General features: G+C 66.1%; 79 protein-coding genes and 2 tRNA genes (1 of these 81 only partly in view). 45 read left to right on the top strand and 36 right to left on the bottom strand.

Translation table 11 applies throughout. The annotated features are described in order from the left end of the window. Window positions 1–118: 118 nt before the first annotated feature. A tRNA-Ser gene (locus IT41_RS02515) sits at window positions 119–208 on the bottom strand. Between the two features lie 165 nt (window positions 209–373). Here IT41_RS02515 and IT41_RS02510 point away from each other — a divergent pair. The 3 genes from IT41_RS02510 to IT41_RS02500 all read left to right on the top strand — a co-directional run bounded on the left by IT41_RS02510 (window position 374) and on the right by IT41_RS02500 (window position 5,149). Beyond that, on the top strand, window positions 374–1,483 hold the full coding sequence (locus IT41_RS02510) for an NUDIX domain-containing protein (protein WP_036738523.1): 1,110 nt from the start codon (window positions 374–376) through the stop codon (window positions 1,481–1,483). Window positions 1,484–1,577: 94 nt separating this feature from the next. Continuing rightward, a complete protein-coding gene (locus tag IT41_RS02505) occupies window positions 1,578–2,609 on the top strand; it encodes a cysteine synthase A (protein ID WP_036738522.1) in 1,032 nt (343 codons plus the stop codon). Between the two features lie 8 nt (window positions 2,610–2,617). Further along, on the top strand, window positions 2,618–5,149 hold the full coding sequence (locus IT41_RS02500) for a DUF3772 domain-containing protein (protein WP_036738521.1): 2,532 nt from the start codon (window positions 2,618–2,620) through the stop codon (window positions 5,147–5,149). A gap of 60 nt (window positions 5,150–5,209) precedes the next feature. On the opposite strand, the gene IT41_RS02495 is transcribed toward IT41_RS02500, so the two are convergent. The 4 genes from IT41_RS02495 to IT41_RS02480 all read right to left on the bottom strand — a co-directional run bounded on the left by IT41_RS02495 (window position 5,210) and on the right by IT41_RS02480 (window position 10,309). Next, window positions 5,210–6,295: an AI-2E family transporter gene (locus tag IT41_RS02495; RefSeq protein ID WP_052081237.1), complete on the bottom strand. Its 1,086-nt coding sequence runs from the start codon at window positions 6,293–6,295 to the stop codon at window positions 5,210–5,212. 72 nt (window positions 6,296–6,367) lie between these two features. Further along, on the bottom strand, window positions 6,368–9,049 hold the full coding sequence (gene gyrA, locus IT41_RS02490) for a DNA gyrase subunit A (RefSeq protein ID WP_036738601.1): 2,682 nt from the start codon (window positions 9,047–9,049) through the stop codon (window positions 6,368–6,370). A 182-nt stretch (window positions 9,050–9,231) separates the two neighbouring features. After that, complete coding sequence (locus IT41_RS02485) at window positions 9,232–9,729, bottom strand: disulfide bond formation protein B (RefSeq protein ID WP_036738517.1); 498 nt, start codon at window positions 9,727–9,729, stop codon at window positions 9,232–9,234. A 1-nt stretch (window position 9,730) separates the two neighbouring features. Beyond that, window positions 9,731–10,309, bottom strand: a complete 579-nt coding sequence (locus IT41_RS02480) for a YqaA family protein (protein ID WP_036738516.1) — start codon at window positions 10,307–10,309, stop codon at window positions 9,731–9,733. A 144-nt stretch (window positions 10,310–10,453) separates the two neighbouring features. Between IT41_RS02480 and ypfJ the strand changes: the two genes are divergently transcribed. Beyond that, entirely contained in the window at window positions 10,454–11,308 is an 855-nt protein-coding gene (ypfJ, locus tag IT41_RS02475) for a KPN_02809 family neutral zinc metallopeptidase (RefSeq protein WP_036738515.1), read from the top strand. Window positions 11,309–11,414: 106 nt separating this feature from the next. On the opposite strand, the gene IT41_RS02470 is transcribed toward ypfJ, so the two are convergent. The 4 genes from IT41_RS02470 to lipB all read right to left on the bottom strand — a co-directional run bounded on the left by IT41_RS02470 (window position 11,415) and on the right by lipB (window position 15,091). After that, window positions 11,415–11,921: a DUF2244 domain-containing protein gene (locus tag IT41_RS02470; RefSeq protein ID WP_036738514.1), complete on the bottom strand. Its 507-nt coding sequence runs from the start codon at window positions 11,919–11,921 to the stop codon at window positions 11,415–11,417. A gap of 18 nt (window positions 11,922–11,939) precedes the next feature. Further along, window positions 11,940–13,616, bottom strand: a complete 1,677-nt coding sequence (ctaD, locus tag IT41_RS02465) for a cytochrome c oxidase subunit I (protein WP_036738512.1) — start codon at window positions 13,614–13,616, stop codon at window positions 11,940–11,942. A gap of 190 nt (window positions 13,617–13,806) precedes the next feature. Beyond that, window positions 13,807–14,286 (bottom strand): c-type cytochrome, encoded by a 480-nt coding sequence (locus tag IT41_RS02460; protein WP_036738511.1) that lies wholly within the window; start codon window positions 14,284–14,286, stop codon window positions 13,807–13,809. A gap of 148 nt (window positions 14,287–14,434) precedes the next feature. Beyond that, window positions 14,435–15,091, bottom strand: coding sequence for a lipoyl(octanoyl) transferase LipB (gene lipB / locus IT41_RS02455; RefSeq protein WP_036738599.1), 657 nt, complete (start codon window positions 15,089–15,091; stop codon window positions 14,435–14,437). Between the two features lie 141 nt (window positions 15,092–15,232). Here lipB and metH point away from each other — a divergent pair, with 141 nt between their 5' ends. From metH to IT41_RS02435, 4 genes are all read left to right on the top strand, one after another. After that, window positions 15,233–18,976, top strand: coding sequence for a methionine synthase (gene metH / locus IT41_RS02450; RefSeq protein ID WP_036738509.1), 3,744 nt, complete (start codon window positions 15,233–15,235; stop codon window positions 18,974–18,976). 85 nt (window positions 18,977–19,061) lie between these two features. Next, window positions 19,062–19,148, top strand: a tRNA-Leu gene (locus IT41_RS02445). Between the two features lie 240 nt (window positions 19,149–19,388). After that, entirely contained in the window at window positions 19,389–20,033 is a 645-nt protein-coding gene (locus IT41_RS02440) for a hypothetical protein (protein ID WP_139221575.1), read from the top strand. Further along, the gene (locus IT41_RS02435; protein ID WP_036738507.1) at window positions 20,030–21,679 is read left to right on the top strand and encodes a hypothetical protein; all 1,650 of its coding nucleotides are present in this window, start codon (window positions 20,030–20,032) and stop codon (window positions 21,677–21,679) included. The genes IT41_RS02440 and IT41_RS02435 overlap by 4 nt, the downstream gene beginning before the upstream one ends. Window positions 21,680–21,965: 286 nt before the next feature. Here the strand turns inward: IT41_RS02435 and nqrF are convergent, their stop codons facing one another. Genes nqrF through IT41_RS02405 form a run of 6 tightly spaced genes read right to left on the bottom strand, consistent with a single transcriptional unit; the run spans window position 21,966 to window position 27,805 of the window. Next, the gene (gene nqrF / locus IT41_RS02430) at window positions 21,966–23,186 is read right to left on the bottom strand and encodes an NADH:ubiquinone reductase (Na(+)-transporting) subunit F (RefSeq protein WP_036738504.1); all 1,221 of its coding nucleotides are present in this window, start codon (window positions 23,184–23,186) and stop codon (window positions 21,966–21,968) included. 9 nt (window positions 23,187–23,195) lie between these two features. Beyond that, complete coding sequence (gene nqrE, locus IT41_RS02425; RefSeq protein ID WP_036738503.1) at window positions 23,196–23,804, bottom strand: NADH:ubiquinone reductase (Na(+)-transporting) subunit E; 609 nt, start codon at window positions 23,802–23,804, stop codon at window positions 23,196–23,198. Continuing rightward, window positions 23,804–24,457 carry an NADH:ubiquinone reductase (Na(+)-transporting) subunit D gene (locus tag IT41_RS02420; protein WP_036738501.1) on the bottom strand — a complete coding sequence of 218 codons (654 nt, stop codon included), beginning with the start codon at window positions 24,455–24,457 and terminating at the stop codon, window positions 23,804–23,806. Before IT41_RS02420 ends, nqrE begins: the two co-directional genes overlap by 1 nt. Further along, the gene (locus tag IT41_RS02415; protein ID WP_036738500.1) at window positions 24,457–25,266 is read right to left on the bottom strand and encodes a Na(+)-translocating NADH-quinone reductase subunit C; all 810 of its coding nucleotides are present in this window, start codon (window positions 25,264–25,266) and stop codon (window positions 24,457–24,459) included. Before IT41_RS02415 ends, IT41_RS02420 begins: the two co-directional genes overlap by 1 nt. Next, window positions 25,259–26,458 (bottom strand): NADH:ubiquinone reductase (Na(+)-transporting) subunit B, encoded by a 1,200-nt coding sequence (locus IT41_RS02410; RefSeq protein WP_036738499.1) that lies wholly within the window; start codon window positions 26,456–26,458, stop codon window positions 25,259–25,261. The genes IT41_RS02415 and IT41_RS02410 overlap by 8 nt, the downstream gene beginning before the upstream one ends. Window positions 26,459–26,461: 3 nt before the next feature. Beyond that, complete coding sequence (locus IT41_RS02405) at window positions 26,462–27,805, bottom strand: Na(+)-translocating NADH-quinone reductase subunit A (RefSeq protein WP_036738497.1); 1,344 nt, start codon at window positions 27,803–27,805, stop codon at window positions 26,462–26,464. Between the two features lie 222 nt (window positions 27,806–28,027). Between IT41_RS02405 and IT41_RS02400 the strand changes: the two genes are divergently transcribed. After that, window positions 28,028–29,059 (top strand): FAD:protein FMN transferase, encoded by a 1,032-nt coding sequence (locus IT41_RS02400; protein WP_036738496.1) that lies wholly within the window; start codon window positions 28,028–28,030, stop codon window positions 29,057–29,059. 12 nt (window positions 29,060–29,071) lie between these two features. Next, window positions 29,072–29,308 carry a (Na+)-NQR maturation NqrM gene (gene nqrM / locus IT41_RS02395; protein ID WP_036738493.1) on the top strand — a complete coding sequence of 79 codons (237 nt, stop codon included), beginning with the start codon at window positions 29,072–29,074 and terminating at the stop codon, window positions 29,306–29,308. A 7-nt stretch (window positions 29,309–29,315) separates the two neighbouring features. Here nqrM and IT41_RS02390 read toward each other — a convergent pair whose 3' ends face one another. After that, window positions 29,316–29,501, bottom strand: a complete 186-nt coding sequence (locus tag IT41_RS02390) for a hypothetical protein (protein ID WP_036738491.1) — start codon at window positions 29,499–29,501, stop codon at window positions 29,316–29,318. A gap of 77 nt (window positions 29,502–29,578) precedes the next feature. On the opposite strand from IT41_RS02390, the gene IT41_RS02385 reads away from it, so the two are divergent. The 7 genes from IT41_RS02385 to IT41_RS02355 all read left to right on the top strand — a co-directional run bounded on the left by IT41_RS02385 (window position 29,579) and on the right by IT41_RS02355 (window position 35,988). Beyond that, entirely contained in the window at window positions 29,579–30,100 is a 522-nt protein-coding gene (locus IT41_RS02385; RefSeq protein WP_052081236.1) for a CBS domain-containing protein, read from the top strand. A 104-nt stretch (window positions 30,101–30,204) separates the two neighbouring features. Next, window positions 30,205–30,885: a GntR family transcriptional regulator gene (locus IT41_RS02380; RefSeq protein ID WP_052081235.1), complete on the top strand. Its 681-nt coding sequence runs from the start codon at window positions 30,205–30,207 to the stop codon at window positions 30,883–30,885. Between the two features lie 20 nt (window positions 30,886–30,905). Further along, window positions 30,906–31,892, top strand: coding sequence for a TRAP transporter substrate-binding protein (locus IT41_RS02375; protein ID WP_036738592.1), 987 nt, complete (start codon window positions 30,906–30,908; stop codon window positions 31,890–31,892). A 118-nt stretch (window positions 31,893–32,010) separates the two neighbouring features. Beyond that, window positions 32,011–32,514: a TRAP transporter small permease gene (locus tag IT41_RS02370; RefSeq protein WP_036738490.1), complete on the top strand. Its 504-nt coding sequence runs from the start codon at window positions 32,011–32,013 to the stop codon at window positions 32,512–32,514. Then, window positions 32,511–33,788 (top strand): TRAP transporter large permease, encoded by a 1,278-nt coding sequence (locus IT41_RS02365; RefSeq protein ID WP_036738489.1) that lies wholly within the window; start codon window positions 32,511–32,513, stop codon window positions 33,786–33,788. Before IT41_RS02370 ends, IT41_RS02365 begins: the two co-directional genes overlap by 4 nt. Window position 33,789: 1 nt before the next feature. Further along, window positions 33,790–34,833: an L-idonate 5-dehydrogenase gene (locus tag IT41_RS02360; RefSeq protein WP_036738488.1), complete on the top strand. Its 1,044-nt coding sequence runs from the start codon at window positions 33,790–33,792 to the stop codon at window positions 34,831–34,833. 3 nt (window positions 34,834–34,836) lie between these two features. Next, the gene (locus IT41_RS02355) at window positions 34,837–35,988 is read left to right on the top strand and encodes an alpha-hydroxy acid oxidase (RefSeq protein WP_036738486.1); all 1,152 of its coding nucleotides are present in this window, start codon (window positions 34,837–34,839) and stop codon (window positions 35,986–35,988) included. Between the two features lie 27 nt (window positions 35,989–36,015). On the opposite strand, the gene IT41_RS20545 is transcribed toward IT41_RS02355, so the two are convergent. Beyond that, window positions 36,016–37,101, bottom strand: a complete 1,086-nt coding sequence (locus IT41_RS20545) for a helix-turn-helix transcriptional regulator (protein ID WP_036738484.1) — start codon at window positions 37,099–37,101, stop codon at window positions 36,016–36,018. Between the two features lie 139 nt (window positions 37,102–37,240). On the opposite strand from IT41_RS20545, the gene IT41_RS02345 reads away from it, so the two are divergent. From IT41_RS02345 to IT41_RS02335, 3 genes are all read left to right on the top strand, one after another. Next, window positions 37,241–38,752, top strand: coding sequence for a flavin-containing monooxygenase (locus IT41_RS02345; protein ID WP_052081234.1), 1,512 nt, complete (start codon window positions 37,241–37,243; stop codon window positions 38,750–38,752). Window positions 38,753–38,823: 71 nt separating this feature from the next. Next, on the top strand, window positions 38,824–39,915 hold the full coding sequence (locus tag IT41_RS02340) for an alpha/beta hydrolase (RefSeq protein WP_052081233.1): 1,092 nt from the start codon (window positions 38,824–38,826) through the stop codon (window positions 39,913–39,915). Beyond that, a complete protein-coding gene (locus IT41_RS02335; protein WP_036738483.1) occupies window positions 39,912–41,537 on the top strand; it encodes a long-chain fatty acid--CoA ligase in 1,626 nt (541 codons plus the stop codon). Before IT41_RS02340 ends, IT41_RS02335 begins: the two co-directional genes overlap by 4 nt. Before the next feature lie 90 nt (window positions 41,538–41,627). On the opposite strand, the gene IT41_RS02330 is transcribed toward IT41_RS02335, so the two are convergent. From IT41_RS02330 to IT41_RS02305, 6 genes are all read right to left on the bottom strand, one after another. Further along, a complete protein-coding gene (locus tag IT41_RS02330) occupies window positions 41,628–42,629 on the bottom strand; it encodes an ABC transporter ATP-binding protein (protein WP_036738481.1) in 1,002 nt (333 codons plus the stop codon). Window positions 42,630–42,639: 10 nt separating this feature from the next. After that, a complete protein-coding gene (locus IT41_RS02325; RefSeq protein WP_175496363.1) occupies window positions 42,640–43,662 on the bottom strand; it encodes a Gfo/Idh/MocA family protein in 1,023 nt (340 codons plus the stop codon). After that, on the bottom strand, window positions 43,659–44,498 hold the full coding sequence (locus IT41_RS02320) for a carbohydrate ABC transporter permease (RefSeq protein WP_036738479.1): 840 nt from the start codon (window positions 44,496–44,498) through the stop codon (window positions 43,659–43,661). The genes IT41_RS02325 and IT41_RS02320 overlap by 4 nt, the downstream gene beginning before the upstream one ends. A gap of 9 nt (window positions 44,499–44,507) precedes the next feature. Beyond that, on the bottom strand, window positions 44,508–45,428 hold the full coding sequence (locus tag IT41_RS02315) for a carbohydrate ABC transporter permease (protein ID WP_036738477.1): 921 nt from the start codon (window positions 45,426–45,428) through the stop codon (window positions 44,508–44,510). Window positions 45,429–45,525: 97 nt separating this feature from the next. Further along, on the bottom strand, window positions 45,526–46,782 hold the full coding sequence (locus IT41_RS02310) for an ABC transporter substrate-binding protein (RefSeq protein ID WP_036738476.1): 1,257 nt from the start codon (window positions 46,780–46,782) through the stop codon (window positions 45,526–45,528). A gap of 54 nt (window positions 46,783–46,836) precedes the next feature. After that, window positions 46,837–47,718 carry an N-acetylmuramic acid 6-phosphate etherase gene (locus IT41_RS02305; protein WP_036738474.1) on the bottom strand — a complete coding sequence of 294 codons (882 nt, stop codon included), beginning with the start codon at window positions 47,716–47,718 and terminating at the stop codon, window positions 46,837–46,839. A gap of 152 nt (window positions 47,719–47,870) precedes the next feature. On the opposite strand from IT41_RS02305, the gene IT41_RS02300 reads away from it, so the two are divergent. The 4 genes from IT41_RS02300 to nagA are packed head-to-tail and all read left to right on the top strand — an operon-like array spanning window position 47,871 to window position 51,641. Next, window positions 47,871–48,710, top strand: a complete 840-nt coding sequence (locus IT41_RS02300) for a glucosamine kinase nucleotide-binding domain-containing protein (RefSeq protein ID WP_036738473.1) — start codon at window positions 47,871–47,873, stop codon at window positions 48,708–48,710. Beyond that, window positions 48,707–49,477, top strand: coding sequence for a GntR family transcriptional regulator (locus IT41_RS02295; protein ID WP_036738472.1), 771 nt, complete (start codon window positions 48,707–48,709; stop codon window positions 49,475–49,477). The genes IT41_RS02300 and IT41_RS02295 overlap by 4 nt, the downstream gene beginning before the upstream one ends. Continuing rightward, a complete protein-coding gene (locus IT41_RS02290; RefSeq protein ID WP_036738471.1) occupies window positions 49,474–50,499 on the top strand; it encodes an SIS domain-containing protein in 1,026 nt (341 codons plus the stop codon). The genes IT41_RS02295 and IT41_RS02290 overlap by 4 nt, the downstream gene beginning before the upstream one ends. Continuing rightward, window positions 50,499–51,641: an N-acetylglucosamine-6-phosphate deacetylase gene (gene nagA, locus IT41_RS02285; protein ID WP_036738469.1), complete on the top strand. Its 1,143-nt coding sequence runs from the start codon at window positions 50,499–50,501 to the stop codon at window positions 51,639–51,641. The genes IT41_RS02290 and nagA overlap by 1 nt, the downstream gene beginning before the upstream one ends. 48 nt (window positions 51,642–51,689) lie before the next feature. Here nagA and IT41_RS02280 read toward each other — a convergent pair whose 3' ends face one another. The 3 genes from IT41_RS02280 to IT41_RS02270 are packed head-to-tail and all read right to left on the bottom strand — an operon-like array spanning window position 51,690 to window position 55,088. Then, window positions 51,690–53,162, bottom strand: coding sequence for a carboxypeptidase M32 (locus tag IT41_RS02280; protein WP_036738467.1), 1,473 nt, complete (start codon window positions 53,160–53,162; stop codon window positions 51,690–51,692). Continuing rightward, the gene (gene ctaA, locus IT41_RS02275; protein ID WP_036738465.1) at window positions 53,159–54,304 is read right to left on the bottom strand and encodes a heme A synthase; all 1,146 of its coding nucleotides are present in this window, start codon (window positions 54,302–54,304) and stop codon (window positions 53,159–53,161) included. Before ctaA ends, IT41_RS02280 begins: the two co-directional genes overlap by 4 nt. A gap of 55 nt (window positions 54,305–54,359) precedes the next feature. Next, entirely contained in the window at window positions 54,360–55,088 is a 729-nt protein-coding gene (locus IT41_RS02270) for an RNA methyltransferase (RefSeq protein WP_175496364.1), read from the bottom strand. Between the two features lie 86 nt (window positions 55,089–55,174). Between IT41_RS02270 and IT41_RS02265 the strand changes: the two genes are divergently transcribed. Together IT41_RS02265 and guaA are read left to right on the top strand one after the other, a co-directional pair. Then, window positions 55,175–55,786 carry a thiamine phosphate synthase gene (locus IT41_RS02265; RefSeq protein WP_036738463.1) on the top strand — a complete coding sequence of 204 codons (612 nt, stop codon included), beginning with the start codon at window positions 55,175–55,177 and terminating at the stop codon, window positions 55,784–55,786. Between the two features lie 146 nt (window positions 55,787–55,932). Continuing rightward, entirely contained in the window at window positions 55,933–57,495 is a 1,563-nt protein-coding gene (gene guaA, locus IT41_RS02260) for a glutamine-hydrolyzing GMP synthase (RefSeq protein ID WP_036738461.1), read from the top strand. 63 nt (window positions 57,496–57,558) lie between these two features. Here guaA and IT41_RS02255 read toward each other — a convergent pair whose 3' ends face one another. Continuing rightward, window positions 57,559–57,747, bottom strand: a complete 189-nt coding sequence (locus tag IT41_RS02255) for a hypothetical protein (RefSeq protein ID WP_036738460.1) — start codon at window positions 57,745–57,747, stop codon at window positions 57,559–57,561. A 53-nt stretch (window positions 57,748–57,800) separates the two neighbouring features. Here IT41_RS02255 and IT41_RS02250 point away from each other — a divergent pair, with 53 nt between their 5' ends. Continuing rightward, complete coding sequence (locus tag IT41_RS02250; protein WP_036738459.1) at window positions 57,801–58,274, top strand: type II toxin-antitoxin system RatA family toxin; 474 nt, start codon at window positions 57,801–57,803, stop codon at window positions 58,272–58,274. Here IT41_RS02250 and IT41_RS02245 read toward each other — a convergent pair. Both IT41_RS02245 and IT41_RS02240 read right to left on the bottom strand, forming a co-directional pair. Continuing rightward, window positions 58,259–58,867 carry a sulfotransferase family 2 domain-containing protein gene (locus IT41_RS02245; RefSeq protein WP_036738458.1) on the bottom strand — a complete coding sequence of 203 codons (609 nt, stop codon included), beginning with the start codon at window positions 58,865–58,867 and terminating at the stop codon, window positions 58,259–58,261. The two genes, IT41_RS02250 and IT41_RS02245, sit on opposite strands and share 16 nt — an antisense overlap. Window positions 58,868–58,948: 81 nt before the next feature. Then, complete coding sequence (locus IT41_RS02240) at window positions 58,949–59,878, bottom strand: DMT family transporter (protein WP_036738456.1); 930 nt, start codon at window positions 59,876–59,878, stop codon at window positions 58,949–58,951. A gap of 297 nt (window positions 59,879–60,175) precedes the next feature. Between IT41_RS02240 and ffh the strand changes: the two genes are divergently transcribed. The 11 genes from ffh to IT41_RS02185 all read left to right on the top strand — a co-directional run bounded on the left by ffh (window position 60,176) and on the right by IT41_RS02185 (window position 70,367). Next, a complete protein-coding gene (gene ffh, locus IT41_RS02235; protein ID WP_036738455.1) occupies window positions 60,176–61,672 on the top strand; it encodes a signal recognition particle protein in 1,497 nt (498 codons plus the stop codon). Between the two features lie 15 nt (window positions 61,673–61,687). Then, window positions 61,688–62,221 carry a GNAT family N-acetyltransferase gene (locus IT41_RS02230; protein ID WP_036738454.1) on the top strand — a complete coding sequence of 178 codons (534 nt, stop codon included), beginning with the start codon at window positions 61,688–61,690 and terminating at the stop codon, window positions 62,219–62,221. Between the two features lie 88 nt (window positions 62,222–62,309). Then, entirely contained in the window at window positions 62,310–62,606 is a 297-nt protein-coding gene (locus IT41_RS02225) for a chorismate mutase (RefSeq protein ID WP_036738453.1), read from the top strand. Window positions 62,607–62,651: 45 nt separating this feature from the next. Continuing rightward, window positions 62,652–63,050, top strand: a complete 399-nt coding sequence (gene rpsP / locus IT41_RS02220; protein ID WP_036738452.1) for a 30S ribosomal protein S16 — start codon at window positions 62,652–62,654, stop codon at window positions 63,048–63,050. A 3-nt stretch (window positions 63,051–63,053) separates the two neighbouring features. After that, window positions 63,054–63,557: a ribosome maturation factor RimM gene (gene rimM / locus IT41_RS02215; RefSeq protein WP_036738451.1), complete on the top strand. Its 504-nt coding sequence runs from the start codon at window positions 63,054–63,056 to the stop codon at window positions 63,555–63,557. Beyond that, window positions 63,554–64,438, top strand: coding sequence for a tRNA (guanosine(37)-N1)-methyltransferase TrmD (gene trmD, locus IT41_RS02210; RefSeq protein ID WP_052081232.1), 885 nt, complete (start codon window positions 63,554–63,556; stop codon window positions 64,436–64,438). The genes rimM and trmD overlap by 4 nt, the downstream gene beginning before the upstream one ends. A gap of 4 nt (window positions 64,439–64,442) precedes the next feature. Further along, a complete protein-coding gene (rplS, locus tag IT41_RS02205) occupies window positions 64,443–64,823 on the top strand; it encodes a 50S ribosomal protein L19 (protein WP_036738449.1) in 381 nt (126 codons plus the stop codon). Between the two features lie 11 nt (window positions 64,824–64,834). Next, window positions 64,835–65,056 (top strand): 50S ribosomal protein L31, encoded by a 222-nt coding sequence (gene rpmE, locus IT41_RS02200; protein ID WP_036738446.1) that lies wholly within the window; start codon window positions 64,835–64,837, stop codon window positions 65,054–65,056. Window positions 65,057–65,294: 238 nt separating this feature from the next. Then, window positions 65,295–66,077 carry a division plane positioning ATPase MipZ gene (locus tag IT41_RS02195; RefSeq protein WP_036738443.1) on the top strand — a complete coding sequence of 261 codons (783 nt, stop codon included), beginning with the start codon at window positions 65,295–65,297 and terminating at the stop codon, window positions 66,075–66,077. 70 nt (window positions 66,078–66,147) lie between these two features. Then, window positions 66,148–67,314 (top strand): efflux RND transporter periplasmic adaptor subunit, encoded by a 1,167-nt coding sequence (locus IT41_RS02190; RefSeq protein ID WP_036738440.1) that lies wholly within the window; start codon window positions 66,148–66,150, stop codon window positions 67,312–67,314. Further along, on the top strand, window positions 67,311–70,367 hold the full coding sequence (locus IT41_RS02185; protein ID WP_036738438.1) for an efflux RND transporter permease subunit: 3,057 nt from the start codon (window positions 67,311–67,313) through the stop codon (window positions 70,365–70,367). Before IT41_RS02190 ends, IT41_RS02185 begins: the two co-directional genes overlap by 4 nt. A 68-nt stretch (window positions 70,368–70,435) precedes the next feature. Here the strand turns inward: IT41_RS02185 and IT41_RS02180 are convergent, their stop codons facing one another. The 5 genes from IT41_RS02180 to IT41_RS02160 form a co-directional block, all read right to left on the bottom strand. Beyond that, window positions 70,436–71,740: a pyruvate dehydrogenase complex dihydrolipoamide acetyltransferase gene (locus IT41_RS02180; RefSeq protein ID WP_036738435.1), complete on the bottom strand. Its 1,305-nt coding sequence runs from the start codon at window positions 71,738–71,740 to the stop codon at window positions 70,436–70,438. A gap of 14 nt (window positions 71,741–71,754) precedes the next feature. Next, entirely contained in the window at window positions 71,755–73,128 is a 1,374-nt protein-coding gene (locus IT41_RS02175; protein WP_036738432.1) for a pyruvate dehydrogenase complex E1 component subunit beta, read from the bottom strand. A 16-nt stretch (window positions 73,129–73,144) separates the two neighbouring features. Continuing rightward, window positions 73,145–74,152: a pyruvate dehydrogenase (acetyl-transferring) E1 component subunit alpha gene (gene pdhA, locus IT41_RS02170; RefSeq protein WP_036738430.1), complete on the bottom strand. Its 1,008-nt coding sequence runs from the start codon at window positions 74,150–74,152 to the stop codon at window positions 73,145–73,147. Between the two features lie 160 nt (window positions 74,153–74,312). Then, window positions 74,313–74,621, bottom strand: coding sequence for an FtsB family cell division protein (locus IT41_RS02165; RefSeq protein ID WP_036738428.1), 309 nt, complete (start codon window positions 74,619–74,621; stop codon window positions 74,313–74,315). 58 nt (window positions 74,622–74,679) lie between these two features. Beyond that, entirely contained in the window at window positions 74,680–75,963 is a 1,284-nt protein-coding gene (locus IT41_RS02160) for an acetylornithine deacetylase/succinyl-diaminopimelate desuccinylase family protein (protein ID WP_036738426.1), read from the bottom strand. Between the two features lie 103 nt (window positions 75,964–76,066). Between IT41_RS02160 and IT41_RS02155 the strand changes: the two genes are divergently transcribed. The 4 genes from IT41_RS02155 to IT41_RS02140 are packed head-to-tail and all read left to right on the top strand — an operon-like array spanning window position 76,067 to window position 80,342. Beyond that, on the top strand, window positions 76,067–76,348 hold the full coding sequence (locus tag IT41_RS02155; protein WP_036738579.1) for a hypothetical protein: 282 nt from the start codon (window positions 76,067–76,069) through the stop codon (window positions 76,346–76,348). 9 nt (window positions 76,349–76,357) lie between these two features. Next, window positions 76,358–77,038, top strand: coding sequence for a DUF1523 family protein (locus IT41_RS02150; RefSeq protein ID WP_036738424.1), 681 nt, complete (start codon window positions 76,358–76,360; stop codon window positions 77,036–77,038). 3 nt (window positions 77,039–77,041) lie between these two features. Continuing rightward, the gene (deoC, locus tag IT41_RS02145; RefSeq protein ID WP_036738422.1) at window positions 77,042–77,986 is read left to right on the top strand and encodes a deoxyribose-phosphate aldolase; all 945 of its coding nucleotides are present in this window, start codon (window positions 77,042–77,044) and stop codon (window positions 77,984–77,986) included. Between the two features lie 37 nt (window positions 77,987–78,023). Beyond that, window positions 78,024–80,342: an aldehyde dehydrogenase family protein gene (locus tag IT41_RS02140; RefSeq protein ID WP_231564674.1), complete on the top strand. Its 2,319-nt coding sequence runs from the start codon at window positions 78,024–78,026 to the stop codon at window positions 80,340–80,342. A 102-nt stretch (window positions 80,343–80,444) separates the two neighbouring features. On the opposite strand, the gene IT41_RS02135 is transcribed toward IT41_RS02140, so the two are convergent. Then, window positions 80,445–81,200: a hydroxypyruvate isomerase family protein gene (locus IT41_RS02135; protein WP_036738420.1), complete on the bottom strand. Its 756-nt coding sequence runs from the start codon at window positions 81,198–81,200 to the stop codon at window positions 80,445–80,447. A gap of 2 nt (window positions 81,201–81,202) precedes the next feature. Continuing rightward, complete coding sequence (locus IT41_RS02130) at window positions 81,203–81,748, bottom strand: DUF1285 domain-containing protein (protein ID WP_036738418.1); 546 nt, start codon at window positions 81,746–81,748, stop codon at window positions 81,203–81,205. Between the two features lie 63 nt (window positions 81,749–81,811). On the opposite strand from IT41_RS02130, the gene IT41_RS02125 reads away from it, so the two are divergent. The 3 genes in view from IT41_RS02125 to IT41_RS02115 are tightly spaced (each overlapping or abutting the next) and all read left to right on the top strand, a layout consistent with a single transcriptional unit that may run on beyond the window. Further along, a complete protein-coding gene (locus IT41_RS02125; RefSeq protein WP_036738417.1) occupies window positions 81,812–82,813 on the top strand; it encodes an AAA family ATPase in 1,002 nt (333 codons plus the stop codon). Then, window positions 82,810–83,679 (top strand): DUF58 domain-containing protein, encoded by an 870-nt coding sequence (locus tag IT41_RS02120; protein ID WP_139221577.1) that lies wholly within the window; start codon window positions 82,810–82,812, stop codon window positions 83,677–83,679. Before IT41_RS02125 ends, IT41_RS02120 begins: the two co-directional genes overlap by 4 nt. Continuing rightward, window positions 83,679–84,047, top strand: partial view of a BatA domain-containing protein gene (locus IT41_RS02115; protein ID WP_331435180.1) — the 5' end (the start) only. 1,584 nt of this gene lie beyond the right edge of the window; 369 of the gene's 1,953 nt are visible here — the first part of the coding sequence; the start codon lies at window positions 83,679–83,681; its stop codon lies beyond the right edge, outside the window. The genes IT41_RS02120 and IT41_RS02115 overlap by 1 nt, the downstream gene beginning before the upstream one ends.

Below are 84,047 nucleotides of genomic sequence, written 5' to 3'. Positions count from 1 at the left end.
GCACCAATTTGTCACCCAATATGTGCACCAATACAAGCCAATTCCCACCATGCCAGCAGGATGCCGGAAGTGAATAACAGCAAAATAAATGCGTTATGCTCGAAAATCGCGGGAAAATTGGCGGAGAGGGTGGGATTCGAACCCACGGAACCCGTGAAGGCTCAACGGTTTTCGAGACCGCCCCGTTCGACCACTCCGGCACCTCTCCGCGCTTTCGGGTGGTGGCGGGGATTTAGACGGGGCGGGGTTGAAGCGCAAGGGGCTTCGCGCGAAAAAACCGTTAAACCTTCATCCGTTCCTTTGACGCAGGTGCGAAGATGCCGCAAAACTCATATCCCTGCCGCTCTTCTGCGGCGCCCCAAGGGGGGCGGTCATGCTGCTGATCGGCGTTCTGGCCCATCCGACCCTGCGCGATCGTCTTGCGCCCGGTGCACGCCCGGCCGAGCCGTTGACGGGCTGGCATCTGGTGGACGCGCCGGGCAGGCCGCTTGCCGGTGTCGATGCCGATCACTGGCCGGTGATACAGCCGGGCGATGGCAAGATTGCGGCATGGGACACGGGCTGGACGCCCGCCTTGCGCCGCTATGCCGAGATATTCGGCCTGCGCCCTCTGGCTCTTGCCGGGCAGGAGGTGCTGGGCGCGCGGCTTGCGGACGGGGCAGGGGCGATAGCCAGCGCCAAGGCAACGGGCGCCGGCGTCTGGTGTCCCGAACTTGCCCTTGCCATGGCGGAATGGGTCCTGAACCTGCCCGAGGACCGGCCGGCCAGCGATATCCGCGAGCGCTTGCCGATGATCGCCACCTGGGTTTCGGCCCGGCGCCGCGCGCAGCGCGATACCGCGCATCTGCCGCAGATCGGCCCCGAGGGGCAGGAGCGCCTGCAGATCATGTCGTGCCACGAGCCTTATGCGAAATTCTTCTCGGTCGAGGAACTGGTGCTGCGCCAGCGCCGCCATCGGGGCGACTGGTCGCCCAGGATGTTGCGCGCGGTCTTTGTCTCGGGGGATGCGACGGTGGTGCTGCCCTATGACCCGGTTCGCGACCGCGTGCTGCTGATCGACCAGCTTCGCGCGGCGCCGGTGGCGCGGGGCGATTGCCAGCCCTGGTTTCACGAAACCGTGGCCGGCCGCGTCGATCCCGGAGAAACCCCCGAAGAGGCGGGCCTGCGCGAGGCCATGGAGGAGGCGGGCCTGCATATCCGCCGCCTGATCCCCGGCCCGCACAACTATCCCAGCCCCGGCATCCTGGCCGAGTTCCTCTATCTTTACGTCGGCCTTGCCGATCTGCCGGATGCGGCGGCGGGGTTCGGCGGTCTGGACAGCGAAGAGGAGGACATCCGGTCCTTTATCCTGCCGCGCGCCGAGCTGACCCGCATGGCGATGACCGGCGAGATCAGGAACGGCCCGCTTCTGTCGCTGGCGCTGTGGCTGGAGCTCAGCCACCTAAAAATTCGCGGGGAACCATGCGCCGAAACAAGCGGTTGATCACCTGAACGCGAAGCCGCCGGCGCGATGCCGGGGTTGCCGCCAGCGTGCGGGGGCGTGTAGATCAGGATGAACATCCCCGAAAGGCCCCGCCATGCGCATCTGTCCCGACCTTGCCTCTGCCATCGGAAACACCCCTCTGATCCGGCTCAACCGCGCTTCCGAGGAAACCGGCTGCGAGATTCTGGGCAAGGCCGAGTTCATGAATCCCGGCCAGTCGGTCAAGGATCGCGCGGCGCTTTACATCATCCGCGATGCGGTGGCGCGGGGCGATCTGAAACCCGGCGGCACCATCGTCGAGGGGACGGCCGGCAATACCGGCATCGGGCTGGCGCTGGTCGGCGCCTCGATGGGATTCAGGTCGGTGATCGTGATCCCCGAGACGCAGAGCCAGGAAAAAAAGGACATGCTGCGCCTTGCCGGGGCCGAACTGGTCGAGGTGCCCGCCGCGCCCTACAGGAATCCCAACAATTACGTGCGCTATTCCGGTCGTCTGGCCGAGCAGCTGGCCAGGACCGAACCCAATGGGGCGATCTGGGCCAACCAGTTCGACAATGTCGCCAACCGTCAGGCGCATGTCGAAACCACCGGGCCGGAAATCTGGGAACAGACCGGCGGCAAGGTGGACGGGTTCGCCTGCGCAGTGGGCTCGGGCGGGACGCTGGCCGGGGTCGCCGAGGCGCTGCAGCCCCGCGGGGTCAAGATCGCGCTGGCCGATCCCGAGGGCGCGGCGCTGCACAGTTTCTATACCACCGGCGAATTCGACAGCCCCGGCTCCTCGATCACCGAGGGGATCGGGCAGGGGCGCATCACCGCCAATCTGGAAGGGTTCACCCCCGACATGTCCTGGCGCATCCCGGACGCCGAGGCGCTGCCGGTGATCTTCGATCTGCTCGAGCACGAGGGGCTTTGCCTTGGCGGCTCGTCCGGGATCAATATCGCCGGCGCCGTCCGCATGGCGCGCGAGATGGGCCCCGGCCATACCATCGTCACCGTGTTGTGCGATTACGGGACGCGCTACCAGACCAAGCTGTTCAACCCCGACTTCCTGCGGGCCAAGGGGCTGCCGGTGCCGCAATGGATGACGCGTGCCGCCGCCGATCTGCCCGAGGTATTTGAGGACTGACCTCTCGCATGTTTTCCTATCGCTTCCTCGCGCTGATCCTGTCGCTGTTTCTCGCGCTGTCGACTGCCACATTCGCGCAGACCCCGCCCGCGCCCGATTACGAGGCCTGGGATCGCCTGGCCGACCGGTTCGAGCAGACCCTTGCATCCGGCAGCGCCGACTCCACCCAGCTGGACACGATCCGGACGGTGGTCACCGAATGGCGCGACCGCTTCAGGTCGCAAGAGGGGGTGAATTCGGCCCGCATCTCGACGCTCAGGGACCAGATCGCGGCCCTTGGTCCGGTGCCGGGGGAGGGCGAGACCGAAGCCGAGGATGTCGCCGCCCGCCGTCAGGAACTGAACAAGCAGCTTGCCGAACTGCAGGCGCCGGGGCTCAAGGCGGTCGAGGCGCAGGGCCGCGCCAATGGCATCATCGAGCAGGTCGACCAGTTGCTGCGCGCGCAGCAGGCCGATGCGCTGATGCGCAAGACGCCTTCGCCGGTCAATCCCGCGCGTTGGGCGCCGGCGGTTGCCGAGGCGGGCAATGTCGCGGCCAATGTCTATGACGAAGTCAGGACCCGCTGGGAGGCCAATGGCGGCCTGACCGGGCTGCGCGACAATGTGCCCTTTATCGCCGGCTTCCTGCTGCTGGCGCTGTGGCTGCTGACGCGGGGCCGCAGACTGGTCGATACGCTGCCCGGGGTGCTGTCCGGGCGCGCCAGCGAGAATTCGCGCGCGGCGCTGATCTTTGGCGTGTCGCTGGGCCAGATCGCGATTCCGATGATCGGCGTGATCCTGGCCGCGAGCGCGCTTTATGCCACCGATCTGTTCGCCAGCTGGGGCCGGCCGATCCTGTTATCGGTGCCCCTTGCGGCGCTCAGCCTGTTCGGCGGTATCTGGCTGGGCCGCAGGATGTTCCCGGATGCCGGTTTCGTCGGCATCCCGCCCCTGCCGCTCACCGAAAAGCAGCGCGGTCAGGCGCGTTTCCGCACCAGAATGCTGGCCACGGCGCTGGCGCTGCACCAGCTTTTCACCGGCTCGGTCCTGCCGCTCGGCGGGTTCAACAGCGGCAGCGAGCGCATGGCCGGAGCCATCCCCGAACCCCTCAGCGACGCCTCGGCCGGGGTCTGGCATTTCCTGCTGATCCTGCTGGGCGCGTTCTATCTGATGTCCCTGTGCAATATCCTGCGCCGGCTCAAGCGCTCGGAAGGTCAGGAAGGGCAGGAAACACAGTATTACCGCATCCGCATCATGGTGCTGCTGGCGATGGTCGGACGGCCGGTCGCGCTGCTCGCGCCGGTCGCGGCGGCCTTCGGATATGTGACGGCGGCCAATGCGATCCTCTGGGCATCGGTGCTGACGCTGGCGCTGGTCGGCTTCCTGGTCATCCTGCAGGATTTCATCGCCGATCTCTACATGCTGGCGGTCCGCGACGGGTCGGCGCGCGAATCCCTGATCCCGGTGCTGATCGGCTTTCTGGTGATCCTGCCCTCGATCCCGCTGTTCGCGCTGATCTGGGGCGCGCGCCTCATGGACCTGTCCGAGGCCTGGATCCGGGCGCAGGAGGGGTTTTCCTTCGGCGGCGTGCGGTTGTCGCCGATGGGTATCCTGACATTCCTGGTGGTCTTCGGCATCGGCTACGGGCTGACGCATTTCGTGCAGGGCGCCTTTCGCAGCTCGATCCTGCCCAAGACGCAGATGGACAAGGGCGGGCAGAACGCGGTGGTGTCGATCATCGGCTATGTCGGGATCGGCCTCGCCGCGATGCTGGCGATCAACTCGGCCGGGATCGACCTGACCTCGCTGGCCTTCGTCGCCGGTGCGCTGTCGGTGGGCATCGGCTTCGGCATGCAGCAGGTGGTGTCGAATTTCGTCTCGGGCATCATCCTGCTGATCGAGCGGCCGGTGGCGGTGGGCGACTGGATCGATGTCGGCGGCAAGCAGGGCATCGTCAAGAAGATGGCGGTGCGCGCCACCCAGATCCAGACCTTTGACCGCAACGAGATCATCGTCCCGAACTCGGATCTGATCACCCAGCCGGTGACCAACTGGACGCGCGGCAACCTGACCGGGCGGATCATCGTGCCGGTGGGCGTGGCCTATGGCAGCGATACCCGCAAGGTGGCGAAGATCCTGATGGAGATCGCCGAGAACCAGCCCACGGTTCTGATCAACCCCGCGCCGTTCATCCTGTTTCGCGGCTTCGGCGCCGACAGCATGGATTTCGAGATCCGCGCCATGCTTTCGGACATCAATGGCGGGCTGGGCGTGACATCCGAGATCAACCACCAGATCGCCGAGCGTTTTGCCGCCGAAGGCATCGAGATCCCCTTTGCTCAGCGCGACCTCTGGCTGCGCAATCCCGAGGCGCTGGCCCTGGCCAGGGATGCGGGCGATGCCGCCGGCACAGCCGGGGACACGGCCGCCGCGACGCAGGGCGACGATCCGCCGCCCGGACTGCCGCGTGCCTCGATCCGAAACGAGGCGCCCGAAGGCGGCTATCGCGGCGATGACGAGGACGATGGCGACAGTGACGGCGATGGGGACGGCGACCGCTGACGCCGCCTGCCGCCGGAACGGCCCGCCGGGGATTGCGCGGCGGGCGGCGGTGGCGATGCGTCAGGCCGCGTCGCGAAAGCCCTGATCGTCGTCGTTCTCGCCCTCGTCGGGCAGGCCCTCATGGGACAGCATGATGGCGATCGGGCGCAGCCAGGGGATATGGGCGCAGACGATCATGGCCCCGACCATGATCGGCACCGCCAGGAACATCCCGGCAATGCCCCAGATCGCGCCCCAGAAGGCCAGCGACAGCACGATCCCAAAGGAGGACAGCCGCAATGTCTGACCCAGCAGAAGCGGGTCCAGAATATTGCCGATCAGGAATTGCACCATCGTGCAGGCGCCGCCGATCAGCAGTGTCGTCGTCGGGTCGCCGGTCTGGGCCAGCACCAGGATCACCGCGATCACCGTGGCAATGATCGAGCCGATCGTGGGAATGAAGTTCAGAATGAAGGTCAGCATGGCGATCGCGCCCGCCAGTTCCAGCCCCGCGACCCGGAAAACCGACCAGATCAGCAGCGCCGTGACCAGGCTGATCACCGACTTGACCAACAGGTAACGGTTCACCCGCCGGGTGATCGAGCCGATGATCGCCAGCACATGGCGCGCGCGGGCCTCGTCGCCGGCCAGCCGTTCGACCTTGATCGGAAACCAGGCGCGCTCGGCGAACATGAAGGCGGTGAAGGTCACGGTGAGCACGGCGCCCGAAATTAGGTTCGAGGCCTGCCCGGCGGCCGAACGCATCCAGCCGACAAGATTGATATTGCTTAGAAAGGTCGCCAGCGTTTCCTGCGCGCCGGGGCTGAAATCGGCGGCCAGCCGGCGCAGCACCTCCTGCGCGCGGTCGGAATAGAGGATCGCGGTCGAGACGATCTCGTTGATCTGCGCCACCACCGCCGTTGCCGCCCATAGCAGCCCCACGGCGATGGCGAACAAGGCAAGCGTCGTCGCCAGCCAGTTCGGCACCTTGAGCCGGGCAAAGGCCGAGATCGCGTCGCTGGTCAGCGCGAACACGATGACCGCGATGGCCAGACAGATCAGGATGAAGCGTGCCTGAACCAGCATGAACAGGATCAGGGCAAAGGCCACGACCCCCAGAAAGCCGGTCTGTAGCCGTTCGCGCAGCTGCGAGTCACCCGATTGCAAGGCTGCTCCTCATGCCTTTCCGCGCGGTTTGGGCCGGGCGCGTGACGCGCCCCGCCGTGTCAGGCCCGGAAATCAGGCCTCCTCGGCCTCATCTTCGCCATTCTCGGCAATCCGCGCAACCGAAACCACGACCTCGCCGGCCGAGGTATTGAACACCCGCACCCCGCCGGCGCTGCGCGAGCGGAAGCTGATGCCATCGATCGGCACCCGGATCGACTGCCCGGTCGAGGTGGCCAGCATGATCTGGTCGTCGCGTTCCACCGGGAAGCTGGCGACCAGCGGCCCGCCGCGCATGGCCCGGTCCATGGCCATGACGCCCTGGCCGCCGCGTCCGCGCACCGGGTAGTCATGGCTGGAGCTGATCTTGCCGGCGCCCCTGGCGGTGATGGTCAGGATCAGATCCTCGGCCGCAGACATCTCGGCATAGCGTTCCTGGGTGATCGCGGCCTCGGCGACGTTCTCGTCATCCTCATCGGGTTCGGCGCCATCGTCCAGCGCGCCCTCGACCGCGCGGCGCATCTTCAGATAGGCGGCGCGCTCGGCCGGGTCCGCCTCGAAATGGCGGATCACGGACATCGACACGACCCGGTCGCCGTTCGACAGCCGGATGCCGCGCACGCCGGTCGAATCGCGGCCCTTGAAGACCCGCACGGCGGTGGTCGGAAAGCGGATCGCGCGGCCGGAATCGGTGACCAGCATCACGTCGTCATCTTCGGTCGCCATGCGGGCGCCGATCAGTTCGACCCCTTCGGGCAGTTTCATCGCGATCTTGCCGTTGCGCATGACATTGGCGAAATCCGACAGCGCATTGCGCCGCACATCGCCCTGCGAGGTGGCAAAGATCACCTGATAATCGTCCCATTCCTCTTGCGGGGCATCGACCGGCATCAGCGCGGCGATGGAAACGCCCTGCTGGATCGGCAGGATATTGACGATCGCCTTGCCCTTGGAGGTGCGCCCGCCCAGCGGCAGGCGCCAGGTCTTGAGCCGGTAGACCATGCCATCGGTGGTGAAGAACAGAAGCTCGGTATGGGTATTGGCGACGAAGAGCGTGGTCACCACGTCGTCTTCCTTGGTGGCCATCCCCGACAGGCCCTTGCCGCCGCGGCGCTGCGAGCGGAACTCGGCCAGCGCGGTACGCTTGATATAGCCGCCCGAGGTGATGGTGACGACCATGTCCTCGCGCTCGATCAGGTCCTCGTCGTCCATGTCACCGGCCCAGTCGGTGATCTCGGTCCGGCGGGGCACGGCGAACAGTTCGCGCGACTCGCGCAGCTCGTCCGAGATGATCGCCATGATCCGTTCGCGCGAGGCAAGGATCGCCAGATAGTCGCGGATCGAATCGGCCAGCGATTTCAGCTCGTCGGTGACTTCCCTGACGCCGATCTGGGTCAGGCGCTGCAGGCGCAGGTCCAGAATCGCGCGGGCCTGGGTCTCCGACAGGTTATAGGTGCCGTCCTCGTTCACCGGATGCAGCGGATCGTCGATCAGGCGCAGATATTCGACGATGTCATGGGCCGGCCAGCGCCGCGTCATCAGCCGCTCGCGCGCCTCGGCGGCATCGGCCGAGGAGCGGATGGTGGCCACCACCTCATCGACATTGCTGACCGCGACGGCCAGACCGCAGAGCACATGCGCGCGTTCGCGCGCCTTGAGCAATTCATAGGCGGTGCGCCGCGCCACGACTTCCTCGCGGAAGGTGATGAAATGGGTCAGGAAGTCGCGCAGCGTCAGCTGTTCGGGCTTGCCGCCGTTCAGCGCCAGCATATTGGCGCCGAAACTGGTCTGCATCTGGGTAAAGCGAAACAGCTGGTTCAGCACCACCTCGGCGGTGGCGTCGCGTTTCAGCTCGACCACCACGCGCACGCCGTGGCGGTCGGATTCGTCCTGCACATGGGCGATGCCCTCGATGCGCTTTTCCTTGGCAAGCTCGGCGATCTTCTCGATCAGGCTGGCCTTGTTCACCTGATAGGGGATCTCGTCCAGAACGATCATCTGGCGGCCGTTGCGCCCTTCCTCGATCCGGGTCTTGGCGCGCACGACGATCGAGCCACGCCCCTCGAGATAGGCCTTGCGGGCGCCGGAACGCCCCAGAATGATGCCGCCGGTGGGGAAATCGGGTCCGGGTACGATCTCCATCAGCCGCTCGGTCGGCAGGTCGGGGTTCTCGATCAGGGCCAGTGTGGCATCGACCACCTCGCCCAGGTTATGGGGCGGGATATTGGTCGCCATGCCGACGGCGATGCCGCCCGCGCCATTGACCAGCATGTTCGGGAACCGCGCCGGCAGCACGGTCGGCTCGCGGTCCTTGCCGTCGTAATTGTCCTGGAAATCGACGGTATCCTTTTCGATATCCATCAACAGGTAATTCGCGGCCTTGGCCATGCGCACCTCGGTATAGCGCATGGCGGCGGCGCTGTCGCCGTCCATGGAACCGAAGTTGCCCTGACCGTCCAGCAGCGGCAGCGACATGGAAAAATCCTGCGCCATGCGCACCAGGGCGTCATAGATCGCGGCATCGCCATGGGGGTGGTATTTCCCCATCACATCGCCCACCGGGCGCGCCGATTTGCGATAGGGCTTGTCGAAGGTGTTGCCGGTCTCGTGCATGGCGAACAGGATGCGCCGGTGCACCGGCTTCAGCCCGTCGCGCAGATCCGGGATCGCGCGGCTGACGATCACCGACATGGCGTAATCGAGATAGGAGGAACGCATCTCGTGCGAGATGTCGATCACCGGCCCGTCATGGGCCATGACGGTGCGCTCCGGCCCGCCGTTTTCGGTGCCGTCTTCCGGGGTCTCGTCGCCGTCGTTTCCGGGTGTGTCAGCCAATGGGTCGCCTCAACATTTTGTTGATCAGCGGTCTATCCCATACCAGCCGAAGGTGCAATCTCGATGGGGTGCGGCGGCGCCGGAAATCGCGGGAAAACAGGGTCTCAGACGGTGCCGGCGGCCGCTTTGCGGCCCCGGACCGAGGCCAGCCACAGCGCCGAGAGCCCGGCCGAGAAGATCGCGTTCCAGCCGGCCATGGAAATGCCGAAAAGGCTCCAGGCCACTTCGTCGCAGCGGACCACGGGCGCGCTCTCCAACGCCGCCATCAGGTCCTGCGGCGACATCCGCGCCAGCCCCGAGACGCCGCCCGAGCAATGCTGCGGCCCGGCCCAGAGTTTCAGCTCGACCCCCGAATGATAGATCGCCAGCGCCATCGCGACCAGCGCGGCAGCCAGGCCCAGGAGCGCCAGCCCGCGCCGCCAGCCGATGAACCAGATCAGCAGCCCGGTCGCCGCCGCCACCAGATGCGGCCAGCGCTGCAGGATGCACAATTCGCACGGCGCATAGCCCGCCGCCTGAAAGCCAAGCGCACCGGCGAGCAGCGCCGCCGAGCCGATCGCGGCGAAGATCGCAAGCTGAAAGGGACGTTCGGAATCGCTCATGTCACAGATACCTCAGCAGGACAAAGCCGCCGACCAGACCGACGATGAAGATGGTGAACATCAGGCCCAGCCGGCGCTCGATGAAATCGCGGATCGGCGGGCCATAGCGCCACAGGAGCCAGGCGACGACGAAAAAGCGCAGCGCCCGGGCGAGGATCGACACGCCGATGAAAACCGGCAGCGACAGGTTCACCGCGCCGGAAAATATGGTGATGACCTTGTAGGGAAACGGGGTGACGCCCGCGATCAGCACCGCCCATCCGCCCCATGTGTCGAACCGGCCGGACAGCGTGGCATAGGCATCCTCCTTGCCGTAAAAGGCCAGGATCGGCTGGCCCCAGCTCTCCATCAGCGCGGCGCCGATCCAGTAGCCGAACATCCCGCCCAGCACCGAGCCGACGGTCGCGAGCGCCGCGATCCGCCACCAGCGCGCGCGCGCCGCCAGCACCATCGGGATCAGCAGCACATCGGGCGGTATCGGAAAGAACGAGCTTTCGACAAAGGCGACCGCGAACAGCGCCGCCATCGCATATGGGCGCGCCGCCAGGCCCATCGTCCAGTCATATAGCCTGCGCAGCATCCTGGTCCCCGTTGGTCTCGGGTCAGGGCATGACGGCTGCGGCCGGAACCGTCAAGGCGCGAAAATGTTGTAGCCTCGGCGGTTTTCGATAAATCTTCGTTGAGCAGGAGTTTACGGCCGCGTGAGCGTGGCGAGGGGGTGGCGATGGAATGGCGGGGCAGACGCGGCAGCAGAAACGTCCAGGACCGGCGCGGCCGAGGCGGGCGCGGCCGGGCCGCCGGCGGCATGGGCATATTCGGGCTGATCGCCGTTCTGGCCGTCGGCTATTTCTTCGGGATCGACATTTCGCCGTTGATGAACGCGACGGATCAGGGCGGCGGGCAGGGCGAAACCCGCGAACTGACCGCGCAAGAGCAGGAGATCGGCCAGTTCGTCAGCGTCGTTCTGGCCGATACCGAGGATGTCTGGGCGCGCGTCCTGCCGCAGCAGGCCGGCACGCAATATCGCGAGCCGCGGCTGGTGATGTTCTCGGGCATCGATTCCTCGGCCTGCGGCACGGCGCAATCGGCGATGGGGCCGTTCTATTGCCCCGGCGATCAGACCATCTATCTGGACACCGCGTTTTTCGCCACGATGAGCCGGCGCATGGGCGCGGGCGGGGATTTCGCCTATGCCTATGTCATCGCGCATGAGATCGGCCACCATGTCCAGAACGTGCTGGGCATTCTGGGGCAGACCATGCGGGCGCGGCAGCAATCCAGCGAGGGCGCGGCCAACCGCATCTCGGTCCTGACCGAGCTGCAGGCCGATTGCCTGGCCGGGATCTGGGCGCGTCAGGCGCATGAGCAGTTCGGGACCATCGAACCCGGCGATGTCGAAGAGGCGATGACCGCCGCCGCCGCGGTGGGCGACGACACGCTGATGCAGAATGCCGGCCGCGCGGTCGTGCCGGATGCCTTTACCCATGGCTCGTCCGAGCAGCGCATGGCGTGGTTCCGGCGCGGTTTCGAGTCGGGTCAGATGGCGCAATGCGACAGTTTCGCGGCCGATCGCCGGTGATATCCGCCCGGGGTCCGGGGTCGCGATACAGGGCGGACGAGGTTCTTCGCGCCGGCCATTGCCGGGGCGGGCAGGGCGCGAATGCGCCAGACTTGCCCCGAGCCGCTCAGGCTCTGCGATTCAGTATCGCCAGCCGTTCGTCCAGGTCGCGGCGCAGCGCCTGCCGTTCCCCGGGGGACAGAAAGGCGCCCAGTTCGACCTCGCGCCGGCCATCGGTCAGCACCAGGTATTCCTCGACGGGGCCGCGGCCATGCAGGCTGGCGCGCACCCAATAGGGGCTGGTCTGCCAGACGCGATCCTCGCGGCCCGGATCGCTGCGGGTCAGTGTCAGCGCCTGCTGCGTCAGGATCAGGGTCTCATGCGTGGTGCCGCTGCGATAGCTGCGCGCGATCGCGTGCCACAATGCCCAGACCGCCGCCGCGGCAAAGGGCAGAAGCCCCCACAGGGCCGAGGAGCCGACCACCGCCAGCAGCGGCAGCGCCAGCCCCGCCGCAGTCAAGCCGATCACCCAGACAAAACCGCGCCGCGGCAACGAGCGATGCGGCCATGCATCCAGCCGATATGAAACGGCCCCGGATTCCTCCGGGGCCGCGTCAGTCCATCTATATGGCATCGAGTGATTGGGCCCCGGTCAATGCGTGTGGCCGTGATCCCAGTCCTCGCGCTTGGGAAGCTGCTCGAACGTATGCTCGGGCGGGGGCGAGGGCAGGCTCCATTCCAGCGTGTCGGCATGCTCGTTCCAGTAGTTCGGCACGCCCACGCGCTGGCCGGAGCGCAGCGTGTAGATCACGATGCCGATGAAGAACAGGAACGAGGCAAAGGACAGATAGGCACCCAGCGACGAGACATTGTTCCACAGCGCAAACTCGACCGGATAGTCGATATAGCGGCGCGGCATGCCCTGACGGCCCAGGAAGTGCTGCGGGAAGAAGGTCAGGTTCGCGCCGATGAACATCATCCAGAAATGCAGCTTGCCCGCCCATTCCGGATACTGACGGCCCGACATCTTGCCGATCCAGTAATAGATGCCGGCAAAGATCGCGAAGACCGCGCCCAGCGACATCACATAGTGGAAGTGGGCGACGACGTAATAGGTGTCGTGATAGACCCGGTCCAGCGGCGCCTGGCTCAGCACCACGCCGGTCACGCCGCCGACGGTGAACAGGAACAGGAAGCCGAAGGCCCAGAGCATCGGCGTCTTGAACTCGATCGAGCCGCCCCACATGGTCGCGATCCAGGAAAACACCTTGATGCCGGTGGGCACAGCGATGGTCATCGTCGCCAGCATGAAATAGCTCTGCTGGGTCAGCGACATGCCGACCGTGTACATGTGATGCGCCCAGACGACGAAGCCCAGGATGCCGATCGCGGCCATGGCCAGAACCATCGGCAGATAGCCGAAGATCGGCTTGCGGGCGAAGGTCGCGATGACATGGCTGATGATGCCGAAGCCGGGCACGATGATGATATAGACCTCGGGGTGGCCAAAGAACCACAGGATGTGCTGGTACAGCACCGGGTCGCCGCCGCCGGCCGGATCGAAGAAGGCGGTGCCGAAATTGCGGTCCATCAGCAGCATGGTGATGGCGCCGGCCAGAACCGGCAGGCTCAGCAGGATCATCCAGGCGGTGATGAAGACCGACCAGGCGAAGAGCGGCACCTTGAACAGCGTCATGCCCGGCGCGCGCATGTTCAGGAAGGTGGTGATGATATTGATCGCGCCCAGGATCGACGAGGCGCCCGAGACGTGGACGGCAAAGATCGCCAGATCCATCGAATAGCCGGCCTCGGTCGTCGAGAGCGGCGGGTAGAGCACCCAGCCCACGCCCGAGCCCGGCTGGTCGCTGCCGCCCGGCGCCAGGAGCGAGGCAAGGCCAAGCGCGACACCGCAGACATACATCCAGTAGCTGAGGTTGTTCAGCCGCGGAAAGGCCATGTCCGGGGCGCCGATATGCAGCGGCATGAAATAGTTGCCGAAACCGCCGAACAGCGCCGGGATGACGACAAAGAACATCATCAGCACGCCGTGATAGGTGATCATCACGTTCCACAGATGGCCGTTCGGCGTGCAGGGCTGGCTGGCATCGGCGATGAAGCGCGCGCCCTCAAGGCACATGAACTGGACACCGGGATGCTGCAGTTCCATCCGCATGTAGACGGTGAAGCTGACCGAGATCAGGCCGACGATGGCGGCCGTGAATAGGTACAGGATCCCGATATCCTTGTGATTTGTTGACATGAACCAGCGGGTGAAGAACCCGCGGGTGTCATGATGGTCATCGTGGCCATGTACGGCTGCGTCTGCCATGCGTCGACTCCCTAGACATTCGGCTGGCCGACTCTGTGGCCGGCGGACTCAAGTGAAAGTTCTAAAACACAATCCGCCGCGCGGCAATGCGGCGAGTACCAGAAATAGCATGCCGGGACCCGCTTTCGCGGGTGCCGGTCGCTGCAATCCGGCACCCGCGGCGCAGCAATCGCGAAAGCGGGCGGCCCGCTCAGTTCGAGGCTGCTTCGGCGGCCTCCTCGGCGGCGCCCTCCGCCGGAGCGGCGCCGGCATCGGGCGAATGCGCGGCCAGGAAGGCGACGACATCGGCCTGACCCTTTCTCAGCTTGAAGGTCATCTTGGTCTTCAGCTTGCCCTCGCCGGTCTTTTCCTCGACATAGCTGTTCGGATCGGTGATGTAATGTTCCAGATCCTCGGGGGTCCAGATCTCACCGGCTTCGCCCAGCTTGATGAGCGCGTCCGAGAACTTGAAGCCCTCGGCGGCGCCCGCCTTGCGCCCGACCACGCCATAAAGGTTCGGGCCGGTCTTGCCGCCCTTGACGATATCGGTGCCGTCGGGTGCCTGCACCATGTGGCAGGCCTTGCATTTGTTGAATTCCTTTTCGCCCTTGGCCGGGTCACCGGCATCCTGCGCCATCGCCGGCACGGCGACAATCATCGCGGCGAAAGTTGCGATCATGCTGATTTTCATCGCATTTCCTCTGGGTTTTTGCTGATTTCCGGCCGGGACCTCTCCCAGGTCGTGTTGACGTGATTAACATGCGCGCCGTCCGTGCATACACGGAAAACGGCGGCCTGCGCATTATAACACCGGATCGTGAAAGGGAAATTGACCGAAGTCAGGTCGATGCCGCGGCGAAATGACGCTGGAAGGTTCCGCGCAGCGCCAAGTCCAGATCGTCCATCGCGACCGGCAGGCCCAGATCGACCAGGCTTGTGACGCCATGGCCGGAAATGCCGCAGGGCACGATACCGGCATAATGGGACAGGTCGGGTTCCACATTGATCGAGATGCCGTGAAAGCTGACCCATTTGCGCAGCTTGACGCCGATGGCGGCGATCTTGTCCTCGCGCATCGTGCCGTCGGGCAGGGGCGGCTTGTCGGGACGCGCGATCCAGACGCCGACGCGGCCCTCGCGGATCTCGCCCTTCAGGTTGAACTCGGCCAGCGCGTCGATCACCCAGTTCTCCAGCGATTTGACGAATGCGCGCACGTCGCGGCCGCGGCGGTTCAGGTCCAGCATGGTATAGATTACCCGCTGGCCCGGCCCGTGATAGGTATATTGCCCGCCGCGACCGCTCTCATGGACGGGAAAGCGCGCCTGCAGCAGGTCCTGCGCCTTGGCGCTGGTGCCGGCGGTGTAAAGCGGCGGATGCTCGACCAGCCAGATCAGTTCCCCGGCGTCGCCCGAGTGAATCGCGGCGGCGCGGGCCTCCATGAAGGCCACGGCATCGGCGTAACCGGTCAGGCCGGGGGCGGTGATCCATTCGGTCATGCCCGCCATTTGGCGTCAAACCCGCGCCGCCGCAAGGGCCACGATATGAATCCGATGCAAGATCATTGTGCAGATGTTGAATTTCACTAAACCGGGCAAAGTCACTATACACGATGCTGCCTGAAACGACCGGAATCCGTCATGACCCTGCCCCTGTCCCCCGTATTCGACGCCCTGCGTGCCGCCGCGCGCGAACGCATCCTGATCCTTGACGGCGCGATGGGGACGCAGATCCAGCAGCTTGGCTTTGGCGAGCAGGAATTTCAGGGCCATGGCTCGGGCTGTGCCTGCGCGCATCATTCCGACGATCCGCAGCAGGGCAATAACGACCTGCTCAACCTGACCCAGCCCCGGGCGATCGAGGAAATCCATTACCGCTATGCCAAGGCCGGCGCCGATATCGTCGAGACGAACACCTTTTCCTCGACCACCATCGCGCAGGCCGATTACGGCATGCAGGGGGCGGTCCATGACCTGAACTATCAGGGCGCGAAACTGGCCCGTGCCGCGCTGGACCGCGCCACGGCCGAGGATGGCCGCCCGCGTTGGGTCGCCGGCGCGCTCGGGCCGACGAACCGCACCGCCTCGATCAGTCCCGACGTGAATAATCCAGGATACCGCGCTGTTACCTTTGACGATTTGCGCTTGGCCTATGCGCAGCAGATCCGCGCGCTGATCAAAGGCGGCGCCGATCTGATCCTGATCGAGACGATCTTTGACACGCTGAACGCCAAGGCCGCGATCTTTGCCTGCGAAGAGGTATTCGCCGAAAACGGCCTGCGCCTGCCGGTGATGATCTCGGGCACGATCACCGATCTGTCGGGGCGCACGTTGTCGGGCCAGACCCCGACCGCCTTCTGGTATTCGATGCGCCATGCCACGCCGGTCACCATCGGGCTGAACTGCGCCCTTGGGGCCGAGGCGATGCGCCCGCATCTGGCCGAGCTTGCCGGCGTCGCCGATACGCTGATCTGCGCCTATCCCAATGCCGGCCTGCCCAACGAGATGGGCGCCTATGACGAATCGCCCGAGGACATGGCCCGCCAGATCGCCGATTTCGCGCGCGAGGGGCTGGTGAACGTGGTCGGCGGCTGCTGCGGCTCGACCCCCGAACATATCGCCGCCATCGCCGCCGTGGTGGCCGATCTGCCGCCGCGCGACATCCCCGAAATCGAGCCGCGCCTGCGCCTGTCCGGGCTGGAGCCATTCACCAAGACCGACGACATCCCCTTCATGAACGTGGGCGAGCGTACGAACGTCACCGGTTCGGCCCGGTTCCGCAAGCTGATCACCAATGGCGACTACGCCGCCGCGCTGGACGTGGCGCGCGATCAGGTGGAAAACGGCGCCCAGATCATCGACGTGAACATGGACGAGGGCCTGATCGATTCGAAACAGGTGATGATCGAATATCTGAACCTGATCGCGGCCGAGCCCGATATCGCCCGCGTTCCGGTGATGATCGACAGCTCGAAATGGGAGGTGATCGAGGCCGGGCTGAAATGCGTGCAGGGCAAGGCGGTGGTCAACTCGATCTCGCTCAAGGAGGGTGAGGCCGCCTTTCTCGAGCAGGCGCAGCTATGCCGCCGCTATGGCGCGGCCGTCGTCGTCATGGCATTCGACGAAACCGGGCAGGCGGACACGGAAAACCGCAAGGTGGAGATCTGTTCGCGCGCCTATGACATCCTGGTGAACCGCGTCGGCTTCCCGCCCGAGGACATCATCTTCGACCCCAATATCTTCGCCATCGCGACCGGGATCGAGGAGCACGACAATTACGGCGTCGATTTCATCGGCGCGACCCGGCGGATCATGCAGTCGCTGCCGCATGTCCATATCTCGGGCGGGGTGTCGAACCTGTCCTTCAGTTTCCGCGGCAATGAACCGGTGCGTGAGGCGATGCATGCGGTGTTTCTGTACCACGCCATTCAGGCGGGCATGGATATGGGCATCGTCAATGCCGGTCAGCTGGCGGTCTATGACCAGATCGATCCCGGCCTGCGCGAGGCCTGCGAGGATGTCGTTCTGAACCGCAAGCCGAAATCCGGCGGCACCGCGACCGAGAACATGCTGGAGATCGCCGAGCGTTTCCGCGGCGAGGGCGGCGCGAAGGCCCGCGAAAAGGACCTGACCTGGCGCACTTGGGAGGTAAACAAGCGGCTGGAACATGCGCTGGTGAACGGCATCACCGAATATATCGACGAGGATACCGAAGAGGCGCGCCTTGCCGCCGAGCGCCCGCTGCATGTGATCGAGGGGCCCTTGATGGACGGCATGAACGTCGTGGGCGATCTGTTCGGCTCGGGCAAGATGTTCCTGCCGCAGGTGGTGAAATCGGCCCGCGTGATGAAGCAGGCCGTCGCGCATCTTCTGCCCTATATGGAGGCTGAAAAGGCCGAAAAGGGCGGCGGCTCCTCAAGCGCCGGCAAGGTGCTGATGGCCACGGTCAAGGGCGATGTCCACGATATCGGCAAGAACATCGTCGGCGTCGTTCTGGCCTGCAACAATTACGAGATCATCGACCTTGGGGTGATGGTTCCCGCGACCCGGATCCTGGAAACTGCCCGGGCCGAGAATGTCGATATCATCGGCCTCTCCGGTCTGATCACCCCCTCGCTGGACGAGATGGCGCATGTCGCCGCCGAGATGGAGCGCGAGGGTTTCGACATCCCGCTGCTGATCGGCGGCGCGACGACCAGCCGCGTGCATACGGCAGTCAAGATCCATCCGCGCTATGCCAGGGGGCAGGCGGTCTATGTGACCGATGCCAGCCGCGCGGTGGGCGTGGTGGGCAGCCTGCTTTCCGGCCAGAAAACCGCCTATGTGGACAATATCCGCACCGAATATGCCGAGGTCGCGAACAAGCATGCCCGGGCCGAGGCCGCGAAGAAGCGCCTGCCGCTGGCCAGCGCCCGCGACAACCCGGTTCAGATCGACTGGAGCGGTTTTCAGGCGAAAACCCCCGAATTCACCGGCGCGCGGGTGATCGAGGATTTCGATCTGGCCGAGATCGCGCGCTATATCGACTGGACCCCTTTCTTCCAGACATGGGAGTTGAAAGGCGTCTATCCGCGCATCCTCGAAGATGAAAAGCAGGGCGAGGTCGCCCGCCAGCTTTTTGCCGATGCGCAGGCCATGCTGAAACGTATCATCGACGAGAAATGGTTCAGGCCGCGCGCGGTGATCGGCTTCTGGCCGGCGAACCGGGTCGGCGACGATATCCGGCTATACACGGATGAGGGGCGGACCAGGGAACTCGCCACCTTCCACACCTTGCGCCAGCAGGTGACCAAGCGCGACGGCCGGCCCAATGTCGCCATGGCCGATTTCGTGGCACCCGAAGGGATGCGCGACTATCTGGGCGGCTTTGTCGTGACCGCCGGCGGCGAGGAACAGCAGATCGCCGACCGTTTCAAGGCCGCGCATGACGATTTCTCGGCCATTCTGGTGCAGGCGCTGGCCGACCGTTTCGCCGAAGCCCTGGCCGAGATGATGCATGAACGCGTGCGCAAGACCTATTGGGGCTATTCGGACGAAAGCTTCACGCCGCAGGAACTGATCGCCGAACCCTATCCCGGTATTCGCCCGGCGGCGGGCTATCCGGCGCAGCCGGACCACACCGAAAAAGTCACGCTGTTCAATCTGCTGGATGCGACAGCGACGACTGGGGTCGAACTGACCGAGTCGATGGCGATGTGGCCCGGCGCCTCGGTCTCGGGACTCTATATCGGCCACCCCGAGGCCTATTATTTCGGCGTCGCCAAGGTCGAGCACGATCAGGTTCTGGACTATGCCGCCCGCAAGGGCATGGAGGTCGCGCAGGTCGAGCGCTGGCTGTCTCCGATCCTGAACTACACCCCGCAGGGTGCCGTCGCGGCGGAATGATCGGGGCGCCGAAATAGCGGCGCGGCGGGTGAAAATTTCGCTTTTCATTCGCCGCGCGACTGACTAGAAGGCGCTTGCTACGGATGCGGTCGTGGCGGAATTGGTAGACGCGCAGCGTTGAGGTCGCTGTTCCTTAACCGGAGTGGAAGTTCGAGTCTTCTCGACCGCACCAGCACTTTCCCGAGAACTGTGCCAAAAGCGGAAAGCGCGTGTCCGCAAATCCAGTTTGCTGCCGACAACGCGGCTGTGAAGGGCTGGGCCAGCCGCGGGGACTCCCCGATCGCGAGTGCCGAATCGATTGCCGCTGCCGGGCCGCTTTCCGATCTGCTGGACAGATACGGGAAATGACAATTTACCCGTCAGCATGACGCGACGACGCTCTTGATTTACACAACTATCAGGTGATAATCCAATGGCAGAAGTAGAAGTAACCGGTCCTGTGCGGGACCAGACAGGCAACGCGCCCATCGACGCGACAATCGAGTTCCGTTTGCGTCATCGGCCGGCGGATTCCGCATTGGTCGCCGGGGGCGGCGTGACCATCGCCCCGGTCGGCGACGGAAATTTCACGGCCAGATTGTACCGCGAGCCAGGACTGCCGACCGTCTACGATGTGATCATGCATCATCGCCCTTTCACGGGCGCCGAGATCGTCAGCGAGGACATCGGGCCGATCGTTATCGAAGCCGACGGGACCTACCCGATCGCATCCCTGATGCCGCTGAAGATCCCGCCGGGCGCAACCGACACGGCGGAAATCAGGCAGGGCGACAGGCTGGAATTCGGCGGTGTCTGGCTGGACGAGTGGAACCGGCCGATCAATCACGCCGGCATTGCCATCTCGTCCTCGATGCTCGGGCCGGACGGCACGACCCGAGCGCTTGCCGTGACCAAGGGCGCGCCGGAAAGCGGCTCCTTTGCCATCGCCATGGACCTGGCCGCGACAATGACGCTGCCCGTCGGCACGCATCAGATCGACGTGAAATTCTCCGCCCCTGACCGGGTGGTTCGCACCATCACCAGCCAGATTGAAGTCAAGACGAGGACCACCCCGTGAGCGTTTACGACAAGAGCAAGGCCCTGCTGTTCACAGGGGGATTTTACCCGCAGAATGCGAATTTCCCGCCCGCCCAAGCCGCTGCGAACATTGCGCCAGGCGCGCAAAAGGCTGCGCTGGACGCCCGCGATGAGCCGCTGCAGATCCCCGGTGTTTCCGACGTGCTGACAGGCCCTGCCGCGGCACGCAAGCGGCTCGTGGCAAATGCCGACGGCACGGGCTACGTGCTGGCCGATCGGCCGAAAAGCGCCATTCTCGCTTATTCGCAATCGGCCTTTGCGGGCAGTTCGTCCGATACGCCATGGCGGCAGACCCCGCCGGAAAACCTGTTCGTCTGGAACGGCGGGAACTGGACCGGCGACAGGATCCCGCCGGTCGGCGATGCGTGGCTTCCGGCGGCCGATTATCCGCCCATGACCCCCATCGCCTATGCCGCTGAACTGGCGCGCGAATATCCCGAGACGGATTTTTACCTGCTCATCATCGCGAAATCGGGGCAGGGTGTCCGGGCGCTGTCGGGGATGCGCTATCGGTGGAGCAAGGCGACATCCGGCGCTCTGGCAAGCGGCGCGATCCGCATGGGCGCGGGGCAATCCCAGATCGTCTACAGCGAGACGGATCTGCAGGGCTATACGCGGTTTTCCGGCAGGAAGGATCTGGGGGTCAACGCGTTTTACCCGGCGCGGATCGAGACCACGCTGGACGGCGGTTCAAGCTGGATCGAATTCATGGTGACCGGCGCGGCAACCGAGGGCGGCGATTGCCGCACGCAGACGGTATCCGTCACCGCTTCCGCGAACTGGCCGCCGGCCGACAATGCCGATGTGACCCTATTCGAGGCAGGCCCGCAGATGCGGCCCTTCATGCTGTCGGTCATCCCGACCGCGCTTGCCGCCGCCGGATTTACCGGCGCGCTGGCGAAATTCGACCGCCTGCTGATCTGGCCGACCGAGTCCGATCTGAACTGGCCCGAAGCCTATGAGGGGCGGGACTTCGATTTCATCTCGTCCTTCCTGTCGGCCTATATCGACGCGGCCACCACAACGCTGCTGACGCTGCCCTGGCCCTACGGCACATCCGGCGCGGCGCGACGGCAAGCCTGGTGGGAGGCGATCCGGCGCATCGTCGGGCGTGACCCGGCGCATCGCACTTTGGTCTCACTGGAAAACTCCGGCATCGGCAACTGGAACCCTGCCAACGATCATATCCATGTCGCGAATGCGGCCCGTGAGACCATCGGCAATCTGATGCGCCGGTCCGAGGCTGCCGGCGGGTCCGGCTTTCAGGTGGCGGCCTCTGGTGTCTATGTGCCGGAGATCTCCGCCGTGGCCAATGTTGACGGCCTGAAAGCATTCGACGCGCGCTGGACCCGGCAGGGCGAGGTGGTGCGCGTCTCGGGCCGGGTACAGATCAACGCGACGGCCGGATCAAAGTCCACCTTGGTGCGGATCGCGCTTCCGGTGCCGTCCAATATCATCGCGGCCGACTATGTGAGCGGCCTCGGCGTGGCCCGCCAGTTCGCGGATAACGTGGCCTTTGTCGAGGGGGATGTCGCGACCGGTCAGGCGCTGTTGCGATATACCAGTCGCAATAGCGGCAACACGACATTCGCTTACGATTTCTCGTATCGGATCCGCCGGGCGTGATCCGCCCCCAAACCCGATCCCGGCCCGCTTTCGAGCGGGCTTTTTCATGGCAGGATGCCATACCGATGTCGCAGACCATTGGCACGCGCCCATGTGTCCGGACTCATCTCCCGGACAATGCGGTTCTCGGAGCTTGCCGGCATGAGGATTTTGTCGTCATCTGGCCTCGGGGGGGCCTCTGTCATGCAGGCCGGACGTTCCCCCGCCCGTGCGGATTTCCGTTGATGATCGGGCAGGAAAAAACCGGCCCGCGATGGGGCCGGTTCATCTGTTTCGCAAAGGCGGATCAGCCGCCGAAATCGTCCAGCATGATATCCTCGCGGTCCACGCCCAGATCCAGCAGCATGTTGATCACCGACTGGTTCATGATCGGCGGGCCGCACATGTAATATTCGCAATCCTCGGGCGCCGGGTGATCCTTGAGATATTCCTCGTAGAGCACATTGTGGATGAAGCCGGTATAGCCAGTCCATTCGTCCTCGGGCAGGGCGTCGGACAGGGCGACATGCCAGGTGAAATTCGGGTTCTCGGCGGCGAGCTGGTCGAAATCCTCAACAAAGAACATCTCGCGCTTGGACCGCGCGCCATACCAGAAACTGATCTTGCGCTTGGAGTTCAGGCGCTTGAGCTGGTCGAAGATATGGCTGCGCATCGGCGCCATGCCCGCGCCGCCACCGATAAAGACCATTTCCTTGTCGGTGTCGCGGGCGAAGAATTCGCCGAAGGGACCCGAGATGGTGACCTTGTCGCCCGGCTTCAGGTTGAAGATGTATGAGGACATCTTGCCCGGCGGGATGCCGTCCGAACGGGGCGGCGGCGAGGCCACGCGGACATTGAGCATGATGATGCCCTTTTCCTCGGGATAGTTGGCCATGGAATAGGCGCGCTCGATCGGCTCGTTGACCACCGATTCATAGCGCCACAGGTCGAACTTGTCCCAATCCTCGCGATATTCCTCGGCGATGTCGAAATCCTTGTAGCTCAGCCTGTGGGGCGGGGCGGCGATCTGGATATAGCCGCCGGCGCGGAAATTCACGTGCTCGTCCTTGGGCAGTTCCAGCACCAATGCCTTGATGAAGGTCGCGACATTGTCGTTGGACCGCACCGTGCATTCCCATTTCTTGACGCCGAAGACCTCTTCGGGGACCTCGATATCCATATCCTGCTTGACCGCGACCTGGCAGGACAGGCGGTCGCCCTGCGCGGCCTCGCGCTTGGTGATATGGCTTTCCTCGGTGGGCAGGATCGAGCCGCCGCCGGAATGGACGCGCACGCGGCATTGCGCACAGGTGCCGCCGCCGCCGCAGGCCGAGGGCACGAACAGCTTCTGCGCCGCCAATGTCTGCAGGAGCTTGCCGCCCGCCGGGACCGAGATGGTCTTTTCGCCGTTGATGGTGATGTTGACATTGCCGGTCGAGACCAGCCGCGACCGCGCCACGATGATGATCGTGACCAGCGCGACCACGATCAGGGTGAACAGGATGACGCCCAGGGTGAATGTCTGCATGAGGCCCCCTTACAGTTTCACGCCGCTGAAGGACATGAAGGCCATGGCCATCAGTCCGGCGGTGATGAAGGTGATGCCCAGGCCCTGCAACCCGTCGGGAATGTCGGAATATTTCAGCTTTTCGCGCACGCCGGCCATGGCGGTGATCGCCAGCGCCCAGCCAAAGCCCGAGGAGACGCCATAGGTCGCGGCCTCGGCAAAGTCATAGTCCCGCTCGACCATGAACAGCGATCCGCCCAGGATGGCGCAGTTCACCGTGATCAGCGGCAGAAAGATCCCCAACGCATTGTAAAGCGGCGGGAAATACTTATCGAGTACCATCTCGAGGATCTGCACGATGGCCGCGATCACCCCGATATAGGAGATCAGGCCCAGAAAGGTCAAATCGACATCGGAAAAGCCGGCCCAGGACAGCGCGCCCGGCTTCAGCAGGAAGTTCAGCAGCAGGTTGTTGGCCGGCACCGTGATCGCCTGCACGATGGTGACCGAGATGCCCAGCCCGATGGCGGTCGAAATCTTCTTGGACACGGCGATGAAGGTGCACATGCCCAGGAAAAAGCTCAGCGCCATGTTCTCGACGAAGATGGCCTTTACGGCAAGTGAGACAAGCCCTTCCATCAATGCGCCTCGACCGTCTGGATTTCGTATTCGCGTTCCTCGACCTGCTCGGGCTTCCAGCTGCGGAAGGCCCAGATCAGCAGTCCGATCACGAAGAAGGCCGAGGGCGGCAGCAGCAAAAGCCCGTTCGGGACATACCAGCCGCCATTGTTGACCGTGGGCAGGATGGTGATGCCGAACAGGCTGCCCGAGCCGAACAGCTCGCGGATGAAGCCGACCAGCATCAGGATCAGCCCGTAACCGGCGCCATTGCCGACCCCGTCGATAAAGGACTCGATCGGCGGGTTCTTCATGGCAAAGGCCTCGGCTCGGCCCATGACGATGCAATTGGTGATGATCAGCCCGACAAAGACCGACAGCGTCTTGGAGATTTCATAGGCATAGGCTTTCAGCACCTGATCGACCAGGATCACCAGCGACGCGATAATCACCATCTGCACGATGATCCGGATCGAGCCGGGGATATGGTTGCGCAGCATGGAGATGAACATCGACGAGAACGCCGTCACCGCGGTCACGGCGATGGCCATGACCATGGCGACCTTCAGCGACGAGGTGACCGCCAGCGCCGAACAGATGCCCAGCACCTGCAACGTGATCGGGTTGTTGTCGACCAGCGGATCGAGCAGCAGTTCCCTGCGTTTCTGGGCCATCAGATGTCTCCCGCCTTGAGGTTGTTGAGGAAGGGGCCATAGCCCCGCTCGCCCATCCAGAAGCGGACGAGGTTGTCGACCCCGCGCGAGGTCAGCGTGGCGCCCGACAGCGCGTCGACATGGTATTCGGGACCGGCGGGCGGCACGGATTTGGCGACGGTGATCTGCAATTCGCCGCTGTCATCGGCCAGTTTCTTGTCCCGCCACAGTGCCTTCCAGCGCGGGTTGTCCACCTCGGCGCCCAGGCCGGGGGTCTCGGCATGTTCATAGAATTGCAGGCCGAAGATGGTATTGGCGTCCTCCTCGACGGCGATATAGCCGTAAAGCGTGGACCAAAGCCCATAGCCATAGATCGGCAGGATCACCTTGTCCAAACCGCCGGCATCGTCGCGCAGCAGATAGACGGTGACGAATTTCGATTGCCGGCCGATGCCTGCCGGGTCGTCGGTCAGAGGCTGCGACAGTTCCGGGTCGTCCGCCGCGGCGCGGTCGTCGAAACTGGCCGGGTCGAAACGGTCGGTGAACCTGCCGGTGGCCAGTTCCAGCACCTGCGGCTCGAAGGCGGCGAAAGCCTCGCCGATATCGGTGCCCGGCTGGTAAAGGCCGGCGACCTGCAGGATGTTGACCTGCTTGTCGCGCAGCCGGTTCTCGGCCTGTTGCGGGCGCAGGGCCACCGCCGCCGCCGACACGATCATCGAGGCGAATAGGCAGAGCGCAATCGCCACGAACAGCGTCTTGGGCACGGAATCGGTCGGCAATGCCCAGAAGCGACGCAGGAAGCCCGGGTTTTCGGGTGGGGAATCAGCCATGACGCTTGGCCCTCCGACGGATATTGGCTTGGACGACGAACCAGTCGATCAGCGGTGCGAAGACATTGCCGAACAGGATCGCCAGCATCATGCCCTCGGGGAAGGCGGGGTTCACCACGCGGATCATCACCACCATGAAACCGATCAGCGCGCCATAGATATAGCGGCCCAGATTGGTATGGCTGGCCGAGACGGGTTCGGTGACCATGAAGGCCAGGCCAAAGGCATAGCCGCCCACGACCAGATGCCAGTACCAGGGCATGGCGAACATCGGATTGCTGTCCGAGCCGATCGCGTTGAACAACAGCGAAAACCCGATCATGCCGCCCAGACAGCCGACGATCAGCCGCCAGTTGGCGATTTTCGTCACCAGCAGGAAGCCCAGCCCGATCAGAGCGGCCAGGGTCGAGGTTTCCCCCAGGGACCCCTGAACCGTCCCGAGAAAGGCGTCCATCCAGGTGATGCCGTTCGCGGCCAGTTGCTGATACCCCTCCGAGGCCGAGACGGACAGCGCCGTGGCGCCCGAAAAGCCGTCCACCGGCGTCCAGATCGTATCGCCCGACATATAGGCGGGATAGGCGAAATAGAGGAAAGCCCGCCCGACCAGCGCCGGGTTCAGGAAGTTCTTGCCGGTGCCGCCAAAGACTTCCTTGCCGATGACCACGCCGAAGCTGATCCCCAGGGCCACCTGCCACAGCGGCACTTCGGGCGGCAGGATCAGCGCGTAGAGCATCGAGGTGACAAGGAACCCCTCATTGACCTCATGCCCGCGCACGGTGGCGAAGATCACCTCCCAGATGCCGCCGGCGATCAGGGTGGTCAGATAGATGGGCAGGAAATACAGCAGCCCGTGGGCCATGTTGGCCAGAATGCTGTCGGGGTTGAAGCCGATCCCCAGCCCCGCGATCACGCCCGCGCGCCAGCCCGAGGGGCCATGCGTCGCGATCGCGCCATTCACCTGCAGCCCGGTATTGTACAGCGCCATCAGGATGCAGGGGATGGTGGCTATGACCACATAGGTCATGATCCGCTTCATATCGACATAGGAGCGCGCATGCGGCGCGACCGTGGTCACCGTCCTCGGCGTGTAGACGAAGCTTTCGACCATCTCGTAGAGTGGGAAGAGCTTCTCGTATTTGCCGCCCTTGGTGAAATGCGGCTCGATGCGGTCAAAGAAACTGCGCAGACCCACGATCTAGCCCTCCTTCTCGATCTTCGACAGGCAGTCGCGCAGGGCAAGCCCGTATTCGTATTTGGCCGGGCAGGCGAAGCCGACAAGGCCCAGATCCTCCTCGTCCAGTTCCAGCGCCCCCAGGGCCTGCGCGCTGTCCGTATCCATGACCAGCAGGGCGCGCAGCAGTTGGGTCGGCAGGTAATCCTGCGGCATCAGTTCCTCGAAGGTGCCGGTCGGCACCATGGCGCGGCGGCCGCCGTTCAGGTTCGTACTCAGCGCGTAAAGCTTGCTGGCGAATGCCGAGCCCAGCACCGGCTGCACCGCGAACTTGCTGGCCATCGGGCGGATCCAGCCCATCGGGATCTGCTTGCGATCCTCTTCGATGACGGTCAGCTGGCGGGCATAGCGGCCCAGAAAGCCGTCCTCGCCCCGGCCGGCGCGGCCGCTGAGCACCGAGCCCGAGATCAGCCGCGCGGGCAGCACCTCGTCGATCTCGCCGGCGGTCAGTTCGGCCATCGAGGCGCCGGCGACGGTGCGGATCAGGCGCGGGTTGCGGCACAGCGGGCCGCAAAGCGCGATCACCCGCGATGAATCGATGCGGCCGGTTTCCAGCAGCCGGCCAATCGCGATCACGTCCTGATACCAGATCGTCCAGACGGTCTTGCGCGCGCCGGGCGGCTCAAGGAAATGCAGATGCGTGCCGGGCAGGCCGGCAGGATGCGGCCCCGAGAAGGCGACCGCCTCGACGCCCGGAAGATCGGCGCCGGGAACGCTCGCGCCGGCCGCGTGACACAGATAGGTCTTGCCCTCGCTGAGCCGGGCCACCGCGGCAAGGCCGCGCGCGAAGGCATCGCCGGCATCGGCGATGATCAGGGCGGCGTCGGGGGCCAGCGGCTCGCTGTCCATGGCGGTGACGTAAAGCGCTGCGGGGCGCGTCGCCGGCGCGGGCACCTTGGAATAGGGCCGCGTCCGGAACGAGGTCCACAGGCCGGCCGCGCAGATGCGCTCGACCAGGCCCTGCGGGGTCGCGATATCGCCGATGGCGCTGAAATCAAGCGGCGCCGCGGCCGCGTCGTCGCGCGCGATTTCGACGCTGATCAGGGCGCGCCGGGCACCGCGATTGATCGCCTTGACCCGGCCCGCGACGGGCGAGACGACGACCGCCTCGGGCGTTTCCTTATGCGCGAAAACCGGGCTGCCCGCCGCGACCACATCGCCCTCCTGAACGGCAAGGCGCGGTTTCAGGCCAAGGTAGTCGGGGCCCAGCAGCCCCACCGTCGCGATCTGCGGGCCATCGTGAATGCCGGCGTCGGGGGCGCCCGTTATCGGAAGATCAAGACCTTTGCGTAGCTTGAAGTGCTGCACGTTTCACTCTCTTCTTTTTGGCCCGGACCCGATCCGCGAACCGGGAGGTTCGTTCCGGGTTCTATCGCAGATCGAACTCGCGTGATCCATAGGTTACCGCCGGGGCAATGAAATTTACGCCCCGGAACGCGCTTTCGCGGGCTTTATTGGATGATTATTGACACTCCGGGGAATTGACGACAAGAGGGGCGCGCCTCAAATCCGTTGGGAAAGGAATGCCGAATGGTGCGTGCCGCCCTGCTCGGACTGGCGCTTTTGCTGGCCGCCTGCAAATCCGAACCGGCCCGGCTGGAGCTGGCGGGCCAGACGATGGGCACGACCTACAGCATCGTCGCGCTGGACCTGGAGGCGAAGCTGGACCCCGATCGCGTTCAGGCGGCGGTCGAGGCCACGCTGGAGCGGGTCAATGCCGGGATGTCGAACTGGGATCCGGCCTCGGAGATTTCCAGGTTCAATGCGCAGGACAGCACCGATCCGGTCGGGATTTCGGGGGAACTGGCCGAAGTCATGGCCGCGGCCGACCGGGTGCACCGGCTGAGCGAGGGCCAGTTCGACGTGACGCTGGGCCCGCTGATCGAGCTTTGGGGCTTTGGCAGCCGCACGCCCGACACGCCGCAGCCGGACGATCGCGCGATCGCCGCAGCGATGGCGCTGGTCGGGCAGGACCGGATGCTGGTGCTGGACGCCGGGGGCAGCCCGGCGACGCTTGCCAAGACGCAGCCGGGCGTCGATGTCTATCTGGCCGCGATTGCCAAGGGATATGGCGTCGATGCGGTGGCGGTGACGCTGCGTGACCTGGGCCTGTCCGATTACCTGGTCGAGATCGGCGGCGAGGTGGTGGCCGCAGGCCGAAACCCCGAGGGTGCGCCCTGGCGCATCGGCATCGAGCGGCCCGATACGGCCGGCCGCAGCGTGCAGCAGGTGGTCGGTCTCTCTGATATGGGCATGGCGACCTCGGGCGATTATCGCAATTATTTTGAACGGGATGGCGTGCGTTATTCACATATCATCGACGCCCGCACCGGCCGGCCCGTGAGCCATGCCACGGCCTCGGTCACGGTTCTGGCCGAAAGCGCGATGATGGCCGATGCCTGGGCCACGGCGCTGCTTGCTCTGGGGCGCGAACGCGGCATGCGGATCGCCGAGGCGCAGGACCTCGCCGTCTTGTTCATTGCGCGCGACGCGCAGGCGGGCGATAATGGCTTTGTCACGACGACAAGCGCGCGGTTCAGGGATCTTCAGGCCGGGCGCTAGAAAGGGGTTCTGATGTCCACCTTTATCCTGGCCTTTGTGCTTCTGGCTCTTGTGGTGCTTGGCATGTCGCTGGGCGTGCTGCTGATGGGCAAGACCATCAAGGGCAGCTGCGGCGGGCTGAACGCCATATCCGGCGCGGATAAATGCATGGTCTGCAACAAGGAAATCGACCCTGACAGCCCGCTGCGCGAGCGCCTGCAATGCCCGCGCGCGCGCCAGATGGCCGGGTCGGCGCAAGCCGGGCAGTAGCGCGCGCTCAGCCGCGCAGCGGCAGGAACGCCACGAGCAGCAGGCAGGCGGCGGCGGTCAGGCCAAAGAGCCAGGCCTGCCAACGCGGCCCCTCGGCCTTCCAGACCTTGCGATAGCGATGCCCGGCCAGCACCGCGATCACGAACAGGATCGCGGCGACTTGCGGTTGCAGTTCGGGCAGATTGGCGAACACAGTTTCCCCGGCGGTTTTTTCTTGGAACGCCTGCGGGCGTGTGCCAGCATTTCTCTACGCAAAGATGAGGTTCTGCAATGCCAAGTTCCTATCAGGGCAAGATGCGCCGCGATTCCGCCAGCCCGCATGATGTCAGCCAGTCGGTGGACAGCAATCTGGCCAAGGCGGTGTCGACCGTGGCCAACCTGCTTGAAAAGAAAGGCGGCGATGTCGTCACCATCCGGCCGCAGGAGACCATCGCCCATGCGGTCGCCACGCTGCGCGAAAAGCGCATCGGCGCGATCGTGGTCACCGATGCCGAGGGCGCCTTGCAGGGCATCCTGTCCGAACGCGACGTGGTCAGCAAGCTGGCCGAGGTGGGGGCCGAGGTGCTGTCGCTGTCGGTCGCCGATCTGATGACCCGCGAGGTGACGACCTGCGACCCCGATGAGCGGATCATCGCGATCCTGCAGAAAATGACCGATGGCCGCTTTCGCCATGTGCCGGTGATTCGGGACGGGCGGCTGATCGGCCTCGTGTCGATCGGCGATCTGGTCAATTACCGCCTGCGCGAACTGGAATACGAGGCGCTGAAGATGAAGCAGATGATTGTCGGCTAGCGTCGCACGCCCGGCGGCCCGGCAGAGGCCGGGCCTGTCATGCGAAGTTTGTATTTACTAGTATGCAAGTATGCAGTAATGATTCCGCGAGGGGGACGGGAATCATGACAGCGCAGCCAAATCTGGATTTCACCATCTCGACCGCGCCGCAGGTCTATGACTGGCTGCGCGATGTCATCCTGCGCTGCGAATTGCCGCCCGGCGCCCGGCTGAGCGAGATCGAGATCGGCAAGCGGATCGGCGTCAGCCGCCAGCCCGTGCGCGAGGCCTTTATCCGTCTGGCCAGCGACGGCCTGGCCGAGATCCGTCCGCAGCGGGGCACCTATATCAGCGCCATTTCGGTATCGGCCGTTCTGTCGGCGCGGTTGATCCGCGAGGCGGTGGAAAGCGATCTGGTGCGCATGATCGCGGCGGATGCCGACGCGGCACTGATCGCCCGCCTGGACCACGAGCTTGACCGCCAGCGCGAGGCCGTCGCGCGGGGCGATACCGACGGCTTCGTCAGGCTGGACGACGATTTTCACTATGCCATCGCGCAGGCCGCCGGGCAGGAAACCGTCTGGGGCGTGCTCGAGGGGCTGAAATCGCAGATGAACCGGCTGCGCTATATCACCGTGCGCGCCTTTGACGCGCAAAAGCTGATCGACCAGCACGCCGCCATCGTCGAAGGGCTGCGCGCCCGCGATCCGGGCCGCGCCGAACAGGCCATGCGCCTGCATCTGCGCGAGGTGCTGAACGACCTGCCCGAACTGTCGCGCAGCCATCCCGAATTCTTCAAACCATGACCACCCAACCGGAGGAAAAGATGACCAAACTGAACCGTCGCCAGTTCACGGCCCTTGCTGCGGCCAGCCTTGTCGCCGCGCCCGCGATCCGCGCCTCGGCCGCCGAGGTCACGCTGAAACTGGGCCATCTCGCCAATGAGGAAAACAGCTGGCACAAGGCCTCGCTGAAATTCGGCGAAGAGGTCGCCCGCCTGACCGAGGGCCGCGTCGAGGTGCAGGTCTTTGCCAATGAATCGCTGGGCAAGGAGATCGACCTGATCAACGGCATGCAGCTGGGCACCGCCGACATGACGATCACCGGCGAAAGCCTGCAGAACTGGTCGCCGATGGCGGCGCTTCTGGCCGTGCCCTATGCCTATGGCTCTCTCGAGCACATGGACGGCGTCGCCTCGGGCGATATCGGCAAGCAGATCGAGGCCGAGATCATCGCCCGCGCCCAGATCCGCCCCATCGGCTATTTCGCCCGTGGCCCGCGCAACCTGACCTCGAACCGCGAGATCCTGACGCCGGCCGACCTGAACGGGCTGAAGCTGCGCGTGCCGAACGTGCCGCTGTTCGTCAAGACCTGGGAGGCCTTGGGCGCCGCGCCCACGCCGATGGCCTTCAGCGAGGTCTTCACCTCGTTGCAGAACGGCACCATCGACGCGCAGGAAAACCCGCTGGCGCTGATCGAATCGGCGAATTTCAACGAGGTGCAGAAATTCGTCAACAAGACCGAGCATGTGCGCTCCTGGATCTATCTGACCATCTCGGAAATCACCTGGGGCCGGCTGTCCGAGGCCGATCAGGCCGCGGTGCTGGAGGCCGCGCAACTGGCGCAGGCGCATGAGCGCGAACTGTTCCTGGCCGATGAGGAGCGTCTGGCCCAGGTGCTGCAGGAACGGGGCATGACCTTCGTGGACAGCGACACGGCCGCCTTTGCCGCCGCCTCGCGCGATGCCGTGCTGGCCAATGTCGGCGCCGAGATCAAGCCGGTGGTCGAAGAGCTTTTCGCCGCGCAGGGCTGATCGGGAAAGACCGGCGGCCGGGCAGGGCGCGATCCGCCCGGCCGCCAGATGATGATGCCACCGGCCCGCCGATTGCCGGCGCCGGCAGCCGCAGCTTTGACCCTTCAAAGGAGAAGTCATGACCGCGATTTTGCAAACGATGCGCGTCGTGTTGCGCCTTGGCACCGGGATTTCCTTTCTGGTGCTGATCGGCGCGGTCACGGTGCAGGTGGTCGGGCGCAGCTTCATCGGCAGTTCGCCCGTCTGGACCGAGGAGCTGACGCGTTTCGCGCTGCTCTATCTGGCCGGTTTCGGCACCGGGCTGGCGCTGTTCACCGGCGATCTGGTCAATGTCGATCTGGTCAGCGAAAGCCTGCCGGGCCGGCTGCCATGGTCGCTGCGGCTCATCTCGGCCTTGGTGGTGCTGGGCTCGTGCCTGCTGCTGCTGGCGCCGGCATGGCGCTTTACCAGGATCGGCGCGATGCAGACCTCGCCCGCGATGGGGGTGTCGATGCTCTATGTCCATGGCAGCGTCCTTCTGTTGCTGCTGATGCTGGCGCTGGCGGCGGGGCTGCGCATCGCCGGCATGCTGACCGGGGCCACCGATGGCAAACCCGAAAATCTGGTTGGAGAAAGCGAATGAGCCTTGCCATTCTGGGCATAACCTTCCTTGTGGGGCTGGTCATCGGATTGCCGGTGGCGGTGACGCTGGGCGTATCCTCGATCGCCTATCTGCTGTCGGCGGGCATCCCGCTGGTCGTGGTTCCGCAAAAGATGTTCGCGGGCATGGACAGTTTCGTGCTGCTGTGCATTCCCGGCTTCATCATGGCCGGCAACCTGATGAACGGTGGCGGCATCACCGCCCGCATCATCCGTTTCGCCCAGGCGCTGGTCGGCTGGATCAGGGGCGGGCTGGCGCAGACCAACGTCGCCTCGTCCATGCTGTTCGGCGGCATCTCGGGGACGGCGGTCGCGGATGCGGCCTCGATCGGTGGCATGATGATCCCGGGCATGAAGAAGGCCGGCTATCCTGCTGATTTCTCGGCCGCTGTCACGGCGGCCTCGTCGACGGTCGGGCCGATCATCCCTCCCTCGGTGCCGATGATCATTGTCGGCTCGCTCTCCGGGATCTCGGTCGGCAAGATGTTTATCGCCGGCGCCGTGCCGGGCATCCTGCTGGGGCTCGCGATGATGGTCACGACCTATATCATCGCCGTGCGCCGCAATTTCCCGCGGCAGGCCTGGCAGGGCTGGCGCGAGCTTGTCTCGTCCTTCCTGGGCGCGTTCTGGGCGCTGGCGATGACCGCGCTGATCGTCGGCGGCATGCTGTCGGGCTATGTCACCCCGACCGAGACGGCGGTGGTCGCCTCGATCTATGCGGTGATCATCGGCGCCTTCGTCTATCGCGAACTGCCGCTGTCGCGCGTGCCGGGGATCATGGTCGACAGCGCCGTCGGCTCGGCCGGGATCCTGTGCCTGGTGGGCACGGCCAATGTCTTTGGCTGGATCCTGGTCAGCGAGCAGATCCCGCAGATGATCGCGGATTCGGTCCTGTCGCTGACCGACAACAAGTTCATGGTGATCCTGCTGATCAATATCGTGCTGCTGCTGGTCGGCATGTTCATGGAGACGATCGCCGCGCTGATCATCCTGTTCGTGCCGCTGTTGACGCTGGCGCAGGGCGTGGGGATCGAGCCGCTGCATTTCGCCGTCTTCATGGTGCTGAACCTGATGATCGGCCTGACCACGCCGCCGGTCGGCATCTGCATGTTCGTCTGCGCCAATATCGCGCGGCTGCCGCTGGGTCCGGTGATCCGGGCGCTGGTGCCCTATCTCGCAACCAACCTGATCGTGCTGCTGCTGGTCTCCTATATCCCGGCGATCAGCACCTGGCTTCCCTCGTTGATGGATAAGTAGGATGACCCAGAATATCGCCTGTCGCCTGCATGCCGCCCATGACCTGCGGCTTGAGAACCTGCCCGAGCCCGAGGCGCAGCAGGGTGCCGCGCTGATCCGCGTCCAGCGCGGCGGCATCTGCGGCTCGGACCTGCATTACTATCACGATGGCGGCTTCGGCCCGGTCCGCGTGCGCGAGCCGATCATCCTGGGCCACGAGGCCGCGGGCGTGGTCGAGGCCGCGCCCGAGGGCTCGGGGCTGCGGGTGGGGCAGCTTGTCTCGCTGTCGCCGTCGCGGCCCTGCGGGACATGCGAATTCTGCGCCGCCGGGCAGGAACGCCATTGCCTGAACATGCGCTTCAACGGCTCGGCCATGCGGCTGCCGCACGAGAACGGATTCTTCCGCAACAGGCTTTACCATCCGGTCGCGCAATGCCTGCCGCTGCCCGAGGGCGTCAGCGCCCATGATGCCGCCGGCGCCGAGCCGCTTTCGGTCTGCCTGCATGCGCTGAACATGGCGCCGGCGCTGGCCGGGCAGCGGGTGCTGGTCACCGGCGCCGGACCCATTGGCGCGATCTGCACCGCGCTGGCACGGCTGCGCGGCGCGGCCGAGATCGTGGTGACCGATGTGCAGGATTTCACCCTGGACATCGCCCGCCGCATGGGTGCCGACCGCGTGGTGAACGTGGCCGGGAACCCCGACGGGCTGGCCGAATACGCCACCGGCAAGGGCCGCATCGACGTGGTGCTGGAATGTTCCGCCAACCCGCATGCGATCGCGCAGGCGATCGGCGTCGCGCGGCCGCAGGCGACCCTGGTCCAGATCGGCGTCGGCGGCACGATGCCGCTGCCGCTGAACCTGATCGTCGCCAAGGAGCTGCGCTTCGTCGGCACGCATCGCTTCGACGCCGAATTCGCCGAGGCCGTGCGGATGATCGGCGCGGGCGAGATCGACCTTTCGCCCATGGTCACGCATGTCCTGCCGGCGCATGACGCCGTGCGCGCCTTTGATCTGGCGGGGGATCGCCGTCAGGCGGTCAAGGTGCAGCTGGATTTCGCGGGCTGAGCCATGGTGATCACCGAGATCGAGGACCTGCGCCGCCTGTACCGGCGGCGCGTCCCGCGCATGTTCTACGATTACGTCGATGTCGGCGCCTGGACCGGCAGCACCTATCGTGCCAACCGCGAGGATTTCGCGCGCATCCTGCTGCGCCAGCGCGTGGCCCGCAATATCGAGGCGCGCAACCTGTCCGCCACGATGATGGGGCAGCCGGTCTCGATGCCGGTTGCGCTGGCGCCGGTCGGGCTCTTGGGCATGCAGCACCCGGACGGGGAAATCCATGCCGCCCGCGCCGCGCAGGCCGCCGGCGTGCCCTTTACGCTCTCCACCATGTCGATGTGCTCGCTCGAGGATATCGCGCAGGCGACCGGCGCCCCCTTCTGGTTCCAGCTTTACACCCTGCGGGACGAGGAGTTTCTGGACAATATCCTGGAGCGCGCCCGCCGCGCCGGGGTGACGGTGCTGGTGCTGACGCTGGATCTGACCATTCAGGGCCAGCGCCACAAGGACCTCAAGAACCGCATGACCGCGCCGCCCCGGCTGACCCTGGGCAACCTGATCAATATCGCCATGCATCCGCGTTGGGCCATGGGCATGCTGGGCACGAAGCGGCGCAGCTTTGGCAATATCGTCGGCCATGCGCGCGGCGTGGACAGCCTTGGCGATCTGATGGACTGGACCTCGCGCCAGTTCGATCAGCGGCTGGACTGGGCAAGGGTCGAACAGATCATTCGCAAATGGGGCGGGCCGGTGATCCTTAAAGGCATCAACGACCCCGAGGATGCCCGCCGCGCGCTGGATAGCGGCGCGCAGGCGATTCTGGTGTCGAACCATGGCGGCCGGCAGTTGGACGGGGCGCCTTCGACGATCCGCGCGCTGCCCTCGATCCGGCGCGCGGTGGGGCCGGATTTCCCGCTTTACCTCGACAGCGGCATCCAGTCCGGGCAGGAGGCGCTGAAGGCGATCGCGACCGGGGCGAACGGCGTTTTCATCGGCCGCGCCTTTACCTATGGTCTGGGCGCGATGGGGCAAAGCGGCGTCGAGCTGGCCCTGTCGATCCTGCGCCGCGAAATGGACATCACCATGGCGCTGTGCGGCGTCAACGATATCGCGGATTTCGGCCCCGATTGCCTGTGGTCGGACGAACTCGCGGCGGGCTGAACCCGGGGCCGGGGCGCGGGCGACCGGTCAGGCGGCCGTCCCTTCGCCGTCGTCATCCGTGCCGCCGGGCTGGTCGGCGGCACGCCATGCGCGCGGCGAAACCCCGGTCACGCGCCGAAAGGCGCGGGTGAAGGCCGCCGGTTCGGAATAGCCCAGCAGCTCGGAGATCCGGGCCACGCTGACGCCGCCATGGCGCAGATAGACCTTGGCCTTGTCGATCATCACCCGGTTCTGGATGTCGCTGAATGTCGTGCCCTCCTGTTCCAGGCGCCGGCTCAGGGTGCGCTCGGTGATGCCCAGCTGATCGGCGACCGCGCCGAGGCTGGCGATCGGTTCCAGCGCCTGCAACTGGCGCAGGACCAGATGCGCCATCGTGTCCTCGCGCCGCATGACGGGCAGATGGCGCATGATGCGCATTTCCTGGGACCGGAACAGGGCCTCGCTGGCGGTGGCCGGGCGGTGGGACCAGAAGCCTTTCTGCATGCGCAGCTCGTTGCGCCCGGCGCCGAACCGGATCGGAACCTGCAGCTTTTCCGGCAGGTTGCGCCGTGTCACATCGGCGTCATAGCGGATATCCACCGACAGGAGCGGCGGCGCGTCGGGATAGAAGCCGGTGATGAAGCCAAGCGTGGCGGCCATGTCGCGCCCGACGGAAAAGGGATCCAGCTCATCGTTATGGGTCTCGGGGACGAATTCGATGATGTCCTCGTCATCCGTTTCACAGAAGGCCACGCGGCAATCCGACCAGACGAGTTCGGGAAAGCGCAGGAACAGCAGCAGCCCCTCAAGGCAGTTCGCGGCGAATTTCGCCGCATTGCTGATCGGCGCGAACATGGTGATATCGGAGGCGGCGCCGACCGCAAGGCCGGCCTCCAGCGGTGTCAGACGCCGATAGGGATGGTGCAGCAGATACAGCACGAAGGCGCGCTTGGCGTTCATGTCGAGCAGCAGGTCGGGATCGGAGAGAACCGCCGCGGGCAGGCCGCTTTCGCGCAGGATGTCGGCGGCATCCAGGCCCTGACGCTCAAGATCGTAAAGGTGCAGCAGGATGCCGAAGGCCCGCCGCCGCGGCGTCACCAGGTTCTCGATCCGGATAATTCTGCGATCGTTCATCTGCCGCCGCCGATTCCCAAATCTCCGCCCGGATAGTTTCGGCCCCTTTGGCATGATATGTCAATTTTTTGTCAGATGCGATCCTTCTGCGAAATTCTCCGAAATGAGATGTTTCTGCATCACGCGAAGGAGGACCCGAATGGAACATCGCGAAGTTGTCATCATCGGTGCCGGCATTTCCGGCATCGACGCCGCCTGTAATATTGAAACCAAGGCACGCGGCACCGATTACGTCATCCTGGAGGGGCGCGAGGCGATCGGCGGAACCTGGGATCTGTTCCGCTATCCCGGGATCCGCTCGGATTCCGACATGCATACGTTCAGCTATGGTTTCCGGCCCTGGACCAAGGCCAAGCGCCTGGCCAGCGCCGAGGATATCCGCGGCTACCTGGCCGATGTCGTCGATGAGTTCGGGGTCCGGGAAAAGATCCGCTTTGGCCACAGGATCGAAAAGGTCGAATGGGACAGCGCCACCTCGCGCTGGTCGATCACCGGCACGCGCGCCGATGGCGGGACCTTCCGGATGACCACCGGATTTCTGGTGATGGCGACCGGCTATTACAATTATCAGGAAAGCTATCGCCCCGATTTCGAGGGCATGTCGGATTTCGAAGGCGTCGTGGCCGATCCGCAATTCTGGCCCGAGGATCTGGACTATGCCGGCAAGAAGGTCGCGCTGATCGGCAGCGGCGCCACCGCCGTGACCATCGTTCCGGAAATGGCCAAGACCGCCGCGCATGTCACCATGATCCAGCGCTCGCCCAGCTATATCTACAACTGGCCGGTTGATGACAAATCCGCCGCGCGGATGATGAAATATCTGCCCAAAGCCCTGGGCGCAAAGCTGGTCCGCACGCGCAACCTGCTGCAGAACAATGCCATTTTCTCGCTCTGCCGCAGCTATCCGAAGATGATGCGGCGCTTTTTCATGAAGCATATGACCGGCCTTCTGGGGGGCGACCGCGCCTATACCGAGGCCCATTTCAACCCGCGCTACAACCCCTGGGATCAGCGCCTGTGCTCGACTTCCGGCAATGACCTGTTCAGCTCGATCAGCGCCGGCAAGGCATCGGTCCGGACCGATCATATCGATCGCATTACCCGCAACGGCATCAGGCTGAAATCCGGCGAGGAGGTCGAGGCCGATATCATCGTTCCGGCGACCGGCCTGAAAGTGCGCTTCTTCGGCGGCATGAAGATGCTGTGCGACGGCCGGGAACTGCGCGCGGGCGAATTGATCAGCTATCGCGGGCTGATGTTCGCGAATGTGCCGAACCTGCTGTATTTCCTGGGCTATACCAACAATCCCTGGACGGTTAAGGCGGATATGGCGGCGCATTACCTGACCCGCCTGCTGAACCGGATGCGCAAGACCGGCGACAAGGTGGTCGTGGCCGAGCTCGATACCGGCAAGGTCGAGGCGCAGCCGATGCTCAAGATGAGCTCGGGCTATGTGCAGCGCGCCGCCTCGGCGATGCCCAAGATCGGGGCAGGCAAGCCGTGGACCGTCTATCAGAACCCCTTCATCGACTGGTTCTTCATCAAGAAGGCCCGGCTCAACGATGGCGTGCTCAGCTTTTCCAAGGCGCGGCCGGCCCCTGCGGCCGGGATCGACGAACGGCGCGACGTCGCTGCCATCGCCGCCGAATAAGGCATAGTGAAACCGAAACCGGGAACCGCACCCCGCTCGGGCGCGGTTCCCGCCAGATTTGGGAGGCCGCCATGTTTCTGAAAGCCAGTTCCCCCCTGGCCCGGATTGCCGATCTGTCGATGCGCCTGACCCCGGCAAGCGTGGCAAAACTGCTGGTCGCCGGGCGGCGGGCCAGATACGGCGACCGCCGGGTCGATCCGCGCGGGCAGATCGCCGGCCGCTTTTTCACCGCGCTGCGGATTCCCGAAGATCAGAAAGGGCTGGACGCGTTCCGTGCCTTTTTCGATACGCTCGGCGAGCGCGGCGGCTTTACCGGCACGCCACCTGTCGCGGCGCGCGACATCGACATGCCGCTGGATGGGCGTGACCTGACCGCCCGGCTCTATACGCCGCAAGGGGCGCCGGAAAACGGCCCGCTGATCCTGTTCTATCATGGCGGCGGGTTTGTCCTGGGCAGCGTCCGGGGCTATGATCCCGTCTGCCGCCGGCTGGCCGCGACAAGCGGCTACAGGGTGCTTTCGGTCGAATACCGGCTGGCGCCGGAGCATCCCTGGCCCGCAGCCGCCGACGACGCCCGCGACAGCTGGGACTGGGTGCAGCGCCATGCCGACCGGCTTGGCATCGACGCCGCGGATGTGGTGCTGTCGGGCGACAGCGCGGGCGGCGCGCTGGCCATGGTGATCGCCAACCATGCCGCAGCGACCCCTTTGGCAGCCCAGCCCGCCGGCCTGGCGCTGATCTATCCCGCCGCGCGGATTACCCTGGAAACCCCGGAAGAGCAGGCGCTTGTCGCCTCGGAACTGCTGCTGGGCGCCAAGGTCCTGCACTGGTTCAAGGACCAGTATGCCGGCGACAGGGTGGTCGCGACCGATGTTTCGGTTTCGCCGGCGCTGGACGAAGAAAACCTGCGCGGATGGCCGCCCGCGCTGATCCTGACCGCAGGCTTCGATCCGCTGCGGCCCGGCGCGGAATTCCTGCGCGATTCCCTGTCCGCGCATGGCAGGATGGTCGAATTGCATGAATACCCGTCGATGATTCATGGTTTTATAAATCTTGGCCGGCATTTCGACGAAGCGGATGACGCCATTCGCCGTATCGCGGCCCATGCTCAACGGTGCTGCAGCTTGCGGCGCCAGACACAATTGGAGGAAAAGCAACAATGACCGGAGCAATGATCTACGACCAGCTTACGGTCGGATCCCTGATCGACCACGCCGCGCGCTTTCACGCCGGAACCGAGGTCGTGTCGGTCGAGACCTCGGGCGAGGTGGCGCGCAGCAACTGGGGCGAGGTTTCGGCCAATGCGCGGCGGCTGGCCTCGGCGCTGAACCGGCTGGGCGTGGCCGAGGGCGCGCGGGTCGGCACCATCGCCTGGAACAACCGGCGGCACCTGGAAATCTATTTCGGCGTCGCCTCCGCCGGCCGCGTGACCCATACGATCAATCCGCGCCTGACCCCCGAACAGATCGCCTATATCGCCAATCACGCCGGCGACGAGGTGCTGATGTTCGACACCACCTTCCTGCCGCTGGTGGCGCCGATCCGGACGCATCTGGACAGCGTCAAGCACCTGATCCTGCTGGGGCCGCGCGATCAGGTATCGGCCAGCAAGATAGACGGGCTCCTGTTCTATGACGAATTGCTGGAGCAGGGCGATCCCGATTACCAGTGGCCCGATATCGACGAACGCAGCCCGGCGGCGATGTGCTATACCTCGGGCACGACGGGCAACCCCAAGGGCGTGCAGTATTCGCATCGTTCGATCGTCCTGCATTCCATCGCCGGCAACCAGCCCGACGGGCTGGCGGTTTCGGCCCGCGACAGCGTCATGCCGGTGGTGCCGATGTTCCACGTCAACGCCTGGGGCGCGCCCTATATCGCGGCGCAGGTGGGCGCGCGGCTGGTCCTGCCGGGGCCGGACCTCCACGGCGACAGCCTGGCGCGGCTGATCGACGCCGAGGGCGTGACCCTCTCGCTGGGGGTGCCGACGATCTGGATGGGGCTGCTCGCCGGTCTGCAAGAAACCGGCGCGACCGCCGCCACCATGACGCGCACCGTCGTCGGCGGCGCGGCCCTGCCGCCCTCGATGATCGCCGCCTTCCGCGACAAGTATGGCGTCGATCTGATCCATGCCTGGGGCATGACCGAGACCTCGCCGCTTGGCACGCTGAACCAGCTCCTGCAAAAGCACGAGCACCTCTCGGCCGAAGAGCAGGCAAAAGTGCGCATGGGGCAGGGGCGGCCGCCATGGGGCGTCGATCTGCGCATCGTCGACGATGAGGGCGCGCGCCTGCCCCATGACGGGGTGACCCAGGGCAGCCTGCAGATCCGTGGCCACTGGATCGTCGAGCGCTATTACGGCCAGCCGGACAGCGCCCTGACCCCGGACGGCTGGTTCGACACCGGCGATATCGCCACCATCGACCCTGACGGCTACATGATCATTCGCGATCGCGCGAAGGACATCATCAAGTCGGGGGGCGAGTGGATATCGACCGTCGAGCTGGAGAATATCGCCATCGCCTGTCCCGGCATCGCCAACGCCGCCGCGATTGCCGCCTATCATCCGAAATGGGACGAGCGCCCGGTGGTGATCGCCGTGCGCGCCGAGGGGGCCGATATCACCGAGGCGGACCTGCTTGATTTCTATGACGGCAAGGTCGCCAAGTGGCAGATCCCCGACCGGGTCGTCTTTGTCGATGCGCTGCCCAGCGGAGCCACCGGCAAGATCCTCAAGAACCGTCTGCGCGAAGCCTATCGGAACGTCCTGACCGAGACCGCCTGACGGCCGGAACGGCGCCCCTTCCGTCGCCCGGCGGGGCGCCGATGGATCGCCCGGGCGCGTGTCCGGGCGATCCGCCGACAAGGTCGGGCCTCAGGCGCGCAGGCGCTGCCCCTCGGCGTCGAAATGAAAGGCGCGGGACTGGTCCGGGGTCAGCCAGACGGTCTGTTCGACCGGATGGTCGTGCTCGCCGAACTGGCGCACGGTCAGCAGTTCATGATCCGCGGTGCGGATATAGGTCAGCGTCTCGCCGCCCAGTTTCTCGACATGGCTGACGCGGCCCTCGATCTGGCCGGTGCTGGCGGAAATTTCCAGATGTTCCGGGCGGATGCCCAGCGTGTCCGAGCGCAGCCCGAACGGCCCGGATTTCAGGAAATTCATCTGCGGGCTGCCGATGAATCCGGCGACGAAGGTGTTGTCGGGATCGTTATAGATATCCATCGGCCGGCCGACCTGCTCGACCCGGCCGGCGCGCAGCACGACGATCTTGTCGGCCAGCGTCATCGCCTCGACCTGATCATGGGTGACATAGATCATCGTCGCGCCCAGTTCGCGGTGCAGGCGCGCGATCTCGATCCGGGTGGCCACGCGCAGCGCGGCGTCCAGATTGGACAGCGGTTCGTCGAACAGGAACAGTTTCGGCGTGCGCACGATGGCCCGGCCGATCGCGACCCGCTGGCGCTGGCCGCCCGACAGTTCCGACGGGCGGCGCGCCATCAGCGGACCCAGATCCAGCATCTCGGCGGCCTTTTCGGTGGCGGCGGCGATCTCGGCCCTGGGCTTGCCGGCCTGTTTCAGCGCCAGACCCATATTGTCGCGCACCGTCAGATGCGGATAGAGCGCATAGCTCTGGAACACCATCGCGATCTCGCGTTTCGCCGGCGCCAGATCGTTGATCCGCTCGCCGTCGATCCGGACATCGCCCGAGGTCACGTCCTCGAGCCCCGCGATCATCCGCAGCAGCGTCGATTTTCCGCAACCCGAAGGGCCGACGAAGACGCAGAATTCGCCGTCGTTCACCGCCAGATTCACCCCCTTGATGACCTGGGTGGCGCCGAAGCTCTTGGTGACATTTGCAAGGGTCAGATCGCCCATTGGACCTCCTTCAAAGTTTCACGGGTGCGCCGCTGCGCACGCTTTCATCGGCCGCCAGGCACACGGCCAGCGACCGCACGGCATCGGTCATGTGACGGCTCAGGTCGATATCCCCTGCGATGGCGCGGGCGACGAAGGCCTGCTCGCGATCGCAAAGATCCTGGTGACCGGGCTCATCCGCCATGTTCAGGTCCCGGTCGCCCAGCCCCGGGCGATGGATGCGGAGCGTCGCGGTCCGGGTATGGGTGTCGATATCGTCCGAGCGCGCGCTGTCCGGCATCCGGATCGAGACGGCGCCGTTGGGCGAGACCACGTCCTTTACGAAGAATGCCGTGTCCGACATCATCGGCCCCCAGCCCGCCTCGTACCAGCCGACCGAGCCATCCGCGAAGATCACCTGGAAATGGCCGTAATTATACATGCCGGGCGCGATCTCGTCGGACAGGCGCAGCCCCATGCCGCGCACCTCGACCGGGGCGGCATCGGTGATCTGGCACATCACGTCGACATAATGGACGCCGCAATCGACGATCGGCGGGGTGGTCCGCATCAGCGCCTTGTGCACCTCCCAGGTGGGGCCGCTGCTCTGCTGGTTCAGGTTCAGCCGGAACACATAGGGGCCGCCAAGCGCGCGGGCCTCGGCGATCAGGCGCTGCCAGCTGGGGTGGTGGCGCAGGATATAGCCCACCACCAGCTTGCGGCCCGTCTGATGCGCGCAATCGACGACGCGCTGCGCATCGGCCACCGTCGTGGCCAGCGGCTTTTCGACAAAGACATGCGCCCCCGCCCGCATCGCCGCCAGCGCGAAATCGGCATGGCTGTCGGAATAGGTGGCGATGCAGACCAGATCGGGCTTCAGCCGCTCCAGCGCCTCGGCGAAATCATGGCTCAGCGGATAGTCCCGCAGCGCCGGCGGCAGCTCGGGCGTGCTGCGATTGACCAGCCCGACGATCCGGAATTCCGGGTTCGCGTGATAGGCCAGCGCATGGCTTAGCCCCATGTTTCCCAGACCGGCGACAAGGACGCGGATCATTTCACGGCTCCTGCAGTGATGCCACGGATGAGTTGGCGCGAGAAGATCAGATAGAGAACCAGCACCGGCACGATGGCCAGTCCCAGTGCCGCCAGAACCGCGTTCCAGTTGGTGACGAACTGGCCGATAAAGACCTGGCTGCCCAGCGTGATGGTCTTGGTCGCCTCGGAGGGCGCAAGGATCAGCGGAAACCACAGATCGTTCCAGATCGGGATCATGGTAAAGACGGCGACGGTGGCCATGGCCGGCCGCACCAGCGGCAGCACCAGCCGCAAGAAGATGGTGTATTCCGACAGCCCGTCGATACGCCCGGCATTCTTCAGGTCGTCCGAGACGCCGCGCATGAATTCCGACAGGATGAACACCGCAAGCGGCAGGCCCTGAGCGGTATAGACCAGGATCAAGGCGGTCAGCGTGTTGACCAGCCCCGAGGCCACCATGATCTGCAGGATGGCGACCGTGCCCAGCCGGATCGGGATCATGATCCCCAGGGCCAGATACAGCCCCATCAGAAGATTGCCGCGAAAGCGGTATTCCGACAGGGCAAAGGCCGCCATCGCCCCGAACAGCAGGACGAAGAACAGGCTGGCCACCGTGACGATCATCGAGTTCTGGAAATACAGCAGGAAATCGCCCTGTTTCAGCACCGTCTGATAGCCGACCATGTCAAAGGTCTCGGATGTGGGCAGGGCCAGCGGATCGGCGAATATCGCGCGGCGCGACTTGAAGCTGTTGACGACGATCACGAAGACCGGAAACAGCGCGATCACCGTATAGAGGATCAGGACGCCATGGGCGGCAAGGCTGCGGGTGGTCGAATGACGTGCGGTGCTCATGATCTCACCTCAGAACTGATAGCGGCGCAGGCGCGTCTGGATGGCGAACAGATAGACGCAGACGCCGACCAGGATGATGCCGAACATGGCGGTGGCGATGGTCGCGCCCATATGCGGGTCGCCCAGCTGCAGCTGGAAACCAAAGAAGGTCCGGTAAAGAAAGGTACCCAGGATATCGGTCGAGAAATTCGGCCCGGCAAGCGCGCCCTGGCTGACATAGATCAGGTCGAAAGCGTTGAAATTGCCGACAAAGGTCAGGATCGAGATGATCCCGATCGAGGGCAGGATCAGCGGCAGCTTGATCTTCCGGAACTGCGACCAGCCGGTGACGCCGTCCATCTCGGCGGCCTCGATCACCTCGTCGGGGATCGACAGCAGCGCGGCATAGATCAGCATCATCGGAATGCCGACGAACTGCCAGACCGAGATCAGCGCCAGCGTGGTCAGGGCATATTCCTCGCGGCCCAGCCAGGGCGCGAACAGCGCCTTCAGCCCCACCGCATCCAGCATGCCCGGCGCGATTCCCCAGATCGGCGACAGGATCAGCTTCCAGACAAAGCCCACGATGACGAATGACAGGATCGTCGGAATGAAGATCGCGGTGCGGTAGAACGCCGCCATCCGCAGCCGGGGCGAGGACAGTAGCGCCGCCAGCATCACGCCCACCGGGTTCTGCACCAGCATGTGGACAAGAAAGAACCAGCCGTTATTGGCAAGCGCGTTCCAGAACGATTCCGACCAGCGCGGATCGCCGAACAGCGTGGCGAAGTTCCGCAGGCCGACAAAGACGCGTTCGCCCGCCTCGGTCAGGTTGAACAGCGACAGGTTCAGCGTGCCGATCAGCGGCACGATCATGATCGCGGTATAGACCAGCACTGCGGGCGCAAGAAACACCGCGATATGCCAGCGAAACGGTTTTCGCTGCGCCATGACGCCTCCTTTCTTCTTCACGAAAATATCCTCGGGGGGTCCCGGGGGGCAGACGGCCCCCCGGTGGTCACGGGCCATCAGGCGGCCCGGCGGGCGATCACTTCTGCGGCTCGTACCACGAGGCCAGCCCCTGTTGCAGCCGCGCCGCCGCCTCTTCGGGTGTCTCGGCGCCGGTGATCACATTGGCGCTGGCATTCCAGGTCTCGTTTTCCAGGTTCGGGGTGCCGCGCGACAGGATCTGGTAGGTCGAGCGGATCGTCGGCTCGCAGGTCTCGCGCCAGCTGACGAATTCCTGGGCCAGCGGGTCCTGCATCTCGACCGCGGTCGCGTTCAGCGAGAAGAATCCCGGCAGGGCATTGGCGTAAAGCGTGGCGAATTCGGCAGAGCCGACCCATTCGAGGAACTTTCTCGCCTCCTCGGGGTGCTCTGTCCCGGCGTTCATGCCCATCGCGATATCGGTATGATCGCTGATGTAACAGGTATCGCCCTCGGCCGCGACCGGCGGCGGAAAGGCCCCCATCTCAAAGGCGCCGGCGATCTGCGGCCCGAAGACGCCGATCTCCCACGAGCCGGTCGGATAGATCGCCGCGCGGCCCAGGGTGAACAGGTTCTGGCTGTCGGGATAGGTCTGCGCCTCGAACCCGTCGCCCAGGTAATCCCGCCATTTCGCCAGTTGCCGGAAAGGTTCGACCCAGGGCTCGTCGGTCAGCTTCTGGCTGCCGTCGATCAGCGCCTTGCGACCCTCTTCGCCCTTCCAGTAGGTCGGGCCGATATTCTGGTAACCCATGGTCGCGGCTTCCCACTGATCGGCGGCGCCCATGGCCATCGGGATATAGGTCTCGTCCTCCTTGATCCTGTCGAGAACGGCATAGAATTCGTCCACCGTCTTTGGCGGGGTCAGGCCCAGCTCGTCGAAGGCGGTCTTGTTGTACATGAAACCGTGGATGACCGAGGCCATCGGCACGCAGAAGGTTGCCGCACCGTCATCGGTCTGCCAGGCCGATTTCGCCACATCCGGGAAATTCGCCATCGCCGCCAGATCGGACAGATCGGCGATCCGGCCCTTGCTGAACAGCTCCAGCGAGGCCTCGAACGGGCGGCAGGTGATCAGGTCGCCCGCCGATCCGGCATCCAGCTTGGAGTTCAGGACGGCATTGTATTCCGCCGGCGCCGAGGGCGCGAAATCGACCTTGATGCCGGGATTGGCGGCCTCGAAGGCGGGAATGATCGTGTCCTGCCAGATCTGCAGATCGTCATTGCGCCAGCTTTCGATGGTCAGCGTCACATCCTGCGCGGCGGCCGCGCCGCCCAGGACGGTGCTGGCCAAGAGCGCGAGGCGAAAGGTTCCTGTCATGATCTTCTCCCTGTTATCGAGCCTCGGTCGGGCCCTGGTTGAATGCTTCACGTCTCAGTCCAAGAGTGGCGCCAGATGCCCGCCGCTGTGTTCCAGCGCCGCGCGCGCCTGATCCGGGCTCATGCCGCGCGCCACCAGGATGGCGGGTTTGACGGCCCCGCCAGTGGCGGCCAGCGCGGTCTCGGCAGCATCGGCAGGGACATGGGCCAGTGCCGCGACGATGCGCCCGGCCCGCGCCACCAGCTTGGCATTGTCCGCCACGACATTGACCATATGCCCGTCATGGACGTGACCAAGCCGGATCGCGACCAGCACCGAAAGCATGTTCAGCGCCACTTTCTGCGCCGTCGCTGCCCCCATCCGGGTCGAGCCGGCGACCATCTCCGGCCCGGTTTCGATCAGCACCGGAATGTCGGCGGCGCGCAGCAGCGGGCTGTCCGCGCGGTTGGCGAATCCCGCCACCGTCACGCCGCGCGCCTTCGCCGCATCCGTCGCCGCCAGCGCATAGGGCGTCGTCCCCGAGGCCGACAGCACCAGCAGCACATCGCCCGCGCCCAGCCCGGCGCGCGCGACATCCGCCCGCGCCAGTTCCGGATCGTCCTCGACGCTGCCTTTCATATGCAAAAGCGCGTCGGCCCCGCCCGCGAACAGCATGGGCGAGCGGTCCGGCGCCAGCCCGAACGTGCCGGCCAGTTCCAGGCAATCGGCCAGCGCCATCAGCCCGGAGCTGCCCGCGCCGGCATAGCCCATGCGACCACCGTCGCGCAGCGCCTTCGCGCCCGCCTCGGCCGCGCGCTCGATGGCGGGCAGGGCGGGGCGCAGGGCGGAAAGGGCGCCGATCTGCGCATCGAGCAGCAGCGACAGGATCCGCTCCGCCGGCTGCGCATGCAGATCCGCGGAATCGGGATGCCGGGATTCGGTGCTGCGTTGGTTCATGTGATTCCCCCTCGGCATCAGATAATGCCAAAACAATACCAATTGTAAACCCATTTCCTGAAATTCGGTTATTTTTATCGCTAAACACCGAATTCAACTTTTCTCTTTTCATTTGGTATTGCTTTGGTATCTTATGCTCCAAGGAGGCCCGCATGGCATTGTTTCTGGGAATCGATGGTGGTGGCACCGGGTGCCGGGCGGTTCTGGCTGCGGCGGACGGCCCGGCGCTGGGGCGCGGCAATGGCGGGCCTGCCAATATCAATACCGATGTCGAGGGCGCGGCCGGCAGCATCATGGCCGCCACCGCCGAGGCGCTGCGGGGCACCGGCGCCGATCCGCGCGACCTGATCGCCGTGCTGGGGCTGGCGGGCGGCACCATGCGCGGCGCGACCGCGCGGCTGACCGGATTGCTGCCCTTTGCCCGCATCCGGATCGTTAATGACGGGCTGACCACCGCGCGCGGCGCGCTGGGGGCCGAGGACGGCATTCTTGCCGCGATCGGCACCGGCTCGGTCTTTGCCGTGCAGCGCGGCGGCGTGATTCGTCAGGTCGGCGGGCGCGGCTTTCTGCTGGGGGACGAGGCCAGCGGCGCGGTCCTGGGCCGTTCGCTGATGGCCGAGGCATTGCGCGCCGAGGATGGATTCGTCCCGATGACGCCGCTGCTGCGCGCGGTGCTGGACGAGCATGGCGGGATCGAGGGAATCATCACCTTCGGCAATCATGCCAGACCCGGCGATTTCGGCGCGCTGGCGCCCGAAATCGTTGCCTCGGACGATCCCGCCGCGCGCCGCATCTTTGACGCGGCGGTCGAACAGGTCCGCCAGAATCTGGCCACGCTGCAGGAGGGCGACAAGCTGCCGGTCGTCTTTACCGGCGGGCTGGGGCCGCATTACGCCGCCCGTCTGGCCGGTCTCTGGCCGCAGCGCCCGGCCCTTGGCAGCAGCGTCGACGGCGCGCTGGCCATGGCCCGCGAATTGGGGGTGTCGGCATGAGCGACCTGTTCACCCCCGAGGCCTTCGCCGATACCGGCGCCGGGCCGCTTTATGTGCAGCTGCATCGCCGCATCGCCGAGGCCATCGCCTCGGGGCGGCTGCGGCCCGGCGACAACCTGCCGCCCGAACGCGAACTGGCGGCGCTGACCGGTCTGTCGCGGGTGACCGTGCGCAAGGGCGTCGCGGCGCTGGTCGCCTCGGGGCAGCTGGTGCAGCGGCGCGGCTCGGGCACTTTCGTCGCCCCGAAGGTCGAGCGCCTGGAACAGGCGCTGTCGCTGCTGACCTCGTTCACCGAGGACATGGCGCGGCGCGGGCGCAGGGTCGAAAGCCGCTGGCTGGACCGCGGGCTCTACGCCCCCGCCCCCGAAGAGGTGATGGCGCTTGGTCTGGGCGCGAATGACCGCGTGGCGCGGCTGGCGCGGGTGCGGACATCGGACGGCACGCCGCTGGCCATCGAGCGCGCCTCGCTGCCGGCCTCGATCCTGCCCGATCCCGAGACGGTGGAGACCAGCCTTTACGCCGTGCTCGAAGCGCATGGCTGCCGGCCGGTGCGGGCCGTTCAGCGCATCTCGGCCGCCAATCTCGAGGCGCGCGACGCGGATCTGCTGGGCGTGCCGCCGGGCGTCGCCGGCCTCAGGATGGAGCGCGTATCCTATCTGCCCTCGGGGCAGGTCGTGGAATTCACCCGCTCGCTTTACCGCGGCGACGCCTATGACTTCGCCGTCGAACTGAAACTGGCCCCCAAGGCCGAAAGGAACCCCGCATGACCCAAAGCCACATGGCCCGCGAAGTGGCCGAGATCCCCGAGGCCGCCGCCCGTTTCCTGGACCGTTCGCGCGATGCGCTGGCACGGGCCGGCGCGGCGCTGAACGACCGCGATCCGCGGGTGGCGGCGACGGTCGCGCGCGGATCCTCCGACCATGCCGCCACCTATCTGAAATACGCCATCGAATTGCAGGCGGGCATTCCGGTGGCTTCGGTCGGTCCCTCGGTCGCCTCGATCTACCGCCGGCCGCTGCGGCTTGACGGCGCCGTCTGCATTGGCATTTCGCAATCGGGCCGCAGCCCCGACATCGTGGACATGATGCGCACGGCGGGCGAGGGCGGGGCGCTGCCCATCGCGATCACCAACCATGCCGACAGCCCGATGGCGGCGGCCTCGGCCCATTGCCTGGCCCTGCATGCAGGCGAGGAAAAAAGCGTTGCCGCCACCAAGACCTTCGTGAACTCGGTTCTGGCCGGTCTGGCGCTGCTGGCGGAATGGCAGCGCGACGACGAGCTGCGCGCCGCCGTGGCGGACCTGCCCGAGGCGCTTGCCCGCGCCGTGGCGCTGGACTGGTCGCCGCTTTCCGCACGGCTGGCGCGCGCCGGCTCGGCCTTTGTGCTGGGGCGCGGGCCGGGCTATGCCATCGCCTGCGAATCGGCGCTGAAGATGAAGGAAACTTCGGGCATTCACGCCGAGTCCTACAGCGCCGCCGAGGTGCTGCACGGCCCCGCCGCCATCGTGCAGGCGCATTTCCCGGTCCTGGCGCTGGCGGTCGAGGATGCCGCCCTGCCGCATGTCGTCGCCACTGCCGAGCGGCTGGCGGCGCAGGGCGCGGATGTCTTTCTGACCGGTGCCGAGGCCAGCGGCGCCACGCGCCTGCCCTCGGTGCCCGGCCTGCATCCGATGGTGGCGCCGCTGGTCGTGGCGGCCAGTTTCTATGCCTGCGTCGAGGGGCTGGCGCGGCGCCGCGGCTTCGATCCGGACACGCCGCCACATCTGCGCAAGGTGACGGAGACGGTCTGATGCGGCACATCCTTGCCGGCGCGCGCCTCTTCGACGGCGCGGCCTTTCGCGACGACCATGCGCTGGTGATCGCCGATGGCCGGATCGAGGCGATCCTGCCCGCCGCCAAGGCCGGCCCGCCCAGCCAGCAGGTCAGCGGCATCATCGCGCCCGGCTTTCTCGATCTGCAGGTGAATGGCGGCGGCGGGGTGATGGTCGACGGCGCCATTGATGCGGCGGCCCTGCGCCATATCTGCGCCACCCATCGCCGGCTGGGCTGCGCCGGCATCCTGCCGACGCTGATCACCGATACCGCGCCGGCCACCGCCCGGGTCATCGCGACCGGGATCGAGGCGGCCCGCGCGGGCGTTCCCGGCTTTCTGGGTCTGCATCTGGAGGGGCCGCATCTCGACCCGCGCCGCAAGGGCGCGCATGACCCGGCGCTGATCCGGCCGATGACCGATGAGGACCTGGCGCGGCTATGCGAGGCCGCGCAAGCCTTGCCGGTGCTGATGGTGACGCTGGCCCCCGAAAACGCGACGCCCGAGCAGATCGCCGCGCTGAGCGGGGCCGGCGCTCTGGTCAGTCTCGGTCACAGCGATTGCGATTTCGAGACGGCGCAGGCCGCCTTCAGGGCCGGTGCCAGCTGCGCGACACATCTGTTCAATGCGATGAGCCAGCTGGGCCATCGCGCGCCCGGGCTGGTCGGAGCCGTTCTGGCGGGGGGCGCGTCGGCGGGGCTGATCGCGGACGCGATTCACGCCCATCCGGCGGCCATGCGCGCCGCCCTGTCGGCGCGGGCCGAGGGGGTTTTCCTGGTCACCGACTGCATGGCCTTTGCCGGCACCGACCAGACCGAGATGATGCTGCACGGCCGCACCGTCCTGCGTCGCGACGGCCGGCTGACCCTGCCCGACGGCACCCTGGCGGGCGCGGATCTGCGCATGGATCGGGCGGTCGCCACCCTGGTCGGTAAGGTCGGCATCGCGCCCGAGCGCGCGCTGTCCATGGCGACGCTGCAACCCGCGCGCACCCTCGGCTTGCAGGACCGTTACGGCCGTCTGGCGCCGGGCTGCGATGCCGATCTGATCCTGCTGGACGAAACCCTTGCGTTGCGGGCGGTCTGGCAGGATGACGGCTGGCAATCGCCGCTGCCGGGCTGAGATCGCCCCGGCGCAAGGCCGGGGCTGCGCGGCCCGGCTCTGCCGCGATCACAGCCCGTATATGGCGCCGAATTTCTGCTCAAGGTAGTCCAGCAGCGGCTCTTCGCTGATCTCCTCGCCGGTGGCGCGCTCGATCAGCTCGCGCGGCGGATAAAGGCCGCCATGGCGCTGCATGTTCTCGCGCAGCCATTCGACCGCCGGGGTGGCGTCGCCCTGCGCCAGGAACTGGTCCAGATCCGGCACGGCCTCGCGCATGGCCGCGTTCAGGCAGCCGGCATAGACATTGCCCAGGGCATAGGTCGGGAAATAGCCGAACAGCCCCACAGCCCAATGCACATCCTGCAGCAGCCCATTGGCGGGCCGGTCGACGGCAATGCCGAAATCCTTGAGGAAACGCGCGTTCCAGGCCTCGATCAGGTCGTCCGTGTCCAGCCGCCCGGCGATCAGGTCGCGCTCCAGGTCAAAGCGCAGCATGATGTGCAGGTTATACTGCACCTCATCGGCCTCGGTCCGGATATGGCCGGGGGTCACCCGGTTCACCGTCGCATAAAAGGCATCCGCATCCGGCACCGACAGCCCGTCGAAAGCATCGGCCATGCGCTGATAAAGCCAGCCGGCAAAGGCGCGGCCGCGGCCGATCTGGTTCTCGTAGATGCGGCTCTGGCTTTCATGCGCCCCCATCGAGACGCCGCGCCCCAGCGGCGTGAAGGCGTGATCGCTGTCGATCCCCAGCTCATAGCTGGAATGGCCGACCTCGTGGATGGTCGAATAGATGCAGTTGAACGGGTCCGTCTCGACCACGCGGGTGGTGATGCGGCTGTCCTGCCAGCGCCCCGAGCTGAACGGATGCACCGCCAGATCCATCCGCCCGCGCGTCCAGTCATAGCCGTAAGCCGTGGCGCAGGCGCGCGCCAGCCGCAGCTGGGTTTCCTGCGGGAAATGCCCCAGCAGCGGCGCGGGCTGGAATTCGGCGCCCAGGATATCCTCGCGCAGCGCGACAAGGCGCGGGCGCATGGCATCGAACAGCGCCGCGATCCCGGCCTGGGTCGCGCCCGGCTCGTAATCGTTCAGCAGCACGTCGTAAAGATCGCCGCCATCGGCCAGCGCCGCCGCCTCTTCGCGCTTGAGCATCAGGATGTCGTTCAGGACCGGCAGGAAATCCTGCGGCGCATCCTTGGCGCGGGCCTCGGCCCAGACCCCCTGCGCCAGCGAGGTCTGCCGCGCCAGTTCCATCGCCAGAGGCGCCGGGACGCGGGTCGCCCGGTGATGTTCGCGCGCGATCAGATCGATGATGCGCGCGTCCTCGTCATCCTCGGGCTCGGCGAGGTCCAGCCATTCGCCGACCCGCGGGTCGGCGCGTCGCTCGTGCAGGACCGATTCCATGGCGGCGATTTCCTCGGCCCGCTGTTCGGTGGCGCCGCGCGGCATCACCGTTTCCTGGTCCCAGGCAAGCCGCTCGGCGACCGAGGACAGCGCCTCGGTCTGACGCTGAAAGGCAAGAAGTTCGTCGAAAGCGCTCATCGGACAGTCCCCCGGACCGAGGTTTCATAGGGATAACGGGCATGGTGGCGCGCCCGCAGGATCAGCGTGAACAGTATCACCGCGCCGATCTGATGCGCCAGCGCCAGCGGCAGCGGCGAGGCATGAAGGACGTTCAGGATGCCCAGCCCGACCTGCACCGCAAGCGCCGCGATCATCGCCAGAAAAGCGCCCCGCGTCACCGGATGCGGCGAGCGGCGGGCGCGCGCATATACCACCACGGCAAAAACGGTCAGCAGATAGGCCGCCATGCGGTGGATGAACTGCACCAGCGCCGGATTCTCGAAGAAATTGCGCCAGCCCAGCGTAGCGTCCCAGATCGTCGAGGGTATCCATTCGCCGCCCATGGTCGGCCAGCCGGTATACATGCGCCCGGCATCGATCCCCGCGACCAGCGCGCCCAGAAGGATCTGGACAAAGGCCAGATGCATCAGCCCGGTGGTGATGGAAAACAGCTTCGGCTCGCCGGCGCGGCGCGCGCGCAGCAGCGCCGCCTCCGGGCGCGACAGCGACAGCCCATACCATGCGACCAGACCCAGAATGGCGAAGGCCAGGCCCAGATGCGTGGCCAGCCGGTAGGAGGCCACGCGGATCATCTCGCCCGAGAGCCCGGAATGGACCATCCACCAGCCGATCGCGCCCTGCGCCCCGCCCAGCAGGCCCAGCGTCAGGAGCCTTGGCGTCCAGCCGGTCGGAATCCGCCTTGTCGCCCAGAAAAACAGAAATCCCGCGGCCCAGACCAGCCCGACCAGCCGGCCCAGCAGCCGATGCGACCATTCCCACCAGTAGATGGTCTTGAACTCTGCCAGTTCCATGTCGGGATTCACCTGCTGGAACTGCGGGATCTGCTTGTATCTGTCGAACTCGGCCTGCCATGTCGCCTGATCCATCGGCGGGATCGCCCCGGTCACCGGCTTCCATTCGGTGATCGACAGGCCCGACCCGGTCAGCCGCGTCGCGCCGCCAAGCGCGATCATCGCCGCGACCAGCACGAAAAGCACGATCAGCCAGATCCGGATCGCGCCGCGCGCGCCCTTGTGCCCGGCATCGATCATGCCGCCGCCGGGCGGCGTGTCGCGCGGAACCGTTTCGGTGACTTCCTGAAAGACGGGGCGTCTTGTCATCTCGGCTTCCTCATGGATCAGGCGCGACCTTGGCCCGCGCGCGCCCGGAAATCAATCAATCGCGGCGGATCAATTGCCGCAGCATGCCGTGAAAGATGCGTGTATCGGCGCGGGTCAGCGCCAGGCGCGACCAGAGGTTGCGCAGGCTCAGCTTCATCGCCGGCGCCTTTTCGGGCGGAAAGAAGAAACCCGCCTCGGTCAGGCGCTCTTCCCAGTGATCGGCCAGTTTCTCGATTTCGATCCGCGTCGCGGGAGATTCGTTGTCCGGGCGGCGACCATGCGGGGCGGGCTCGGGCGGCAGGCTCTCGCGCGCCCATTCATAGCCGGTCAGCAGCACCGCCTGGGCAAGATTGAGCGAGGCGAAATCGGGATTGACCGGCACGGTGATGATGGCATTGGCGCGCGCCACGTCGTCGTTTTCGAGGCCCGCCCGCTCGGGTCCGAAGATGACCGCGATCCGCTCGCCGTTTGCTGTGCGCTGCCTTCCATCGGCCATGGCGGTGGCGGGGGTCAGGACCGGCTTGGTCAGTTCGCGGCCGCGCGCGGTGGTGGCATAGGCATGGTCGATATCGGCCATGGCCTCGGGCAGGGTCGGGAAGACGCGCGCCCGGTCCAATACCCGTGCGGCGGCGCCCGAGGCCATGGCGACCGCCTTCGGATTGGGCCAGCCATCGCGCGGCGCCACCAGACGCAGGTCGGTCAGGCCGAAATTCAGCATGGCGCGGGCGGCCGCGCCGATATTCTCGCCCATCTGCGGGCGGATCAGGATGATCGCAGGTTCCATGCGCGCGGCAATATCCTTGCCGCGGGCCACTGGCAAGGCGCGCCACGCTGCGCTATCTGCGTAGCAGGTATCAGGATGACAGCACCATGACAGAGCAGCCCAATTCGCCGCAACTTTATCTGATCACCCCGGTCGGGGCGGCGGCCTCGAGCCTGGGGCCCTTGCTGGCGGATGTGATGGACCGCTTTCCCGTGGCCTGCCTGCGCATTCCCGGCGCCGGCACCGAGGAGGATCTGGGCCGCATCGCCGATCTGGCGCGCGAGATCGCCCATGCCCGCGACGTGGCGGTGGTGATCGACGATCATGTGCGGCTGGCGCTGCGCCACGGGCTGGACGGGGTGCATCTGCGCGACGGCGCGCGCAGTGTCCGCCATGCCCGCAAGGAGCTTGGCGCCGATGCCATTGTCGGCGCCTTCTGCGGCATCTCGCGCCATGACGGCATGAACGCGGCCGAGGCCGGCGCGGATTACGTCAGCTTCGGCCCATGCGGCGAAACCGCTCTGGGGCATGGGGCGATGGCCGGGGCCGATCTGTTCGAGTGGTGGTCCGAGATGATCGAGATCCCGGTCGTGGCCGAGGGGGCGCTGAGCCCCGCCCTGATCGGTCAGCTTGCCCCGATCACCGATTTCCTGGCGCTTGGCCCGGAGATCTGGGCCGAGTCCGATCCTGTCGCGGCGCTGACGCATCTCTGGCGCTGACCGGGCCGGCGGCGCGGCCGCATGGATATTTGGATGAAGAAGAAGTCCCGCCGGCCGCGCGGGCAGCGCCCTGTTCCGCGGGCCGATCCCCTGGCGGTTCGCGGCCGGCCCTTGCGAAGCGTCGGGGCGCGGCTTAAAGGCAGCACATGACCCAGCATCAGCGCCTTCTCATCATCGATTTCGGTTCCCAGGTGACGCAACTGATCGCGCGCCGTCTGCGCGAGCTGAACGTCTATTGCGAAATCCGCCCCTATCAGAATGTCTCGGACGCCATATTGGCGGAGATGGCGCCGCGCGCGGTGATCCTGTCGGGCGGGCCGGACAGCGTGACGCGCGAGGGCTCGCCGCGTGCGCCGGACGGGCTCTGGTCGATGGGCGTGCCGGTCCTTGGCATCTGCTACGGCCAGCAGGTCATGATCGCGCAGCTTGGCGGCGCGGTCGAGGGCGGGCATCATGCCGAATATGGCCGGGCCTTCGTGTCGCCGGCCGAGGGGCATCGCGAGGACAGCATCTTTGCCGGGCTGTTCGGCGAGGGCGGGCGCGAGCAGGTCTGGATGAGCCATGGCGACCGCGTCACCCGCCTTGCGCCGGGATTCGAGGTCATCGGCACCTCGCCCAATGCGCCCTTTGCGATGATCGCGGATGAGACGCGCCATTTCTATGGCGTGCAGTTCCATCCCGAGGTGCATCACACGCCGAATGGCAGGCTGATGCTTGAGAATTTCCTGCGGCTGGCCGGCTTTTCCGGCGACTGGACCATGGCGAGCTATCGCGACGAGGCGATCCGCAAGATCCGCGAACAGGTCGGCGACAAGCGGGTGATCTGCGGCTTGTCGGGCGGCGTCGACAGTTCGGTCGCCGCGGTGCTGATCCATGAGGCGATCGGCGATCAGCTGACCTGCGTCTTTGTCGATCACGGGCTGTTGCGGCTGAACGAGGCCGAAGAGGTCGTGGCCATGTTCCGCGACAATTACAACATCCCGCTGATCCATGCCGATGAGGCCGATCTGTTCATCGGCGCGCTGGAAGGGGTCAGCGATCCCGAGGTCAAGCGCAAGACCATCGGCAAGCTGTTCATCGACGTCTTCCAGCGCGAAGCGGCCAGGATCGACGGCGCCGAGTTTCTGGCCCAGGGCACGCTGTATCCGGATGTGATCGAAAGCGTCAGCTTTTCGGGCGGTCCCTCGGTCACCATCAAGTCGCATCACAATGTCGGCGGCCTGCCCGAGAAGATGGGCCTGAAACTGGTCGAGCCGCTGCGCGAGCTGTTCAAGGACGAGGTCCGCGCCCTGGGCCGTGAACTGGGCCTGCCCGAGCAGTTCATCGGCCGCCATCCCTTTCCCGGGCCGGGCCTTGCCATCCGCTGCCCCGGAGAGATCACCCGCGACAAGCTGGACATCCTGCGCAAGGCCGATGCCGTATTCATCGACCAGATCCGCAAGCACGGGCTTTATGACGAGATCTGGCAGGCCTTTGTCGCCATCCTGCCGGTGCGCACCGTCGGCGTGATGGGCGACGGGCGGACCTATGACTATGCCTGCGCCTTACGCGCGGTGACCTCGGTCGACGGGATGACGGCGGATTATTACCCGTTCACGCATCAGTTCCTGGGCGAGACGGCGACGCGGATCATCAACGAGGTCAAGGGCATCAACCGCTGCACCTATGACATCACGTCGAAGCCGCCCGGCACCATCGAGTGGGAATGACCGGACGCCCGTGCGGGCGACAGCCGTTGCAGACCGGCGATCGGGCGGCGCGGCGATGCGGGACTATCGCTCAAGCCGGATGCCGCGCGGCGGCCGCTCCATGCTGGCCCATTCGGGCATCAGCCCCCAATATTCCAGACCCTTCAGCGCCAGGCCGAGGGCGATGATCGCCAGAACCAGCATGACCATGCGTGCCCTGGGCGGGTTTCGCGCCCAGCGGGATGCCCGGATCAGCCACAGGAGGTTGTTCATCCGCCCCTTCCTTTGCTAGTGCTGCCCCGACACGAATACGCCGGAACACCCCATTGCCTCAGCATAGCGACAGCCGAATCCTGCCCTATACCTCTGACCAGATGTATGCACTGGTGGCCGATATCGAAAGATATCCCGAATTCCTGCCCTGGAACACCGCCGCCCGCATCCGCGCCCGCAAGCCCGGCCCCGAGCCGGGCAGCGAGCTGATCGAGGCCGATCTGGTCATCAGCTTCAAGGTGTTTCGCGAACGTTTCGGCAGCCGCGTGACGCTGTGGCCGGAGCGCAGGCGCATCGACACCGAATATCTGGATGGGCCGTTCAGATATCTCAGGAGCGGCTGGAATTTTTCCGATCTGGCGGCCGGGAATGGCGCCGGACCCAGCTGCAAGGTGGATTTCTTCGTCGATTTCGAGTTCCGCAATGCCATTCTGGGCAAGGTCATCGGCGTCGTCTTTGGCGAGGCCATGTCACGTATCGTCCGCGCCTTCGAAGAGCGGGCGCGGGTGCTTTATTCCCCGGCGTGACGGGCGGCCTGCCAGATCGCATAATCCCCGGCCAGTTCCCGGCGCAGGCGTTCCCTGGTGGCGGGTGTCAGTTCCAGCGCGGCGGCGGGCGAGACATTGACGCGCTCCAGCGTGATCGGGTGGTTCAGCCGCTCGGACAGGAAATCGACCAGCAGCGGCATGGCCTCGTAGCGAAAGATGTGATCGACGGCGACGCGGCCGTCATGGTCGATCAGAAGCTCGGACTGCCGCCCCAGCCGGGCATAGGGCGGCGGGCCATCGGGTTGCAGATAGGCGGTCACGAACTGTTCGAAATCGATACCTGCCGTGCTGTTGCGATGCCCGATCAACGCGTCGCGGCGGCGGTATCGGTACCAGCTGCCCAGCCAGTCCAGCGGCTCGCGCACGACCGCCACGGTCTGAAAGGCGGGGCGGTCGCGGCGCGCGATCAGGGGCTGGATCCGGTTCCGGTATTGCCGCAGGTTCAGATGCTTGACGCTGGGCTCCGCGCGAAAGGCGATCTCGGCGAGCGGCGCCAGCGCCTCTTCCAGCGCCGTGGTGCCGGTCTTGGGCACCGACAGCAGCACGATCCGGGGGCCAAGGAAAATCAGCATGGGGCGTCGATCGGGAAGGACATGCCAACCGATTAGCCGTCATGGCGCATGATGGCAAGCCGGGCGGCGGGGCGGTTTCCCTTAGTCCTTGAGCAGCAGGAGCAGCGCCAGCATGATCGCCGTAATGCCGGGCAGGACGATCAGCCCGGGCAGGGCGCCGGTCAGCAAACCTTCCAGCGCGATGACCCAGACCGGGGTCAGATAGGTATAGGCCATGACCTTGGCGGCGGGCAGGCGCAAGGCGGCGAACTGCACCAGGACGACGGTGGCGGCGGTGGCGAAGACGGCGACATAGAACAGCGTGATCCAGACCAGCGCCGGGAGTTCCATCCAGTCGGTGGCGCGGATCGCGCCCCAGCCCCAGATCAGCAGGACCAGCGTGCCCGCGACCAGCGTGCCGAAGGTAAAGACCACCGGCCGCTCGCCCCGGTTCAGCCGCCGCACCATCGGCGTATAGAGCGCATGCGCCGCGCAGCCCAGGAGATAGATCGCCTCGCCCCGGCCGAAATCCAGCCGCGCCATGGCCGCCAGATCGCCGCGAAAGATCACCCAGAGACAGCCCAGCCCGCCCAGCACCAGCGCCGTGGCCATGCGCGCGCCCGCGATCTGGCGCAGCAGCAGCCAGCTGAATCCCGCCGTCATCAGCGGCGTCAGCGCAAAGACGGCGGCAGTCGAGACCGGCAGGGCGGTTTTCAGCCCCTCGAACATCAGAACGAAATAGGCGGCGTAAAGCCCGCCCAGGATCAGATAGCGCCAGGGCGCGGCAAAGGCGTGGCGCGGCAGGCCGGGCCCCGCCAGCACCGCGTAGAGCGCCACCACGATCGACGCCAGCACGAAACGGATCGCGGTGATTGCCACCGGGTCGATCAGATTCGCGACCCGCGCGCCCAGCGAAAACGACCCCGCGATAAGGACCGAGAAAACCAGCATCGCGACATGCCCGCGCAGGGATTCGCGGCGGGTATGGGGGATGGGGGCGGGCCTTTCGGCCCGGGCGGCGATTCCGGCCATTGCACGAACCTTTCGTCGATCAGCACCGGCCCGGCTGCGGCCCTCGGCCCGCCAATGGCCGCCATGCCATAATGCATCCCGCGCGCAACGGCAAACCCTTCGCTTCGGCACTGCCGCGCGAAAGCGCGCTTCTGCCGGGCTCCTGCGTTGACACCGGCCCGGTTTTTGCCTATCTGATGGCGCAATCCCCGGAAGGCGCATCCTTCCGGTCCCCGTTGGTTGCGGGGATCGCCCCCCGTCAGCGCGTTGCGCCCACGGGGGCGTCACTCATTTGCAACGGACCTCAGGAGGCCCGCCATGTTCGAGAATCTGTCAGATCGCCTTGGCGGCGTCTTCGACCGCCTCACGAAACAGGGCGCCCTGTCCGAGGATGACGTCACCGCCGCCATGCGCGAGGTGCGCGTGGCCCTGCTTGAGGCCGATGTCTCGCTGCCCGTCGCGCGCAGCTTCGTGAAATCGGTCACCGGCAAGGCCACCGGCGCCGCCGTCACCAAATCCGTCACCCCCGGCCAGCAGGTGGTGAAAATCGTCCATGACGAGCTGATCAGGGTCCTGCAGGGCGAAGAAGCGCCCGAGGCGCTCAGGATCGACAACCCGCCCGCGCCGATCCTGATGGTCGGGCTTCAGGGCTCGGGCAAGACCACGACCACCGCGAAACTGGCCAAACGCCTGAAGGACCGCGAGAAAAAGCGCGTCCTCATGGCCAGCCTCGACACCAACCGCCCGGCGGCGATGGAACAGCTTGCCATTCTCGGTCAGCAGATCGGCGTCGATACCCTGCCCATCGTGCCCGGCCAGACGGCGGTGCAGATCGCGCAGCGCGCCAGGCAGCAGGCCAGCCTTGGCGGTTACGACGTCTATATGCTCGACACGGCGGGCCGGTTGCATATCGATCAGCTCCTGATGGACGAGGTCCAGGCCGTCCGCGACGTGGCGAACCCGCGCGAGACCCTGCTGGTGGTCGATGGCCTGACCGGTCAGGACGCGGTGAATGTCGCAACCGAATTCGACGGCAAGGTGGGCATCTCGGGCGTGGTGCTGACCCGCATGGATGGCGACGGGCGCGGTGGCGCGGCGCTGTCGATGCGCGCCGTCACCGGCAAGCCGATCCGTTTCGTCGGCCTTGGCGAAAAGATGGATGCGATCGAGGTGTTCGACGCGCAGCGCATCGCCGGCCGCATCCTCGGCATGGGCGATATCGTGGCGCTGGTCGAAAAGGCTCAGGAGGTCCTTGAGGTCGAGCAGGCCGAGCGCATGATGAAGCGCTTCCAGAAGGGCATGTTCAACATGAACGACCTTCGCAACCAGCTTGAACAGATGATGAAGATGGGCGGCATGGGCTCGATCATGCAGATGATGCCGGGCATGGGCAAAATGGCCAAGCAGGCCGAGGCGGCGGGTCTGGACGATACCGCGCTGCGCCGCCAGATCGCGCTGATCAATTCGATGACGAAAAAGGAACGCGCCAATCCCGACATCCTGCAGGCCAGCCGCAAGAAACGCATCGCCGCAGGCGCAGGCATGGAGGTGTCCGAGCTGAACCGGCTTCTCAAGATGCAGAAGCAAATGGCTGATACGATGAAGAAACTCGGCAAGATGGGCAAGGGCGGGATGCTCAAGCAGGCGATGCGCGCCATGGCTGGCAAGGGCGGCGGGCTGCCCGATATGGGCGATGTCGATCCGGCCAAGATGGCCGAGGCGACCAGGATGCTGCAGGACCCCAAGGGGCTCGGCGGCGATCTGGGCAAGATGAACCTTCCGGGCGGCCTCTCGGGCCTTTTCGGCAAGAAATAAGCCGATCGCCCGCAGATGCATACCCAGACCGCGACCCTTCTTGTTGACGTGCCGCTGCTCGAAACCGGGCGGCTGGTGCTGCGCGAGCCGCGCCTGTCCGATTGGGACGCGATGAACGCCTTCGGCCGGTCCGAACGCTCGGGCTTCATCGGCGGCCCGTTCGAGGAATGGCAGAACTGGGGCGCGCTGACCGGTGGCATCGGCCATTGGCTGCTGCGCGGCTATGGCCTCTGGTCGGTCGAGGACCGCGCCACCGGCCGGCCGGCGGGGCGTGTCGGTGTCATCAATCACATCGACTGGTCGGAACCGGAACTGGGCTGGCATATCTATGACGGTTTCGAGGGCAGGGGCATCGCCTATGAGGCGGCGATGGCTGCCCGCGACCATGCGCAGGGCCGGATGGGGCTGGGTCCGCTGATTTCCCATATCCATCCCGACAATACCCGCTCGCGCCGTCTCGCCGAACGCATGGGCGCGGTTGTCGAGCGCGAGACGGAACTGCGCAGGACGCCATGTCTGATCTACCGCCACCCGAAAGGGGCCGCATGATGCGCGCTTTCTTCTTCACGCAAATATCCTCGGGGGTGCGGGGGCAGACAGCCCCCGCTTTCGCCCCCAGAACCGGAGCGACCCGCGCATGACCGATCCGATCAACCGCGCCGCAGCCCTGCTCAGGGAACATCGCGACAGCATCGACCGGCTGGACGCGATCCTCGTCTATACGCTGGCCGAACGCTTCAAGCACACCCAATCCGTCGGCCGCCTCAAGGCCGAACACGACCTTCCGCCGTCCGATCCCTCGCGCGAAGCCGAGCAGATCAGGCGGCTGGAACGCCTCGCGCGCGAGGCCGATCTGGACCCGGAATTCGCGCGCAAATTCCTGAATTTCGTGATTGCCGAGGTGATCCGCCATCATGAAACCTTCCAATCCTAGGTGGGGTTTCCCCGCCAAACCCGCCATTTCAAAGGAGAAAACGCAATGGCAATGAAAATCCGTCTGGCCCGTGGTGGCTCGAAAAAACGCCCGTTCTATTCGATCGTGGCCAGCGACTCGCGCATGCCGCGCGACGGCCGCTTTCTGGAAAAACTGGGCACCTATAACCCGCTGCTGCCGAAGGACAGCGAAGAGCGCGTCAAGATGGACCTCGAGCGCGTGCAGTACTGGCTGAGCCAGGGCGCCCAGCCCACCGACCGCATCGCCCGCTTCCTCGAAGCCGCCGGCATCCGTGAAAAGGCCGAGCGCAAGAACCTGAAAAAGGGCGAGCCGGGCAAGAACGCCCAGGAACGCGCCGCCAAGCGCGCCGAGCGCGAAGCCGCCGCCAATGCCCCCGCCGAAGCCCCGGCCGAGGCGCCCGCCGAAGAAGCCGCTTCGGAATAATCCGTGGCCGAGCGGGTCTGTGTCGGTGCCATCGCCGGCGCCTTTGGCGTCCGGGGCGAGGTCAGGCTGAAAAGCTTTACCTCGCAACCGAATGATATTGCCGAATATTCCCCGCTCTGGACCGAGGATGGCAAGCGCTCGTTCACCGTTCGCCTGACGCGGCCGGTGACGGGCGGCCTCGGCGCGCGGCTCTCGGGGGTCGAGAGCCGCGAGGCGGCCGAGGCGCTCAGGGGCGTGACCCTTTGGGCCGACCGTGCGCGGCTGCCGGTGCTGCCCGACGACGAATTCTACCATGCCGACCTGATCGGGCTTTCGGTCTATGACACCGGCGGCGTTCTGCTGGGCAAGGTCCGCGCGATCTATGACCATGGCGCGGGCGATATCCTGGAAATCTTCGGCGCGGGGCGCAAGCAGACCCTGCTGCTGCCCTTTACCAAAGAGGCGGTGCCGACCGTCGATCTGACGGCGGGCCGCATCATCGCCGATCCGCCGGGCGAGGACGAATGACCGACAGGCCCGACCCCGAGGCCCCGGTGCCGGCGGTTGCGAAATCCCATGGCCGGCTGTCGATCCGCGCCAGCAAGCAGCCCCGCGACCTGATGGCCGAGCCGCAGGTCAGCGGCGCCTGGACCGCGCAGATCATCACGCTTTTTCCCGAGGCGTTCCCGGGGGTTCTGGGGCTTTCCTTGACAGGCAGGGCGCTCGCCGAGGGGCTCTGGAACCTGCGCACCACCGATCTGCGCCCCTTTGGCATCGGCAGGCATCGCAATGTCGATGACACGCCGGCGGGTGGCGGCGCGGGCATGGTGATGCGCGCCGATGTCATGGATGCCGCCCTGCGCGAGGCGGGCTCGCATCTGCCGGTGATCTATCTGTCGCCGCGGGGCAAGCCCTTCAGCCAGTCCCGCGCCCGCGAACTGGCGCGGGGGCCGGGCATGACGCTGATCTGCGGCCGGTTCGAGGGGGTCGATCAGCGCGTGCTGGACGCCCACGGGGTCGAAGAGATCAGCATCGGCGATTATGTCCTGACCGGCGGCGAACTGGCGGCTCAGGTCTTGATCGACGCGACGGTTCGCCTTATACCGCGCGTGCTGGGGAATCAGGAATCGCTGGCCGAGGAATCCTTTTCCGAAGGTCTGCTTGAGCACCCGCAATATACGAAGCCCGCCCTTTGGGAAGGCCGCGCGATCCCGGAAGTTCTGCTATCGGGTAATCACGCGGCTATTGCCAGTTGGCGGCAGGACATGGCCGAAAGGCTGACCAAGGAACGCCGCCCCGACCTGTGGCGGGCATATCGCGAAAGCCGCGATATGGACCCGGCAAAGGACCGACAGCTCTCGGGCGCATCAGACCAATCGCGGGACTACCGCGAGCAGACAGAGGATTAATGCGATGAACCTGATCGCCCAACTCGAAGCCGAGCAGATCGAAGCGCTCGGCAAGGACATCCCGGATTTCAAGGCCGGCGACACCGTGCGCGTCGGCTATAAAGTGACCGAGGGCACCCGCACCCGCGTCCAGAACTATGAAGGCGTGGTGATCTCGCGCAAGGGCGGCGGCATCGGCGCCTCCTTCACCGTCCGCAAGATCTCGTTCGGCGAGGGCGTCGAGCGCGTCTTCCCGCTTTACTCGACCAATATCGATTCGATCACCGTCCTGCGCCGTGGCCGCGTCCGCCGCGCCAAGCTGTACTACCTGCGTGATCGTCGCGGCAAATCGGCCCGCATCGCCGAGGTCACCAACTACAAGCCCAAAGCCGAAGCCAAGGCTTAAGGAGAGGCGCCATGAAAGCAGATATCCATCCCGATTATCACCTGATCGACGTCAAGATGACCGACGGCACCATCTATCAGGTGCGATCGACCTGGGGCAAGGAAGGCGACACCATGTCGCTGGACATCGATCCGAACTCGCACCCGGCATGGACCGGTGGCTCGGCCAAGCTGATGGACACCGGCGGCCGCGTGTCGAAGTTCAAGAACAAATACGCGGGTCTCGGCTTCTGAGCCATGCGCCCGCCGCAGATGCGAAGCGCCGCCCTTCGGGGCGGCGCTTTTCGTTTGTGGCATGGCCGGGAATAAAGCCGGAACAACAGCTTGCCGGACAGATCTGATACATGGGCGGGTGCTGCCCCGGGCGGCAAAAAGATCGCGCAAGGCGGCTTTGCCTGCTGCCGGGCGCTTTTCTTCGGCTTGGGCGCGGCCTATGTTCCGGGCGCTTTCGCCAGCAGGTTCAGGGGGATTCGTGGCGCATATCATCGTTGTCGGCAACGAAAAGGGCGGTTCGGGAAAGTCCACGACCTCGATGCATGTGGCGACCGCCCTGGCGCGGATGGGGCATCGGGTGGGCGCGCTGGATCTGGACGTGCGCCAGCGCAGCTTTGGCCGCTATCTGGAAAACCGCGCCGCCTTTACCGCGCGGGCGGGGCTGGACCTGCCGACCCCGATCCTTGGCCATATGGAGGCCGGCGGCCCGGATGGCGTCGATCCGCTGTCGAAAGCCGTCGCCGCGCTGGATGCGGAATGCGATTTCATCCTTCTGGATTGCCCCGGCTCGCATACCCGGCTCAGCCAGATGGCCCATTCGCTGGCCGATACGCTGATCACGCCGCTGAACGACAGTTTCATCGATTTCGACCTGCTTGCGCGCATGTCGCCCGAGGGCAAGGTGCTCGGCCCCTCGATCTATGCCGAGATGGTCTGGGCGGCGCGGCAGATGCGCGGCGAGGCCGGGGCCGGGCCGATCGACTGGCTGGTCCTGCGCAACCGCCTGGGCACGCAGGCCATGCATAACAAGCGCAAGGTCGGCGGCGCGCTGGCGGTCCTGTCGCGGCGTATCGGCTTTCGCGTCGCCCCCGGCTTTTCCGAGCGGGTCGTGTTCCGCGAGCTTTTCCCGCGCGGCCTGACGCTGCTGGACCTCAAGGATGTCGGCACCGAGCAGCTCAACATGTCCAATATCGCCGCGCGGCAGGAACTGCGCGACCTGATCGCCGAGCTGAACCTGCCGGGGGTCACCGTTTCGTTCTGAAACCGTGTAACCGTTGTTGCCGGCCCCCGTCATCGCTATGTTGCGCGCTAGGTGACGAGGAGTTGGAACGATGCAGTCAGCGGGCCGTCTCATGCGCGGCGCATTTGCGATCCTCGGGCTGGTCGTCGTCAGCCATGGCGCGGCCCTGGCCGAACCCGCGGATGCCGTCGAGCGGACCGACCTGCCCATCGTCACGCTGGCCACGGCCAGCCAGACCGAGATCGTCGCGCGGGTTCCGGTTTCCGGCTCGCTTGTGGCGCGGCGCGAGGTGCAGGTCCACGCCAATGTCTCGGGCTACGAGGTGACCGAGATCCGCGCCGAGATCGGCGACAGGGTCAAGGCGGGCGATCTGCTGGCCCGGCTTTCGGACGCGGAACTGACAGTCCAACTGGCGCAGGCCGAGGCCGAATATCAAAGCGGCGAGGCCAGCGTGCGGCAGGCCGAAAGCCAGATCGCCAATGCCGAGGCGCTGCTGACCGAGGCCGTCGCCGCGCTTGGCCGGACGCGCAGCCTGCGCAGTTCGGGCAATGCCAGCCAGGCGGTTCTGGATCAGGCCATTGCCTCGGAAGCCTCGGCCCGGGCGCTGTCCGAGGCGGCCTCGAACGGGCTGGGCGTGGCGCGGGCGGCACTGGCGCGGGCCGAGGCGGCGCGGCGGCTGGCGCAGCTGAATCTGGACTATACCCGGATCGTGGCGCCGGTCGACGGCCTGATCATTGGCCGCAGCGCCGAGCGGGGAACGCTCTCCGGCACCGGCGGCGAGCCGCTTTTCACGCTGGTTGCCGGGGGCGAGATCGAACTGGCGGCGGATGTGATCGAAACCGCGCTGAACCAGCTTCGGCCGGGCGATCCGGCGGAAATCCAGGTCGCGGGGCTGGGCCTTGTGACGGGCAGCCTGCGGCTGATCCCGGCGGCGGTCGATCCGGTCACGCGTCTGGGCATCGCGCGGGTCTCGCTGCAGCCGGAGCCGGGTCTGCGCGTGGGGCTGTTCGCCAGCGGCTGGATCATCACCGACCGGCGCGAGGCGGTGACGGTGCCCAGTTCGGCCGTCCTGTCGGATGGCACGAAAGAGCTGGTACAGGTGGTCAGCGATGGTCTGGTCGAGGCACGCGAGGTGCGCGCCGGCCTGATCTGGCAGGGGCGGCGCGAGATTCTGCAGGGGCTGCGTCCGGGCGAAAAGGTCATCGCCCGCGCCGGTGCCTTTTTCAGCAGCGGCGACCGCGTGCGTGAGACGCCATGAATTTCGCGACCTGGTCCATCCGGCAGCCGGTGCCCGCGATCGCGGCCTTTCTGGTGCTGCTGATGGTCGGGCTGTACAGCTTCAGCCGGATGGCGGTCACGGCGATGCCGAATATCGACCTGCCGGTGGTCAGCGTCGTGATCTCGCAGCCGGGGGCCGCGCCCTCGGAACTGACCCGGCAGGTGATCCAGCCGATCGAGGATTCCATCGCCAGCATCACCGGCGTGCGGCATATCACCTCGGCCGCGACCGACAGCACGGCGCGCATCTATGTCGAGTTCGAGCTGGAGGTCGACAGCGACCGCGCGGTGAACGACGTCAAGGATGCGGTGGCCAATGTCCGCGCCGACCTGCCCGAAAGCATCATCGAGCCGCTGATCAAGCGCCTTGACGTGACCGGCATGGCGATCCTGACCTATGCCGTCAGCGATCCCGGCAAGAGCATCGAGGAGCTGTCGGATTTCGTCGATGACGTGATCGCGCGCGACCTGTCCAACGTCGCCGGCGTCGCCAGCATCGAACGGATCGGCGGCGCCGACCGGCAGATCAATGTCGATCTGGACCCGGCCCGGATCGAGGCCTTCGGGCTGACCGCGGCCGAGGTCTCGGAGCAGTTGCGGGCCAAGAACATCGATCTGGGGGGCGGGCGCGGCGATCTGGCAGGCACGGAATATTCCATCCGCGCCCTGGGATCGGCCGATGACGTGGCGCGTCTTGCCGCCACGCCGATCCTGATCGGGCAGGGGCGCACGGTGCGGCTGGACGATCTGGGCAGGGTCAGCGACGGTGCCAGCGAAGAGCGCAGCTTCGCGCTGCTGGACGGCCAGCCCGTGGTCGCCTTTGGCGTCTTTCGCGGCAAGGGCGAATCGGATCTGGAGGCCGGCGACGGCACCAAGGCGCGCGTGGCCGAGATCGCGGCGCGCAATCCCGGCACGAGCATCACGCTGATCGACGACGCGACGACCCATACCCTGGGCAGCTATAACTCGACCATGGAGACATTGTACGAGGGCGCGGCGCTGGCGGTCATCGTGGTCTTCATCTTCCTGCGCAACTGGCGCGCGACGCTGATCGCGGCCGTGGCGCTGCCGCTGTCGATCATCCCGACCTTCTTTGTCATGTCCTGGCTGGGCTTCACGCTGAACGGCATCAGCCTGCTCGCGATCACGCTGGTCACCGGCATTCTGGTCGATGACGCCATCGTCGAGATCGAGAATATCGTGCGCCATATCAATAATGGCGCGCCCGCCTATCAGGCCAGCATGGAGGCCGCCAACGAGATCGGCCTGACGGTCATCGCGATCAGCTTCTCGATCATCGCGGTTTTTGCCCCGGTCAGCTTCATGGGCGGGGTTCCGGGGCAGTATTTCAAGCAGTTCGGCCTGACCGTGGCGGTGTCGGTCATGTTCTCGCTGCTGGTGGCGCGGCTGATCACGCCGATGATGGCGGCCTATTTCCTGCGCGACAGGATGGGCCATGCCGAACCGCGCGACGGCGCGCTGCTGCGCGCGCTGATGGCGGTGCTGCGCTGGACCCTGCGGCATCGCGGGCGGGCGCTGCTGATCGGTCTGGCCGTGTTCGGGCTGTCGATCTATTCCGCGACGCTGCTGCCAACCGAGTTCCTGCCGGCGCAGGATATCGGCCGCAGCCAGGTCACCATCGAACTGCCGCCCGGCGCCACGATCGAGGAAACCGAGGCGACCGCCCGGATGATCTCGGCCCGGATCGGCGCCCTCCCCGAGGTGCGCACGGTCTTTACCGATGGCGGCGATGCCAATGTCACCGACGCGCGGCTGAAGCTCAATTACGGCCCAAAGGACGAACGCGACAGGTCCAGTTTCGACATCGAGGACCAGCTCAAGCGCGAGCTTGCCGGCATTCCCGATATCCGCCTGAACTTCCAGAACCAGGAGGGCAATGCGGATCTGTCGGTTTCGGTTCTGGGCGACAGCGAGGCCGCCGTGTCCGAGGCCGCCGCGCGCCTGATGCGGGCGATGAAGACCCTGCCGGAGCTGGAGGACGTGACCTCATCGGCCAATCTGCAGCGCCCCGAGATCCAGATCACGCCGCGCCCCGAGGTTGCCAGCCAGCTGGGCGTCACCGCCAGCGCCCTGGCGACGACGCTGCGCATCGCGACGCTGGGGGATATCGAATCGAATCTCGCCAAGTTCAATACCGGCGACGAGCAGATCCCGATCATGGTGCGGCTGGACGAGACGGCGCGCAATGACATGATGACGGTGCGCAACCTGCGGGTGCCAAGCTCGGCCGGGCCGGTGCCGCTGGAGCTCGTCGCCGATATTTCGATCGGCGCCGGCGCGACCGAAATCGAACGCTACGACCGGCGCTATCGGACCTCGGTTTCGGCAAATCTGGTCGATGGCGCCGTGCTGGGGCCGGCCAGCGCCAGGGTCACCGAATTGCAGAAGCAGATCGACATGCCCGCCGGGACCGAGATCCAGCCCTCGGGCGATGTCGAGATCATGGGCGAGGTGTTCGAGGCCTTTACCGTCGCCATGATCTCGGGCGTGGTGCTGACCTATGTCGTGCTGGTCCTGCTGTTTCACAATTTCGTCACGCCGGTCTCGATCCTGATGTCGCTGCCGCTGGCCATCGGCGGCGCGATCCTGGCGCTGTTCCTGACCGGAAACTCGATCAGCATGGCGGTGGTGATCGGTTTTCTGATGCTGATGGGGATCGTGACCAAGAACGCGATCATGCTGGTCGAATTCGCGATCAGCGCCATGGATCGCGGGGTTGAGAAAAGCGAGGCGATCCTGGACGCCGTCCACAAGCGCGCGCGGCCCATCGTGATGACCACCATCGCCATGACCGCGGGCATGGTGCCCTCGGCGCTCGGCACCGGCGAGGGGGCAGAGTTCAGCGCGCCCATGGCGATCGCGGTGATCGGCGGCCTGCTGTTATCGACGCTGCTGTCGCTGCTATTCGTGCCCTCGCTGTTTTCGCTGGTCCATGGCGGCCAGGTGCGGGCGGCCGGCTGGCTCAGGCGGCGGATCGGGCTGAATTCGGCCGGACCCGCACCGGGCGAGTGACGCCCGATATCGGCGCATAAAAAAGGGGGCCGTCGCGGCCCCCCGTTCGGTTCCCGGATCGGGCCGGATCAGGCCAGCATGCCCATCGGGTTTTCCAGATGCGCGACGATCTTTTCCAGAAGCTGGGCCCCAAGCGCGCCGTCGATCACCCGGTGATCGACCGAGAGCGTCATCGACATGACATTGCGGATCACCACTTCGCCATCCTCGACCACCGGCGTCTGGATGCCGGTGCCGACGGCAAGAATCGCGCCATGGGGCGGGTTGATCACGGCATCGAAATTCTCGATCCCGAACATGCCGAGGTTGCTGATCGCGAAGCTGCCGCCCTGATATTCGTGGGGCGCCAGCTTCTTGGTCTTGGCGCGGGTGGCCAGATCCTTCATCTCGGCCGACAGGGCCGACAGGGTCTTGAGATGCGCGTCCTTCAGGACCGGGGTGAAAAGCCCGCCCTCGATCGCCACCGCGACGGCGACATCCGAGGGTTTCAGCTTCAGGATCCGGTCGCCGGCCCAGACGGCATTGGCATCCGGCACCTCCTGCAGCGCCAGCGCGCACGCCTTGATGATGAAGTCGTTGACCGAAAGTTTCACCCCGCGCGCTTCGAGCTGCTTGTTGAGCTGGCCACGGAACTTCATCAGCGCGTCCAGTTTCGCGGAACGGCGCAGGTAGAAATGCGGGATGGTCTGCTTGGCCTCGCCCAGACGGGCGGCGATGGTGCGGCGCATGCCGTCCAGCGCGACCTCTTCGGTGTCGCGGTCGGCATACATCTTGAGGATGGTCTCCGCCGAGGCGCCGGCCGGGGCGGCGGCTTTCGCGGCTGCGGCTGCCGGGGCGGCGGCTGCGGCCGGAGCGGCGGCACCAGGCTTCGCGCCCTCGACATCGGCCTTGACGATCCGGCCATGCGGGCCGGAGCCGGTCACGCCGGCCAGGTCGATGCCCTTTTCGGCGGCGATGCGGCGCGCGAGCGGCGAGGCAAAGACCCGCCCGCCGCTGGCCGATTTCGGGGCCGCCGGGGCAGGGGCCGCCGCCGGAGCGGCCGCAGCGGGGGCGGATGCCGCCGCCGGCGCAGGGGTTGCTGCCGCCTCGGCTTTCGGGGCGGGGGCGCTGCCGATATCATCGGCGGATTCGCCCTCGTCCAGCAGCACGGCGATGGGGGTGTTCACCTTGACCCCCGCCGTGCCCTCGGCGATCAGGATCCGGCCCAGCTTGCCCTCATCCACGGCCTCGAATTCCATCGTGGCCTTGTCGGTCTCGATCTCGGCGATGATGTCGCCGGACTTGACCTCGTCGCCTTCCTTTTTCAGCCATTTCGCCAGCGTGCCTTCCTCCATGGTCGGCGACAGGGCGGGCATCAGGATTTCTGTTGGCATCTCGTGCGCTCCCCTTAGCGATAGGTGACTTTTTTCACGGCTTCCACGACCTCGGGGGCGGTGATCAGCGCGTGTTTTTCAAGATTGGCGGCATAGGGCATGGGCACGTCCTTGCCGGTGCAGTTGATCACCGGCGCATCGAGGTAATCGAAGGCGTTTTCCATGATATAGGCCGAGAGGTGATTGCCGATCGAGGCCACCGGGAAGCCCTCTTCCACGGTCACGCAGCGATTGGTCTTTTTCACCGAGTCGATCAAGGTGCCATAGTCGATCGGGCGCAGGGTGCGCAGGTCGATCACCTCGGCCTCGATACCCTCGCCGGCGAGCGTCTCGGCGGCGGCGAGCGCGTGGCTCATGCCGATGCCGAAGCTGACGATGGTCACGTCCTTGCCGGGCCGCGCGATGCGGGCCTTGCCGAAGGGGATGGTGAAATCCTCGAGGTCCGGCACCTCGAAGCTGCGGCCATAAAGGATTTCGTTTTCAAGGAAGATGACCGGGTTCGGATCACGGATCGCGGTCTTCAGCAGGCCTTTCGCATCGGCCGCCGAATAGGGCATCACCACCTTGAGGCCGGGGATCTGCGCGAACCAGGCGGCATAATCCTGGCTGTGCTGGGCGGCCACGCGGGCGGCGGCGCCGTTCGGGCCACGAAACACCATCGGCGCGCCCATCTGGCCACCCGACATGTACAGCGTCTTGGCGGCCGAGTTGATGATATGGTCCATCGCCTGCATGGCGAAGTTGAAGGTCATGAACTCGACGATCGGGCGCAGCCCGGCAAGCGCGGCGCCGGTACCGATGCCGGCAAAGCCGATCTCGGAAATCGGCGTGTCGACGACCCGGCGCGGGCCGTATTTGTCCAGAAGCCCCTGGCTGATCTTGTAGGCGCCCTGATATTCGCCGACTTCCTCGCCCATCAGGAACACGGTCTCGTCGCGGGCCATTTCCTCGTCCATGGCCTCGCGCAGGGCCTCGCGCACGGTCATGGTCTTCATCGCCGTGCCTTCTGGCCAGTCGGGGCTGGCATTGGCGGCGGGCGTCTCCGGGGCGGATGCGGGCGCGGCGGCGGCCGGGGCGGGTGGCGCTGCGCTTGCCGCCGGCGCGGCCTCGGCAGCGGGGGCCGATTTGATGTCGTCGGCGGATTCGCCTTCCTCGACCAGCACGGCGATCGGGGTGTTGACCTTGACCCCCTCGCTGCCCTCGGCGATCAGGATCTTGCCAAGGATGCCCTCATCCACGGCCTCGAATTCCATCGTCGCCTTGTCAGTTTCGATCTCGGCGATGATATCGCCGGACTTGATCGTATCACCTTCCTTTTTCAGCCATTTCGCAAGCGTGCCTTCCTCCATGGTCGGCGACAGGGCGGGCATCAGGATTTCAGTTGCCATATTTTCAGTCCCTCTCTCAGGCGTCCGCTTCGGCGTAGATATCGGTCCACAGCTCTTCCAGAGCGGGCTCGGGGCTTTCCTTGGCGAATTCGGCGGATTCGTTCACGATCTCCTTGATTTCCTTGTCAATCGCCTTGAGATCGTCTTCGCTGGCATGCTGCCCTTGCAGCAGCAATTCGCGGACATGTTCGATCGGATCGCGTTCGTCGCGCATCTTCTGGACCTCTTCGCGGGTGCGGTATTTCGCCGGGTCGGACATCGAGTGGCCGCGATAGCGATAGGTCATGACTTCCAGGATATAGGGCCCCTTGCCCGCGCGGCAGTGGGCGACGGCCTTTTCGGCGGCGGCCTTGACCGCCAGCACATCCATGCCGTCCACCTGTTCGCCGGGAATGCCGAAAGCCTCGCCGCGGCCGTAGAGCGTGGTCGATTTGGTCGAGCGCTTCATCGAGGTGCCCATGGCGTACTGGTTGTTCTCGATCACGAAAACGACCGGCAGGTCCCACAGCTCGGCCATGTTGTAGGTCTCGTAGACCTGGCCCTGGTTCGAGGCGCCGTCGCCGAAATAGGTGAAGGTGACGTTGTCATTGCCCAGATACTTGTCGGCGAAAGCCAGCCCCGCGCCCAGCGGCACCTGCGCGCCGACGATGCCATGGCCGCCATAGAAATGCTTTTCGCGGCTGAACATGTGCATCGAGCCGCCCTTGCCTTTGGAATAGCCGCCCTCGCGGCCGGTCAGCTCGGCCATGACGCCGCGGGCGTCCATGCCGCAGGCCAGCATGTGGCCGTGGTCGCGATAGCTGGTGATCCGCTTGTCGCCTTCCTTCGCGGCGGCCTCGATGCCGACCACGACGGCTTCCTGTCCGATATAGAGGTGGCAGAAGCCGCCGATCAGGCCCATGCCGTAAAGCTGGCCGGCCTTTTCCTCGAATCGCCGGATCAGCAGCATATCGCGATAGTAGTGGAGCAGTTCGTCCTTGGACACGTTGGGGCTCGTTTTACTGGCTGCTGGCTTTCTGACCATGCTTGCCTCCTCCTGCGCGGGAAAGAAAAATAGTTCAGCGTTAAACTAACTTTAGGACAAGCTTTCGGGGGAAGTAAACCAGCCTTCTGCATCGGCAGGCGGCCGAGATGCGAAAACCCGCCCGCCGATGGCGCCGGCGGCCATGTCGCGGGGGCCGCGCTCAGCGGATGATGACCTCGTCGGCGCGGATCACGCCCAGAACGTCGCGGGCGCGTTCGTCCAGCAGATCGATGTCCAGATAGTCGTCGGACAGCCGCCGCGTCAGGTTGCGCATGCGCTCCACCTCGGCCTGAAGACTGTCGCGCTGCTGGACCAGAGGCCGGGTTTCCGCCTCCAGTTGCACCCGCCGCAGGATCCCCGAAGGGCCCTGCACGGCGGTATAGGCGAAATAGACGCCCAGAAGCGTAATCATCGCAAAGAAGATGATGGCGCTGATCGACAGGCGCGGCAAGGCGGAACGCTGTGACATGGCTGCTGCTCGTTGATTTTTCCCGATCATGCCATAGCGGCGGCGCGGGGGGAATCCCCTATCCGCGCGGGGGCGGGGCGCCGTTCAGCAGATCATCGAGCACCAGCGCCATGACGCGCGCCGAATCCAGCATGTCCTGCACGCCGATCCATTCGTCGGGCTGATGGGCCAGATCCAGCACGCCGGGGCCATAGGCGATGCAGTTCTTCAGCTTGCCGATGCGGTCGATATGCTTCTGGTCATAGGTGCCGGGGCTGACCACATAGCCCGCCTCGCGCCCCAGCACCCGTTCGATGGCAGCAGCGGTCGAGCGCACGACGGGCGCGCCGCGTTCGGTCATCGAGGGGATCACCTCGAACAGGTCGCGGATCTCATAGGTGAAGGTCGGGCGTTCGGCGCGGACCTTTTCCAACAGCGCCGTCACCTCGCGCTTGACCTCGGCCAGGTCCTCTTCGATCAGGAAGCGGCGGTCGATCACGATGCGGCAGCGGTCGGCCACGCAGGGCGCGGGCAGGCCGGTGAAGCCGGGGCCAAGATCCGGCTCGCCGCCATGGATCGAGTTGATGTTCAAGGTCGAGCTTTTCGCCCCCTCGGGGATCACCGGCATGTCGGTGCGCCTGGTGCGCAGCAGCGGAAACAGCCTGCGCTCCATCTCGTCGAGTACGGCGCCCATATGGCGGATGGCGCTGTCGCCCAGAAACGGCATCGAGCCATGGGCGATGCGGCCATGGGTCTCGATCTCGGCCCACCAGACGCCGCGATGGCCCAGGCAGATGCGGTCCTTGTGCAGCGGTTCGGGGATGATGACATGGCCGACATGGGCGAAGGCGCCGCGCTCGGCCAGAAAGGCCACGCCGCCGAAGCCGCCCGATTCCTCGTCGGCGGTGGCGCTGATCTCGATCCGGCCGGGATGGTCGGGGTGCCGGGCCACGAATGCCTCGGCGGCGACGATGGCGGCGGCCAGGCCGCCCTTCATGTCGCAGGCGCCGCGGCCATAGATGCGCCCCTGATCGAGTTCCGCGCCGAACGGGTCGCGACGCCAGCCATGGCCGACCTCGACCACGTCATGGTGGCCGTTGAAATGCACGCATTCGCCGGGCCGGCCGGGGTCGTGGCGGGCGATCAGGTTCCAGCGCGGAAATTCCTCGCTGTCGCCGGGCGCGCCATGGGCGCGGATCATTTCGCAGGTCCAGCCCCCGGCGGTCAGGCGCGCGGCCAGATAGTCGCAGATCTCGCGATAGTGCCGGCCCGGCGGGTTCAGCGTCGGGATGCGGATCAGATCCTGCGTCAGGCGGATCAGATCGTCGCGGCGGTTCTCGATCTCAAGGCGAAGGCTGTCCATGGCGAAAGGCTAGGCCGCTTGCCGCCGTCTCGCAATGGCGCGATTGACACCCGGCCCCAAGACCTTACCCATGGGCCATGGCACAGCGAAAGGCACCGACCGGATGATCGCATTTCTTCGCCTGATCGGGCTGGTTCTCGTGGTCGAGGTGATCTTCTATGTCCTGATCTCGATCTATGTCCGCAGCCTGCGCCGCGAATCGCTGGAAGAGGAATGGGATCGCCGTCATCCCGACCGCGCCGGCCCGACCGAGGAACGCGACAGGTTCGTGCGGCGTTCGATGGTGGGTTTCAGCAAGAGCCTGCGGGCGCGGCTGGTCGGGCTGGTGCTGGTGCTGCCGGTGGTCGCGATCGTCGTGATCATCTTTATCGTGAATTACAGTTGAGGGGGTGCAATGCGCTGGTTTCTGACCGTTCTTGGGGTGATCTTCGGCGTTGCCGTGTTTCTGTTCCTGGATTATTCGCTGCCCTCGAAACAGACGGTGCGGATTACCGACGCCTATAACCGGCTGACCGAGATCGGCGCCAATGCGATCTTTTTCGCCTCGCCCGATACCGGCACGGTGCAGAACGCCCAGGGGCAGCGGGACGTGCGCTTCATCAATACCGCGCGCCCGAACGGCAAGCCCTATGTCTATCGCAACGAGGATACCGGCTGGATCTGGCCGCCCTATTTCAAATATGACAGCTCGAACCTGCAGGCCGAGGCGACCGACCTGGAATCCAGCGCGGCCGATCCGCAATGGGTCAGCATCACCTCTTATGGCTGGCGGGTCTCATGGGCCTCGATCTATCCCAACGCGATTTCGATCAAGCCGGTCAGCGGCCCGGATGAGCGGCCCTTCAACTGGGGGGCGCAGATCATCCTGGCCGTGCTGGGCGCGATCCTGTTCCTGATCTGGCGGATGTGGAACCAGTTCCGCGAACGCACCATCGACCCGGCCGTGCGCTCGGCCGATCAGGCATGGGACCGGCTGGACGCGCGCGCCGACGCCGCCCGCGACCATGTCCTGCGCGAGGCGGGCGAGGCGCGCGGCTGGCTGCGGCGCCGGTGGGACCGGCTGCGGGGGCGCTAGTCGATGCCGCGCAGGAACCCCGGCACCGATTTCCGTCCCGACTGGTTCGCGCGGATCGCGGTCAATACCCCCGCGGCCGAGCGCCGCGCCGCCAGCCTGCCGGCAAGGCGCAGCCTGAAACGGGAATGGCAGGCGGCATGGCTGCTGAACGCGGTGCGCTGCATCGACCTGACCACGCTTTCGGGCGATGACACGCCCGACCGCGTGGCGCGGCTTTGCGCCAAGGCGCGCCGGCCGCTGGAGGCGGATCATCTGGCCGCCATGGGGATCGAAGGGCTGACCACCGGCGCGGTCTGCGTCTATCCGACCATGGTCGCGGCGGCGAAAGCGGCGCTTGGCGGCACGCGCATCCCGGTGGCCTCGGTCGCGACGGGCTTTCCGGCCGGGCTGATGCCGCTGGACCTGCGGCTGGCCGAAATCCGCCATGCGCTGGATCAGGGCGCCGACGAGATCGACATCGTCATCAGCCGCGCCCATGTGCTGCAAGGCGACTGGTCCGCGCTTTATGACGAGCTGCGCGCCATGCGCGAGACCTGCGGCCCGGCGCTGATGAAGGCGATCCTGGCGACCGGAGAGCTCAAGACCCTGACCAATGTCGCGCGCGCCAGCCATGTCGCCATGCAGGCCGGCGCCGATTTCATCAAGACCTCGACCGGCAAGGAGCCGGTGAATGCCACGCTGCCGGTAAGTCTGGTCATGCTGCGCGCGATCCGCGACTATCGCGACCGCACCGGCTTTGCCGTGGGCTTCAAGCCGGCCGGAGGGCTGCGCACCGCAAGGGACGCGCTGAACTGGCAGGTGCTCATGGCCGAGGAACTGGGCCGCGACTGGCTGCGCCCGGATCTGTTCCGCATCGGCGCCTCGTCGCTGCTGGCGGATATCGAGCGGCAGATTTCTCATTACGTGACGGGGCGTTATGCCGCCCTGCATCGGCTGGCTGCGGGGTGACGGCATGCGGGACAGGACGCCAAGCATAGGCGAGATCATGGAAAACATGGAATACGGACCCTCGGTCGAGGATGCCTCGGCGGTGCGCGACTGGCTGCGCGAGCGCGCCACCTTCGGCCATTTCATCGCCGGCCGGTTCACCCGCCCGGGCGAGGTCTTTGCCACCACCGACCCCGCCACGGGCGAGGAACTGGCCCGGGTCACCCAGGGCAGCGAGCGCGACGTGGCCAAGGCGGTGCGCGCCGCGCGGCGCGCGCAACGCGGCTGGGGCATGATGCCGGGCCACGACCGGGCGCGGTTTCTCTATGCCATTGCGCGGACCATCCAGAAGCGCGAGCGTTTCCTGGCCGTGCTCGAGACGCTGGATAACGGCAAGCCGATCCGCGAAAGCCGCGACGCCGACATCCCGCTGGTCGTGCGCCATTTCTATCACCATGCCGGCTGGGCCGAACTGGCGGAGAGCGAGTTTCCCGGCCATGCGGCCCTGGGTGTCTGCGGCCAGATCATCCCGTGGAATTTCCCGCTTCTGATGCTGGCCTGGAAGGTGGCGCCGGCGCTGGCCGCCGGCAATACCGTGGTGCTGAAACCCGCCGAATACACGCCGCTGACCGCGCTGGCATTCGCCGAGATCTGCGCCCATGTCGGCCTGCCCGCCGGGGTCGTCAATATCGTCACCGGCGATGGCGCGACCGGCGCGGCGCTGGTGCGGGCGCCGGTCGACAAGATCGCCTTTACCGGCTCGACCGGGGTGGGGCGCGAAATTGCCCGGGCCGTTGCCGGAACCGCCAAGCGGCTGACACTGGAACTGGGCGGCAAATCGCCCTTTGTGGTGATGGAGGATGCCGATCTGGATGCCGCGGTCGAGGGCGTCGTCGATTCGATCTGGTTCAACCAGGGCGAGGTCTGCTGCGCGGGCTCGCGCATCCTCGTGGCCGAATCGGTCGCCCCACGGTTCGAGGCGCTTTTGCGCGCGCGGATGGAGAAGCTTCGCCCTGGCCCGCCCCTGGACAAATCCACCGATATCGGCGCCATCGTCCATCCGGTGCAGAAGCAGCGTATTCTTGACCTGCTGGACCAGGCGGTCGCCGCCGGGGCCGAGCTGATCGGCGGGCAGGTGGGGCAGGGCTGCCGGGTCGCGCCGGGCTATCTGCGCAATATCGCGCCCTCGAATCCCGGCATGGTGCAGGAGATATTCGGCCCCATCGCCACGCTCTCGACCTTTCGCACGCCCGACGAGGCCGCCGATCTGGCCAATAACACACGCTACGGGCTGGCGGCCTCGGTCTGGTCGGAAAGTGCGGCCAATGCCACCGACACGGCGGCGCGGATCAGGGCCGGGGTGGTCTGGATCAACTGCGCCAATGTCTTTGACGCGGCCGCGCCTTTCGGCGGCATCCGCGACAGCGGCTATGGCCGCGAGGGCGGGCGCGAGGGGATGCTGGACTATCTGGCCGTGCCGGCCCCGCCCGCGCCGCGCGATCCCGCGCCCCCCGATATCGCCGCAGCGGTCGAGGACGCGGCCGCGATGAAGGGGATCGACCGCACGGTGAAGCTTTATATCGGCGGTGCGCAGAAACGTCCCGATGGCGGCGCCAGCTATGCCGCGCAGGACGAGCTGATCCCGCTGGGCGGGCGCAAGGATATCCGCAATGCCGTCGAGGCGGCGCAGGCGGGGCTTGCGAAATGGCAGGCACTCGGCGGTCATGGCCGGGCGCAGGTGCTGTATTTCCTGGCCGAGAACCTGGCGCAGCGCCGGTCCGAATTCGCCGGTTTCGCCAGCCCGGCCGAGGTCGATGCCGCCATCCGCCGCTGCTTTTTCTATGCCGGTTTCGCCGATAAATACGACGGTGCGACGGTTGCCGCCCGGCCCGGTCACCTGACCCATATCCGGCCCGAGCCGCATGGCGTCATGGGGCTGATCTGCCCGGGCCGGGCCTCGCTTGCCGGTTTCGTGTCGCTGGTGCTTCCCGCGATCGCGATGGGCAACGCCGTGGTGGCGATCCCGTCGCAGGAGCGACCGATGGCGGCGCTGACCCTGGCGCAGGTGCTGGCCTGTTCGGATCTGCCGGCGGGCGTGGTCAATATCGTGACCGGGCCGCGCGACGATCTGGGCCGGGCGCTCGCCGGCCATGACGGCGTGTCGGCGGTCTGGCATGCCGGGCAGGGCGCCGAGGGGCTGGCCGAGCTGCAGCGCGCCGCCGCCGAAACCCTGATCCCGGTCTGGTGCCCCGACCGGCAGGACTGGACCGCGCCCGAGGCGCAGGGCCGCGAATTCATGCGCCGCGCCAGCCGGGCCAAGACGATCTGGCTGCCCTATGGCGCATTGCCCGCAGGCACCGGCAGCGCGGCCTATTAAGCGTGTCGGGTCAACCCTCGGGGCCATTTCCCCGCAGCGGCAGGCGGGCCGGGTGGAGGTGTTTCAAACCTGACCCGAGCCGCCTTGCGCCGCGCGCCCTGCTCAGGCCGAGCGCAGCCAGCGCAGCCCGGCCTCGGTCGAGGTGCGCGGCGTGTATTCGGCCCCCACCCAGCCGCTGAAACCGGCGGCATCGACGGCGCGGAAAAACCCCGCATAGTCGATTTCGCCGGCGCGCGGCTCGTGCCGGCCGGGGCAGCCCGCGATCTGGATATGGCGCACATTGCGGGCGTGGCGGTGCCAGGTCTCGATCACGTCGCCATGGATCATATGGGCCTGATAGGCGTCGAATTGCAGCCCCAGATTGGTGGCGTCGACCTCATCGATGATCTCGGAGGCCAGATCGAAGCAGTTCAGGTAATAGCCGGGCATGTCGACCGCGTTCATCGGCTCGATGGTCAGGCTGACCCCGGGCGCGCGCTCGGCCGCCCATCGCAGGTTGCGGATATAGGTGTCGCGGGCCTCGGGGCCCTCGGCCCGGCCGGCCATGACATGCAGGTGCCGGACCTTCAGCGCCTGCGCGTAAAGCAGGGCGCGGTCGAAATCCTTGCGGAACCGCATCTCGTTGCCCGGCTCGGCGGCGAAGCCGCGCGGCCCGCCGGCCCAGTTGGGCGGCGGCATGTTCATCAGCACGATATGCATGTCGGAGCCCTGCGCGGCGCGCGCCAGATCCTTGGCGGCAAGATCATAGGGAAACAGGATCTCGACCCCGTCGAAACCCGCGCGCCTGGCGGCGGCGAATCGCTGGAACATGGGCAGTTCGGTGAACAGATAGGTCAGGTTGGCGGCGAATCGTGCCATGGTTACGGCTCCAGAGGAAAGACCGTCCCTCCCGAGTGCACATTCATACGCCCGCTTTCATCGGGCATAGCCGCATCGGCTAGTCGGTAAAATGTCTTGCGGTCGATGAGCGCCCAAAGACCGCGGCGGATATGAACGTAAGGTCTGGGATGATCCTCGGTGCCGCGCATCTCGATGGCGTGATCCGGCCCGGCGACCACCCTGTCGCCCACATTCGTGGTCAGTAGAATATCATCCCCGAGATCGGCATCAACTGCGATAAATGGCGCATCGATCACGCGGATGCCGACTTTCTCGACCGGTGTGACCAGAAAGTAGCTGTCGCCCTCGCGTTTCAGGATCGAGGCGAAAAGCCGCACCATCTCGGGCCGGCCGATCGGCGTGCCATTGTAGAACCAGCTGCCATCGGCGCGGATCTCCATGTCCAGATCGCCGCAGAAGGGCGGGTCCCACAGATGCACGGGCGGCGGCCCCTTGCCGGCCGCGCGGCTGGCAGCGGCGGCGATTCCCGCGGCATCGGTCACAGTCTCGTCACTCCTGGTCGCCATTTCTTGTGGACCCCGGCATAGCCGTCTTTAATGTCCTCAGTAAATCAGAATTGGGGCGTTGTCATGGTCGAGGACGAAAAACTGGTATCCGAAGTTCAGTCGCTGACCGCGCGTCTGGCCGAGGCGCGGGCCAGCGTCGAGCGCCGCTTTGTCGGCCAGCACGCTGTGGTCGAGCAGGTCTTCGCGGCGATCCTGTCGGGCGGCCATGGTCTGCTGGTCGGCCAGCCCGGCCTGGGCAAGACCATGCTGGTCGATACGCTGGCCACCGTGCTGGGGCTGGGAACCGAACGGATCCAGTTCACGCCGGACCTGATGCCCGCCGATATCCTGGGCTCCGAGGTGCTCGAGGTGCGCCCCGATGGCAGCCGCGCCTTTCGCTTTATCGAAGGGCCCGTCTTCACCCAGCTTCTGATGGCGGACGAGATCAACCGCGCCAGCCCGCGCACGCAATCGGCGCTGCTGCAGGCGATGCAGGAAAGCGAGGTCACGATCGCCGGCAAGCATCGCCCGCTGGGCCGCCCCTTCCATGTGCTGGCGACGCAGAACCCGATCGAGCAGGAGGGCACCTATCCGCTGCCCGAGGCGCAGCTGGACCGCTTCCTGCTGCAGATCGACGTGGGCTATCCCGACCGCGACACCGAACGCGCGATCCTGCTGGCCACGACCGGCATCGAACGCGGCGCGGCCCATGCGGTCTTCGATCCGGCCGGCCTGATCGCGGCGCAGGCGCTGATCCGCCGCATGCCGGTGGGCGAATCGGTGCTGAACGCGATTCTGGATCTGGTCCGCGCCGCCCGGCCCGGCGCCCCCGAGGCCCCGGCATGGATGGCCGAGACGCTGGTCTGGGGCCCCGGGCCGCGCGCCGCGCAGGCGCTGACCATGGTGACCCGCGCCCGCGCCGCGCTGAACGGCCGCTTCGCGCCCACCATCGAGGATGTCGAGGCCATGGCCGCCCCCGTCCTGCGCCACCGCATGGCGCTGAGCTTTGCCGCCCGCGCCCGCGGCGACAGCATCCAGGACGTGATCGACCGTCTTCTGGGCGATCGGATGCGGGCCGCCGCGTGACCGTGACGCCCGAACAGCTTCGCGCCAGTGCGCAGGCCGCCTCGGCCGGGCTGCCGGCGCTGATGCTTTCGGCCGAGCGGCTGGCGGCGGCGCTGATGGCGGGCGCGCATGGCCAGCGCCGGCCCGGGCGCGGCGAGGATTTCTGGCAATACCGTCCGGCGACCGCCGGCGACACGATGCGCAGCATCGACTGGCGCCGCTCGGCCCGCTCGGACGGCGAATTCGTGCGGGACCGCGAGGCCGAGGTGCCGCAATCGGCTGCGATCTGGGTCTCGGCGGCGGCGGGGATGGACTATTCCGGCGGCGGCAATCGCCCGGCCAAGCGCCAGCGCGCCGACCTGCTGGCGCTGGCGCTGGCCATGGCGCTGCTGGCCGGGGGCGAGCGCGTGGCGCTGGCTGGCGATCCGCCGCGTTCGGGGCGCATGCAGGCCGACCGCCTGGCGCAATCGCTGGTCGCGCGCGCGGCGCTGGAGGCCGATGACGACGCGCCGCCGGCACAGGCGCTGCGCCCGGGCCAGCGGGTGATCCTGTTCGACGATTTCCTGGGCGATCCGCAGCCGGCTCTGGACTATCTGCGCCGCGCGGCGGGGCTGGGCATTCGCGGCGCTCTGCTGCAGGTTCTGGACCCCGATGAGGAGGGGTTTCCATGGTCCGGGGCGGTGCTGTTCCGCTCGGCTTCCGGGGCGGTCTGCCACGATACCCGCGACGCGGGCGGGCTGCGCGCGGCCTATCTGGCGCGCCTGGCCGAACGCCGCAAGCTGCTGGCCGACGCGGCGCTGAATGCCGGCTGGCATTTCGGCACGCATGATACGGCATCGGCGCCCTCGCAGGCGCTGTTGTGGCTCTGGACGGTGCTGGAGGGCTGATGCTGACGCTTGGTCCCCTTGGCTTCCTGACGCCCTGGATCCTTGGCGCGCTGGTCGCGCTGCCGGTGATCTGGCTGATCCTGCGCGCCATGCCGCCGGCGCCGAAGCTGGTGCGTTTCGCGGGCACGCGGCTGCTGCTGGGGTTGCAGGACGCGCATCCGGTGGCGCGGCACACGCCCTGGTGGCTGCTGGTCCTGCGCGTGCTGGCGATCGCGGCGCTGATCCTGGCCTTTGCCGGGCCGGTCTGGAAGCCGGTGCCGGATCAGGCCGGGCAGGGGCCGTTGCTGATCGTCATGGATGGCGGCTGGGCCGCCGCGCCCGACTGGCCGCAACGTCAGGCCCGCGCCATCCGGGCGCTGGACCGGGCC

The organism is Paracoccus halophilus (genome assembly GCF_000763905.1).
GTDB classification, from domain to species: Bacteria; Pseudomonadota; Alphaproteobacteria; order Rhodobacterales; family Rhodobacteraceae; genus Paracoccus; species Paracoccus halophilus.
The sequence above is the reverse complement of the archived record's forward strand: the minus strand, read 5'-3'. Positions and strand labels throughout refer to the sequence as shown.

Excerpts from the sequence above, each read along its gene's own strand:
- pdhA (WP_036738430.1), bottom strand. The coding sequence starts at position 74,152 with ATGGTCAGAAAGCCAGCAGCCAGTAAAACGAGCCCCAACGTGTCCAAG.
- rplS (WP_036738449.1), top strand. The coding sequence starts at position 64,443 with ATGAACCTGATCGCCCAACTCGAAGCCGAGCAGATCGAAGCGCTCGGC.
- IT41_RS02335 (WP_036738483.1), top strand. The coding sequence starts at position 39,912 with ATGACCGGAGCAATGATCTACGACCAGCTTACGGTCGGATCCCTGATC.
- IT41_RS02290 (WP_036738471.1), top strand. The coding sequence starts at position 49,474 with ATGACCCAAAGCCACATGGCCCGCGAAGTGGCCGAGATCCCCGAGGCC.
- IT41_RS02310 (WP_036738476.1), bottom strand. The coding sequence starts at position 46,782 with ATGACAGGAACCTTTCGCCTCGCGCTCTTGGCCAGCACCGTCCTGGGC.
- rpmE (WP_036738446.1), top strand. The coding sequence starts at position 64,835 with ATGAAAGCAGATATCCATCCCGATTATCACCTGATCGACGTCAAGATG.
- IT41_RS02510 (WP_036738523.1), top strand. The coding sequence starts at position 374 with ATGCTGCTGATCGGCGTTCTGGCCCATCCGACCCTGCGCGATCGTCTT.
- IT41_RS02165 (WP_036738428.1), bottom strand. The coding sequence starts at position 74,621 with ATGTCACAGCGTTCCGCCTTGCCGCGCCTGTCGATCAGCGCCATCATC.
- IT41_RS02140 (WP_231564674.1), top strand. The coding sequence starts at position 78,024 with ATGGAAAACATGGAATACGGACCCTCGGTCGAGGATGCCTCGGCGGTG.
- lipB (WP_036738599.1), bottom strand. The coding sequence starts at position 15,091 with ATGACCGAATGGATCACCGCCCCCGGCCTGACCGGTTACGCCGATGCC.
- IT41_RS02125 (WP_036738417.1), top strand. The coding sequence starts at position 81,812 with ATGGTCGAGGACGAAAAACTGGTATCCGAAGTTCAGTCGCTGACCGCG.
- guaA (WP_036738461.1), top strand. The coding sequence starts at position 55,933 with ATGACCCAGCATCAGCGCCTTCTCATCATCGATTTCGGTTCCCAGGTG.
- IT41_RS02300 (WP_036738473.1), top strand. The coding sequence starts at position 47,871 with ATGGCATTGTTTCTGGGAATCGATGGTGGTGGCACCGGGTGCCGGGCG.
- ctaD (WP_036738512.1), bottom strand. The coding sequence starts at position 13,616 with ATGGCAGACGCAGCCGTACATGGCCACGATGACCATCATGACACCCGC.
- IT41_RS02340 (WP_052081233.1), top strand. The coding sequence starts at position 38,824 with ATGTTTCTGAAAGCCAGTTCCCCCCTGGCCCGGATTGCCGATCTGTCG.
- IT41_RS02365 (WP_036738489.1), top strand. The coding sequence starts at position 32,511 with ATGAGCCTTGCCATTCTGGGCATAACCTTCCTTGTGGGGCTGGTCATC.
- IT41_RS02175 (WP_036738432.1), bottom strand. The coding sequence starts at position 73,128 with ATGGCAACTGAAATCCTGATGCCCGCCCTGTCGCCGACCATGGAGGAA.
- IT41_RS02355 (WP_036738486.1), top strand. The coding sequence starts at position 34,837 with ATGGTGATCACCGAGATCGAGGACCTGCGCCGCCTGTACCGGCGGCGC.
- IT41_RS02180 (WP_036738435.1), bottom strand. The coding sequence starts at position 71,740 with ATGCCAACAGAAATCCTGATGCCCGCCCTGTCGCCGACCATGGAGGAA.
- IT41_RS02150 (WP_036738424.1), top strand. The coding sequence starts at position 76,358 with ATGCGCTGGTTTCTGACCGTTCTTGGGGTGATCTTCGGCGTTGCCGTG.
- IT41_RS02155 (WP_036738579.1), top strand. The coding sequence starts at position 76,067 with ATGATCGCATTTCTTCGCCTGATCGGGCTGGTTCTCGTGGTCGAGGTG.
- deoC (WP_036738422.1), top strand. The coding sequence starts at position 77,042 with ATGCCGCGCAGGAACCCCGGCACCGATTTCCGTCCCGACTGGTTCGCG.
- trmD (WP_052081232.1), top strand. The coding sequence starts at position 63,554 with ATGACCGACAGGCCCGACCCCGAGGCCCCGGTGCCGGCGGTTGCGAAA.
- IT41_RS02440 (WP_139221575.1), top strand. The coding sequence starts at position 19,389 with ATGGCAGAAGTAGAAGTAACCGGTCCTGTGCGGGACCAGACAGGCAAC.
- IT41_RS02420 (WP_036738501.1), bottom strand. The coding sequence starts at position 24,457 with ATGGCCCAGAAACGCAGGGAACTGCTGCTCGATCCGCTGGTCGACAAC.
- rpsP (WP_036738452.1), top strand. The coding sequence starts at position 62,652 with ATGGCAATGAAAATCCGTCTGGCCCGTGGTGGCTCGAAAAAACGCCCG.
- IT41_RS02270 (WP_175496364.1), bottom strand. The coding sequence starts at position 55,088 with ATGGAACCTGCGATCATCCTGATCCGCCCGCAGATGGGCGAGAATATC.
- ypfJ (WP_036738515.1), top strand. The coding sequence starts at position 10,454 with ATGGAATGGCGGGGCAGACGCGGCAGCAGAAACGTCCAGGACCGGCGC.
- IT41_RS02415 (WP_036738500.1), bottom strand. The coding sequence starts at position 25,266 with ATGGCTGATTCCCCACCCGAAAACCCGGGCTTCCTGCGTCGCTTCTGG.
- IT41_RS02505 (WP_036738522.1), top strand. The coding sequence starts at position 1,578 with ATGCGCATCTGTCCCGACCTTGCCTCTGCCATCGGAAACACCCCTCTG.
- IT41_RS02380 (WP_052081235.1), top strand. The coding sequence starts at position 30,205 with ATGACAGCGCAGCCAAATCTGGATTTCACCATCTCGACCGCGCCGCAG.
- IT41_RS02320 (WP_036738479.1), bottom strand. The coding sequence starts at position 44,498 with ATGAGCACCGCACGTCATTCGACCACCCGCAGCCTTGCCGCCCATGGC.
- IT41_RS02240 (WP_036738456.1), bottom strand. The coding sequence starts at position 59,878 with ATGGCCGGAATCGCCGCCCGGGCCGAAAGGCCCGCCCCCATCCCCCAT.
- IT41_RS02330 (WP_036738481.1), bottom strand. The coding sequence starts at position 42,629 with ATGGGCGATCTGACCCTTGCAAATGTCACCAAGAGCTTCGGCGCCACC.
- IT41_RS02500 (WP_036738521.1), top strand. The coding sequence starts at position 2,618 with ATGTTTTCCTATCGCTTCCTCGCGCTGATCCTGTCGCTGTTTCTCGCG.
- metH (WP_036738509.1), top strand. The coding sequence starts at position 15,233 with ATGACCCTGCCCCTGTCCCCCGTATTCGACGCCCTGCGTGCCGCCGCG.
- IT41_RS02245 (WP_036738458.1), bottom strand. The coding sequence starts at position 58,867 with ATGCTGATTTTCCTTGGCCCCCGGATCGTGCTGCTGTCGGTGCCCAAG.
- IT41_RS02295 (WP_036738472.1), top strand. The coding sequence starts at position 48,707 with ATGAGCGACCTGTTCACCCCCGAGGCCTTCGCCGATACCGGCGCCGGG.
- IT41_RS02230 (WP_036738454.1), top strand. The coding sequence starts at position 61,688 with ATGCATACCCAGACCGCGACCCTTCTTGTTGACGTGCCGCTGCTCGAA.
- IT41_RS02485 (WP_036738517.1), bottom strand. The coding sequence starts at position 9,729 with ATGAGCGATTCCGAACGTCCCTTTCAGCTTGCGATCTTCGCCGCGATC.
- IT41_RS02345 (WP_052081234.1), top strand. The coding sequence starts at position 37,241 with ATGGAACATCGCGAAGTTGTCATCATCGGTGCCGGCATTTCCGGCATC.
- IT41_RS02400 (WP_036738496.1), top strand. The coding sequence starts at position 28,028 with ATGGTGCGTGCCGCCCTGCTCGGACTGGCGCTTTTGCTGGCCGCCTGC.
- nqrF (WP_036738504.1), bottom strand. The coding sequence starts at position 23,186 with ATGCAGACATTCACCCTGGGCGTCATCCTGTTCACCCTGATCGTGGTC.
- IT41_RS02360 (WP_036738488.1), top strand. The coding sequence starts at position 33,790 with ATGACCCAGAATATCGCCTGTCGCCTGCATGCCGCCCATGACCTGCGG.
- IT41_RS02385 (WP_052081236.1), top strand. The coding sequence starts at position 29,579 with ATGCCAAGTTCCTATCAGGGCAAGATGCGCCGCGATTCCGCCAGCCCG.
- IT41_RS02130 (WP_036738418.1), bottom strand. The coding sequence starts at position 81,748 with ATGGCGACCAGGAGTGACGAGACTGTGACCGATGCCGCGGGAATCGCC.
- IT41_RS02135 (WP_036738420.1), bottom strand. The coding sequence starts at position 81,200 with ATGGCACGATTCGCCGCCAACCTGACCTATCTGTTCACCGAACTGCCC.
- ffh (WP_036738455.1), top strand. The coding sequence starts at position 60,176 with ATGTTCGAGAATCTGTCAGATCGCCTTGGCGGCGTCTTCGACCGCCTC.
- IT41_RS02190 (WP_036738440.1), top strand. The coding sequence starts at position 66,148 with ATGCAGTCAGCGGGCCGTCTCATGCGCGGCGCATTTGCGATCCTCGGG.
- IT41_RS02470 (WP_036738514.1), bottom strand. The coding sequence starts at position 11,921 with ATGCCATATAGATGGACTGACGCGGCCCCGGAGGAATCCGGGGCCGTT.
- IT41_RS02480 (WP_036738516.1), bottom strand. The coding sequence starts at position 10,309 with ATGCTGCGCAGGCTATATGACTGGACGATGGGCCTGGCGGCGCGCCCA.
- IT41_RS02305 (WP_036738474.1), bottom strand. The coding sequence starts at position 47,718 with ATGAACCAACGCAGCACCGAATCCCGGCATCCCGATTCCGCGGATCTG.
- IT41_RS02370 (WP_036738490.1), top strand. The coding sequence starts at position 32,011 with ATGACCGCGATTTTGCAAACGATGCGCGTCGTGTTGCGCCTTGGCACC.
- IT41_RS02185 (WP_036738438.1), top strand. The coding sequence starts at position 67,311 with ATGAATTTCGCGACCTGGTCCATCCGGCAGCCGGTGCCCGCGATCGCG.
- nqrM (WP_036738493.1), top strand. The coding sequence starts at position 29,072 with ATGTCCACCTTTATCCTGGCCTTTGTGCTTCTGGCTCTTGTGGTGCTT.
- IT41_RS02460 (WP_036738511.1), bottom strand. The coding sequence starts at position 14,286 with ATGAAAATCAGCATGATCGCAACTTTCGCCGCGATGATTGTCGCCGTG.
- IT41_RS02265 (WP_036738463.1), top strand. The coding sequence starts at position 55,175 with ATGACAGAGCAGCCCAATTCGCCGCAACTTTATCTGATCACCCCGGTC.
- ctaA (WP_036738465.1), bottom strand. The coding sequence starts at position 54,304 with ATGACAAGACGCCCCGTCTTTCAGGAAGTCACCGAAACGGTTCCGCGC.
- nqrE (WP_036738503.1), bottom strand. The coding sequence starts at position 23,804 with ATGGAAGGGCTTGTCTCACTTGCCGTAAAGGCCATCTTCGTCGAGAAC.
- nagA (WP_036738469.1), top strand. The coding sequence starts at position 50,499 with ATGCGGCACATCCTTGCCGGCGCGCGCCTCTTCGACGGCGCGGCCTTT.
- IT41_RS02375 (WP_036738592.1), top strand. The coding sequence starts at position 30,906 with ATGACCAAACTGAACCGTCGCCAGTTCACGGCCCTTGCTGCGGCCAGC.
- IT41_RS02325 (WP_175496363.1), bottom strand. The coding sequence starts at position 43,662 with ATGATCCGCGTCCTTGTCGCCGGTCTGGGAAACATGGGGCTAAGCCAT.
- IT41_RS02160 (WP_036738426.1), bottom strand. The coding sequence starts at position 75,963 with ATGGACAGCCTTCGCCTTGAGATCGAGAACCGCCGCGACGATCTGATC.
- IT41_RS02255 (WP_036738460.1), bottom strand. The coding sequence starts at position 57,747 with ATGAACAACCTCCTGTGGCTGATCCGGGCATCCCGCTGGGCGCGAAAC.
- IT41_RS02315 (WP_036738477.1), bottom strand. The coding sequence starts at position 45,428 with ATGGCGCAGCGAAAACCGTTTCGCTGGCATATCGCGGTGTTTCTTGCG.
- IT41_RS20545 (WP_036738484.1), bottom strand. The coding sequence starts at position 37,101 with ATGAACGATCGCAGAATTATCCGGATCGAGAACCTGGTGACGCCGCGG.
- IT41_RS02225 (WP_036738453.1), top strand. The coding sequence starts at position 62,310 with ATGACCGATCCGATCAACCGCGCCGCAGCCCTGCTCAGGGAACATCGC.
- IT41_RS02280 (WP_036738467.1), bottom strand. The coding sequence starts at position 53,162 with ATGAGCGCTTTCGACGAACTTCTTGCCTTTCAGCGTCAGACCGAGGCG.
- gyrA (WP_036738601.1), bottom strand. The coding sequence starts at position 9,049 with ATGGCCCATGACGGGCCGGTGATCGACATCTCGCACGAGATGCGTTCC.